Here is an 89,080-nt window from a genome sequence, read left to right on the forward strand (position 1 = left end):
TAGCGGTGGCCGTGCAGGTGTCGGCACTGACTTGCGTGATCCGGAATCCGGTGTCCGGCATCGAATTCGAGACGGCGGGTGATGCGCATGGTTAACCTCGCTTGAAAGGCGGCGGATTATAGCACCCGTCCGTTCCCGGCTTCGCGCCGAAAAAGATGCAACTCACTGAGCCAGAAATGATTTCTCCTACAACTGCGACGTTGACTGTCCATGACCACAACCGCGAGCTTGCGGGCCTGACCTATGTGTATCCGGTGCTGTCGCGGCGGGCGGGCGGTGTGTCCATCGGCATCAATCTCAACCCCAACAACGCCTGCAACTGGCATTGCGCCTACTGCCAGGTACCCGATCTGGTCAGGGGAAAGGCGCCGGAGATCGACACGGGTCGTCTCGAAGGGGAGTTGCGCGGTTTCCTGCACGCGCTGGTAAAGGGCGACTGGCTGCGTCACAACGCACCGGAGGGCGCGCGCACGATCCGCGATATTGCCTTCTCCGGCAATGGCGAACCCACCAGTGCAGAGTCGTTTCCCGAAATAGTTGACCTGGTCGCGCGCCTGCATGACGAGTTCGATCTGGGCGGTGATGTGCCCATCCGGCTCATTACCAATGGTAGCCTGATGGCGCAGCCCCGCGTACAGGAAGGGGTTGCACGGCTGGCGAGGGCAGGTGGCGAGGTGTGGTTCAAGGTCGATGGCGGCGAGGCGGATGCGATCGAGCGCATCAACGGTGTGCGCCTGGCGCCGGATGCGATTTCGCGCCACCTCGCTCTGTGCGCGTCGCTGTGCCCGACCTGGGTGCAGACCTGCATGTTTCGTTGGGACGGTGCCTTGCCCGCAGCGCATGAAATCGACGCCTACCTCGACGTGCTCATGGGCGCGGGCGTCGAATCGCTGCAGGGTGTGCTGCTGTATGGCATTGCGCGTGAGTCCATGCAACCGGAGGCTGCACATCTGTCTGCACTTTCGAGCGCCGAGCTCGAGGCCATTGCGGAGCGGATCAGAAAAAAAGGGCTGACGGTTCGCGTCAGCCCTTGAGCGGTGAAGACGCCCGTAGCACGGGCGCTGTCATCAGCCTGCCTTGCGCTTGGCCTTGGCTTCCTTCTTCAGGGTCTTGTACAGATCCGGGTTGCTGGCCTTCAGGTACTCGGCGACATCCACGTCATCGCGCTTGACCTTGTTGATGTCGATCTGTTCGACGTGCACCAGGCGCAGCAGTGCCTGAACCGGGCGCGGAATGTTGCGGCCGCTCTCATAGCGGGAGCCGCCACTCTGGGTGACGCCGATCTTGGACCAGAACTGCGATTGGTTCAGTCCGAGCTTGCGGCGAATTTCACGTACATCGAGGGTGTCTGAGTTTTTCATGGCCTTGTCCTGTGTCGAGTTGTCAGGCATATATTGAGACGGAATCTGCCTGTATTTGGTTCCTACAACTTAAGTTGTAGGATGACCGAAGTATAGATCAAGGTCTGCCAGATATACAACGGTGATATTTCACAAATCCGGGTTAACCGCATGCGATAGTGCAAAATTGTTGCCCGCAATCGGCCTTCGCGGAGGGGCAGACCACCTGCCTGCGGCCCCTTTGGCTTTGCCGACAGACACTTGGCCGGTGGCTGCGTCTTACGTGCTGCGGCGCTTTCAAGCGAGGTGACGGGCCCGGAAGGAGCAGACCGGGTCGCCGACGCGATCTTCGGGGCTGCGTATCCGCGAGGCTTGCCTCGATGTATTCGACCGGCGGCGCGTTTCGCTGGGGGAATGCGCACACACATCCGTCCTGATGCCCGCGGGCACCATGTTCGAATCGTCTACGCGCGGCGCGAACAGGCTGAAGATCCCGATCCACCTGCGTGAGGCAAAAAATCGCGAATGAAAATTGACCGCGGCGCGGGGAGTCTATATAGTCCCGCCTTCGTAACGGAGACGTGGCCGAGAGGTCGAAGGCACTCCCCTGCTAAGGGAGCAGACGGGCAAAACCTGTCTCAAGGGTTCGAATCCCTTCGTCTCCGCCAGTACAAGTAAAAAAGCCCTTGGTTTCAAGGGCTTTTTTACTTTCAGCGTTTGCTGGAATGCCATCGCGCCTGGCTGTGGCATTGGCTGTGCCGGCTCGGGTGTTGTCGGACGCTTCTTCATGCTTCCAGGCACCGTGTCAGGCACCGTGTCAGGCAATCATCACTCTGCTTCGGGCTGATCCCGTTGATCTCCAAGTCGGTCGTCAGCGGCGTCTTAAGCCCGTTCGGTCTTCGTCGCATCCGACTTCGTTCGCGGTGTTGCTTATCCTTTCACGGTGTATGAATCACTCCAAGATAGAGCGGCCAAGAACTGTATTGTCTGTCCGCCGTGCCATAGCCAACTCAGGCATTGATGGCCTGGGGCCTGAGTCAGTGCAGCAGGCCGTGGTCGAGTGCTTTGGCAATTGCCTGCGTACGGCTGCGGATGCCAAGCTTGCTGTAGATACGTCTCAGATGGGTTTGCACGGTGTTTTCGGAGACGAACAGTTTGTCTGCCAGCGCCTTGTTGGAATGCCCGTCCGCAAGCAGGCGGAGAATCTGGTTTTCGCGCGGAGTGAGTGGCGACGCGGTCTCGGCTTGCGGTTTGGCCGGCACTTCGAGTGCTGACCGGTGGGCTGCGTTTCTTAGCTTCCGAAGGTAGGCGGGTGCGATGTCCGTCTTATGCGCCTCGAGCGCATCGAGCAAAGGCATGAGTTGCCAGGACTCATCTGCCACGACCCGGATCAGTCCGTCTACTTGAGTGTTGATCAGCGCGCGTTCCAGTGTTTCCAGGGCCAGGGGACGCCGCCGGGTGACTTCAAACGCTTGGGCTAGCAGGCATTGCAGGCGGATCGTGCGGCGTCTGCGATTGCGTGCGCCAGCGACACAGATTGCGTCCTGAATCTGGGGGATGAGTGCTTGTGGCGTGCCTTCGACCAGTGCCAGACGGAAGGCCGCGATCAACGGGTCATCGAGGTCTTCGGCATAATTGGACAGACCTTCGAAAGATTGCCAGATAGAGGGGGACGTAATGAGCGGCATCATTCTCTGCGCCGCGATGATATCGCCGGCAATCAGGGCAAGCCTCTGTTTTTCGATTCGTGCCGCTGCCGCGATCCGTGGAATGGACCGGATGTCGCCCATATCCTGCAGCGTGTCCAGCGTGTTGAGGGCTTCATTGCGTTGGCCGCGATAGGCCTGTGCGCGAGCGCGCAGCCGGTAAGCGACTATTGCATGGTCCGGAAGGCACCCGTCGTGAATGAGTGGGAGGTAATCGACAAGCAGGGTTTCGGCGGCGCACAACTCATCCGTTTCGTAGAGGGCCTCGCTCAGGTGCGCCGCTACGATGGCCGTCGAAATTGTGTAGCGATGACCCGCACTGACCGTACTATCGAGCAGTCGCTCCAGGCGTACCCGAGCGTCATTGACTCGTCCATGGAGCAGGCTCAGGCAACCTTCGAAGCTGAGTGAGTAGTTCAGCCCGTGAATGGCGCCTATCGGTTCGAGGCAATGTTTGGCAATGGCCAGATGCCGAAGGGCTGCCGTATCGTCACCTGTTGAAATGCTGTGGAATGCGCACGCATTGCGTACGAGTCCCGCCACATACGGGGGCGCTGAGTCGAGTCCTTCGGTGGCGTTCTCGGCAACTTCGAACGCCTCAATCAGACGATCTGACCATGCTGATAGCATTATCTTGACCGCGACCAGTTCGTAGGCGATATCTGTATCCTGCGCCGCTGACTCAGGCACCATGTTGACCAGGCGTTTGGCATCACTGTAGCGGTGAAGAAAGGTCGCCGCGTAAGCGCCGGCAATGGCCAGCTCGGGGTAGTCCGGAAGCACGGGCTGCGGCAGTGCGTTAATCCAGTTCATGACCGTATCGAGTTGTCCGATCCGGATCAGGTCCGTGGCACGAGTGGCCATGATCCGGGCTGCGAGTTGCGGGTCTCCTCCATCCAGCGCATAAGGGATGGCGGGAAACGGCTTACCGTTTTCCACCAGCCAGCGCGCCGCGTTCAGCTGTATTTGGCGAACTTCGTCTGCCGAAGGGTTTGACAGGCGGTACTGTTCGCTCAGGAACTCGCGAAACAGCGGGTGGTAGCGGTACCACGGGCCATCACTGTCGATCTTCTGCAGGAAGAGATTGTCGCGTTCGGTTTGCGCCAAGAGGTTGAGACTGTCGGCCTCGCCCAGCGTCCGTTCGCACATGACCGGGCAGAACGAGTCGAGAAGGCTCGTCTTGAGCAGAAAGCGGCGATGTCCATCCGGCAGGCAGCCGAGGACATCTTCGGCCAGATAGTCGGAGATGCTTTGGGTCGAGTCCTTCAGCCCCTTCAAAAGGTCACCAGCGTCCGGTCGCCGTATCAGTGCCGCCGCGGCAAGCTGGAGCGCTGCGGGCCAGCCATCCGTGCGGGCCTGAAGTGTCGCCAGATCGTCCTCGTTAAGTGAGCATTGAAGTTGCTCGGCGATGTAACGACGGGTCTCGTCAGCATCGAACTTGAGCAGGTCCGCTTCGATGTCGAGCAGCCGACCGACGACTCGCAACCGCCCGAGCGGGAGATCCGGGTGCTGACGGGTGCCCAGTATCAGCCGTTGCCCGGGAGAAAGTCCGGCCACCAGAGTCGAGACAACGGACAGGACCTTAGGCGAGGACACCTGTTCGAAGTCATCGATAAACAGCGCAAAAGGTGTCTCGATCAGACTGACCGTCTCGATCAGCTGCTGGATGCGACCACTGGTCGAGCCTGCTGCGCTCTCCATGCCGCTGGAGAGTACGGGGGGCTCGTCCAGCTCGGGCAGGACCCTGCTCAGGGCCGACCAGAGATAGACGGCAAAACGGCCCAGATCATTCTCGTTGGCGTCGACCGTGAGCCAGCCGACGCGAATGCCTTCCTGTTGCAGTTGATCGTGCAGCTGACCCATGGCCGTTGATTTGCCGTAGCCGGCCGGGGCGGTGACCACCACCAGATTGGCCGGCGATCCACTGACGATCTCGGTGATCCGATGGCGTGCGATCTTGCGCGCGGATTCATAGTTGGGGCGCAGCTTTCGCGTGTTGATTCGCACGCTGCCGGGAACGGCGGGATGGCTGAGCATGGTGTGGTCGTGCTCCGGACTCTCTTGATCTCGATGTTCAGTATGACGACAAAAGTTACCGAGGGAAACCTTATTTATGGCTATGTAGCCCTTCGCTTGGATGCATAAAAAATAAAATAAAACAATTGGTTAAGTGTGGCTCTATGCTTCTGGGCAGGGATTTACGTGCGACTGTTGCTGGCCGGCTGCTGCTTTCGCGGCGCAGCATTTGTCACTGAAATCAGTGATGGTCGGCAGCGTCAAATCTCGTCTGTTTTCGCGATTGAGCAAGTTTATGGGGGCATCGAAAATCTTTCCAACGACGGGGCACTCCGCAGACGCCCTGCATCACAGGAGAGAGACACATGAACGAGAGGAGGCCGCTTCCCCAGGCGAACAAACTGGGGTCGCTCGGTGCGGAAGCGCCGCTACCCGAAACCGCTACGATGATCTTGGGCAGTCTGCAGCGCTATGCGCAGACGGTGATGCGCCCCATCGGCACCGAACTCGACCGCATGAGCCCCGACGCGGTCGCCGCTCCCGACTCGCCCTACTGGGAGGCACGCCGCAAGTTCGTCGAGCTTGGCTTCGGGGTCGAGGCGCTGCTGGGCTTCGAGCCCGAGGAGCGCGGCAAGATGATGTGCCTGCTGTTCGAGACCTTGGGCTGGGGCGACTCGGGCCTGGCGATCTCCTTCGGTGCCGGCATGCTGCCCCAGTACATGAGCGCGGTCCTCGGCCGCGAGGACCTGTTCCAGCAGTATCCGGACGGCATGCTCGGCTGCTGGGGCATCACCGAGCCGGATCATGGCTCCGACACCCTGGACCCGAACCGCGGCATCTTTCACCCCCAGGGCCAGTACGGCCGGCCCAACTGCTCGGCGCGGCTCGATGGCGACGAGGTGGTCATCAACGGGCAGAAATCGGCCTGGGTCTCCAACGGGACCATCGCCGAGGTGTGTGTACTGTATTGCGCCACCGATACCGGGACCACGCTCGACCCGCAACATGGTTGCGTGGTGATCGTGCCGATGGATGCGAAGGGCGTCTCGCGCGGCAAGCCGCTGGACAAGCTCGGCCAGCGTGCGCTCAACCAGGGCGAGATCTACTTCGACAACGTGCGCGTGCCGCGCAGCCACCTGCTGGCCGGGCCCGACGAGTTCCAGTCTGCGGTGAAGATCATTCATACCGCGGCCAACGGACTCATGGGTGCCACCTTTACCGGGGTGGCCCGGGCGGCCTTCGAGCTCGCGCTCGACTACGCCCATGAGCGCAAGCAGGGCGGGGTGCCGATCATCCGCCACCAGTCGGTGGCGCAGCGGCTGTTCCACATGTTCCGCAAGGTCGAAGCCTCGCGGGCACTGACCAACCGGGTCGTCCATTACAACTTCGTCTCGCCCGAACCGGCGCTGCATGCGGCCATGACCGCCAAGGTCACCGGCACCCAGACCGCCTTCGAAGTCGCCAGCGACGCCCTGCAGATCTTCGGTGGCAACGGGCTGACCCGCGAATACCCGGTCGAGAAGCTGCTGCGCGATGCGCGCGCCTCGCTGATCGAGGACGGTTGCAACGAGATCCTCGCCATCAAGGGCGGCTACGCCCTCATCGATCCGGACCGCCTGTGACCGGCGGCCAGACCAAGCACAAGGAGCGATCGGCCTCATGACCGCAAGAGATGAACTGATCCTCGCGAACCTCATCGCCAACCGCGCGGAAACCCATCCCGATCTGGATGTGGTGACCTTCGAGCACCCCGGCTGCGAGGACGAGATCCGTACCTACCGCCAGCTGTGGGACAACGGCCGGCGGGTGGCTGTGGCCCTCAACGAAGGGCGGGTCGGCGGTGGGGGCATCTTCGGCCTGCTGATGCAGAACCATCCGGAATTCCTGGATGCCATGGTCGGCGCCTCGATCAGCGCTGCGGTGTTCGTGCCCATCGATCCGCGCACCCGCGGCGAGAAGCTGGTGTACATGCTGCGCCACTCCGGCTGCCGCGGCGTGATCTGTGCCGACTACGTGCTCGACACCCTGGAGGAAGTGCGCGACCAGCTGCCCGAGCTGGTGTGGATCTGGGTGCTCGACACCGGTGCGCCAACGGCCCGTCCGCTGGATGCCTATGCCGGCGTGCGGCGCTTCGACGAGATTCTCGCCGCGCCGGTGCCGGAGGTGGCCATCGTTTCCGACGATCCGTCCAAGCCCATGGAGATCATGTACACCTCGGGTACCACCGGCGATCCCAAGGGCGTGGTGATCCGCCATGCGCGTTTCGCAGCGGTGGGTAATTGGCATGAGGTGCTCGGCTACCGGCCGGGTGACCGGCCCTATACCGGGCTGTCGCTCACCCATGGCAACGCCCAGTTGATCACCTTGTCGTGTTCGCTCAAGACGGGGATGCGCGCGGTCATCAGTCGGCGCTTTTCCAAGTCACGCCTGTGGAATGTAGCCCGCAAGTACGGCTGCACCACTTTCACATTGCTCGGCGGTATGACCACCGCCATCTACAGCGAGCCGGTGCGCCCCGACGACGCCGACAACCCGGTGCGCTTCGTCATCGCGGCGGGCATGCCGGCGGCGATCTGGCGAGACTTCGAGCGCCGCTTCGGTGTGGACATCCTCGAGGTCTACGCAGCGGTCGAAGGCGGGCTGACGATCAAGCCCATCGGGCAGGGGCCCGTTGGCAGTGTGGGCAAGCCGCCGCCGGCACTCAGGATGCGCATCGTCGACGAGTACGGGCAGGACGTGGCGCCGGGCGAGCGTGGGGAAATCATCTTCCAGCCCGCCGACGGCTCCGCCCCGGTCGTGGACTACCTGCACAACCCGGAGGCCTCGGCGGCCAAGACTCGCAGCGGCTGGCTGCGCATGGGTGACATCGGCCATGTGGACGAGGATGGCTGGTTGTTCTTCGACTTCCGCATGGGCGGCGCCATCCGCCACAACGGCGACTTCGTCGATCCGGCGGCCATCGAAAAGGTGATGGCCGAGAGCCCGATGGTCTCCGACGTCTTCGTCTATGGCATCGACGCCGCCTCCGGTGCGCCGGGCGAGAAGGACGTGGTCGCGGCAGTCATTCCGGAGGCCGGGGTCCCTTTCGACCCGGATGCCCTGTTCCGGCTGTGCCGCGATCAACTCGAGAGCAGCAGCGTGCCCGGCTATCTGCAGGTGGTGGCCGAGATTCCCAAGACCGCGTCGGAGAAGCCCCAGGAGCGCTTCCTCAAGGAAGCCTTCAAGGAGCCCGACGCCCGCATCCATACCGAACGCCGCGCATCGACGGCGACGCACTGAGCGCCCCGGCGCATGCACAACAGGAGACATACGATGGCAGACAACTACGACGTGGTGGTGTACGGCGCCAGTGGCTACACGGGCAAGCTGATCGCCTGGAAGCTGGCCGAGCGCCGCATTCCCTTCATCGCCGCCGGGCGCAGCCAGCAGCGGCTCGAAGAAGAGATGGCGAAGGTCCCCGAACTGGAGGGGCAGGACTACCGCTGCGTGGCGGTCAATCATGACGTGGCCGCGCTCACCGACCTGTTTCGCGGCGCCAAGGTGGTGATCAACGTCACCGGCCCGTTCATGCAGATCGGCGAGCCGGTGGTGCAGGCGGCGCTGGCCGCCGGCTGCCACTACTTCGACACCACCGGTGAGGCGGACTGGATGCGCCTGCTGCGCGACGAATACGGCAAGCGCTACGCCGCCGCCGGTCTCGCCCTGTGCCCGGCCAACTCCTACATGTGGGCCGAGGGGCTGCTGGCCGCCGAGATTGCACTCGAAACCCCGGGGGTCGATTCGGTGGATCTGGTCTACCTGGCCGACTCGCAGACCAGCGTGGCCTCCACCAAGTCCTTCCTGCGCATGTGCACCAAGCCCCAGTACTTCCTCAAGGACCGCCAGCCGGTCATGTGGCCTTATGCCACCGGCTACACGGTGAGCGTCGCCGGCGAGCATGAGCTGTTCAGTGCGCTGCCCTGGGGTGGCGGTGGCGAGCCGGTGTGGTACGACGGTGATGACCGGGTGCGCAATTGCCGGGTGCTGGTGTCCTTCCGCAACCGGGTGATGTTCGACGCCGTGCTCGGCATCCTCCAGCGCTTCGAGAAGGAATGCCGCGAGCTGCCCGAGGACCAGCATGAAGAGATCACCAACCGCTGGGGCGGCGACGTGACCTCGGTGGAGCCGCCGCGCGAAGTGCCGGAAGTCAATCGCTGCGTGCTGTCCTGCCATGGGCGGGGCACCAGCGTCGGGGTGAACGTGACCCTGGTGGGGACCGCGCCCTACATCCAGACCGGTGTGCTCGGCGCCGAGGCGGCGCGGCGGGTGCTGCGCGGGCAGCTCCAGGCCGTCGGCTTCGTCTCCCCGACCCAGGCCTTCGGCGCCCGCAACCTGCTCGGCGCGCTGTCCGAGGAAGGCCTGCTGAGCTGCCAGGTAACCCAATCCTGATCCGCCTTGCGCCGTCCCCGGGTGCTTGCAGCCGGGGCGGCGATATTTCTGAACCAAGGGTGACACAGACATGAGTACACGCGCTTTCGTGGCCGGCGTCGGCATGACGCGATTCGGCAAACATCTGGACCAGAGCGTCAAGACGCTCACCCGTGCGGCGGTCGAGCAGGCGCTGGCCGATGCCGGCTGCGAGCGTGGCGACGTGCAGATGGCCTTCTTCGCCAACGCCGCCCAGGGCCACATGGAAGGGCAGGACATGATCCGCGGCCAGGTGGCGCTGCGCGCCATGGGCTTCGAGGGGCTGTCGGTGGTGAACGTGGAGAACGCCTGCGCCAGTGCCAGCACCGCCTTCCAGATGGCGGTGGCGATGGTCAGCGGCGGCGGCGCGGACATCGTGCTCGCAGTGGGCGCGGAGAAGATGTTTTCCGAGGACAAGGCCCGCACCTTCGGCGTCTTCGACGGCGCCTGGGACGTGCACGACGTGGCCGCCGGGCGCGAGCGCCTGCTGCGCATGGGCGAGGGCATCACGCCGCCGCCGGGCACGGTGTCGACCAAGCCCTACAGCGTATTCATGGACATCTACGCCGCCTTCGGGCGCATGCACATGCGCGAGTTCGGCACCACCATGGCCCAGTTTGCGGCGGTGTCGGCCAAGAACCACCAGCACTCGGCGCACAACCCGCTGGCCCAGTACCAGCAGGCCTACTCGGTGGAGGAGATCCTCGCCGCGCCGGCCATCACCTATCCGTTGACCCTGCCCATGTGCTCGCCGGTGAGCGATGGCGCGGCCGCCGCGATCGTTTGCAGTCAGGCCGGACTGGCGCGGCTGGCCGGGCGCAGCTCGCGGGCCGTCCAGGTGCTCGGCTGGGCCTTGCAGGGCGGCTCGGACCGGGCGCCCGAAGCCTTCGACCGCCACCTGGTGCGCGAGGCGGCCCGCAAGGTGTACGAGCAGGCCGGCGTCGGTCCGGAAGACGTCTCGGTGGCCGAGGTGCATGACGCCACCGCCATCGGCGAAATCATTCAGTCCGAGGTGCTGGGCCTGTGTCCCCCGGGGCAAGGCGGGGTGTGTGCCGAGCGTGGCGAGACCCGCATCGGTGGCCGCATCCCGATCAATCCCTCGGGCGGGTTGGAATCGAAAGGCCACCCGATCGGCGCCACCGGGCTGGGGCAGATCTTCGAGCTGGTGACCCAGTTGCGCGGTGAGGCCGGGGCGCGTCAGGTCGATGGCGCCCGCATCGCCATCGCCGAGAACGGCGGCGGCCTGGTGGGTATCGAGGAGGCGGCGGCCTGCGTGACCCTGCTGGGACGCTAGGTCGCGGCAGCGCAAAAAGGACTCGCCCAGCACGGGCGAGCCACACAAAAACCTGGAGAGAGACAAGGATGGAGGCAAGACAGATTCGCCACAGGCTGGCCAGGTTCGCCTTGGGCCACCGGGCGCTGGTGCTGGTGGCGCTGGCGCTGATCACCGCGTTCTTCGCCGTCGGGCTGCAGCGTATCGACGTGCGCACGATTTTCTCGGACCTGTTTCCGCGCGCGCATCCCTTCGTGCAGACCTTTCGGGAGCATCCCAACTTCGGCAATCCGCTGACGCTGACCGTAGAAATCAAGCGCAAGGATGGCAAGGACATCTACCAGCGCGACACCCTGCGCAAGATCTGGGACATCTCGCGCGAGATCGACTTGGCGCCGGGGGTCGATCATGACCAGATCCTCTCCATCGCCACCGAAAAGGCGCGTTTCACGGTGGTGACGGCCGACGGCATCTATTCGACGCCGATCATGGACGATCATCCGCCCGAGACGGCCGCCGAGCTCGAGCAGATCCGCCGCCGGGTGAGTGATTCGCCCGCGGCCCGCCAGTTCCTGGTCTCCAACGACGGCAGCGCGGCGCTGGTCAACGCCACCTTCATCGAGCATCTGGTGGACTATGGTGAGCTGTTCGCCTTCGTCCAGACCCTGGTGAGCGCGCAGCAGGACGAGTTGCACGAGATCCATGTGGCGGGCTGGCCGATGCTCACCGGCTGGGTCTATCACTTCGGCGGCGACACGGTGAAGATCTTCGCGGTCACCCTCGGGCTGATGTTCCTGATGCTGGCGCTGCACATGCGTAATGTAGCTGGCATCGTCACCCCGGCGGTGGTCAGCATCGTCTCCGCTATCTGGGGGTTCGGGCTGGTGGGCTGGCTCGGGCAGCCGGTGGAGCCCCTGTTGATGGTGGTGCCGCTGCTGCTGATCGCGCGCTGCTTCAGCCACTGCGTGCAGGCCACCGAACGCTATTACGAGCTGTTGCACCAGTCCGGCGACAAGCACCAGGCAGCCGAGTATTCGCTGGTGTCGCTGGTGTGGCCGGGCACGCTCGGGATTCTCACCGATGCGGTCGGCCTGCTGCTGGTGGCCCTGGCGCCGATCCCGGCGCTGGAGCGATTCGCCCTGTTCACCGGACTGTGGGCGCTCAACCTGATCGTGACCAGCGTCCTCCTCACTCCGATTCTGCTGAGCCTGTTGCCGCAGCCGAATAATCTCGACCACCTGCTGGCGCGGGGCGACGACGGCGGCTGGCTGCCGCGCGTCATGAACCGGGTGCTGCTGCGCTGCGGCCACCTGGCCACCCGCCGGGCGCGCTTCACCGCACTGGTCTTCGCTGCGCTGGCGGTGCTGGCCGTGGTCGAGATGAGCAAGGTGCAGGTGGGCAACCCGGTCGAGGGCAGCAACCTGCTGCGCTACGACTCCAGATTCAACACCGCGGTGCGCGACATCAACGCCCACTTCCCCGGGCTGATGACGCTGGAGGTGGTGTTCGAGGGCAAACAGGGGCGTATCGTGCGCCAGTCCGACACCCTCAACACCATGCAGTCGCTGCAGCACTGCCTGGAGAGCGGGCCGACGCCGCCGACCGCCACCCTGTCTTTCGCCGACTATGCGCCGGAGGCCAACCGGGTGTTCAACGGCGGCAACCCGAAATGGGCGCCGCTGGACAATGACGACGCGGCCGCGGCCGCTGCGGCCGGCGCCCTCATGGTGGGCACCAGCGCCAAGGCCTATCTGCATGTGACCGATTTCGAGCAGACGAACGGCACCGTGTCCCTGTGGTACCCGAACAACAAGCAGGCGACCGTGGACGCCGCCCTGGTGCAGGCGCGCCGCTGCATCGACGAGGTCGGCCCGGAGCATGAGACCTTCCGCATCCGCCTGGGTACGGGCGCCATCGCGCTGCAGCAGTCCATCAACGACACGGTGGACCTGTATCAGTGGTACATCCTCGGCGCGCTCAACCTGGTGATCCTGGTGGGCTGCTCGCTGGCTTACCGGTCGATCGCGGCAGGGCTGATCCTGCTCTTCCCGGTGAACCTGGCCAACGTTTTCCTGACCGCGGCGATGTCGCTCGGCGGGCTCGGTCTGGATGTGAATTCGCTGCCCATCCTGGCCATCGGCATCGGCGTGGGCATCGACTACGGGATCTATCTGCTGACCCGTATCTGGGAGGAGTACCAGGCCTGCGATCGCGATCTGCGTGCCGCCATCAACATGGCGCTGACCACCTGCGGCAAGGCCATCTTCTTCACCGCCAGCCTCATGACCCTCGGCATCGCGCCCTGGTACTTCCTGTCGGAACTGAAGTTCCTCTCCGACATGGGCCTGATGCTGGTGGCGGTGATGCTCATCAACATGGTGCTGGCGCTGCTGCTGGTGCCGCTGCTCGTGTTCCTGTTCCGCCCCCGCTTTCTCGAAAAGGACGTGTCGGCCCTGTCCGAGAGCGTCGAAGGTACCCCGTCGGGCGACAGCCAGCGGATCTCCATGGCCAGCTTGTGACACCTCCGGGCCCATGCCCGGCACATTACAAAGGAGTGAGACATGCACATTCGCAAGTTCGATTTCAATTTCAGCCGCCGCGCCTTTCTCGACAAGACCGCGCGGGGCATCCTCGGTGCCGGCGTACTGACGCCGCTGTGGCCGCTGATCGCGCAGGCCGCCGACATCACCAAGGCCTACCCGGACGAGCTGCTCTCCATCGAGGGTTACACCAAGGGCAAGATCAAGACCGGTGACCTGCTCACGGCCGACAACGTGGACCTGGTCAAGGAGTTGCTCGACCCGATCGCCTTCAAGCAGGTCAAGGAGATGGGGCGGCAGATCCGCATCGTGGCCTCCACCCGTGATGTGACCCGGATGTATCCGGCCGAGTACCTGGAAGCGACCCTGCGCAACAAGGGGCAGGCCCGGTTCGATGCGGGCGGCAACGTGGTCACCGCCGACGGCAAACCCTGGATCGGTGGCAATCCCTTCCCGGACGCCAAGACGGCCGAGGAGGCCTTCGCCAATCTGGCGCTGAGCTGGGGTCGCCACAACAACTCCACCTATGCGGTGCGCGACTGGGAGATCGGCCCCGATGGCGAGCAGTCCTATCAGTATGACTTCGTGTGGGTGGAAGAGAACACCTCCGGGCGCGTCGGCGCGGGCGGGCCGTACCTCGAGGGCATGGAAGACAAGCTGCGCCTGCAGTCGGTGTTCTTCACCTCGCCTGCCGACGTCAAGGGCACCTCCTACCTGAACACCTGGCACTACGACCAGAGGAGGTTTCCCGACCTGGTCGGCTACCTGCCGGCCTTCAAGCGGGTGCGCAAGTTCCCCACCAACCAGCGCTTCGAACCGCTGGTGGCCGGCATGGCCCTGTACCTGTCCGATGCCTGGGCGGCAGGCGATCCGATGCTCACCTGGGGCAACTACCGGGTGGTCGGCCGCGGCCCCTTCCTGGGCGCGGTATCGCAGAACTGGTATGGCGACAACGAGAACTGGGAGCGCCCGGTGCACGGTGGTCCGAAGAACCAGACCTTCTTCGAGACCCAGATGGAGCTGTGCCCCGAGGTGCTGATCGTCGAGGCGGAGCCGGTGGGCTACTCGCGCGCGCCGGTGTCCAAGAAGCGGGTGTGGATCGATGTGCGCAACATGATGTACGTGGGGTACATCACCTACGACCGTCGTGGCGACATCTGGAAGAGCTTCGAGCCCCAGTACAGCCTGTACGAGAAGGGCGACCTGAAGGTGATGGACGGCAAGCACACCGCCTGGTCGTGGACCGGCGTGCATTGCCATGACATCCAGTCCAACCGCATGACCCGCTTCGTCCAGGCGAAGAAGGTTCAAGGTGGCTACACCTCTGGCTACAACCGCGAAGGGCTCATCGACAAGTACCTGAACAATCAGGCCATTCAGCGGCTGGGAACCTGATCATGCGGCGCGATCGACTCTCCGGCAAAGGCCGGGCATGGCGCAAGGTGTTGTGCGCAGCATGTTTCGCCGGGATTGGCCTTGGTGCACAGGCCGTGCCGCCAGCTCCGACAGTGATCCGCAGCGGTACCGCGCACGAAATGCTGTTCGACCTGGCTTTCGATGGTGCCATCGGACTCGCAGTCGGTGCCTATGGCGCCGTTCTCGCCAGTGACGATGGAGGCTTGAATTGGCGGCCGGTCGGTGTCAAGCAGGTGTCGGTCGCCTTGCTGGGCGCAAGCGTCAAGAATGGTCGCTGTATCGCGGTTGGCCAGGCTGGCGCCATGTTGGTGTCCGACGACTGTCGCCAATGGCGGGCGCTGCCCCCGGTGTCGGAGGCGCGGTTGATGGCGGTCAGTCATAACCGTCATCAGCTGGCGGTGGCAGTGGGCGCATTCGGGACGGTCCTCCGCTCCCGCGATGGCGGCCAACACTGGGACGTGCTCGACCTCGATTGGTCGCAGCTCAATCCGGATGGCTTCGAACCGCATCTCTATGACGTTCATGTGGATGACGATGGCTTGATCACGATGGTGGGAGAGTCAGGCCTGATCCTGCGCTCCGTTGATGGGGAGACTTGGCAGATCCTGCATTACGGCGGTCCCTCCCTGTTCGGATTCGCAGCGGCCGGTTCGCACATTTTCGCGGTTGGCCAGGCTGGATTGGTCCTGGCCAGTGACGACCGTGGCAGGACGTGGCGGGCGCGCGCTACCGGCATGGCGGATCTGCTCACCGGAGTATGGACAAACGGTGGGGGCAGGGTGGTGGTATCGGGCGTGAATGTCTTGCTTGAGAGCACCAATGAAGGAGTGGATTGGCAGCCGGTTGGGCCCAAGCCACAGGCTGCGCTGGTGGCAGTAAGCGGAGCAACTGACGGGGCAGGGCAAAACCGGATCCTGGCCGTAGGTAGCGCAGCAACAGTCATTGAGCTGGTGCACTGAGTTTGCATTGAGCACGCACCCTGCACGCCAGCGCGCGGGGAAACACGAAAAATCGAGGAGACAAGATGAAGACCATTGTGCTGAACCTGTCGCGCAGCGCCCTGTGGGCCGGCGCTGCTGTTTGTGCCTTGCCGGTCGCGGCCGCGGACTGGCAGGTATCGGGTCTGGTCCGTGAGGAGATCGCGGTGCGGGCCGGTGGCCACGAGAACCCGGCCAATCAATCGGGCAATCGCTTCAACGGCGTCACCGTCGCCAACACCGGCCTGGGGCCGCTGTTGGCACCGGGCGTGGCCCCGTCGACCTTTGCACGACCGGACAGCCTGTCGGAGTCCACCTCGTTGAACATGTTCGCCACCCGCATGGAGTTGAGCGCGGACGCCAAGTTCAACGAATCCTTCGCGGCCCATTTCAAGCTGCGTGGCTTCTACGACGGCGTCGGCCAGATCGAGGATGCCTACAAGTACGAGAACATCTTCGAGCAGGAGTTTCGCGGCAGTCGCGGCGGTACGCCCTTTGAGGCGGCTCGCAAGGACTGGATGGTGGACGTGCCTGTTGCCCATCTGGATTACAACGACGGACCATTGTGGCTGCGCCTCGGGAACCAGCAGATCGCTTGGGGCGAGGCGATCTTCTTCCGTGTGCTCGACGTTCCCAATGGTCTCGACCTGCGTCGTCACTCGATCCTCGACGTGGCCGCCGAGGAGTTCTCGGACAAGCGGGTGCCGTCCTTCGGCCTGCGCGGCAGCTTCCGGGTCAACAACGACTGGGAGATCGAAGGCTTCTCCCAGCGCTTCCAGCCCTCCATCCTGGCCGGCGACAATTCCCCCTACAACACCATCCCCGCGCAGTTCACGGTGCAGGAGCGGGCCGGTTATCAGGACGTCAAGAACGACTGGAATTTCGGCGGTCGCATTCGAGGCAACATCGGTGACGTCGGCGTGCAGTTCATGGCGGTCAACCGGCGCAACCCGGACGGGGTCGTGCGCTGGACCGATTCGAAGTCTGGCATGCTCGGCGGCACGGCCTTCCAGGCGGGCACCGGACAAGGCGTCTACAGCTCGGCTGAATGGTTCGAATACGCCAGTCTTGTGGGGCTGGACGGCATTGGCGGCCTTGAAACCGCGCTCAACGAGTTTCCGGCCACGCTGGGCCTGGGGTCGCTCGGTGTAGCAGGCGGTTGCGGCGCCAACGTTACCGGCAATCAGATCTCGATTCCTGGCAAGGCGGCTGCAGGTTGCATTCTGGATACTTTCTTCGATCCAGTGGTGGGGATGGGCAACCTCAAGGGGCATCTGGCGCGTGAATATCCGCGCGAGACCGTTCTCGGATTCAGTGCGAACCATGTATTCGAGGGCGAGCCCGATTCGCTTCTTGATCAACTCGTAGCGCGCTTCGAGCTGTCCTACACGCCGGACAAGAAGTTCACGAATCCGACCCTGTCGCGCCATTACATCAAGGAAGACGAGACCCAGTTCGCCTTCATCTTCGAGAAGTACCACAAGTTCAGCGCGTCCATGCCGGCCACCTACATCGTGGCGCAATGGCTGCACAAGAGTTCGAGTGACCTCTACGGCCGCCATGTGTCCGGGCTCAGCAACAAGCCGGGTGAGCGGCCGCGCGGCATCGACAGCTTCAACGCCGTGGCGCTGGCCATCCAGCAGCCCTCGAGCACGCTCGAATGGCGCGGCGACCTCACCGTGCTGACCGACCTGCGTGGCGGCTGGCTGATCCAGCCCGGGGTGAAGTGGAAGCCCAACCGCCAGATGCAGCTCGACATCTACGCCAACATCATCGAGAGCGATGGCGGCTATGACGACTTCGCCGCCAACCTCGAGAACGCCAACGAGGTCTTCGTGCGCGGCACCTGGTACTTCTGAGCGTCCATCGACCAGCGATCAGACAAGGAGCAGGTGTGGAATCGAATGCACTGGAAGGGAAGGTGGCGCTGGTGACCGGGGGCGCACGCGGCCTCGGCGCCGCAATCGCCAGGAGTCTGGCCGCTGCGGGCGCCCAGGTGGTGGTCACGGATGTGGACGAGGATGCCGGACGGGCGGTGGCCGCACCGCTCGATGGCCTGTTCGTCCGCCATGACGTGACCAACGAAGCTGACTGGGCAGAGGCCGTGAAGCGCACGCTCGAGGCCTTCGGCGCGCTGGACGTGGTGGTCAACAACGCCGGCATCGAGACCGCCGCGCTCATGATTGATTGTGAGCTCGACGATTTTCGCCGGGTGCTGTCGGTCAATGCGGACGGCTGCTTTCTGGGCACCAAATGGGCCATGCGCACCATGCGGCCCGGCGGTGCCGCGGGCCGGGGTGGGGCGGTGATCAACCTGTCCTCGGTGGCGGGTCTGGTGGGCGTGGTCGGCCTGGGCGCCTACTGCGCGGCCAAGGGCGCGGTGCGCCTGCTGACCAAGTCCGCCGCCATGGAGAGCGCGCGCCTGGGCTATGGCGTGCGGGTCAACTCGATCCACCCGGCCATCATCAAGACCGACATGGGCGTTGCCGTCGTCAATTCGCTGGTGGACCTGGGGCTGGCCGCCGACGCGGACGCGGCCGAGGCGCTCATGCAGCAGATGCATCCCATGGGCTACGGGCGCCCCCAGGACGTGGCCGAGGCGGTGCGCTATCTGGCCGCCGGCAGCGGGCGCTGGGTCAATGGCGCCGAGCTCGTGCTCGATGGTGGCCTGACCGCCGGCTGAGGCGCGTGTGCCGGAACAACAACAGGAGACAACAATGAAACGAAAGACAGTGACCGTCTTCGCGGCCACCGGCCATGCCGGCACGGCCTGCGTGGAGGAGCTGATCCGCCAGGACGTGTTCGACGTTCAGGTCCTCGTCCGGGAAGGGCGGCTGCAGGAGAAGTCCTCCTCCGGCCTGCTCACCTCCGACGACGAAAAGCAGCAGCGCTGGGCCGACTGGCAGCGGCGCGGCGTCGTCATCAAGCATGCCGACGTGACCGATCACGCCTCGCTGATCCCGGCGCTGCAGGGGACCGACTACCTGGTGTCCTGCGTGCCGCTGTTCGCCACCGAATCGCAGTACCCGCTCATCTGGGCCGCGAAGCAGGCCGGCGTCGAGCGCTTCGTGCCCTCGGAATACGGCTTCATCTACGAGTGGGAGCAGTTCTGGCCGACGGCCAATGCCCACCGCACGGCGGCGGCCCAGAAGGCCTTCATCCGCCGGGTGATCGAGCTGGCCGGGCTGGACTTCACCATCATCCCGGCCGGCCTGTGGATCGAGTACTTCATGGCCGAGCCGGTGGCGGTGATGGGCGATGGCGACACCAAGATGTCCTGGTCCTGCCCGCAGGACGTGGGCCGGATCATCCCCCATGTGCTCGCCCACCCGGCCTCGCGCAATGCGGTCTGCCCGGTCGCACCGACCGCCTATCTCACCTGGAACGAGTTGCTCGATGTGCGCGAGCGCCTGCTCGGCCGTCCCATCGAGCGTCGCTACATGAACCACGCCGACTGGTGCCGGGCCTATGACGAAGCACCGGAAGGCGCCATGAAGGCGATCGTGGGCATCGGGGTGACCGCCACCGAATGCCCCGAAGGCATGCCCCTGTGGGCCAACTGGAACGCCATGCATCTGCCCGAGTTCCAGGGCACGCCGCTGGACCGCCTGTTCCCCGACTACATCGAGCCGCGGGTGCGCGAACTGGAAGCGGCGATGGCCGCCCTGGCCGAGGCTTGAGTACTTTCGAGGAGACGACATGAACCTGAGTACGAGTGCCGCGGGGCTGCCCGTGCGCAGCGGCAGTTTTTCCGGCTGGCGGCTGATGTTCCGGCTCGCCGGGGTGTTCAACATCGCGGTGGCGATCCCGCTGTGGTTCGCGCCGGTGGCGGTGTGCACCCTGTTCGGCTTCGAGCCGGTGCCGGTGGACATCCTCTATACCGACCTGTTCGCCGTGCTGGTGATCACCTTCGGCATCGGTTACTGGCGCGTGGGGGCGAACCCGGTGCGCAACCGCGTGATGATCGAGAAGGGCATCATCGGTAAGCTGCTGGTGGTGCTGGTCGGCTACCAGCACTTCCTCGCCGGCACCACCAGCCTGCCCTTCGCGGCGCTGGTGACCGGCGACCTGGTGTGGGCCTTCTTCTTCTGGCGCTATCTGCGCACCCATCCGGAGCAGGGGCGCGCGGCATGAGCCGGCTCGATGGCAAGCATGTGCTGGTGACCGGCGCCGGCCGTGGCATCGGGCTGGCCACCGTGGCCGCCTGTCTCGACGCGGGCGCCCGGGTGTTGGCCACCGACCTCGCCCCCAAACCGGGCGAGGCGCTGCAGGCCCTGATCGACCGCGACCTGCCGGTGGATTATCGGCAGCAGGACGTGACCCGGGAGGCGGATTGGGCGGCGATCGCCGCCCATGTCGAGCAGCACTGCGGTGGCGTCCTCGACGTGGTGGTCAACAACGCCGGCATCGCCCTGATGGGCACGGTCGAGGACACCGCCCTGGGCGACTGGCAGCGCACGCTGGACGTGAACCTCACCGGCGTCTTTCTCGGCACGAAAACGGCGGTGCGGCTGATGCGTGCGCGCGGCGGCTCGATCATCAACGTCTCGTCCATCGAGGCCATGATCGGCGAGCCGCTGGTGGCGGCCTACAACGCCTCCAAGGGCGGGGTGCGCACCTTTACCAAGTCCGCAGCGGTGCATTGCGCCCGCCAGGGCTACGGCATCCGCGTCAATTCGATTCACCCCGGTTTCACCGACACCGCGCTGGTCTCGGGCGCGGTCGCCACCCTCACGCCGGATCGGGCCGCAGATTTCGTGGGTGATGTGATGCGACGCATCCCCATGGGGCGGCTGGCCCGGCCTGAGGAGATTGCACGCCCCATCGTCTTTCTTGCGTCCGACGATGCGTCCTACATGACCGGTGCCGAGCTGGTCGTGGATGGCGGGCACCTGGCCTGACGGCCGCGACAATTCATTCGACAAGGAGAGACATCCATGTTCAACGCCATTCTGGTCGACAAGGGCGAAGGCGGTTATGTGGCTTCACTGGCTGCTGTGGAGGATGCCCGGCTGCCCGAGGGCGACGTGACCGTGCGCATCACCTATTCGACGGTCAACTACAAGGACGGTCTGCTCATGACCGGCCGCATCCCGCTCATCAGCCATTTTCCGATGGTGCCGGGCATCGACTTCGCCGGCACGGTGGAGGCCAGTGATCACCCCGACTGGAAACCCGGTGATGCGGTGCTCGTCAATGGCTACGGTCTGGGTGAGCGCCACTGGGGCGGGCTGGCGCAGCGCGCGCGGGTCAAGGGCGACTGGCTGGTGCCGCTGCCAGCGGCCTTCACGCCGCGCCAGGCCATGGCCGTCGGCACCGCGGGCTACGCAGCCATGCTGTGCGTGATGACGCTTGAACGCCACGGCATCGAGCCCGCCGACGGTGACATTTTGGTGACGGGTGCCAGCGGTGGGGTGGGCAGCATCGCGATCGCGCTGCTGTCCGGTCTGGGCTATCGCGTCGTGGCCGCCACCGGCCGGCCGCAGGAGGCGGACTATCTCAAGGCGCTGGGGGCGGCCGAGCTCATCGACCGCGCGACGCTGGCCAGCCCCGGCGAGCCCATGCAGGCCGAGCGCTGGGCCGGTGCCATCGATACTGCCGGCAGCCACACGCTGGTGAACGTGGCGGCGCAGGTGCGCTACGGCGGGGCGATCGCCGCCACCGGGCTGGCCCAGGGGCTTGACCTGCCGGCGACGGTGCTGCCTTTCATCCTGCGCAATCTGGCCCTGTACGGCGTCGATAGCGTGAACGCACCCATGGCGCTGCGGCGCGAGGCGTGGTCACGGCTGGCGCGGGATCTTGATGCTGCGCGGCTCGAGTCCATGGTGCGCGAGATCCGGCTCAGCGAGGTCATCGGGATGGCGCCGGAGATTCTTGCGGGCCGGGTCCGTGGTCGCTTGGTCGTCGACGTTGGCAATTGACGAAGCAGTCGTTCGCGCTGCTACGGGGTTTCTTCCTGCTCCATCCCTCGAATCGCTTTTGGTCTTTCTTGGGCTGATCCTGTTATCGGGCCAGCGAGTGTCTGGCTGGAACAGGGGCGGGAAGGAAAATCAGCGATGAAGCGATTCATGGCATCAGGAGCAACATAGATGAGTAGTAACGCAGACCCTAATCTTCAACTCCTCCACGATATGGTCGTGCGCGCGCTTGAGCAGGAAGTCGCCCCTTATTACCAATCCTGGGAAGATGCGGGCGGTATGCCTCGCAGCGTCTGGAACACATTGGGTAATGCAGGGCTGCTCGGCATCGACATGCCCGAAGAGTATGGCGGCGCAGGCGCCGGATTCGAGATCACACAGCTCACCGCCGAGGAGATCGCGCGGCAGGGATTTGGGGGGCTGGCAGCCGGGTACAACATCCACGCCAACATTGTCATGCCCTATCTGCTTCACATCGGCACCGACGCCCAGAAACGTCAATGGCTTCCGCCAATGGTCACTGGAGAGGTGGTCGGTGCTATTGCGATGACCGAGCCCGGCGCCGGAAGCGATCTGGCCGCAATGCGGACCACGGCCGAACGCACGGCCGACGGTTGGCGTATCAACGGCGCAAAAGTGTTCATTACCAATGGCATTCACGCTGATCTCGTCATTGTTTGCGCCAAGACCGACCCCAGGGCGGGCGCCAGGGGGGTTTCATTGTTTCTCGTAGACACCCGTTTGACCGGTTTTTCGAGGGGCAAGCCAATTCGGAAAATTGGGCAGCATACGGGAGATACGGCCGAATTGTTTTTTACGGATCTCGTTGTGCCGGCAGACGCGTTGCTGGGTGAGGAGGGGCGCGGATTTTCCTATCTCATGCAGGAATTGCCCAGGGAGCGGCTCTCCGTCGCAGCCCATGCACTGGGGGCCACGGAAGGAGCCCTGGCATTGACGGTGGACTACGTCCAGCAACGAAGGGCATTTGGCCAGTGCGTGAGTGATTTCCAGAATACACGTTTCAAACTTGCCGAAGCCAAAGCGCAGATCGAAGTGGCCCGTGCCTATTTCAAGCAATGTACCGAGAAGTACCGAAACGCCGAAATGACAGCCGTCGACGCTGCGATCCTGAAGCTGCATCTCACTGAAATGCAGTGTGGCGTGACCGATACATGCCTGCAGTTCTTCGGTGGATATGGCTACACCGTCGAATACCCGATCTCGCGCTTCTTTGTCGACGCTCGGGTTCAAACGATCTATGCGGGGACATCGGAAATCATGAAGGAAGTCATTGCCAGATCGATGTTCGGAAAGTAGCCCGTGCCGCGCTGGAAAAGATGCACGACGCGCCGACGGTCCCGTGCGGACTGAATCGAGCGCAATCAAGAGACACACGTTGGAGTACGAGCGATGCAATTGAAGGGTGTTGTGATTCTGGATGCGGCACGAACCGCGATCGGGGATTTCGGCGGGAGTCTTTCCGCCGTCAAGCCGGTGGAGCTGGGTACGGCTGCGGCAGCCGAAGCCATTCGCCGCTCCGGGGTGCCGGCTGAAGACATTGACCACTCGGTGTTTGGTCACATCATCACCACCGGACCGGCAGATGCCTATCTGGCACGACACATCGGTTTGAACGTGGGCCTGCAAAAGAGCTCGGCAGCGTTCAATGTCAATCGTTTGTGCGGCTCAGCCGTTCAATCGGTCATTTCAGCAGCGCAAATGATCATGCTGGGGGACAGTCGGATTGCGCTCGCAGGCGGAGCGGAATCCATGAGCCAGGGCGGCTATCTGCTGCCTGGTGTAAGGCAGGGGTTGAGATTGGGCCGCGGCGAGGTGCTTGATCTGACGGCAGACACCCTGAGCGACCCGTTCGGCAGTGGTCACATGGGCATGACGGCGGAAAACATCGCCCGCGAATACGGGCTCACGCGCACGGATCTCGATGCCTTCTCCGTCGAAAGTCATCGTCGTGCATGCGAGGCTATCGAGGCGGGGCGTTTCGATGCCCAGATCGTGCCGGTCGTCGCACGACATGGTCGAAAGGAGATCACGGTCAGTCGTGACGAGCACCCGCGTGCAGAGACCACCCTGGATTCGCTTGCTCGCCTGAAGCCGGCATTCAGGAAGGACGGGATCGTCACGGCGGGCAACGCATCCAGCCTGAATGACGGGGCGGCCGCGATGGTTCTCACGAGCAGGGCTGAAGCGGCGCGCCGCGGGCTCAAACCACGCGCGTGTCTGCGTGCATACGCTTTCGCAGGTGTCGCCCCCGACATGATGGGGCTCGGACCGATTCCGGCGGTTCAGCGGGTGCTTGCCGACACTGGCTTGAAGGTCACCGATTTCGATGTCATCGAATCAAACGAGGCATTTGCGTCGCAGGCCATCGCAGTGGCCCGCTCGCTCGGCTTCGATGAAGCCAAGGTCAATCCGAACGGCGGCGCAGTCGCTTTGGGGCATCCGGTCGGTGCGACGGGCTCGATCATCATCGTCAAGACGATTGCCGAGCTTGAGCGCATCGACGGTCGCCTCGGCCTTGTCACCATGTGTATTGGCGGGGGGCAAGGGATCGCACTCGTGGTGGAGCGCCTGGCATGATCAAGGATGCCCGGATTCGCAAGGTAGGCGTCATAGGCGCAGGTGTCATGGGGGCGGGCATTGCTGCTCAGGCCGCGAATGGCGGCACCGAGGTTGTACTGCTGGACATCCTGCCAGATGGGGCAGGCGATCGAAATGCCATGGCCCAAGGGGCCCTCGATCGGCTGATCGGCGCAGGGAGTTCGGGTGGGTTGATGCATCCTTCGCTGGCGTCACGCATACAGGTCGGGAACCTGGAGGACGACATCAATGCGCTCGCAAGCTGCGATTGGATCATTGAAGTCGTGATTGAGCGGCTGGACGTCAAGCAGACGCTGTACCGAAAGCTCGCCGAGATCAGACGCCCCGATGCCATCGTGTCGTCGAACACATCGACCATTCCGCTGGCGCGATTGCTCGAAGGGCTTCCGGACGAATTTCGCCGGCATTTTGTGGTGACCCATTACTTCAACCCACCACGCCATATGCGTCTGATGGAGCTGGTGACGGGGAGCGATACCGCTGAGGATGTCATCGAGCGCGTCACCGAGTTCAACGATCGCTGTATGGGAAAAACCGTTGTCCGTTGCGCTGACCGGCCCGGCTTTATCGGGAATCGGATCGGCGTATTCTGGATGCAGGTGGCATTGCAGGAGGCCGTGGCGCACGGGCTGACGGTGGAGGAAGCGGACGCCATCATGCGCGTTTGCGGGTTCCCCAAGACGGGTGTTTTCGGGCTGTGGGATCTGGTGGGGATCGACCTGATGTCCGCCGCCGTAGAGAGTCTCCGCACGCTACTGCCGCCGGATGATGATTTTTCGGCTGTCAGTGAAATTTCGGGAACCGTACAGGGCATGCTCGAAAAGGGCTACAAGGGCCGCAAGGGAAGCATCCTGCAAGGGTTTTATCGACAGCGAAAGGATGCGGACGGGCGACGCGTGCGGGAGGTGATCGATCTGGATTCGCTCCAATACAGAGCGCCAGGCGATGTCTCCATCGCCAGTGCGGCACTGAAGGCCGGGCAGCTTGCCGACTTGGTCCTGGCCGATGATCGAGGCGGTCGATTCGCGTGGCGGGTGCTTTCACGCGTGCTGAACTATGCGGCCAAGCTGATCCCGGAGGCCGCCGACAGCCCGCGGGACTTCGATCTGGCGATGAAGCTGGGCTACAACTGGACATGGGGCCCGTTTGAGATGATCGACCGCCTTGGCCTTGACGCGTTTTCCCGGCGATTGCGGGAAGAAGGTGTCGCCCCAGCCAGTTTTCTCAATCATGCTCGGGGCCGGCCGATCTTCATGAAAGACGGCGAGCAGATGCGGGTGCTGGATGCGGAGGGAGAATATCAGACGCGCGAGCGGGCGGCGGGAACGCTGCAGTTGCAGGATCTTGCCGCTGGCGCACGTCTTCATCAGCGGTCGCGTTCCACGCTGTGGGATCTGGGCGACGACGTTTGGTGCCTCGAATTCAATGGCAAAGTACCCACCATAGGCCTCGAACTGCTCGATGACATTCAATTGACGCTGAACGAAGCGGTCGCGGCTGACAAAGCCCTGGTGTTTTATCACGAAGGGCCTGTGTTTGCTGCTGGGGCCGACCTGAGGATCGTGCTCGAGACCGCCAGGACCCCCGCTGCTGCAGCACGTTTCATTCAGACAGGGCAGGACGTATTCAAGCAGATTCAGCAGGCGCAGGTGCCTGTAGTGGGTGCGCCGCTGGGCGCGGCACTGGCGGGAGGTCTGGAATTGCTGCTTCACTGCCACGCCATTCAGGCGCATGCAGACGCGAGCATGGGCTTGGTGGAAGTGCAGGTGGGTATCGTGCCGGGTTGGGGCGGATGCCGGGAGTTGCTTAAGCGCTGTGCCGAGCGTTTCGGTACCGAGAACGCAATTGTCCAGTGCTTTGAGTTGCTCAGAACGAGTGCGGTTGCAGCGTCAGCGCAGGAGGCCAGGGCGCTCGGATTCCTGCGTGACAGTGATGGCATCAGCATGAATGTGGGGCGAGTGCTGTTTGACGCCAAACAAAAGGCGCTCGCGCTGCGGCAGTCGCCATCGCATAGATCATGTGCCCCTGTGATGGCGGTCCCAAATGATCTGCAGTTGGCTTCCGGCGGCTATCAGCGCGAACTTGAAGAAGCACTTCTCAGTGTGCTGATGAGTGCAACTGAGCCGGACTGGGAAAGGGGCATGTCCGATCGGGAGCGCGAAGTCGATCTGGCGTTGTTTGCCAGGGTCGAAGCGCGCGAGCGCATCGCGCACATGCTGGCACACGGCAAGCCACTGATGAACTGAAAGCCACCGGCTCAGCCAAGGGACAAGCTTGGGCCATTCAACGGGGTGACGGAAATCGCGAGCAATCTCTTGCGTGCCCCGAACACAAGATTCTGGGGAAAGTTGCTTGTAAGTGCGCTGGGTTGAATATCTACCCCTCCACTGGCGTCACTGGTTTTCCCGGCAGTTGACTCATGGTCCTCAACCTCTCCTCCCACTGCCGGGTTTTCCGGCCCGCCATGAATCAACATTGGCGGGCCGGCTTTTTTGGGTGGGCCGCCGCCGCAGCCGGCTGACTTCTCCGTTGAACATCCGCTTCCCCGCACTCGTTACTTCCTCATCGGATCGGAATGAATGACGCGCTTGATTGCGGTTCGCATCGCGGAACGCTAGCGGAATCAGTGGCCTACTTTGGATTGGCGTTGCTGGCAGGGTTTCGGTCAGAACACGTGGTAAGAGCTGCACCGGAGGGACCGGCCTGCTTTGGGGCGGAATCGGTAGCCGGTTTCATTGTATTGCGCGTCAGCGGCAAGGCCGGTCAGGGCACGGTTCCGTGCGGACCGCGCCTTGCACCCTGTGTGTCAGTTGACGCGCGCCTCGGCCGGTTTTGGCGTTCTCGCCGCCAGGCCGCCTTCTGCCTGCAGCAGTTCCACCATGTCCCCCAGGATCGAGGTGGCTTCGTCGCGCAGCACGTCGCGGCTGAGTTTGCTCGACTTCTCGGCGGCCAGTTCGGCGCGCAGGCTGCGCTCACCGGCAATCAGGCCGTCGTCGCGCAGCGCGGAGAGGTCGGGATTGGTGGTCTCCGAGCCTGCGCGTCCGGCGCTGGCCAGTTTGCGTGCCTTGATACGGGCCTCCTGCGCGCTGCGTTCCTTGCGCCGTTCCGTCTCATTGAGTGAGATCTCGTTGCGCTTGCGCAGCGCAATCAGTTCGTCGATGTCCTGCTGCAGGTCGCGATAACCCGCATCGGCCGCAACGCGTGCGGCGTGGCGCTGATTCAGAACCGGCAACAGCTCGGCAATGTGGTTGTCCGGGCTGTATGCGGCCGGTTTGACCTGCGTCCACGGCAATGCGTTGTCGAAGCTCGACTCGCCGAACTGCTCGGTGTCGGATGCCGAAGGTAGCGTAATGTCCGGGCTGACACCGCGCAGTTGCGTCGTTCCGCCGGCGATGCGGAAGAACTGCGCCACGGTCATCTTCAATTCACCGAACTTCGGTTTGGCGTTGTTGGCCATCTCGTCGAGGTTGAGGAGGGTCTGTACCGTGCCCTTGCCAAAACTCTGCTCGCCGATGATTACCCCCCGGCCGTAATCCTGGATCGCGGCCGCGAAAATTTCGGAGGCCGAGGCCGACGCACGGTTGATCAGCACCCCGAGTGGACCGTCCCACGCCTCTCCGGCCTCACCGTCAGCTTCCACCCGCAACCTGCCCTGGGCGTTGCGTTGCTGTACGACCGGTCCGGTGTCGATGAAGAGTCCGGTCAGCGAGATGGCCTCGTCGAGCGAGCCGCCGCCGTTATTGCGCAGGTCCATCAGCACCGCATCGACTTTTGCGGTCTTCAGCTCCGACAGCAGGCGCGCGACATCGCGGCTGGCGCTGCGGAAATTGTCGTTGCCGTTGCGGCGCGCGCCAACGTCCTGATAGAAGGTCGGCAGCGTGATGATGCCGATGCGCCGGCGTGCGTCACCCTTGCCGATCTCGATGACCGACTTGCTCGCCGCCTGCTGCTCGAGGTTGATCTTGTCGCGCACGAGCACCACCCGCTTGTGTTCGGCATCGGGGCCGGCATCGGCGGGCAGGACGTCGAGCACGACGGTCGTGCCCTTCTGTCCGCGGATGAGCACGACCACATCATCGACCCGCCAGCCGACGACTTCGGTCATGGTGGCCTTTTCGCCCTGCGAGACGCCGACAATGCGGTCGCCCACCGCGAGTTTTCCGGAGCTGCTTGCCGGGCCGCCGGCGACCAGTTCGCGGATGGTGACGTAGTCTTCGCGCTCCTGCAGCACGGCCCCGATGCCAAACAGCGACAGCTTCATCGAGATGGCGAAATTCTCCGATGCGCGTGGTCCCAGGTAGCTGGTATGGGGCTCGATGGAATTGGCGTAGGCGTTCATGAACACCTGGAACACATCGTCGCTCTTGGTCCGAGCGGTGCGCGAGAGCGCGTTCTCGTACCGTTTGCCCAGTGTTTCGCGAATCGCCTTGTCGTTCTTGCCGGCAAGCTTCAGGCGCAACCAGTCGTTCTTGACCCGCTTGCGCCACAGGTCGTCGAGTTCGGCGGTCGATGCCGGCCATGGCGCGTCGGTGCGCACGTATTGATAGCGCTCGTCGATGCTGAAGTCGAATCCGCGCTCGAGCAGTTTGCGCGCAAGGTCGAACCGCTCCTGCACGCGTTGCACGTAACGGTTGTAGAGCTCGAACGGGATATCCAGCCGGCGCTGGAGAATGGCGTCGTCGAGCGTCGTGCGGGATGTCGCGAACTGATCGATGTCGGACTGGAGGAAGAAGATCCGGTCCGGATCCAGCGCCTTGAGATAGCGATCGAAGATCTTCTCCGACATGCTGTCGTCGAGCGGCATGGCCTGGTAGTGATAACGCGACAGCAGGTTCGCCGCGACCAGTGCGGTCTCGGTCTGTGTCTCGTCCGGTGTCAACGTGGCCGGCGCCGGCATGGCGGCGTGTGCCGCGCCTGCCAGGGCGAGAATGATCCACGGGAGGTGTCGCTTCATGTTGGGTGCTCCAGAACTGTGTGCGCAATGCACTGCCGCGTGTTGAACGATCCGATGAGGTCGGTGTGGGCCGACACCGTACGGACGAAGCGGCCACCAAGTGATGCAAGCTTAACAGCCCGCAGCCAAGCCAATAAGACCCGCGCGCTCCGTTTCAGTTCTGTTACCGGAGATTGCGATCTTGCACACGCCAGTCGGCGGGCAGCCACTGGAGATCTTCGGGCAGGTCGATGTCGTGTGCAGGCGCGGACTGATGAACGCGCCACCCCGCCCGGGCCATCCGCGCCAGGGTCATGCCCGCGACCGCGGACGTGCTCCATGGGATGTCATCGAAAAGGGCGGCGTCGAAGCGCTTCAATCCCAGCAGCACATAGCCACCATCGGCGCTGGGGCCGAGTACGGCGTCGTGCGCGTGTAGCGCCTGCGCCGCGGCGCGCAACACCGTTGCATCGAGCGTCGGGCAGTCGGTACCGATGAGCAGCACCGGTTGCCCGGCATCGAGCACCCGGCGGGCCGCGCGAGCCATGCGGGCACCGAGATCGCCTTCGCCCTGTGCCGACCAGCGCAGCGCTGCGGGCAGCGACAGCGCATGCCAGGCAGGGTCTGCCGGCGACGGCGTGACGCACAGCTCGACCGTACCGGTCTGCGCCGCCATTGCATGCGCAACCGTGTGCAGCAGCATGCGTTGTGCCAGACGTGCCGCGCCATGCGCACCGAGCACCGGATTCAGTCGGGTCTTGGCGAAGCCGGCGACGGGCGCCTTGGCAAAGATGATGATGTGGGTGTCGTTCATCGGACTCGATGCGTCGAAGGGTCTGTCGAGAAGATGCCGACAAGCGACGCGGGCACGCCCCTCAGTCGTGCAGTGCACCGCCGCAACTACTGCCCTGACCAGCGGTGCAGCCATAGCAGTGATCGGCCACGCGGATCCCGTCGTCGGCGGGATCGACGCGCAGCAGGTCGCGCAGATGCGGACGTGCCGACATGCGCGGGCTTGGCAGCGCGAGGCCCAGTTGCTGGTTGAAATCGCAATCGTAAAGGTGCCCCTGCCAATCGACACTGACCAGGCTGCGGCACATCACACCGGCGAGATTATCCTGGCGGAAACTCGCTTGCAGCAGCGCCATATAGCGGTTGAATTCGCCCCTGGAGATCAGCGTCGAGCCGAAACGCTGAATCGGCATGTTGGCCAGTGCATAAAGTTCGTTGAACACGATGCCGAAATGCGCGAACAGTTCGCGCTTGTAGTCGGCTTCCAGTGCCGTTTGGCCGGGCGGTAAGGACGGACCTTGCGGGTTGTAGACGAGGTTCAGCACCAGCCCCGAATCCGGCTGCCCATAGCCTAGCGCGTTGAACTGCTGCAGCGCGGCGATGCTCTTGTCGAAGCTGCCCTTGCCGCGCTGGCGGTCCACGTTCTTCAGCGAATAGCAGGGCAGCGAGGCGACCACCTCGACCCGCTGTTCGGCGAGGAAGGGTGCAAGATCTGCCTGCCCCGGCTCGAACACGATCGTCAGGTTGCAGCGGTCGATCACTTTCACGCCCTGCGCCCGTGCCGAGCGCACCACCTGCCTGAACGCCGGATGCAGCTCCGGTGCGCCACCGGTCAGGTCGAGCGTCTCGATGCCGCGGGCGGCGATCACCTGGCTGATCAGCGCGATGTTGTCCGCGTCCATCATTTCACTGCGGTTGGGGCCGGCATTGACATGGCAGTGCACACAGGTCTGATTGCAGCGATAGCCCAGATTGACCTGCAGCGTACTCAGACGGTGGCGGCGCAAGGCCGGAAAGTTCGTGGCCTGGAGCAGGGGCAGCGTGGCGTGCATGAAGGTCCTTTCAATTCTTGCGTGCGTTTTGGCAACCGTGCGCACGGTCACCCCGTTTCTTTGTCGGTCGTCGCTGCTCAGACCTTACATCAAGCGCGGAGGTTCGGCGTGATACCCCTTGACGATTGCGCCTTTCGCGAATGATCACGATTGCCGTGTAAGAAAGCAGGTCATGCGCCGACGAATGCAGCAACACGCCAAGCATCATGTTCAGCGTGTCATTCCCCAAACCGTTTTTCCCCAAGCTTCGAAGGAGATTCACCATGTCGCAATCCACCAGGACCCAATCCGCCGCCACTCGCTATGCTTCTGCCGCCGCCATGGCGCTGGCCCTGAGTGCTGCCATCGGCATCGCTGCCACGCCAGCCGCCGCACAATCGATGGACAAGGAAAAGTGCTTCGGCGTGGCACTCAAGGGCAAGAACGACTGCGCTGCCGGCCCCGGCACGACATGCGCCGGCACGTCGAAGATCGATCATCAGGGCAACGCGTGGTCGCTGGTACCCAAAGGCACTTGCGAGAAGACCATGTCGAAGACTTCGCCGAGCGGCTACGGCCAGCTTGAAGCCTTCAAGGAAAAGAAGGTCTGAGCGGCCAGCCACGGAACGGAGGCGTCGTATGTCATCGCATCGGTCTGAAATGCGTCGCACGGCCGGCGCCCCGACCCTGCCGGCACGCGCCGGGCTGGGGCTCAAGCCCGCGCACTTCGAGGCGGTGTTGAGCACCTGTCCCGATATCGGCTTCTTTGAAGTCCATGCCGAGAACTACATGGTGCCGGGCGGTTCGCTGCCCCACTTTCTGGAACGCATCCGCGAGCAATATGCGCTGTCGGTGCACGGGGTCGGGATGTCGATCGGGGCCGAGGCGGCCCTCGATCGCACCCACCTCGACGCGCTGGCGGCACTGGTGGCGCGCTATGAGCCGCAGTCGTTTTCGGAGCACCTGGCGTGGTCGACCCACGGCGACGTGTTCCTCAATGATCTGCTGCCCGTGCCGTACACCGCGGCCACGCTCGCGCGTGTGTGTGCGCACGTCGATCAGGTGCAGTCTCACCTCGGCCGCAGCATGCTGCTCGAGAACCCGGCGACTTACCTGGAGTTCGAGGCGTCGACCATGAGCGAGCCCGAATTCATTTCCGAAGTGGTGCGGCGCACCGGCTGCGGCCTGCTGCTCGATGTTAACAACATCCACGTTTCCTGCGTCAATCATGGCCGTGACCCGCACGCCTATGTGCGCGCATTGCCCCTCGATCAGGTCGGGGAGATTCATCTCGCGGGTTTCGCCACCCAGACTGACGCGGCGGGCGATCCATTGCTCATCGACAGCCACGGCGCACCCGTGGCCGAGGTGGTGTGGGCGCTGTATGCCGAAGTAATTACGCTGACCGGTGCCGTGGCGACCCTGATCGAGCGCGACAACGATGTCCCGGCATTCGATGTGCTGCTCGCCGAGGCTCATCGCGCCGACCGCACGCTGTGCGGGCAGGCCGGGCAAAACATGGCGGACAGTGTGCGAGTGCGACGGGTCGTGCAGGTGCCGGCATGAACGGCGCCATGCACGTCGGACAAGGCGATTTTGCGGCTGCGCTGCTCGACGCCGGGCGCGAATGTCCGCGCGGCCTGCGAACCTGGAACGGATCCGACCCGAATGCGCGTTTCGCGGTGTACCGTAACAACGTCCTGGTCTCGTTGGTCGATGCACTGGCGGACACCTTTCCAGTGTGTTGCGAACTGGTGGGCGAGACCTTCTTTCGTGCGATGGCCCGGGTCTTCGTCACCGATCACCCGCCACGTGCGCGGGTGCTGGCGTTCTACGGCCGGGAGTTTCCAGCGTTCGTCAGCACCTTTGCGCCGGCAGCGTCGGTGCCCTATCTGGCGGACGTCGCCCGCCTCGAAATGACGCGTCTCGAAGCCTGCCATGCGGCCGATGCATTGCCGCTGCCGCTGTCGGAGATTGCGGCCGTACTCGCCACTCCGGCGCAACTGCCAGGACTGCGCGTCCGGTTGCATCCCTCGGTGGCCGTGCTGCGCTCGAAATACGCGGTGCACTCGCTGTGGGCAGCACATCAGGGCGAGGGCGATCTGTCCGCGGTCGATCCGATGCTGGCGGAGGCGGTGCTGGTACTGCGCGCAGGGTTCGACGTGCGCTGCGTCCTGCTCGACCCCGCAAGCGCGGTTTTCATCGACGACCTCGTCCACGGGGCCGAGCTCGGCGCTGCTCATCATGCCGCCAGTCTGCTCGATCCTGCCTTCGATCTCGCGGCCGCACTTGGCCTCGTACTGCAGCACGAGATCATCACTGCACGCCTTACCGGAGATCATGACCATGAACACACATGTTGAATCTGCAGTACGCGCGCCCGCCACGGAGAGAACCGGGCTGGCGCAGTGGGCCGAATGCGGCGTCGGACTGCTCTCGCGCATCCCACCGTCGCTGATCGCTTTCGTCGGTCGCTTTTCGATTGCCGCGGTCTTCTGGAAGTCTGGCCAGACCAAAGTCGAGGGACTCGCCATCGACCTCATCAACGGCGAGTTCAGTCTGGGGGTGCCGAGGCTGTCTGATTCGGCGCTGTACCTGTTCCAGGAAGAGTATCGGCTGCCGCTGATCCCGCCGGAGCTCGCCGCGCCGATGGCCGCGTTTGCCGAGCATCTGTTCCCGATTCTGCTGCTGCTCGGCTTGATGACGAGGCTGTCCGCGCTGGCTCTGCTGGTGATGACGCTGACCATCCAGCTCTTCGTCTATCCTGACGCCTATCCGACGCACGGGGTGTGGGCGGCTGTGCTGCTGTATCTGATCGCGAACGGGCCGGGCAGGGTGTCGCTCGACCACTGGATCGCACGGCGTTGACCAAGGCGCGGCCCATCTTTTCTCCCCATTGGCGAACTCACGCAGGAGCGCCGACGTCGAACTCATGAGCGCGGTCAGTCGCCAATATCATTGGGGAGCGCACACATGAACACACACGATTCGGGCTCTCCCGGTCACACCGGGCATGCCACCGATTGCCAGCATGAGCACTCCGCCAAGCCGTTCAAGGACCCGGTTTGCGGCATGATCGTCGTGCCCGGCACCAACAGGCCGAGCACCGAGCACGATGGCCAGACCTACCATTTCTGCTCCAGCAAGTGCCACGAAAAGTTCGTGGCCGATCCGGCGCGCTACCTCACCGGCGCGCACGCGCCGGCCGAACCGGCCCCCAAGGGTATGAAATATACCTGCCCGATGCACCCCGAGATCGTGCGCGATGCGCCCGGCGAGTGCCCGAAGTGCGGCATGGCGCTGGAGCCGATGGGTGTGCCGACCGAGGATGCCGGACCGCCCCCGGAGTTGATCGACTTCCGGCGCCGCTTCCGGGTCGGTGCCGTGCTTACCGTCCCACTGCTGATCCTGACCATGGGCCCGATGGTGGGACTGGGCTTCCTGCGCGAGATGTTTGGCGAGCGTGCGGCACAGTGGGCCGAGCTGCTGCTGGGCTCCCCGGTCATCCTGTGGGCCGGTTGGCCGTTCCTCGAGCGCGGCGTCAGATCAGTGATCAGCCGCAGCCTCAACATGTTCACGCTGATCTCGCTCGGCGTGGGGTCAGCCTACCTGTTCAGCGTGGCGGCGGTACTGTTGCCCGACATCTTCCCGGCGGGTTTCAGGGATGCCGAGGGCCATGTCGGGGTGTACTTCGAGGCCGGCGCGGTTATTGTGGTGCTGGTGCTGCTCGGTCAGTTGATGGAGTTGGGCGCGCGCGAACGCACCGGCTCGGCGATCCGCGCGCTGCTCGATCTGGCCCCGAAGACGGCGCGCATCATCCGCGCCGACGATCGCGAAGAAGAGATCCCGCTCGAGGATGTCGCGGTGGGCGACCGCTTGCGGGTGCGCCCCGGCGACAAGGTGCCAGTCGATGGCGTGGTCGTCGAAGGGCGCTCGTCGATCGACGAATCGATGCTCTCCGGCGAGTCCGTGCCGGTCGAGAAAACCGAAGGCGACGCCGTTACCGGCGCGACGATCAACGGCACCGGCTCACTCATCATCGAAGCCAAACGGGTCGGCGCCGACACCCTGTTGTCGCAGATTGTCGACATGGTGGCCAACGCGCAGCGCTCTCGCGCACCGATCCAGAAGCTCGCCGATTCGGTGGCGGGCAAATTCGTCCCGGCCGTGCTCGCTATTGCGGTGATGGCCTTTGTCGGGTGGGCCGTCTGGGGGCCGACGCCCGCACTGGCCTATGCATTGGTGTCCGCTGTGGCGGTGCTGATCATCGCCTGCCCATGCGCGTTGGGGCTCGCCACGCCGATGTCGATCATGACCGCGACCGGCCGCGGTGCCCAGGCGGGCGTGCTGATCAAGAACGCCGAGGCGCTGGAGCGCTTCGCCAAGGTCGATGTCCTGATCGTGGACAAGACCGGCACGCTCACTGTGGGAAAGCCCAGACTGGTCGAGGTACTGCCCGCGGCGGGATACGACGGGGACGAGGTGCTATTTCTGGCGGCCAGCCTGGAGCGTGCTTCCGAGCACCCGCTGGCCGAAGCGATTGTGAGTGGCGCGGAAGCGCGCGGCATTTCCCTGGCCAAGACGGAGGCGTTTGCGGCTTTCACCGGCAAGGGCGTCAAGGGTACCGTCGATGGCAGGGCCGTGGCGTTGGGGAATGCCAGACTGCTCGAGGAAATGGGTGTGGACGGCTACCGGGACATGGCTGAAGCCAATCGCCGTCGCGATCAGGGCGAGACCGTGATGTTCGTGCTGATCGGCAACGAAGTTGCCGGTCTGGTCAGCGTGGCCGATCCGATCAAGGACAGTACACCGGAGGCTCTGAAGGCCTTGCACGAACTGGGGCTGCGCATTGTCATGGCCACCGGCGACAACGAACGCACCGCGCGCGCAGTGGCTGCACGCCTCGGCATCGACGAGATTCGCGCTGACGTGCTGCCGGCAGACAAGGCGCGTATTGTCACGGAACTGCAGGCGGCTGGGCACAAGGTGGCAATGGCGGGTGACGGCGTCAACGACGCGCCGGCGCTGGCTCAAGCCGACGTTGGCATCGCGATGGGTACAGGCGCTGACGTGGCCATCGAGAGTGCCGGTTTTACCCTGGTCAAGGGCGAACTGACCGGCATCGTGCGTGCGCGGAAACTGTCGGTCGCCACCATGCGCAACATCCGTCAGAACCTGTTTTTTGCCCTGGTGTACAACGCCGCCGGGGTGCCGGTGGCCGCCGGGGTGCTCTACCCCTTCCTCGGCATCCTTATCTCCCCCATCTTTGCCGCCGTGGCCATGAGCATGTCATCCGTCTCGGTTGTTGCCAACGCTTTGCGCTTGCGGCGCGTCGATATCTGACGCGCACGGATACACCACGCGTAACGAGGTACCGGTCAGGGATGTCGTCCGTGACGTGATGGCCGTCGAGGGCTCCCGGTTCGATCCGAACGCCGTCGACGCGGTGCCTGACGAGCTGATGCGCGCATATTCCGGGAGTGCCGCTCGCGCGGCGCCCGGGCACTATCGAATACCCACCTTGCGTTGATGCATGCGGACATAGGCCGTGATGTGTGCGACATCATCGGGCGACAAACCGGGTACGGGCTTCATGTCGCCGAAGTTCCAATGATGGGCGCGCGAGCCGCTACCTACCGCGAGTTGAAACGCCATATCGCCGTGATGAGACGGTTCGTAGACCTTGTGCAGAAAGGGCGGGCCTTTTTCCGTCCCCTTCAAATCCGCGCCATGGCACGAGGCGCAGTTTTTCTCGTATAGCGTCTTGCCGGCGGCCGGATTCGGCATCAGGCCGGGCGATGGCCTGGGCACATCGAAGGTTTGCGCCGTTACACCGGCCGAAAGTGCCATCAGCGCAAGCAGCGAGGCAATACCATGGGTTCTTTTCATGTCTGCTTCCATTCAGATCATTGCCGCTCCGCTCCGCCTCGCGGGAGCCGAGCAACAGGGGCACGGCGCCGGATCGGCACGCGTCTGTGTTCGTGGCTGTCCAGCGACACGGACCTGCGATCCCGGGTCTCGACCAGGTCATCGCAGCAGCGTCAGCCACGCGCGGCGTGCCGAACTTCACCGCTTCCGAAGGACCTACCTCGACATCGGCATTGGCGGTACTCCGGCCCCTTGCATGCGTTGCATCATCATCTGCATCATGTCCATGCGCTGCTCCATGTTGTGCATGCGCACCCCCATGTCTGCCGGCGCTCCGCCGCCGCCCATCATTCCCATCATGGCCCCCCCCTGCATCATCGGGCAGTCCGCCGTGCCGCCACGCAGGTTCTGCGCCATGCCGATGTTTTCGCGCATGGTCAGCATGTGCTCTTCCATGGCCTGCGCCCGTTCCTGATCGGTTCTTGCGCCGGCAGCGCGCTGAAGCTGTGCCTGCATGATCTTGAGGTTGTCCTGCATGCGCTCGAACATGGCGCTGGCCGGCTTCTCGACCGCGTCGGCGCCGCGTACGGGATGGTGGTTCGAGTCCGCGAACGCCGGGGCTGCCAGGAGGGCGGACATTGCCAGGATTGTCATTGTCACGGTTTTCATGTTGATGCTCCCTTTGACGACTGGCTTTCAGTTTACGTCCGTCATCCCCACCAAACGCTGACCCGGAGATGACATTGCTGTCATCTTCGGCGCGGTTCAATCTTCACTCTGGCCGCAGGCGGCGCTCAGTCGGTCACCGTCGCGTGACGACCGTTCCGGCTTCCATGTGCTCCGGAACAAGGCAGGCGAAGTCGACGGAGCCCGACTTTTGACGGAGTATCGCCAGTTCCTGCATCAGCCTGTTAGCGCGGCAACACGACCCCGGGCAAGGTGGCCAGGCTTGACATCACGCCGTCCGGCATCGTCGGCAGGCATTCGGGGAGCTGGTTGAAACGATTGCACCACATCACCCGGTAGCCATAGGCTTTGGCTGAGAACGCATCCCAGCTGTTGGACGAAATGAAGCAGCAGCGCCCTGCCGCGACCCCCAGATGCTTCTCGGGCAGGGCATAGACCAGTGGATGTGGCTTGAAAATGCCGACCTCTTCGACCGACAGGATCTTGTCGAAGAAGGGCTTGAGCCTGGCATTGGTAACTGCCGCGGTCAGCATCGCCGGCGAGCCGTTGGACAGAATCACCAGACGCATACCGTCGTCCTTGAGCTGCCGCAGGGTCTCGGCCACTTCCGGATATGCCTGAATGCTCATGTAGGCGGCCATCAGTTGCACCTTGAGTTCGGCGCGGTCGAGGTCGAAGCTGGCCAGTGCAAAGCTCAGGGCCTCGCCGGTGACTTGCCAGAAATCCGCGTGGTGTCCTGCCAGCCCGCGCAACCAGGTGTACTGGAGCTGCTTTGCCCGCCACAAATCCAGCACTGGCTTCGCCTTGTCGCCCAGCGCCGACTCCGCACCTTCGGCCACGCTCGATATGTCGAACAGCGTGCCATAGGCATCGAAAACGCATGCTTCGATTCCCTTCAGTCGCAGTGCCGTCATCGATGAGCTCTCCGTTTCCGGTGTTGATGGTGTCCTGTCAATATCGTTCTCAATCACTATCCATCATCATGGCCTCGATTGGCGCGCGAGTGGCAGCGCCCTGAATCACTCGCGCAATCAGATCGTTGTCGGCCTCGGGTTCGAGTTCGGCAGGGCCTCCCCTGCGTCCGGTGGGCACCGCAAGCGGACGCCCGTCATCTCCTGCTTGCAAATGGTATTCGCCTCCGCAGGAACGGCAATACAGGTCTTCCCCGATTCTGGCCTCGCGGCGTACCACGAGCGTCGGGCCACACATGACGCAGTGTTGTAAGGGTATGCCGTTGTCACTGTGTCCGGCAATATGGTCGAGTGCGCCTGCCTCGCCCAGCGCAATGAAGCGTGTTCCGAGTTCGGCGTCGAACTGCGTGCCGAGACGGCCGCGGATGATGTCGAGTGCCGTCTGAATAGGCATTCCCGCGCGATAGGGACGGGAACTGGTCATCGCATCGAATGCGTCGCAGATGCCGACGAGGCGGCCGTCGAGCGGAATCTCTTCACCTGCCAGCCCGTGAGGGTAGCCACGTCCGTCGGGTGTTTCATGGTGATGCAGTACTGCGGGCAGCACCAGGGCCGCCAAGGGGTGTCCGGCCAGCATTCTGGCACCCACGTCCGGGTGGGTCCTGATCACGGCATATTCTTCATCGCTGAGCCGGTCTGCCTTGCGCAGGATTGCGTCGGGAATGCCGATCTTGCCAAGGTCGTGCAGGAAGCCGCCGATCTCGATACGGGCCAGCGCACCGCCGGTAATGCCCGCGGCCTCGGCCAGCAAGGCGGAATATCTCGACACCCGCCACAGATGGCCTCCGGTGTAGGGATCGCGCGCTTCCACGATCCACGCCATGACCAGAAGGCTTGCAAGCATCGGGGCAGAGGCGTTGGCCGGTGGGCTCGTGCGTGCGCGCATGAAATCGAATAGTCCCATTTTCCTACTCCCTGATCGGCCGACGAGGCCATGTTGCGGCTGGCGGCCAAGGCTTGGGAGCCAGTCGCACCCAGGCCGGTGTGTCCACCCGCGTTGCGCTCAGCTGCGCGGTTTCGAGGCGCTCGGCCAGCGCCGCAAACGGCGCGTCCGCATGCAGCGGGATGCCCCCGGTCGCCAGAAATGCGGTGCGCGTCACGAAGATCGGATATTCGACACCGCAACGGCGATGATTCGTTCCTGTGTTCCGCAGTCGGGCGAGCAGACAACGCCAGGCGCTGCCACTGTAGCGTAGCCCGATACGTCCCCACTCGCAGCTGCTGCCATTCATGGCCTGATCGATCAGCTGGTCGACGAAGTCCGGCAGTACGACGCCCTGGCCGACCAGCAACAACACCCTGCCGCCGGCGAAGGCGGTAGCAACGTTGTATTGCATTGCGGGCGGCCCGGGTACCGAGATGGCACGCACGGCATGGCGCCGAGCCACTGCAAGCGTGTCGTCGGTGCTGCCGCCGTCGACGGCAAGCACCTCCACGCCACATCGGCGCAAGGGGCCGAGAAGCCGCAACTGCGCATAGGCCAGCGCGGCGTCGTTGAACACCGGGACGATGATCGACAGGCGCGGCGCGGAGGCGTCGGTTCCGGCACCGGCATACGGAGGGAATGCGTCGTGCATGCGAACGTGTCCTTGCCGTGTTCAGGCGGCGCGCTCGCGCTCGTACGCCGAATGCCGGGCGAAGATCATGGTCAGATCGGTCATGCCGCTACTGCAAGCACCTGGCTGGCGTGCGTAAGGGGCGCGGGGCGCAAGCGGCTGCATGTCGGATCTCCGCAGACGGGGTTTTGCGCTTGGTCGTTCAGGCGGCGGAAATCCTTACGAAGCGCGCGATGAAGGCACGGTCGATGTGGTCTTTCAGATGCCACACCCAGTTTCCCTCGGCCGACCATCGGCCCCATGACGCGATCGCATGGCGTGGCCCTGTCGCCAGCAGATAGAGCGAGCGGGGGTGCGGTCGATACGTTCGCAGCGCGTTGCCCTCGATGGTCGCTATCAGGTTGTGCGCGAGAATTGGTCCGGCGTGCACGGCATGTACGCCCGAGCGTGCCATGCGCACATCCGCGCGCGCGCAGGTGTCGCCTGCGGCGAAGACGTCGGCATGGGACAGGCTGCGGTGATGCGCGTCCACCAGAATGAAGCCGTGCGCATCGACCGCCAGCCCGCTGCGGCCGAGCCAGCCCAGCGCCCGCGCGCCGGTCGTGGCGATCACCTTGTGTGCCGGAAGCCGGGTGCCGCCGGCAAGCACCAGACCGGCATCGCCTGCGCTGGCGCGCGAACAGTGGAGCGCGATGTTGGTCTTGGCGAGCTGGCGCCGGGCACGGCGGATGACCCCTGGCGCGTGGTCTGGCAGCAATCCCGCTTCCGAAACAATCAGATCGATCTGCGCCGTGCTGCCGTCACGACGGAGTGCGTGGTTTGCCGCGAGCGCCAGTTCCACGCCGGCGGCACCTCCGCCGATCACGCTCAAGCGGAAATCCGGCGTTCGCGACGCGGTGGCCAGCACCTGCGGCCATGCATCGAAGAAATCATCGAGGGGCTTCACCGGCAACAGGCGATCGCCCAGTGCCTGCAGACCGGAGGTATCGGTCTCGCTGCCCACATCGAGCGAAAGCAGGTCGTAGGCCATTGTGCGCCCATTGGCGAGGCGTATGTGGTGCCGGTCTGCATCCATGCCGAGAACATGCTCGGTGATCAGGGTCGCACCGGCGGCTTCAGCCAACGGACGCAGATCGATGCAGCACGCATTCAACGCGTAATGGCCGGCCATCCAGCCCGGCAGCATGCCGGAATAGTATTGAAAGGGCGTGGGGGTGACCAGTGTGATGCGCATGCCCGGCGGCTTTCCGCGCGCGAGCCGCTCCAGCACGGAGAGATGTGCATGTCCGCCACCTGCGAGGACGAGATGCGTCACGTGCAGCGCTGCCCAAGGCACGACAACGGCAGACTAGGCCGGCTGCCGCACGGGGCGTGGGGTGGATCAGCTGGCATATTCATGCCGGATCAGGGGTGATCCTTGCAGGGCAGCGTGGTCGCGAATCTACTGCCCGTGCGTCTACCCGTTCCCGCCCGGTTCATGTCGCCTCCGCCTGCCGTGCCAACCGCAATGCGAGTTCGCGCAGGGCCGCGCCGTCTTCCAGACCGTCGATGAAGCGCCGTGGTATGCCGGACAAGCCAGTCTGAGCACCGATGAGCGCGCCGGTCAGCATGGCGCGGGACAGGTTCTGTCCGCCCCCGTTGATGGCGTGGAGCACGCCGGCTTCGAAGTCGGTGGAGAAACGCGCCCCCAGGTAATAGGCGGCGGGGAGCACATGGTAGATCGCACACGGCATTCCATAGACCAGTGACACCTTCCATGCGGGTTCGATGCAGACGCCGGGGTCTGCCGCTGCCTCGGCGATGAAGGACGGCGTCAGCAAGGCGTCCGGCGAGGCAAAGGAACCCGCCGTCGGGTGTTCCTCCCTGCCGGGGGGGTGCAGCCCGGCGCTGGTGACGGCGTGAAACGGAAGGGCGCCGGACTTCACCAGCCGCATCAGCTTTCCCGACAGCGTCGCATCCAGTGCTTCACCCTGCACCAACTGGGCCAGCACGGCGCCGTAGGCCACTGTCATCGACACCAGCATCGGTTCGATCTGGGTCAACCGGGTGTTGCGTGCCACCGCATCCGCAAGGCGTGCGGGCTGCAGGGCGTAGCGCAGCGCAATGGCCAGCGTCCGCTCGATGGCCTCGGTGGTGTCGGCATGGCCGCCGCATTCACCCCAGGGCCTGCCCTGGTCCACCCTCAAACGCCAGGTCTCGCGGATCGACTGGCTCGTATAGCCGCCCGGCCCCTGCATCGGCGAGCCGTCCAGCAGAGGGAAGACGTCCTTGTCCATGCGACGGCAAAAATCGGCTTCGTCGTATTGGCCGCATTCGACCAGCGAATCCAGCGTGAGCCGCAGCAGAATGCCGGCCTGCGACAGCTCTCCGGCCCGCATGCCTGCATGGTAGCGGCCGGGCCTGGGGGTGGTGTAGCCGGAGATCCAGTCACCATGGTCGCGACGCAAGTCGTCCAGGTCGTAGTACCAGTGCGGTCCCAGTCCCAGCGCGTCGCCGATGAAGGCGCCCATCAGCGCGCCAGCGGCGCGGTCTTGAAAGCGTGAGTTGTCCATGGTGTCGTCCTCGTCTGATCGGTTTCGACCGAAGCACGTCCGGCCCGCGCTGTCAGACCCCGTTGCGGGCGTGGGGTTCGCCTTGTTGCAGCGCACGTGCGATGAAATTGCGCGGAACCCGGGCGCGCGGCACCTTGCCGGTGAACCACTGCCGCACCTCCGTCTCCAGGCCGATGCCGTGCATGTAGTTGTACAGCGCCTTGTTCAGCGCCTTGCCCAAGGCATCGTGATCGACCCCGGTGGGGTCGATGAAGCCGATGTCGTTCTTCGCGAAGTTGCCCGGTGGCAATGGTTCGAGACGCACGCCGTATTCCGCCGGGTTCATGCCCACCGGCGAGTGCACGGTGCAGGCGAAGCGGTGGAAGAAGCCGGACTGGATGCAGCCGGCTTCGAACAGCTGGCGCACGTACTCGAGCGCATCCACGGTGTCATGCACTGTCTGCGTCGGAAAGCCGTACATCAGATAGGCATGGACCAGCACGCCGGCTTCGGCAAAGGCATGGGTGACGCGCGCCACCTGATCCACCGACACGCCCTTCTTCATCAGCTTCAGCAAGCGGTCCGACGCCACCTCGAGCCCGCCCGAAATCGCGATGCAGCCACTGTCGGCCAGCAGCTGGCACAGCTCGGGTGTGAAGGATTTCTCGAAGCGGATATTGCCCCACCACGAGATCGACACCCCGCGCCGCAGCAGCTCTTCCGCGAGCGCCCGCAGGGCCTTGGGGGGGGCCGCCTCGTCGACGAAGTGGAAACCCGTTTGCCCGGTTTCGGCAATGATGGTCTCGATGCGGTCGACCAGCGTGGCGGCCGAGGCGCCGTCGTAGCGCGAGATGTAGTCCAGGCTCACGTCGCAGAAGCTGCACTTCTTCCAGTAGCAGCCGTGGGCCACGGTGAGTTTGTTCCAGCGCCCGTCCGACCACAGCCGGTGCATCGGGTTGAGCATGTCGAGCAGCGACAGGTAGCGGTTCAGCTGCAAGCCGTCCCAGGTCGGGGTGCCGACCTCGGCAAAGGGAATGTCGGGCTCGACCAGGTTGATGTAGCGCACCGCACCGCTGTCGGGTTCGCGCACGAATGTGCGCACCAGGCGCTGGCGTGAGCGCTTGCCTCGCAGGTGCTCGAGCAGGGCCAGCAGCGGGCGCTCGCCGTCGTCCAGGGTGACATAGTCGAAACAGTCGAAGACGCGGGGTTCGCCCAGCTCGCGCAGCTCGGTATTCACATAGCCGCCACCGAGCACGGTGACGATGGCCGGGTTGTGCGCCTTGATCGACTGAGCGATGCGGAAGGCCGCATACACTGCACCGGGGAAGGGCACGGAGATCAGCACCACCTGCGGCGTGTGGCGCGCCAGTGCCTCGAGCGTGAGTGCATGCAGGGCCGTGTCGACCAGGTTCGGATCAGCGGCCAGCGCCTGCGCCAGCGGCTCGAAGGTGGGCTGGCTCAGCGCCAGCGATTCGGCATAGCGGACGAACTCGAAGCGCGGATCGACCGCTTCGCGCAGCACGTCGGCCAGATCGTTGAGATAGAGCGTGGCCAGATGGCGTGCGCGGTCGTGCACGCCGAGCGCGCCGAAGGCCCAGCCCAGCGGATCGCCGCCGTCCGGATCGACATAGGCGTCGAGCGCATCGAAACGCGGCCCTTCGGGCAGAAAGGCGCCGCTGCCGATGCGGTGGGAAAGTGTTGAATCGCGCCCCTGCAGAAAGGCGACCGTCGGTTCGATTGTCGCGTGGTAGCGGTCGAAGTGCTCTAGAAAGCAGGTCACGCTTTCGCTGCGCCGCCGCGCCGGCAGCGCCTGTGCATGGGCACGGATCGCTTCCAGCCCGTCACGCGAGAACAGCCGTAGCACCAGCGCCAGCGCCAGGTCTTCCTGGACTGCATCGACGTCGCGCGAGCGCAGGAAACCGGTGAGATAGGCGGTCGAGGGGTAGGGCGTGTTCAGCTGCGTCATTGGCGGAATGACGGAGAGCACACGCAGTGGGGTTTCGGACATCAGGCTGGGTCTGCAGACGGGTATGGCGCTTTCTACCACGAACTGTTGGTCGTGGGGGCGCCGTCGAGCGGGCGGGGGCACGAGGCGCAGACCGCCGTTCGGTCGCGGCCTGCCGCGTCGCGGTGATGAGCGAAGTCGCCGTGCAGTGCGTCACGTGAGGTCGTGTCGAGTTGGAAAATGTCCACGTGTGCCGATTGTTTGATGCGAAAATCGGCGCCCGGCGCCATCAACCCCGTTCCCGTCGAACCGTGATCCGGGTCGAACGATATTGTTTGATGTGCTCCACGAGCTATTGGCCCATCCGGGCGGTCTGGCACGGCGGGCGGGTGCGTGTCCTTTCAGCCGGTCCGCTTCACCACGCCGGGCATGATGGTCTCATCTGTTTGAATGAACTGCTTGCGCTTCCGATGAGGGCGCGGAGAGAGAAATGAGTGAGTCTGCGGGAACGATGGAAGAACTCTTCGGCTGGGCGTCGCAGGCGGCGCTGTCTGCGGTCAGGACGGAAATCCGCGAGGTCGTCAGCGGCAACAAGTCCGCGCTGGTCGAGGCATTCTACGGCTACATGATGGAAGACGCCGAGGCGTCGCGATTTCTCTCGGTGAAGGCAGTCGAGGCGCATCTCAAGCCCGGACTGGAAATCTGGCTGGAAAGATTGCTGTGCCATCAGACGGCCGAGGAACTCGAAGAGGTGCTTGCGATGCAGCGGCACGTTGGCGAAGTTCACGCGCGTGCGCAAATTCCATTGCAGCTGGTGGCGCGCGGGATGAGGCTCCTCAAGCGCGAGATCAGCGCACGGCTGGTCGTCGGTCACCTGGGTCGGGACGAGAGCGTCCTTGCGGTCATGTGGGTCATTCATCTGATCGACGTTGCATTCGAAACCATGAGTTCGGCCTTCGAGCACTCCAGGGAAGGCGATGTCCGCACCGACGAGGCCTACAGGATGTCTGCAGCGGGGACCAATCTTTCGCTCGACCGCGAGCGCCAGATCGCCGTGCTGCGCGAATGGGAGAGCAGGCTGTTTCGTGCGATGGCAATGGAAATGCCACTTGAAAACGTTTCGTCGCTGCACAGTTCCAGTTTCGGCCTGTGGCTGGACCACAAAGCTGCACTGATCTTCGACAATACCCGCGAGTTGTCGCTGATCGGGGAGTGCGTCGGAAACATCGACGGCGCGGTCTTCCCCGCGCCGGATGGTGCGGCGAGGCCCATCTCCAGTCCTGAAGGACTCCGGGCGCTGATCAAGTCGGTCACGGCCGGCGTCGATCAAATTGTTTACCTGCTCAATGCCATGTTCGATCGCCTGGCCGATCTCGAGGTGGGGCGGGATGTGCTGACGCACCTCTTCAATCGCCGCTTCCTGCCGACTATCATGAAGCGCGAGATCGATCTGAGCCGGCGTACGGGCACGACATTCTGCGTGCTCCTGCTCGACGTCGATCTGTTCAAGGAGGTCAACGACCGCTACGGGCACGATGCGGGAGACAAAGTGCTGCAGAACGTCGCCGGGCTGCTGCTGGCCCAAGTACGCATCAGTGATTTCGTTTTTCGCTACGGCGGCGAGGAATTCCTGATTGTGCTGGCAGAGGTCGATGAGACCAAGGCCCATTTCGTGGCGGAGAAGATACGCCGGAGCGTCGAGGCAAACCCGACCCCATTGTCCGAAGATCGCAAGATTCAGGTCACACTCAGCATCGGACTCGCACAGCATGACGGACATCCCGATTTCTCACGTCTTGTGGAGCGTGCCGACAAGGCGCTCTATCAGGCCAAGGCATCGGGCCGAAATCGCACCGTCGTCGCCGCTTCCTGAGCGCCGCGTATGCCGCAAGGGGTTTGGCCCGCGGCGTGGATCCGCGTCGTCAGCCATAGCGCATCGGAATAGCAGCTAGTGCGATGTCGCGCCTGCAGGCGCCTGCGAAGACTGCGATAATGGAACGCCTGTGCGCGCACACGACCGGCGTCGTCTCCATGTCATCTCCCCTTGTTGTCCTGATTCTGTCCCTGCTGCTGGGGGTCCAGCCGGTCACGACCGATCTCTATCTCCCGGCCTTGCCTGCACTCACCGAGGGGCTCGGGGCGTCGGTGGCGCAGGCACAGCTCACGCTGTCCGCCTTGCTGCTGGCGTTCGGCATGTCGCAACTGGTGTGGGGGCCGGTCTCGGATCGTTTCGGACGCCGGCCGGTCCTGCTCGCGGGATTGTGCGCATACGTCCTGGCCGCGGTCGGCAGCGCGTTTGCACCGACGATGGCTGTACTGATCGTCTGGCGAACCGTACAGGGTGCAGCGATGGGCGCCGCGGTCATGTGCGCGCGTGCGATCGTACGTGACCTCTATTCGCCCGAGGCGGGCGCGCGCGCCATGAGCAAGGGCTTGTCCGGTCTCGGTGTGATTGCCTGTCTTGGCGCGCCGCTCGGCGGTCTGATTGCCAGGTTCGTGGACTGGCGGCTGGTGCTGCTGGTGCCGGCACTGTTCACCGCCGTCACGCTCGGCGTGGTGCTCATGCGCTTTCAGGAGACCGTGCTCAATCCGGACCGCAAGGCACTGCAGCCGGCGCATCTGTTGCGAACCTGGGGCGGCATTCTCCGGCACCCTGTGTTCTGGGCCTTCGCGTTGCTGTCGATGAGCTCCTATGGCGGGCTATTCACTTTCCTCGCGTCGTCCTCCTTTGTTTTCATCAAGCTGAAGGGCCTGTCGACCTTCGCCTACGGTGCGGTGATGCTGTCGATGTCCGCTTCCTACCTGCTCGGCACCTTCATGTGTCGCCGTCTGCTGATCCGTTTCGGCGTTCACCGGACGGTTGCCATCGGCGGCCTGTTCTCGGTAGTCGGTGGCAGCCTGATGGGCGTGTTCGGCTTCGTCGGCATGACCAGCGGCTGGGCGATCATGGTGCCGGTCTATCTGTTCATGCTCGGCCACGGCGTGCATCAGCCTTGCGGCCAGAGCGGTGCCATCGGGCCGTTTCCGGCCTCGGCAGGCGCGGCCTCCGCGCTGAGCGGATTCCTCATGATGGTGGCCGCTTTCGGCATGGGGCACTGGCTGGGCGCACATCTGGCACTCGAGGGCTCGGCCATGCCGCTCATCAATGGCATGTGGTTCTGGGGCGTGGTGACGGCGGCGGTGGCCTGGGGGCTGGTGGGGCGGCTGCCGCGTGCAACACCTTAGTTCGCCGGCTCGTCGGCGGTGCAACTGTTGGTTATGATGTTCGCTTTTCCCGAGACGACCTCATCCTGGTGACTGGCCGACCCATGTGTCCGGTCCAGGCGGTGGAAGGTGGAGCACGAGATGAATGACTCTTCGGCATTTCCGGTCGAGGCCTATCTTCGGCGGATCGGCTTGGCGCAGCTGCCCGCACCGACCGCAGCGGGCCTCGCGCAACTGGTCCGCGCGCAATTGCATGGCATCGCTTTCGAAAACCTGGATGTGCTTGCCGGGGAAGAGGTGGCGGTCGATTTGTCTGCCGTGTGTGCAAAGATCCTCGCGCGCGGTCGCGGCGGCTATTGCTTCGAGCTCAATGCCTTGCTCGCCGAGGCGCTGCGTGTGGCGGGCTTCGAGTTCGAGTTGCGCATGTCGCGCGTGAGCTTCGGGCGTCCCGCACCGGGGCCACGCACGCACTTGTTGATGGTCGTTCGCATCGATGGCGAACAGTGGCTGGCGGACGCCGGGTTCGGCGGTCCCGCGCCGTTTGGCACTGTGCCCTTGCGCGCGAACGAGTGTTTCGCGGTGGAGGATCGTGAGTTCCGCTTCCTGCCCGAGACCGGCGGTCATCTGCACCTGCAGTCGCGCGAGCCCGGCACGGCATGGGCAAACGTCTATTGCATCGATCCCGGTGCAGTCCTGCCGCTGGATGTCGAGATGGCCAACCACTTCGTGTCGACCTGGCCGCGTTCGCCCTTCCGGCGCATGTTCATGGTTCAGCGTCAGGGGCCGGATTCGGTCTGCGCCATCGACGGGCTGGCGCTGATCACGCGCGAACGCTCGTCGGACGCCACGCTGCGGCGCCGCCTCGAGGGTGCGACGGATTTGCGCAATGTACTGGCGAATGTCTTCGGAATCTCGGTATCGGACGCGCTGGCGTCGCGCGCCTGGTCAAGGGCGAGCGAATGCGCCGACGACTGATGTCGGCGGATGTGCGGGGCTGACGCCTCGGCAGCGGTCGGAATCAGGATGTCGACAGCGCTTGCGCCGCCTTCCATCCTTCCTCGAATGCACGTTGCGCATCGAGTTCGCCCGCGCGTGCAGCACCGCCGATGACCTGTACACGCACGCCGTGCCGGGCGAGCTCGTCGGCAAGCGCACGTTCGGACGCCTGCCCCGCGCAGACGACGATGGTGTCCACGTCGAGGCAAAGTGTCTCGCCGTCACGGCGGAGGTGCAGCCCGGCATCGTCTATGCCCAGGTATTCGACGCCGTCCAGCTGGGTGACGCTGGCCTCGGCGAGTTCGCGCCGCAACACCCAGCCTGTGGTCTTGCCCAAGGTCTTGCCGAACGGTCCCGGGGACCGCTTGAGCATCCAGATTCGGCGTTCGGTCGCAGGTCCGCGGCCATCCTGGTGCCAGCGCGCGAGATAGGTGTCGAGTCTCTCCGCGCCATGCTGGCCGATCAGCCACGCGGCGACATCGAAACCGATGCCGCCTCCGCCGATGATCGCCACCCGCCGTCCTGCAGGCGCATGACCGTCAAGCAGTGCCTCGTAGCCGACCACGCTGGGGTGGTCGATGCCGGGGATGTCAGGGCGGCGCGGGCGGATGCCGGTGGCGACGATGACATCCTCGAAGCCTTGCGCCGCCAGGGCTTCGGCGTCGACCTGGCAGTCCGCGCGCAGTTCGCCGCCGGCATCGGCAAGCAGGGCGAGGTAGGCATTGACCACTTCGCGGTAATCGGCCTTGCCGGGCACCTGCGCAGCCAGCCGGAACTGGCCACCGGCTTGCTCTGCGGCTTCGAACAGCGTCACCCGATGTCCCGCCTCGGCGGCGGCAAGGGCGGCCGCGAGGCCCGCGGGTCCGGCGCCGACGACGGCGACCTTGCGCGAGCGGTCAGTCACGATCGGGGTGAACTCCGTTTCGCGGCCGGCACGCGGATTGACCATGCAGCTCACCGCTGCACCGGTGAAATAGTGATCGAGGCAGGCCTGGTTGCAGGCGATGCACGGGATGATGGTGTCCGCGCGCCCCAATTCAGCCTTGCGCACGAACGCGGGGTCGGCAAGAAAGGGGCGGGCGAGTGCGACCAGGTCGGCGTCGCCGCGGGCGACGACAGCGTCGGCCACCTCCGGGGTGTTGATACGGTTCGAGGCGGCGACCGGGATGTCGAGTTCGCGGCGCAGGCGTCCGACCATGGTGGAGAACAAAGCGGGCGGCACCGTTTGTTGCACCGTGGGCACCGATGATTCGTGCCAGCCCACCCCGGTGCTGAGGACATCGACGCCGGCTGCGGCAAGCGCTTTCGCCATCGCGACCGTCTCCTGCCATGCCAGGCCGCCGTCAACGAGATCGAGGATGGAGAGCCGGAACATCAACAGGCGGTCGGGGCCGATCGCGGCGCGAACGCGGCGCACGACCTCCACTGCGAGCCGGATGCGATTGTGAAGCGGGCCGCCCCAGTCGTCCTCGCGGTGGTTGGTGCATGCGGCGGCGAACTGCGACAACAGATAGCCTTCCGACCCCATGATCTCGACGCCGTCGTAGCCGGCCGTGACGGCCAGTGTGGCGCAGTGCGCATAGTCGTCGATCGTCTGGTGGATGTCGGCGTCCGTCATCTCGCGCGGCACCGTGCGCGAGATCGGCGCGCGGATGGGGGATGGCGCCACGATGTCACCATGCATGCCGTAGCGGCCGCTGTGCAGGATTTGCAGCAGCAGCTTGCCGCCGGCCGCATGGACTGCGGCCGTGACCGGGCGATGCTCGGCGATCTGGGCTTCGCTGTTGAAGTAGCCCGGCCCGGCTTTCATGCGGCCCGCCGGGTTGGGTGAATAGCCGCCGGTGACCATCAGTGCGGCGCCGAGCCGGGCGCGTTCAGCGTAGAAGGCGGCGAGCGCGGCCACGCCAGTGGCTCCCGTCTCCTCCAGGTTGGTGTGCATCGAGCCCATGATGATGCGATTGGGCAGCGTGAACGGGCCGAGCGCGAGCGGGCGGAACAGTGCGGGATAGTGCATTGGATCGAGCGGGTCGGGTCAGGTGCCCGATTGTGCCCCGAAACCGATCGGGGCCGGTGCCAGGCTCAGAATCTTCTGGTACATCGCTTCTGCCTCTTCCTTGGGCTTGACGCCGAACAGGGGATTGTCGTTTTCCTCGAAGGCGGCGTCGATGTCCTTCCAGTCGTCCGCCGTCAGCACACGCTCCGCCAGCGGCAGCAGCTGCTCCTCCTCGGTCTGCAGGTGCCCCCACTCGAGTTCGGCATAGCGTTCGGCGGCCTCGAAGAAGCGTTCCCGGGCGCCGTCGTCGCCATGCTGAAAGGCGAGCAGGTGCAGCTTGAGCGTCTCCACCATCGGATAGCCGAGTTGGTGCTCACGCTCGAGTCTGGCGATCAGGGCATCGCCATCTTTCGTGCGCCGCTTCACGGCGGCAAACAGGAACTTGTCCTCCTTGGGATGGTGCCAGCGGTCGGGATAGGAGACGATGTAATCCAGGATCGCTTTCAGCAGCGGGAAATTGGGTGCTGTGCCCTTGCGCATGTTCTTCACCAGATAGCGCAGCGAATAGAGCACGGCACTGATGGCGAGGTGTTCGTCCTTGATGATCTGGATGGCGTTGGGTCTCATGATGGGCCTCTGGTTCAGCGGGCGCGAAGCGCCTCGGCAATGTCGGAAGTCAGGTGGCGCTGCTGGCCGAGCGCCTCGGTAATCTGGGTCACTACCTGGATGCGGCGGCCCGCGCCGGCCCGGATCTCGTCCATGGCAGCGATGGCGCTGCGGCTCGCCGCCGAGCCGGTGACGACGATCTGGTCGGCCTGTTGCATCGCATCCGAGGCGTCGCGCGAGATGCGGGCGATCTGCCCGGCGATCTCGCCGATCTGTTCGCTGGCGACCTTGGCCTGTTCGGCAAGCTTGCGCACTTCATCGGCCACGACTGCGAAGCCGCGACCGGCCTCTCCGGCCCGCGCCGCCTCGATGGCGGCATTGAGCGAGAGCAGGTTGGTCTGGTCGGAAATCTGCTTGATCGTCTGCACGATGGCACCGATGCGGCCGGACTGGCCCGACAGCGTGTCGAGATCGCGTTCGGCGCGCTCGATGGAGGCGCCCATGCGTTCGATCTCGGCGCCGGCTTCGGTCATGCGCGCCGCACCGGCCGCGACGCAGGCGCCGCTGGCCTTGGCGAGTTCGTTGGCCGTCGCCATGTCGGACAGGGTCTGGTCGATGCTGGCGAGCAGGGCCGAGGTGCGTGCCGTCGCAAGGTCGATATCGATCGCGGGCGCAGGCGGGGGTGGTGCATCGACTGCAGCGGACTTCAGCGCGTCTTCCAGGCGCAGGTCGAGCGCACGGTTTTCATTGCGCACTGCGTGCAGTTCCTTGTCCAGCGCGGCGAGGCGCCGTTCGTAAGCGGCGCTGCTGCGCCGGGTGACGATGACCGCGCCGAGGAATGCGCTCGCTGCCAGTGCAATGAGGCCACCGAGCGTCGGATTGTGCTGCATGGCGATGGCCGCGATCGTCAGGATGACGCCCAGCAAGGTGGCGAGCGTGGCCGGTCTGCGCAGTCCCTGTTCCATGTCCTGTCCTCCTTCAGATGCGTTCGATGGCAAGGGCGATACCCTGCCCGACGCCGATGCACATGGTCGCCAGGCCAAGACGCCCACCGCTGGTTTCGAGCTGGTTGAGCGCGGTGGTCACCAGTCGGGCGCCCGATGCGCCCAGCGGGTGGCCGATGGAAATGGCGCCGCCGTTCGGATTCACTTGCGCAGCGCCATCGGGCAGCCCGAGCTGGCGGGTGACGGCGAGCGCCTGCGCGGCAAAGGCTTCATTGAGCTCGATGACGTCGAAGGCGTCGATTTTCAAGCCGAGGCGCTCGATCAGCTTGCGGGTGGCGGGCGCCGGGCCAATCCCCATGATGCGGGGCGGCACGCCGGCCGCGGCCGAGCCGAGGATGCGCGCGCGCGGGGTCAGGCCGTGGCGCTTCACCGCGTCCTCGGATGCGAGCAGCACCGCCGCGGCGCCGTCGTTGACGCCGGAGGCGTTGCCCGCGGTCACCGAGCCATCGGCGCGGACCACGCCCTTGAGCTTCGCCAGCATCTCCAGCGTGGTGTCGGGGCGGGGGTGCTCGTCCGTGCTCATGCGGAGCGGATCGCCTTTCCTGCGCGGGATGTCCACCGCAACGATCTCGCGCGCGAAGAAGCCGCGTTCGGCCGCGGCAGCCCAGCGCAGCTGCGAGCGCAACGCGAAGGCGTCCTGGTCGGCACGGCTGACATTGAATTCGGTGGCGACGTTCTCCGCGGTCTCCGGCATCGAATCGACGCCGTGAGCCGCCTTCATCAGCGGATTGACGAAGCGCCAGCCGATGGTGGTGTCCTCGATCTTCGCACTGCGCGAGAAGGCGGTATCGGCCTTGCCCATGACGAAGGGCGCGCGGCTCATGCTCTCGACACCACCCGCAATCATGAGCTGGGTTTCGCCGGCAGCGATCGCTCGCGCGGCACTGCCGATGGCGTCCAGGCTGGAGCCGCACAGGCGATTGACGGTGCTGCCGGGGACCTCGACCGGCAGGCCGGCGAGCAGCGCGGCCATGCGGGCGACATTACGGTTGTCCTCACCGGCCTGGTTGGCACAGCCGTAGATGACGTCGTCCACCTGTGCCCAGTCGACGCCGGCGTTGCGCGCCATCAAGGCCTTGATCGGCAGCGCGGCGAGATCGTCGGCGCGCATGGAGGAGAGCATGCCGCCGTAGCGGCCGAACGGGGTGCGGATGGCATCGCACAGGTAGACGGTAGCGGTCATCTTGATATCGGCAGCCTGTCAGTCAGTAAAAGAGGGGGCACGTTGCCGTGCCCGCCTGAAAGAGAGAGTTGAAACAACCCTCTGGAGAAACCAGGGTGATCAACCGGCAATCGATTTCACATTCAAGGGTGGAATAACGCACGGTAACTCCCTCCCCTTCAAGGGGAGGGTTGGGGTGGGGATGGGTTTGACCGGCGTCGTGGTAACCCATCCCCCTCCTAACCTCCCCCTTGAAGGGGGAGGAATCAGGTGCCGACGCTGACTCCACGCCCCTGATCGCCGGGTTGGCAAGCATGTCTCGCTCAGTAGGTCTCGATATGGAAGCGGCCCTTCGCGAGAATCTGCGGACGCAGCGTTTCCCAGTCGGCGCCGTTGGCACGGCAGATGTCGCGGAAAGCCTCGAGCACGCCGGCTTCCATGCCCTTGAGGCCGCAGATGTAGATGTAGGCGTTGTCGTCGGTTAGCATCTTGAACACTTTGTCGGCGCGTTCGCGGATGCGGTCCTGCACGTACATCTTGGGTTCGCCCGGTACGCGCGAGAAGGCGAAGTTGATGTCGATGAAGTCCTTGGGCAGCTTCTGCAGCGGGCCGAAGTAGGGCAGTTCGCCGGGCGAGCGGGCGCCGAAGAAGAGCAACAGGTCGCCGCCTTCCTTCAACTCCATGCGCCGGCGGCGGCGCTCGGTCATTGCCCGCATCGGTGCCGAGCCGGTGCCGGTGCAGATCATCATGATCGACGAGCCCGGATTGTTCGGCATCAGGAAGGTCGAGCCGTAGGGGCCGGTGACCTGCACCTTGTCGCCCTTCTTGAGGTCGCACACGTAGTTCGACGCCACGCCCCTGGCCGGCTTGCCCTCGTGGTCCTCGGTGACGCGCTTGACCGTCAGCGACAGGTTGTTGTGATGCGGGCGCTCGCCTTCGCGCGGGCTGGCCACTGAATACATGCGCAGCAGGTGCGGCTTGCCCTTGTCGTCGGTGCCGGGCGGGATGATGCCGATCGACTGGCCTTCGAGTACCGGGAAGGGGGTGGCGCCGAAATCGAGCACCACATGATGGATGTCGCTCGACGCATCTTCGGCGGTCAGGCGGTAGTTGCCGGTCACCGTCGCGGTCACCGGATTCGCCGGCGAATACAGGTTCACATACGGGTGCGAAGCCGACCACGGCGCCAGCGCCGGTCCGCCGTGGCCCGAGGTGGCGACATCGGTGATCTGCTGCACTTCTGCCGGGGTTTCGCTGGCGGCGCCGGTTGCGCCGGTGCTGGCTTCAAAGTTGTCGAGCTCGCGCGTATCGGGCAGCACGTCCCAGCCCAGCTGATCATCCAGCGAATACGATGCATCGGTCTCGACATTGCGCCAGGAGTCGATCGCGCCGGTCGGACAGGGCGAGATGCAGGCCAGACAGCCGTTGCACACGTCGAACTTGACCACGTAGTTGCGCGAGTCATGGGTAATGGCATTGACCGGGCAGATCTCTTCGCAGGTGTTGCAGCGAATGCAGATCTCCGGGTCGATCAGGTGCTGGCGGGCAATGCTGGCGTGCTCTGCTGGCGCGTTCATGATGTCTCCTGTCTCCAAAGGTTGGGTGAGCGACCTCGCTCTTCCCCCTTCAAGGGGGGCATAGCCGGGGTTTCAGCGAGCGCTGCTCGCTGCCGGCGTAGCGGCGAGGCTTTGCCGAGACTACTGGTTGGGAGGGGGATGGGTTTCCGTCGGGATTGGCCACCGTTCTTGCGAGCCTCAGCCAAAAACCCATCCCCACCCCAGCCCTCCCCTTGAAGGGGAGGGAGTCCGGTGCCCCGCTTTTCTCTTTTCTTAATTAAAACGGACGTACTCGAAGTTGACCGGCTGGTTGTTGATGCCGCGTCCGGGCGGTGCGATCCAGCCGGCGAACTTGCCTGGCTCGAGCACGCGGCCCATCAGCGAATGCACGTACAGGCGGTCTTCGTCGCTGGGCAGCCACTTGAGGTGGTTGTGCGTCCATTCCGCTTCCGACAGCAGGCGGCCGTCCGGACTCACATGCACGTCGGCGAACATGCCGATGGCGCGGTGGAAACCCTTGTGCGGCAGCGTGAAGCGGAAATCGAAGCCGAACTTGGCCGGGATACGGTTCCAGCGATCCACGCCGGCCTGCACATCGGCGATCCAGTCGTCGCGCAGGCGCTCATTGAGTGCGGTGAGCGCACCGACATGACGGCTGGTGATCTTGTCGCCGGCCACGTCCATGACCTCGTACTCATTGTTCATCAGCTTGTGGTCGTCGTCGATCTTGGTCTCTTCGAAACGCCCCTTCAGCCCGGTGGTGTAGTAGGTCGCCGCGTTGGACGACACTTCGTTGCCATACAGATCGCTGGTGACGCTGAAGTGGAAGTTCAGGTACTTCTGCAGCGTCGGCAGGTCGATCACGCCGGCGGCGCGCAGCTTGTCCTTGTCGTCGGTCTTCAGCTGCTGCATCACTTCGCAGGTGCGCTGGATGACACGCGCGATGCCGGATTCGCCGACAAAGAGGTGATGCGCTTCTTCGGTGAGCATGAACTTGCAGGTGCGGGCCAGCGGATCGAAGGCCGATTCGGCCAGCGAGGCGAGTTGGTACTTGCCGTCGCGGTCGGTGATGAAGGTGAACATGAAGAACGACAGCCAGTCCGGGGTCTTCTCGTTGAAGGCGGTCAGGATGCGCGGATTGTCTTCGTCACCCGAACGGCGCTCGAGCAGCGCCTCGCCTTCCTCGCGACCGTCACGGCCGAAGTGGGCGTGCAGCAGGTAGACCATGGCCCACAGGTGGCGGCCTTCCTCGACGTTGACCTGGAACAGGTTGCGCAGGTCGTACAGCGAGGGGGCGGTCAGTCCGAGGTGACGCTGCTGCTCGACCGATGCCGGCTCGGTGTCGCCCTGGGTGACGATGATGCGGCGCAGGGTGGAGCGGTACTCGCCCGGCACGTCCTGCCACACGTCCTCGCCCTTGTGGTCGCCGAAGGTGATCTTCTTGTTCTGTTCCTGCGGGGTCAGGAAGATGCCCCAGCGGTAGTCGGGCATCTTGACGTGGTCGAAGTGGGCCCAGCCGGTGGGTTCGACGCTGACGGCAGTGCGCAGATAGACGTCGTAGTTGGTCGAGTTGTCCGGGCCCATGTCGTCCCACCACTGCAGGAAGGCGGGCTGCCAGTGCTCCAGGGCACGTTGCAGGGTCTTGTTTTCGGACAGGTTGACGTTGTTCGGGATGCGTTCGCTGTAGTTGATCATGTCTCGGGACTCCTCCGATATTTCAATAAGGGCAGGCGAGTTTCATCGCCGCGCTGCCTTGCCACGGACCTCCTGAACCACGCCAAGGCGCCGACTGCTACGGCAGAGGGACGGCTTGCCACGCGGCTGAACGAGGGATTCGGTGAGCCGGCCGCCGGGGGCGGCCGGCAGATGCCTTACACCCGGTTCCAGTCGAACTGGGCCTTCTTGCCCGAGCCGAACAGCTTCAGCGCACCGGTGGCGCCGACAGCGTTCGGACGGATGAAGATCCAGTTCTGCCACGCCGACAGGCGGCCGAAGATGCGGGTATTCATGGTTTCGGTGATGCCGAAGCGCAGATTGGCTTCGAGACCGGTCAGCGCATCGGGCGACAGTGCCGCGCGCTCTTCGACGGCGATGCGGATCTCGTCGGCCCAGTCGAGGTCGTCGGGGATGGCAGTGACCAGTCCAAGCTCGAAGGCCTCGGCAGCGCTCAGCTTGCTGCCTTCCTTCGCCTTCACCGCGGCAATCGGCGCGTCTTCTTCGTAGAAGCGCGCGGCGATGCGCGACAGGCCATTCACCATCGGCAGCGGGCCGAAGTTCATCGCCGTCAGGCCGATGGCATTGGGCGCGTCGGTGGTGTCGAGCATGTAGCTGCGGTCGGCCGCGAGGGCGATCTCGAGCAGGGTGCCGGCGAAGCACGAACCCGGCTCGATCAGCGCGTACAGGCTGCGCGACGACACATCGATACGGGCCAGCGTGCGGCGCAGCATGCCGAGGGTCTCGCGCACGAACCAGTTGTCCTGATTGCCGACGAGGGTGGCGTCGATGTCCATTACCACCTGCGCGTCGCCTTCGGTGCGCAACTGCCACAGGCCGACGTCGAGGTGATTGGTGCGCAGGTTGAGGATGGCGTCGTCGAGTTCGCGCGCCATCTTCAGCGGCCACCAGTTGGCGCCCTCGGCTTCGATCTCCGCCGCGGTTTTCGCGGTGACGGCGGCAGGGGCGCGAACGGTCAGGGTGACGGTACGGCCGGCGGCGTCGATGGCAGCATCGACGAATTCGTAGTGGTAACCCTTGTCATCGACCGTACGCTCCAGCAGCGGCAGGGCCACGCCCTTGGCCTGGTCGGGGCGGATGGAGCCCTGGGCGAGTGCGGTGGCGCGGGCGGCAATGTGCTCGCCGAACTGCTGCGCCTTGACCACGTCGTCCACCAGGCGCCAATCCTTGGCGCGCTGACCGCGCACCCCTTCCGAGATGGTGCAGAAGATGTCGGCATGATCGCGGCGCACCTTGCGCTTGTCGGTCACGCGGGTCAGGCCGCCGGTGCCGGGCAGCACGCCCAGCAGCGGCACTTCGGGCAGCGACACCGAGGAGTTGCGGTCGTCGATCAGCACGATCTCGTCACAGGCCAGCGCCAGCTCGTAGCCGCCGCCGGCGGTGGTGCCGTTGCAGGCGGCGATGGACTTGATGCCTGAGTACTGGCTCGCATCCTCGAGGCCGTTGCGGGTTTCATTGGTGAACTTGCAGAAATTCACCTTCCAGGCGTGGGTCGATACACCCAGCATGTAGATGTTCGCGCCGGAGCAGAAAATCTTCGGCTTGCCCGAGGTGAAGACGACGCTCTTGACCGTCGGGTGCTCGAAGCGGATGCGTTGCAGCGCGTCGTGCAGCTCGATATCCACGCCCAGGTCATACGAGTTCAGCTTGAGCTTGTAGCCCGGGCGGATGCCGCCATCCTCGTCGATGTTCAGCGTCAGCGTGGCCACCTGACCATCCACGTCCAGCTTCCAGTGCTTGTAGCGGGACGGTTCGGTACGGTAATCCACCGGCTGGATGGCCTCGGCCACGTTCTCGGCTTGCTGCTTGTTTGCGACTGCTTCCACTTTTCTGTCTCCTCTTCTCAGGGGTCAGCTCATGACGAGCTGTCTTAACTTCATGAAACTCTCATCCACCGTCTCACCGGAGGTATCCACCACGGTGTCGGCCTTCGCATACAGCGCCTCGCGGGCAGCGAGGATGCGCTTCAGGTCTTCCATTGCTTCATCGTTGCCCGCCATCGGACGCAGGTCGCCCTGTGCCATCACGCGTGCCATGTGTTCTTCCGGCTGCGCCTTCACCCAGACGGTGAGGCAGTTCGACAGCAGCAGGTCGTAGGTCTCGGGTTGCGAAACGGCACCACCGCCGACCGAGATCACGCCCTTTTCCTGCTCGCGGAACAGCCGCTCCAGCGTGCGGTGTTCGATACGGCGGTAGCCCGGCTGGCCATACAGCGCGAACAGTTCGCTCGACGGCATGCCGGTCTCGCGCTCGATCTCGCGGTCGAGCTCGATGAAGGGCACGCCCATTTCCTTGGCCAGGCGGCTGCCCAGGGTCGATTTGCCGGCCCCGCGCAAGCCGATCAGGGCCACGCGCTTGCGCCGCACCGCCTCTTCATGGCCGAAGTCGCGCATCAGACGGAACACCACTTCTTCCAGGCGGTGCTGCGGCAGGCGCTCCAGAAAGCGGCGGATCAGGCGCTTTTCCACCGTGTCCTCCGCGTCCGGGGCGAGCAGTTCGATCAGCGATACGTCCAGCGCCCGGCTGATGTGACGTAACAGAACGATGGAAACATTGCCTTCGCCCGCCTCGAGGTGGGCGAGGTGACGTTCCGATACCGCCGCCTCGCGCGCCACCAGCTTCCGCGTCATGCCGCGGCGATCGCGAATCTCGCGAACGCGCTTGCCCAATGACATCAGGAACTCGCCATCACCGCGTTCGTCGGTGTGGCCCGCATCCTGAGTCTCGGTGTCCTTCAGCGTGTTTTCGGTCTGGGTGCTCATGTCTGTCGTCCTTGTGCAGAAAACTGCACGGCGTGGTTGAACAATAGTGCAGTTAAAAATGCCGGTCAAGAGGTAAAGTGCAGTTTTTTGCAGATTCGTGTGTGAAATACTGCATTGGCTTTGCAGCAAGCGCGGGAAATGATGCTCTATACTGCAGTGCAGCAATGCGGATAGCGGAAAAACATGCAATAAAGTGCTTGACGCGTCCTTGCCTGCGTGTATTCTATATCCAGCGGCAGACGCCTCGCATGTGTTTTAGTTCATGTGATGTGAGCTGCCAAATCGATGAGTGGGGAGATGCGGTGAAACTGAATAATCATCTATGTGGGCAGTGGCTGCAGGGTGCGGGCGAGGGCGTGCCTCTGCTTGATCCGGTCAGTGGCGAAGAGCTGGTCCGGGTGTCGTCCGAAGGGCTGGATCTCGGTGCTGCGATGGCCTATGCCCGCGATCAGGGCGGATCCGCATTGCGCGCGATGTCCTATGAACAGCGGGCGGCCTGTCTGGGGCAGATTGCTGAGGTCCTGAGCGCGAATCGCGAGGCCTATTTCGATATCTCGCTGCGCAACTCGGGGTCGACGGCGGCGGATGCCGGTTTCGACGTCGATGGCGCGATCTTCACCCTCAAGACTTATGCACGTGCGGGCAAGGTGCTGGGCGCCGCCCGCCAGTTGAAGGACGGCGGGCGCGTCGCGCTGGCCAAGACCGACGTCTTCCAGGGACAGCACTTCCTGACCCCGCTGCAGGGTGTTGCGGTGTTCATCAACGCATTCAATTTTCCGGCCTGGGGGCTGTGGGAGAAGGCCGCGCCGGCGCTGCTGTCGGGTGTGCCGGTGCTGGTCAAGCCTGCCACGCCCACGGCCTGGCTCACCCAGCGCATGGTCGAGGACGTGGTTGCGGCCGGCATTCTGCCGCCGGGCGCCATCAGCATCGTCTGTGGCGGCGCGCGTGACCTGCTCGATCACGTCGATGCGCGCGATGTGGTGTCCTTCACCGGTTCGGCCGACACTGCGGCGCGCATCCGCAATCATCCCGCGGTCGTGGCGCATTCGGTGCGCGTCAATGTCGAGGCCGATAGCGTCAACTCGGCCGTCCTCGGGCCGGATGCGGTGCCCGGCACGGCCGAGTTCGATCTCGCGGTCAAGGAGGTCGTGCGCGAACTGACGATCAAGAGCGGGCAGAAGTGCACCGCGATCCGCCGCATCTTCGCGCCCGCTGCGGTCGCAACGGCCCTGGCCGATGCGGTGGCGGCCAGGCTCTCCGGCATGACCGTGGGCAACCCGCGTACCGAGGGTGTGCGTGTCGGTCCGCTGGTCAGTCGGGCGCAACAGGCCGCGGCGCTCGAGGGCCTGGCAAAGCTCAAGCTCGATGCAAGGCTCGTGTTCGGCGGTGATCCCGATTTCGTGCCGGTCGATGCCGACCCTGCCGTGTCTGCCTTCGTTCAGCCCGCGCTGCTGTTCTGCGACAAGGGGCTGGATGCGCAATATGTACACGACGTCGAGGTGTTCGGTCCGGTGGCGACCGTATTGCCCTATGCCGATCCGGCCGCCTTGGTTGCCATGGTCCGCCGCGGCGGCGGGTCGCTGGTGGCCTCGGTGTATTCCGCCGATGCGGCATTCCTGTGCGAATTCATCCCCGCGATCGCCGACATGCATGGCCGCGTGATGGTGGTCGACGGTGTCATCGGCAACCAGCACACCGGTCACGGCAACGTCATGCCCACCTGTCTTCACGGTGGTCCCGGACGGGCCGGTGGCGGCGAGGAGCTTGGTGGCCTGCGTGCGTTGGCCATGTATCACCGCCGTCATGTCGTGCAGGGCGGTTCGTCCCTGCTTGATGCGCTGTGCGAAGGCGCGGCTGATGCTGCCCTGCTCGGCGCTTGACTCACCCGAACCCGATTGGAGAGCAGTCGATGACCCCAGAGATTTTCCAGCGCCTGATTGCAAACGTCACTTCAGCGATCGCCGGCAAGCCCGTCGATGCGCAGCTGGCCGATTTCCTCAACGAACGGTTTCCGGCCGATGGCGCGGAGTTCCAGACCATCGCGTCCGCCTGTCGCGACGCCGTGGCTGCCGGCTGGATGTGCAAGCTCGAGCATGGCGGCATCAAGTACGGCCGCGTGATCAAGCCCTGTCCGGAACTGCACGGTTTCAGCGTCGACGTGGTCGAGATGGCCGACGTCGTCGGCCCGCAGCACGCGCATCCCAATGGCGAGATCGACATGATCATGCCGCTCGAGGGGGAGGCGAAATTCGATGGTCACGGTGCCGGCTGGTTCGTCTATGGGCCGGGCAGCGTACATCGGCCCACGGTCAGCGACGGGCGCGCGCATGTGCTCTACCTGCTGCCCGAGGGGGCGATCGAGTTTACGCGCGCCTAGCGTATTGGTGTGCCCTTGATGGCATTTATCTCAAGTGGTCGTTGCGGTTGATGATGGGCTCCTTCCCCTTCAAGGGGGAGGTTGGGAGGGGGATGGGTTGTCTTTGCGCTGCTTGAAACCCATCCCCACCCCAGCCCTCCCCTTGAAGGGGAGGGCGCTTGGCCAGGCCAGCCTGAGTGCCAAACAGCGTTCAGCGCTGCAGTAGCGAACGACAGATTCAAGGATTTTGCGTCCTGCTGCCGGCAACAAGACCGGTGGGCGCGACTTCCGCAGCCAGGTAGTGGTTGCGATGCACGGCGCATCGTGCCGAGAAAGACGGAGGAGACAGACAATGCCCACCCTGAGTGCGGCGGACCACGCCACGAGTCCGCCCAGTATCGAGATCCCGCGTCAGTACAATGCCGCAGACGATCTCATCGGCCGCAACCTCGCGGCCGGTCGCGGCGCCAAGCTGGCCTATATCGATGACGCCGGCAGTTACACCTACGATGAGCTCGCCAGACGGGTGAATCGTTGCGCCAGTGCGCTGCGAACGGCTGCCGGCCTGCGCCAGGAAGACCGCATCCTGGTGTGCGTGCACGACACGATCGAATTTCCCACCGTGTTCCTTGGCGCGATCAAGGCCGGCGTGGTGCCGATCGCGGTCAATACCTTGCTGACCGCGCATGACTACGATTACATGCTCACCGACAGCCGGGCGCGCATCGCCGTAGTGTCGGCCGCGCTGATGCCGCTGGTCGAGCCGCTGCTCGGCAAGGTGCCGACGCTCGAGCGCATCATTGTCGCCGGCACTGCCAACCCCGGGCCGGACAGCCTTGCCGCCTTGCTCGAGCAGGGCAGCGACGAATTCGACACCGCATCGACGCTGGCCGACGACGCCTGTTTCTGGCTCTATTCATCGGGTTCGACCGGTGCCCCCAAGGGCACGGTGCACATCCACTCCAGCCTGATCCAGACTGCCGAGCTGTATGCCCGTCCGGTGATCGGCATCGGCGAAGCCGACGTGGTGTTCTCGGCGGCGAAACTGTTCTTTGCCTACGGGCTGGGCAATGGCCTGACCTTTCCGCTGGCCGTCGGCGCCACCGCGGTGCTGATGGCGGAGCGGCCGACACCGGCGGCGGTGTTCGAGCGTCTGCGCAAGCATCGGCCGACGATCTTCTACGGTGTGCCCACGCTCTATGCGTCCATGCTTGCCAGTGCCGACTGTCCGACGCGGGACGAGATGCGCCTGCGCGCCTGTACCTCGGCCGGCGAGGCGCTTCCCGAGGAAATCGGCAAGCGCTGGACCGAACGCTTCGGGGTGGACATTCTCGACGGCATCGGTTCCACCGAGATGCTGCACATCTTCCTTTCCAACCGCGCCGGCGATGTGCATTACGGCACCACCGGCAAGCCGGTGCCCGGCTATGCGGTGCGACTCATCGACGACGAAGGCAACGCGGTGAATGAGCCGGGCGTGCCCGGCGAACTCCAGATCAGCGGGCCGACATCCGCCGCGTATTACTGGAACAACCGCGAGAAGACCCGTGCCACGTTCCAGGGACAATGGACGCGCAGCGGCGACAAGTACCAGATGGATGCCGACGGCTACTACGTCTACGCCGGCCGCAGCGACGACATGCTCAAGGTCAGCGGCATCTATGTGTCGCCGATTGAGGTCGAGTCCGCGCTGATCGCCCATGCGGCCGTCCTCGAAGCGGCGGTGGTCGGCTGTGAGGACGACGACAGGCTGATCAAGCCCAAGGCCTACATCGTGCTCAAGCCCGGTCTCGTAGCCGACGATGCGCTGCGCGATCAGCTCAAGGCCCACGTCAAGAGCCTGCTCGCCCCATACAAGTACCCGCGCTGGATGGAATTCGTCGACGAACTGCCCAAGACCGCCACCGGCAAGATCCAGCGCTTCAAGCTGCGCGCCGCGGCCCAGCGCTGAACCGGAGAACATTCATGACCGCGATGCAGCAAGCCATTGAAATCATCAAGGACGAACACCGCTCCATGGGCGCCGTGCTCAAGGGCCTGCAGGCCCATGTCGAGGCCGTGCGCGAAGGCCGGGACAAGCCGGACTTCCCGCTCTTTCAGGCCATGTTCGACTACATCGAGACCATCCCCGACCGCGTGCATCACCCCAAGGAAGACGAGACCCTGTTCCGCCTGCTGCGCATGCGCAGCCACGCCGCCGACACCATCCTCGATGAGCTGGAGGGCCAGCACGACGTCTGCGGCACCCTGCTCGCATCGGTACGCAAGGCGATGGGCGCCTATCGCGAAAGCGGTGACATCGCCGGCTTCGAGCGCAGCCTTGGCGCCTATGCGGAGTTCCTGTGGGAGCACATGCGCAAGGAAGAAGAAGTCGTCATGCCGCTGGCGGCAGAAAACCTCACCAGCGAAGACTGGGAAACCATCCACGCGGCCTTTCAGGCCAACCGGAGTCAGGCCTGGTAAGGGCTTGCGGCGGGGCCCGCAGCCCCGTCAATACATCGAAAAACGACAGGAGACAAAGATGAAATCGGAAAACGGTCGCACATCGGTACGCAGTGTTGTGGGTCTGGTCGGTGTGGCAGTTGCCGCCTTGCTGCCTCTGGGAGCCGCGCACGCCGCGGAGAAGGTCAAAGTCGGCCTGATGCTGCCCTACACCGGCACCTATGCGGCGCTGGGCAATGCCATCACCAACGGCTTCAAGCAATACGTGGCGGAGCAGGGCGGGACGCTGGCCGGGCGCGAAGTGGAGTACTTCGTCGTCGATGACGAATCGGATCCTTCCAAGGCCACCGAGAACGCCAACAAGCTGGTCAAGCGCGACGAAGTCGACGTCCTGGTCGGCACGGTGCACTCCGGGGTCGCCCTGGCCATGGCCAAGGTCGCGCGCGACAGCAAGACGCTGATGATCATCCCCAACGCCGGCGCCGACGAACTTACCGGTCCGCTGTGCTCGCCCAACGTGTTCCGCACCTCCTTCACCAACTGGCAACCGGCCTACGCCATGGGCAAGGTCGCAGCCGAACGCGGGCACAAGACCGCGGTGACGCTGACGTGGAAATACGCGGCCGGCGAACAGGCCGTCGATGGCTTCGCAAGCGCCTTCGAGAGCGGTGGCGGCAAGGTGGTCAAGCAGCTCACCTTGCCCTTCCCGGGGGTCGAGTTCCAGCCCTACCTGACCGAGATCGCCTCGCTCAAGCCCGATGCCGTGTACGTGTTCTTCGCCGGAGGCGGCGCGGTCAAGTTCGTCAAGGATTACGACGCCGCAGGGCTCAAGAGCAGCATCCCGCTGTACTCGAGTGGCTTCCTCACCGACGGTACGCTGGGCGCAATGGGCGGTTCGGGCGAAGGCCTGCTGACCGCGCTGCAGTACGCAGACGGCCTCGACGTGGCCAAGGACAAGGCCTTCCGTACCGCCTACGCGATGAGCTACAAGATGCAGCCCGACGTCTATGCCGTGCAGGGCTATGACGCGGCGCAGTTGCTGAAGTCCGGTCTCGACGCGGTCAAGGGCGGCAAGCTCGAGCAGGGCGCCATGATCAAGGCCATGGAGTCGGCCACGGTCGATAGCCCGCGGGGTGCCTTCACCCTGTCGAAGGCGCACAACCCGGTGCAGGACATCTACCTGCGCAAGGCCGAAGGTCAGGAGAACAAGGTGGTCGGCGTCGCAGCGAAAAAGCTGGCCGACCCCGCACGCGGCTGCCGCATGTAATTCCGCGTCTCCACGCCCGCTTCAATCCAACCGTATCCGGGCGCCGCACGCGGCGCCCGGAGGGGAAGACTCATGGATTTCACGACGTTCCTGATACAGATTCTGAACTCGCTGCAGTACGGCTTGCTGCTGTTCCTGGTGGCCAGCGGACTGACCCTGGTGTTCGGCATCATGGGCATCATCAACCTGGCGCATGGCAGCTTCTACATGATCGGCGCCTATCTCGCCTTCGCGCTGACGAGCATGACCGGCAACCTGATGCTCGCCATCGCGCTCGGCATTCCGCTGGCCTTCGCCTTTGGCGCCTTGCTCGAATGGCTGCTGTTCGCCCATCTCTACAAGCGCGACCACCTCGAACAGGTGCTGCTGACCTACGGCCTCATTCTCATCTTTGAAGAGTTGCGAAGTCTCACCATGGGCGACGATGTCCACGGCGTGGACATTCCGGCCCTGTTCTCGGCCTCCATCCCCCTGTCCGACACGCTGTCGTACCCGGTGTATCGCATCCTGATCTCGGTGGTCTGCCTCGCCCTTGCAGGCGGTCTGTGGTGGCTGATGCAGCGCACCCGGCTGGGCATGATGATCCGCGCCGGCAGTCACGACCGCGACATGGTGCAGTCGCTCGGCATCGACATCAACATGCTGTACCGCACCGTGTTCGCGCTCGGCGTGGCGCTGGCCGCGCTCGCCGGCATGCTGGCCGCGCCGATTTCGTCGGTGTATCCGGGCATGGGCGGCAGCGTGCTGATCATCTCCTTCGTCATCGTCGTCATCGGTGGCATCGGGTCGGTGTGGGGGGCCTTGCTGGCCGCGCTGCTGATCGGCTTTGCCGACACCTTCGGCAAGGTGCTGCTGCCCGACCTGGCGGGGCTGGTGGTGTATCTCGTCATGGCGGTGGTGCTGCTGTGGCGCCCGGAAGGCATCTTCAGGAAGGGATAGGACACAATGAACCCGACAACCCAATCCCGCATCGCCCTGGTGTTCAAGCTGGCTGTGCTCGCCGCTGTGATCGCCTTTCCGGCATTCGGATCGTCCTTCTATACGGAAATGGTGGCCAAGGTGCTGGTGCTCGCCATCTTCGCCATGAGCCTCGACCTGCTGGTCGGCTTCACCGGCCTGGTCAGCCTCGGGCACGCCGCCTACTTCGGCATTGCCGCCTATGCCGTCGCGCTGGCCACACCCAAGTACGATCCCGCCAACCTGTGGTTCGTGTTCCCGGTCGCCGTGCTGGCGGCGGCGCTCGCGGCCCTCGTCATCGGCATTTTCGTGCTGCGCACCAAGGGCATCTACTTCATCATGGTCACGCTCGCCTTCGCCCAGATGGCGTACTACATCTTTCACGACACTCCGCTCGGCGGCGGCTCCGACGGCATCTACGTCAACTTCAAGCCTGACGCCGCCATCGCCGGATGGACCCCCTTCGACCTCAACGAACCGCTGCACCTGTATTACTTCGTGGTGCTCGCACTGGTGGCCGTGTTCGTCTTCCTCACCCTGGTGCTGCGCTCGCCATTCGGCCGGGTGCTGGTGGGTATCCGCAGCAACGAACATCGCATGCAGTCGCTCGGCTACGCGACCTTCGGCTACAAGCTGGCCGCGTTTACGCTGGCCGGGGCACTGGCGGGCGTGGCAGGCTTTCTCTACGCCGTGCTGTTCGGTTTCGTGACCCCGGAATACCTGTCGTGGCACCAGTCGGGCAACGTGCTGATGATGGTTATCCTCGGCGGCATGGGCAATCTCGGCGGGGCGGTACTCGGCGCCTTCGCCTTCATCGGTCTGCAGGAGCTGTTCTCCGGCTGGACCAAGCACTGGCAGTTGCTGATGGGCGGCGTCATCGTTGCCGCCGTGCTGTTCATGCCGGGCGGACTGTCGGCGCTGCCGAAGCGGATCCTGAAACTTGTCAACGGAGAGCGCGGCAATGGCTGAAGCAGACAACAGCATCCAGGTGGCCGCGCCGGCACCGGTGACGGGCGAGGCAATGCTGGTCGCCGACAAGCTCACCCGCCGCTTCGGCGGCCTGGCGGCGAACCAGGGTGTATGCCTGACCCTCGAGCGGGGCAAGCTGCACGCCTTGCTCGGCCCCAATGGCGCCGGCAAGTCGACCTGTATCAACATGCTGTCGGGCGACCTGCCGCCCTCCGAAGGCCGCATCCTGCTCGGCGGCAAGGACATCACGCGCCTGGGCGCGGCGCAGCGTTCGCGCATCGGCATCGGTCGCAGCTACCAGCGCACCAACATCTTTCCGCAATTCAGCGTGCTCGAGAACTGCCGGCTGGCCGCGCAGTCGCGCAACCCGCGGCCGTGGAAGCTCTTCACCGATGCCTTGCGCCTGCGCGACACGCTGGAGCGCGCACGTGCGGCCATCGTCGAAGCCGGGCTGGCAGGGCGCGAGGAGCGCATTGCCGGCACCATGTCGCATGGCGAACAGCGTCAGCTCGAGATTGCGATGGTGCTCGCCACCGATGCGCGCGTGCTGCTGCTGGACGAGCCGCTTGCCGGCATGGGTTCGGAAGAGTCGGCGCAGATGGTGGAACTGCTCAAGGGGCTCAAGGAGAACCGCGCGATCCTGCTCGTCGAGCACGACATGGACGCCGTGTTCGCCGTGGCCGACACCATCACCGTGATGGTCAACGGCGTAGTGCTCGAATCCGGGCCACCCGAGCAGATTCGCAACAGCGCGGACGTACAGACCGCCTATCTTGGAGACGGCCATGTCTAATGTGCTGCTCGAAGCCCGCGAGCTTCATACCTACTATGGTTCCAGCCATATCCTGCACGGGGTCGATTTCCGCATCCATAAGGGTGAGACCCTCGGCCTGATGGGGCGCAACGGCATGGGCAAGACCACGCTGATCCGCTCCATGCTGGGCCTGGTCAAGCCGCGCCACGGTACCGTGAGCGTGCGCGGCGATCTGATGACGGGCGGTCCAACGCACAAAATCGCACGCCAGGGCATTGCCTACGTGCCGGAAGGCCGGGGCATCTTCCCCAACCTGTCGGTACGCGAGAACCTGCTGATGGCCGCGCGAGCGGGTGTGGACGGCCAGTGCGACTGGACCTTCGACCGCGTCATGCACACCTTTCCCCGCCTGGGCGAGCGCATCAACAATGGCGGCGGGCAACTTTCGGGGGGGGAGCAGCAGATGCTCACCATCGGCCGCGCGCTGATGACCAACCCCGACCTGCTGATTCTCGACGAGGCCACCGAAGGCCTGGCGCCGCTGATCGTGCGCGAGATCTGGCGCGTCATCCGCGAGATCCGCGACAGCGGCATCGCCACCGTCATCGTGGACAAGAACCATGCCGCGGTGACCTCCATCACCGATCGCTCGATGATCGTGGTCAAGGGCCAGGTGGTGTTCGATGGTGCCAGTGAAGAGGTGCGCAATAATCCCGAGCTCATTCAGAAGCATCTGGGAGTGTGAAGTGAAAACCGTCCGCATCGGAGAATGCCGCCTCGAGTACGTTCGCCTGCCGTCCAGTCATCCGCGCGAAGCTGCGCCCGCCATCGTCTTCCTGCACGAAGGGTTGGGCTCGGTGTCGATGTGGCGCGACTTTCCGCAGAAGGTGGCCGACGCCACCGGCTGCGAGGCCGTGGTGTACTCGCGTGCTGGCTACGGGCGCTCCGGCCCGGCGAAGCTGCCGCGCGCCGTCGACTACATGCACGATGAAGGCCTCGCCGTCCTGCCCGCGTTGCTGGCCGAACTCGGCCTCGAGCGGCCCATCCTGTTCGGTCACTCCGACGGCGCCTCGATCGCGCTGCTGTGCGCTGGCGGCACCGAGACGCCGCTGACCGGCGTGATCGCGATGGCCCCGCATGTGCTGGTCGAGGACATCTCGGTCAGCAGCATCGCCCAGGCCAAAGTCGCCTACACCACGACCGATCTGCCCGCACGCCTGGGCAAGTATCACGACAATGTGGATGCGGTGTTCTGGGGCTGGAACGACATCTGGCTGCATCCGGAATTCCGTGCCTGGAACATCGAGGCCTACCTGCCCCGAATCCAGTGCCCGGTGATGGCGATCCAGGGCGAGGACGACGAGTACGGCACCATGGACCAGATCGAACGCATTGCCCGTGGGGCGGCGGATGTCGAACTGGTCAAGCTCGCCGACTGCCGCCACTCGCCGCACAAGGACCAGCCGCAGGCCGTGATCGAGGCGGTGACGGCCTTTATCGAACGCGTGGGCGGAGACTGACGTGATCTACGAACGCAACAAGCGCATCCGCTTTTCGCATTGCGACCCGGCCGGCATCGTGTTCTACCCACGCTACGTCGAGCTCTTCAACGAGGTTGTCGAAGACTGGTTTGCCGACGGGCTCGGGGTGGATTTTCATACCCTGCACGAGGAGATGCGCCTGGGCATCCCCATGGTCAAGCTCGATGTCGAGTACCTGGCGCCCTCGCGCTACGGCGACCAGCTTACTTTCCGCCTGCAGGTCATGGCCATCGGCAACGCCTCGCTGCAGCTCGAGATCGGTGCCTGGGCCGGCGAGCAACTGCGCGTGCGCGGTCACCTGAAGGTGGTGTTGGCGTCGATGGAAAACCTCAAGCCGGAGCCGATCAGTGCCGATTTCTGGCGGCCGAAGTTCGCCGCCTATCTTGCAGACGCAGCAACAATGGAATGAAGACATGATGGACTACACCCGCTACACCAGCCTGCAGCTCGTGCGCCACGACCGCGGCATCGTCGAGCTCGTCATGGGCCGCGACGGCAAGCTACCGGCGGCAGACCATGCCGGGCATGGCGAGCTGGCCGACATCTGGCGCGATCTCGATCGCGACCCCGAGGTCGCCGTGATCATCGTGCGCGGGCAGGCCAAGGGCTTTTCCGCCGGCGGCACGCTGGAACTGGTGGGCGACATGGTCGAGCACTTCGAACACCGGGCCCGGGTGTGGAAGGAGGCGCGCGACATCGTCTACAACATGATCAACTGTTCCAAGATCATCATCTCCGCGATCAATGGTCCGGCGGTCGGCGGCGGGCTGGCAGTGGCGCTGATGGCCGACATCTCGATCGCGGCAAAGAATGCTCGCCTGATCGACGGCCACACCCGTCTCGGCGTTGCCGCCGGTGACCACGCGGCGATGATCTGGCCGCTGCTATGCGGCATGGCCAAGGCCAAGCTGCACCTGCTGCTGTCGGACGAGATCAGCGGAGAGGAGGCCGAACGCATCGGCCTGGTGTCGATGGCGGTCGAGGCCGACGCCTTGATGGACACCGCGATGGAGGTGGCGGGCAAACTCGCCGCCGGGCCGCAGACCGCGCTGCGCTGGACCAAGCACAGCCTCAACAACTGGCTGCGCCAGGCCGGGCCGATCTTCGACAACTCGGTGGCGCTGGAGATGCTCGGCTTCACCGGCCCCGAAGTCCGCGAGGGACTGGCCGCCGTGCGCGAACGCCGCCCCGCCGAGTTCCCGCAGGGCGCGCCGATCTGATCGCGTCCGCAGCACAACATATTCCGGAGTCCGCCATGCGCGCCCTGATCTGTAACGAATTTGCCCCGCTCGAAGCGCTCCGTGTCGGCGACTTGCCCGAACCGCGGCCCGCCGCCGGCGAGGTCACGATCCGCGTGTGCGCGGCCGGCATCAACTTCTACGACACCCTGATCGTGCAGGGCAAATATCAAGTCAAACCCCCGTTCCCGTTCTCGCCCGGCGGCGAAGTGGCGGGAGAGGTTGTGGCGGTGGGCGAGGGCGTCAGTCACGTCCGCCCCGGCGACCGCGTATGCGCCTTCACTTCCTATGGCGGCTATGCCCAGGTGTGTCGCACCAAGGCCAGTCAGACCTGGCCTTTGCCCGAAGCGGTGCCTTTCGACGCCGCCGCGGCCGGCCTGGTGACCTATGGCACCGCCTGGTTCGGCCTGCATGACCGCGCCCGCATGAAGGCTGGCGAAACCGTGCTTGTGCTCGGGGCAGCCGGCGGCGTCGGCCTGGCGGCCGTGCAGATCGCCAAGGCCGCCGGCGCGCGCGTGATCGCCGCAGCCGGCAGTGCCGAACGTCTCGCCCTGTGCCGCGAACACGGCGCGGACGATCTGATCGACTACACCACGACCGATCTGAAGGATGCGGTGAAGGCGGCCACCGGCGGCAACGGTGCCGACATCGTCGTCGACGTCGTCGGTGGCGCCTATACCGAGGCTGCACTGCGCGCCACGGCGTGGCGCGGGCGCATCCTTATCATCGGCTTCGCCGCCGGCGAGATTCCGCGCATTCCGGCCAACCTGCTGCTGCTCAAGGGCTGCGACATGGGCGGCGTGTTCTGGGACGAGCTGATGCGGCGCGAACCCGCCGAGGCCGCACGCCAGGTGGCCGCCGTGCTCGCCTGTTTTGCCGACGGCAGCCTCAAACCCCCAATCACCCGTGCCTGCACCCTCGACGGTGCCGTCGCCGCGATGCAGGCGCTGGCCGCACGGCAGGTGGCGGGCAAGTTGATCGTACTGCCGCAAGACTGAATCACAACACACAACACACAACACCGACAAATCAAGGGCACCCCCGCCCCAGCAACGGAGAATCATCATGGCTCAATATCAATGCAGCGCCTGCTACTTTCCCTACGACGAAACACTCGGCCTGCCCGACGAAGGCATTGCGCCGGGCACGCTGTGGGCCGACGTGCCGGAAGATTTCGTCTGTCCCGACTGCGGCACGCCGAAGTCGAACTGGATGCAATACCAGCCGGAATGAGTCGGCAGGGCGGCGATTCCCGGGTTGGGTGATGGGTTTCAACAGTGGCCCAAACCCATCCCCATCCTGTCCTGAGGGCCGGCTTTGCACAGCCGCCCCGCTCTGGCGGCGCGAAGCGATGCTTCACGAAACCCCGCCGCCTGAACGACAGCGCGTCTTCGCGCTGGCTACCGGGTTGGGGTGAGGATGGGTATCGTTGGCGGCACTTGAAACCCATCCCCATCCTGTCCTTCCCCTTGAAGGGGAAGGGACCTGCTAATGAGGTTCCGATGGGCAGATTTTGCTCCCTTGCCTTCAAGGGGGTGAAGGCGGGGTTTCGGCGAGCATCGCTCGCTGCCGGCGTAGCGAAGCGGAAGCTCCCGGACGTGACGGAAAGCGCCCTCCCCTTCAAGGGGAGGGCTGGGGTGGGGATGGGTTTCGAGGGCTTGCCACAAAACCCATCCCCATCCTGTCCGGAGGGCCGGCTTTGCACAGCCGCCCCGCTCTGGCGGCGCGAAGCGATGCTTCACGAAACCCCGCTGCCGCCCCCTTGAAGGGGAAGGTACCTGCTACTGAGGTTCGGGGCCCCCGTCTGCCCTACTCCTTGAAGGAGGAGGCGCGCCGTTTCGTACCTCGAACATACCAAGGCAAGGGGCCTGCCAATAGAAGAAGTGTAGTTCGGATGGATTCACCCTCATGTTGGAAAGGCGCGACGTCATCCACTCATCGCCCATTCAATTCGATCAACAAACACAAGGATGTTGCACATGGCTGCTCTGGCCACTTCCACAAAGGTTGCAGTGATTGGCGCCGGTGCCATGGGCAGCGGCATTGCCCATGTTGCCGCGCGCGCCGGACACACGGTCTATCTGTACGACATGAATGCCGACGCCGTGGCACGAGGCAAGGCCGGGATCGAAAAGGACCTGCGTTTCCTTGTCGGCAAGGGCAAGCTTGCCGAGGCCGAGTGCGCAGCCACGCTGGCGCGGGTCGTGTCGAGCAGCCGGATCGAGGATCTGGCCGACGCCGGCCTGCTGATCGAGGCCATCGTCGAGAACCTGGAGATCAAGCAGAAGCTCTTCCGTCAGCTCGAGGACATGGTCGGCGCCGAGGCTATTCTCGCGACCAATACCTCGTCGCTGTCGATTACCGCGATGGGGGCGGCGCTCACGCGTCCGGCCCGGCTCGCCGGCCTGCATTTCTTCAATCCGGCGCCGCGCATGGCGCTGGTCGAGATCGTCTCCGGCCTCCCCACCGATGCAGAAGTGGCCACCACGCTCTATGACACCGCCAGGGCCTGGGGCAAGGTGCCGGTGCGGGCGACCTCCACCCCGGGCTTCATCGTCAACCGGGTGGCACGGCCGTACTATGCCGAAGGCTTGCGTGTGCTCGCCGAGCGCGCGGCGACACCGGCCACGGTGGATGCGATCCTGCGTGAGGCCTGCAACTTCCCGATGGGGCCATTCGAACTGATGGACCTGATCGGCCACGATGTGAACTACGCGGTGACCCGCTCCGTGTTCGATGCCTATTTCGGTGACAAGCGGTTTACGCCCAGTCTGATCCAGCAGGAACTGGTGCTGGCGGGGCGGCTCGGGCGCAAGTCTGGGCAGGGCTTCTACGACTATCGTGACGGGGCCGTAAAGCCCGTCGCTACAACGGAATCGCCCGCCGTCGCGGTTCGCGCCGTGACCGCTATCGGGCACCTGGGCGTGGCCGAAGCGCTGCTTGCCCGCTTCGAGGCCGCAGGCATCGAGGTCAGGCGCGAGGCCGGCGAGGGGAGCGGATGTCTCCGCATCGGTGCGGCTCGACTCGCACTGTCCGACGGGCGCACAGCAACCCGCCGCGCGGCCGAAGAGGTCACGCCCGACCTGGTCCTGTTCGACCTCGCGCGCGACTACGCGTTGACACCGCGGCTGGCACTCTCGCGCGCGGATCAGTGCGGCGAGCAGGCATGGTGCGACGCGGTCGGCACCTTGCAGGCGACCGGCATCGCGGTGAGCCGCGTCGATGATATTCCCGGGCTGCTAGCCTTGCGCACCGTTTGCATGCTGGCAAACGAGGCTGCCGACGGCGTCGTGCAGGGCATTGCCTCTGCCGCCGACATCGACACCGCCATGCGCTACGGCACCAACTATCCGGAAGGGCCACTGGCATGGGCTGGTCGCATGGGGGCAAGTTTCGTGACCCGCGTACTCTTAAACTTGCGCGAACACTATGGTGAGGAACGCTATCGGGTGTCGCCCTTGCTGCTACGCTGCGCCCAAGGCGGCAGTGATTTACTGAGTGCGGAGGGCCAGAGCCCGGCGATCTGAGCGGACGCCGGGAGAGGGGGACGGTCCATTCCGCGAGTGTCTCGCGCCGGCGTGTGGAGCGACTATTCTCAAGTGAGCAATAATCCCGTATTGTTGCTCCATGAGAAATTTAGATTCCTTAAATTAACTTTAATCGCGCCCTCGACAGACCGGGCGCGCCAGTCATTCCGAAGGGAAAACATCGATGCTCGTCAAAGCCGGCTCGCGTCGCGGCCCCAATCGTCCGCCTCTTCCTGAATCCGCCCGCGCGGCGGCACAGGCAGCGCTTGCCGGCGAGACGCCGCGCCGCGACCGCCTGATCGAATATCTGCACCGCCTGCAGGACGCCCACGGTGCGCTGTTCGCCGATCACCTCGCCGCACTGGCAGAGGCGATGAAGCTGGCGCAGGCCGAGGTGTATGAAGTCGCGACCTTCTATCACCACTTCGATGTCGTGGCCGACGGCGAGGCCGCGCCGCCCCTGCTCACCGTGCGCGTATGCGATTCCCTCACTTGCGCCATGCACGGCGGTGTCGAACTGGCCACGGGGCTCCAGGGCCGGCTCGGGGCCGATGTCCGCGTGCAGCGCGTGCCCTGCGTCGGGCGTTGCGACTGCGCGCCGGTGGCCGTAGTGGGGCAGAACCCGGTGGTGCAGGCCAACGCCGACAAGGTTGCGGCGGCGGTGGATGCGAATGACCGCGTCGAGCCCGCGCCCGACATCATCGATTTCGAAGCTTACCGGGCCGCGGGTGGCTATCGGCTGTACGAGTCGGTCTGCAGTGGCGAGCATGGAGCCGAAGAGATCCTCGCCGTACTCGACACCGCCATCCTGCGTGGACTGGGCGGTGCGGGTTTTCCAGCTGCGCGCAAGTGGCGCACGGTGATGGCGCAGCCGGCGCCGCGCAACATGGCGGTCAACATCGACGAGGGCGAACCCGGCACCTTCAAGGACCGCCACTACCTCGGCCGCGACCCGCACCGTTTCATCGAAGGCATGCTGATTGCCGCGCGTGTGGTCGGCATCGCCGCGATCTGGATCTACATCCGCGACGAGTACCCGGCCCTGCGTCAGATGCTCAATGCCGAACTCGACAAGGTGCGCGCAGCCTGGCCCGAACTGCCGCCGATCGAGGTGCGCCGCGGCGCCGGCGCCTACATTTGCGGCGAAGAGTCGGCGATGATCGAATCCATCGAAGGCAAGCGCGGCATGCCACGCCTGCGTCCGCCCTATGTCGCGGAGGTTGGCCTGTTTGGGCGGCCCACGCTGGTGCACAACCCGGAAACCCTGTGGTGGGTGCGCGACATCGTCGACACCAGCCTGGTGCAGGGCTATGACTGGCTGGAAAAGCGTGGTCGCAACGGTCGCCAGGGCCTGCGCAGCTTCTCGGTCAGCGGGCGGGTGGCCAAGCCCGGGGTGATCGTTACCGATGCCGGCATCACCGTGCGCCAGCTCATCGACGAACACTGCGGCGGCATGTTGCAGGGGCACGAACTCTATGGCTACTTTCCCGGCGGTGCCTCGGGCGGCATGCTGCCGGCGAGCCTGGCCGACGTACCGCTCGACTTCGACACCCTCGCGCCCTACGGCTGCTTCATCGGCTCGGCCGCCATCGTCGTGTTCTCCCAGCACGACAAGGCACGCGTGCTGGCCGAGAACGCGATGCACTTTTTCGCTCATGAATCCTGTGGTCAATGCACGCCCTGCCGCGTCGGCACGGCCAAGGCTGCCGGCCTGATGGCGGCACCCGAATGGAATGCGCCGCTGCTCGACGAACTCGGCAGTGCGATGATGGACGCCTCGATCTGCGGCCTCGGCCAGGCCGCGCCCAACCCGGTGCGCTCGGTGCTGCGCTACTTCCCGCACGAGGTCGGCGCCACGCCATCTGATTTTCGCGCGGAGGAGGGCGCAGCATGACGACCCTCACCACCGACACCATCGCCTTCGAACTCGACGGCAAGACCATCGACGCCGAGCCGGGCGAAACCATTCTGCTCGCCGCCCGCCGCGCCGGCGTCGACATCCCGCATCTGTGCTACACGGACGGCCTGCGTGCCGACGGCAACTGCCGCGCCTGCGTGGTCGAGATCGACGGCGAGCGCGTGCTCGCCCCGTCGTGCTGTCGTGCGCCCAAGCCCGGCATGAAGGTCCGGGCCGCAAGCGAGCGCGCCCGCGCCTCGCAGCGCATGGTGCTCGAACTGCTGCGTGCTGATGTCGCACCCGAAAGCGAGAAGACCGACTCCGAGCTCGCCTATTGGTGCGACCAGCTCGGCGTCGGCGCCAGTCGCTTCGCGCCACGCCAGCAGCCTGCGACCGACACCAGCCACCCCGGCATTGCGGTGAACCTCGCCGCCTGCATCCAGTGCAATCGCTGCGTGCGTGCCTGTCGCGAAGAGCAGGTCAATGACGTCATCGGCTACGCCCACCGTGGCGAAGCCTCGAAGATCGTGTTCGATCTCGACGTGAGCATGGGCAGCTCCACCTGTGTCGGCTGTGGCGAATGCGTGCAGGCCTGTCCGACCGGTGCGCTGCTGCCGGCCACGGTCGGCGCCATTGCTGCTGCAACGGAGCGTGTTGCCGAGGTGAAGCCCCCGCGCTTCGTCCCCACGCGCAAGGTCGATTCGCTGTGCCCCTTCTGTGGTGTCGGCTGCCAGCTCACCTATCACGTGGCCGGCGAGGGCGCCGCACAGAAGATCGTCTTCGCCGAAGGCCGCAACGGCCCGGCCAACGCCGGTCGCCTGTGCGTCAAGGGCCGCTACGGTTTCACCTACAGCCGCAACCGCGAGCGCCTCACCGTGCCGCTGATCCGCAAGCCCGGCATCCCCAAGGGGGTGAATCTCGATCCGGCCAACCCGCTCGCCGCCTTCCGCGAAGCCACGTGGGAAGAGGCGCTCGACTTCGCCGCCAGCGGGCTCGCCCGCATCAAGCGCGAGCACGGCCCGCAGGCGCTGGCCGGATTCGGCTCGGCCAAGGGCAGCAACGAGGAGGCCTACCTGTTCCAGAAGCTGGTGCGCACCGGCTTCGGCACGCACAACGTTGACCACTGCACCCGCTTGTGCCACGCCTCATCGGTGGCGGCGCTGCTCGAAGGCATCGGCTCCGGCGCGGTGTCCAACCCGGTGCGCGATGTCGAGTTTGCCGACCTGATGATCGTCATCGGTGCCAACCCGGCGGCCAATCACCCGGTGGCGGCAAGCTTCATCAAGAACGCCAGCGAGCGCGGATCGAAGCTGGTGATGATGGACCCGCGCCAGACCCCGCTCGCGCGACACGCCTGGCGCACGCTGCAGTTCCGCCCCGACGCCGACGTCGCGCTGCTACTGTCGATGGCCTGTGTGATCATCGAAGAAGGACTCACCGATCCGGCCTTCATCGCTGCTCGCACCGAAGGCTTCGATGCCTTCCGCGACGCCGCATTGCAGTACCCGCCAGAGCGCATGGCGCCGATTACCGGCATCGACGCCGACACCGTGCGCGAAGTCGCCCGCGCCTACGCCCGCGGCCCCAACAGCATCATCTTCTGGGGCATGGGGGTGTCGCAGCACACCCACGGCACCGACAATGTGCGCTGCCTGATCGCACTGGCGCTGATGACTGGCCAGATCGGCCGCCCCGGCACCGGACTGCATCCGCTGCGCGGGCAGAACAATGTGCAGGGCGCGTCCGACGCCGGCCTCATCCCGATGATGTTCCCCGACTACCAGCGCGTGGCAGAGCCCGGCGTGCGCGCGCGTTTCGAGGCGCTGTGGGAGACGACGCTGCCCTCCGAGCCCGGCCTGACCGTGGTCGAGATCATGGATGCCGCCGCCGCCGGGCGCATCCGAGGCATGTATATCGAAGGCGAAAACCCGGCGATGTCCGACCCCGACCTCGAGCACGCCCGTGCCGCGCTCGCCGGGCTCGAGCATCTGGTGGTGCAGGACATTTTCCTTACCGAAACCGCGATGCTTGCCGACGTCGTGCTGCCCGCTTCCAGCCTGTACGAGAAGACCGGCAGCTTCACCAACACCGACCGCCTGGTGCAACTGTCGCAGCCGGTACTGCCGCTGCCCGGCCAGGCGCGTCAGGACTGGTGGATCATCCAGCAGATCGCGCAGCGCATGGGGTTGGCCTGGGATTACGCCGGCCCGGCCGGCATCTTCGCCGAGCTCACCCGCGCCATGCCCAGCTATGCCGGCATCACCTGGGCCGCGCTCGAAGGCGAGGGCGCCGTGGTGGCACCTAAAGTAGCGGTGGATGTCCCGTCGCAGCCGGTGCTGTTCCAGTCCGACTTCCCCACCCCGAACGGCCTCGGCCGCTTCGTCCCGGTCACGCCGCTGCCCGCGGCCGAGCTGCCGGATGCCGATTTTCCGCTGGTGCTCATCACCGGGCGCGTACTCGAGCACTGGCACACCGGCAGCATGACCCGCCGCGCCGATGTGCTCGACGCGCTCGATCCGCAGCCGTGGTGCGGCATGCATCCGGATGACATGACGAACGCAGGCCTCGCGCATGGGGACCGGGTGGTGCTCGAAACCCGTCGCGGGCACATCGAACTGGAAGCCCGTGCCGACGAAGGCGTCCAGCCCGGTTCGGTGTTCATGGCCTTCTGCTACGTCGAGGCCGCCGCCAACCTGCTCACCCAGCCCGCCCTCGACCCCTTCGGCAAGATTCCCGAGTTCAAATATTGCGCGTTGCGGGTGAGGCAGGCTTGTATGCACTGAATTAATCAACTTGATTTGTCAATCCACTATTTTCCGAGGAGAGTGTAAAACCAGGTCAAGAGTGTGATTTTTGTCACACATGGCATTGAACAATGGCGACGTCGTGAGGATGGGAATTGAAGCGCCTGCCTTCAGCGGCTATAAAACAGGTATTCATCGGCGTTCGACGCGATCTTAGAAATGCGCTGATGCCGATGCAGAACAACAGGAGGAGCGGAGCGGGTTCTCCCACTGGCACTGCGGCACGGAGATGTCTTCATCTGTGGCCACGGGGCGTCGTTGGCCACGAACTCCCCGATCGCATGGATTTCACCCCGAGGGGGCGTCAGCGCATGCTAGGTCGTAAGGGATTATTGCTTGATCGGACTGGTGAAACAGGTAAGTCGCTCGAAGGGTTGAAGCTGTCTGGCTGGGATTTCCAGGTCACGACGTCGCTTGAGCGCGCGCGCAAGGTGCTTGGCAACGGCGAAACACTGGTCGGCCTGGTGGTGTTCGATGCGGTCGATTCATGGCCGCTGCGCGATCTCGAGTCCATGCTCTCGCGTCATGAGGTCGAATGGATCGCGGTGCTGCCGCGTGCTTTGCTCGATGACCCGACGCTGGCGCCGGTGTTGCGGCGCAATTTCTACGATTTCCATACATTGCCGCTCGATCGCGAGCGAATGCTGATCACGCTCGGGCATGCGCACGGCAAGGCCAGCCTGTGCCCGGGTGTGCCGCGTCACGAAGAGGGTGACGGGCGATTCGGCATGACCGGGCGCAGTGCAAAGATGCTGCACCTGTACCGTCAGATCGAGAAGATTATCACCGTGGATGCACCGGTGCTGATCGGCGGCGAATCCGGCACCGGCAAGGAACTCGTCGCGCGCGCAGTGCATGGGCATTCCGCTCGTTCGCAGGGGCCGTTCATCGAGATGAATTGCGGGGCCATTCCCGCCAACCTGATCCATTCCGAGCTCTTCGGCTATGAGCGCGGTGCCTTCACCGGTGCGCATCAGCGCACCATCGGGCATATCGAGGCCGCCAATGGCGGCGTGCTCTTTCTCGACGAGATCGGCGACCTGCCGCTCGACCTCCAGGCCAGCCTGCTCCGCTTTCTTCAGGAGAAGACCATCGTGCGTGTCGGCGGTACCGAACGCCTGCGCATGAATGTGCGGGTGATTGCCGCGACCCATGTCGATCTCAAGCGGGCGGTGGAGCAGGGGCGGTTCCGCGAGGACCTGTATTACCGCCTCAACGTGCTCCATCTGGTGGTGCCGGCCCTGCGCGAACGCAGGGACGACATCGAATTGCTGGCCCAGATGATCTACGGCAAGAACCAGGATCAGCGCAGTCCGCAGGTGCGGGGCTTCAGTGCCGAGGCCTACCAGGCGATGACGGCCTACGACTGGCCGGGCAATGTGCGCGAGCTGATCAATCGGGTCCAGCACGCCATGATCATGACCGAGAACCGCTTCATCAGTGCCGCCGATCTCGGCTTGCCGGCGGTCGGGGCGCATGAGACCACGCCGACGCTGGACGAGGTCAGGACGACGGTCGAGCGCGAAATGATCGAGTCCAGCCTCAAGCGTTACCAGAACAACGTATCGGCGACCGCACGCCAGCTCGGTGTGTCTCGCGTCACCCTGTATCGCATGATCGACCGTCTGAAGATCGTTTTGTAGCGCTTGGCGGCATCGTGCGCCGGCCAACTCTGGGAGGAGAGTGTATGAAGTTCAAGCCGACACGGATTGTGCAGGCCCTGGGGCAGGGCTTTGCCGGATGCGTCATGCTTGCTGCGCCGGGTCTGGCGATGGCGGCCGATGCCGCCGATCCCGACATGGCGCAGATGCGACAGCAGATCGACGCGCAGAATGCACAGATCGACGTCCTGAAAGCCAACCTTGCCCGACAGGAGGCTGCGCTAGCCGAACTGAAGCGCTCGCTCGGAATCAGCGAGGTCCGCGGCCGTGGCGTCGACGCCCCGGCCGGCGGCAAGGAGCAGCCGGTCGTCGTGGCGCAGCAGGGTAACCCGCAGAAGCCGGTCGGACAGGCGCCGGATCCGGCGCGCGACACCCGGTCGCGCGAGATGGCGACGATTTTCGAGACCCCCGGGGTGCTCACCGCGCCCGGCAAGTACGTGCTCGAGCCCTCGCTGCAATACGCCTACTCGTCGAGCAACCGCATCGCGCTGGTCGGCTATACCGTCATCCCCGCCATCCTCATCGGCCTGATCGACGTGCGCGAGGTCAAGCGCAACACCTTTACCGCCGCGCTGACGGTGCGCCGCGGGATTACCAACCGCTTCGAACTCGAGGCGAAAGTCCCCTGGGTCTATCGCAGCGACACCAGCATCAGCCGCGAGATCGCCGAAGGCAGCTCGGTCGACAGCGTCTTCGATGCCGATGGCAGCAACCTTGGCGATGTCGAGATCACCGGGCGTTATCAGCTCAATGACGGCGGCGGCGACAGCCCTTACTACATCGCCTCGCTGCGCCTGAAAACCCGCACCGGCAAGGACCCTTTCGAAGTCCGCACCAACTACACCCTGCCCGGCGGGCGAGGCACCGGCCTGCAAAGCGAACTGCCCACCGGCTCCGGCTTCTACACCCTCACGCCGGGCCTGACGGTGTTGATGCCGTCGGACCCGGCGGTCTTCTTCGGCGGTGTCAGCTATCAACATAGCTTCAAACGCGACAACGTGAAGGCCAATACAGATGGTGGTGACGTGCTCATCGGCGAGGTGGCACCGGGCGGGGTGATCGGATTCAACTTCGGCATGGGCCTCGCGCTCAACGACCGCTCCTCTTTCAGCATCGGCTACGACCATCAGTCGGTGGGCAAGGTCAAGATCAACGGCAAGACCGCGGCCGGCTCGGTGACGGTGCAACTGGGCTCGCTGCTGCTGGGCTACTCGCACCGGCTGAACTCGGGCAACACCGTCAATCTCTCGCTCGGCGTCGGTGTCACCAGCGATACGCCGGACCTGCAACTGACCCTGCGCATGCCGATGACGCTATAGGTGCGGAGGGGATGGGTTTGAGGTGTCGCCGACATAACCCTTCCCCATCCTGTCCGGAGGGCCGGCTTTGCACAGCCGCCCCGCTCTGGCGGCGTGAAGCGATGCTTCACGAAACCCCGCCTCCGCCCCCTTAAAGGGGAAGGGACCTGCTAATAGGGTTCTGGCGGCACCGTTTGGCTCCCTCCCCTTCAAGGGGGTGAGAGCGGGGTTTCAGCGAGCATCGCTCGCTGCCGCCCGAACGACAGCGCGTCTCTGCGCTGGCTACCGGGCTGAGGTGGGGATGGGTTTCGAGGACTCGCCGCCGAACCCATCCCCATCCTGTCCTTCCCCTTGAAGGGGAAGGGACCTGCTAATAAGGTTCTGGCGGCACAGTTTGGCCCCTCCCCCTTCAAGGGGGAGGTTGGGAGGGGGATGGGTTTCAGCTGCACTTGAAAGCTTCGAAACCCATCGGCGATGCCCGTCTTCATGCATTCTTCGATGCGCCATTTCCCTCAGCGCACCAGCGACTGGATCATCGTGTCCCGGATGGAGTGGTTCATCTGCACGCCGCGCAGCATCTGGACGCTGTTGACCGAAGCACTGATCGTCGTCACGGCCTGGATCTTCTGGTTGTCCAGGGAGTTTTGGATGACGGTGGCGAGGGCGGCATCGTTGAGCCCGTTGGCGACGAAGGCATTGTTCGGTCCATTCTGAATCACTGCCAGCGTCGTACCGTCCGGCATACCCTTGCCATGGATGTCGCCGAGGTTGGCCAGCGTGACGTTGGTCACGCTGTTGAGTTCGCCGTTGATATAGACCAGACGTTCGATACCGAAGGATACGCGCAGACCGGAGGGGGTTTCGAAACCGCCGCGCAGGCTGTCGAGCGTGCTGTCCGTGACCGGGGGCGCGTCCGCGAGCAGCACGGGCATGCGCCGGAGAACGGACGGTGGCAGTGGATGCTCGGCGGCCGCATCGATTGCGGCAATCTGTGCGGCCTCCCTTGTTTCGATCAACGCCTCCAGGCCGGACGGCGCGCTCGCAACGTCAGCCGCTGCCGGCGTCATGGATGGGGCAATCGTGGCGTAGACCGGGGGGCTGATCGCAACCGGTGCTGCGGTCTTCAGCACTTCCGTGATGCTCAGAATCTTCGCGTCCGCAACGGGGGCCGGCGAATCCTTGCGCGCTGCGAGGGCCGCGGGCGTGTCGCCATAGCTGTCGAGAATTTCACGCGGACTGCGAATCGTGGCTTCGGCGACCTCTGCGAGGACGGCGATGGGTTTGACCACGGCTTCCTCGACGGGGGCCATGCCCTCCTGCGCAACGTCCTTGCGGCCACAGGTCTCGGTGTAGTCCAGCGGCCAGTCGGCCAGTGCCAGCAATTCCGCCGGCAGCACCTCGTGCTTCGAGCAATCGGCCGGATGGAAACCCTGGCGGCTGGCGACGTCGGCTTCGGTGCCCATGACGCTGGACATGCCGTCACCCGCGGTCTCGGACGACACCACCTCGCCATCGACCAATGCCTGTGCAATGTTCGCACCCATCAGCACCGTCACCGTAGTGGTGGTCGTGGCCAGGGCAGCGATCAGGGCGAAGGTGCGTGGGCTCGTCATGGCGCGTGCCTCAATAGTCCCATGCCCCACGGCGGAGCAACTGCACATCCGCCACGTTGTTCTCGAGGCCGCGTGCAATCGGTGCGCGCGGCAGGACGCGCCAGTCGGCCACGTCGTTGAAGCGGGCTACACCCGCCTTGTTCCTCACCACGAGCAGGATGCCGTTGATCCAGATCTTCTCGAACGCCTTGCGTTCCATGGCCCGGGTGCCCATCGCCGGATCGCCGATCAGCACCTTGCCGTAGCGCAAGCCCTTGATCACGACGAAGTGGGCGTAGCCGTTCTCCTGGATCAGGGCGATGGCCGGCACCGACGCCATCACGAGCTGGTCCAGCGATGCCTCGACACCGTCGGTGCGAAAACCCAGATGGTCGAGATAACGCTTCATGTCCAGCATGGAGAAGCCTTCACGGCGGATCTTCGCCTGGTCGCCATGCTCGAACATGACCTCGAACACTTTCGATTCGGTTACCGCATAACCGTAATGGTGGGTCAGCAGCGTCGCCACTGCGGCCGAACCGCAGCTGAAGTCATATTGCTGGCGCATCGTGGACACGAAGCGAGCCTCCCGCAGGCTTACCGTCGGCACCGTCAGGTTCCCGCCCAGGGGCGAGAGCAGCCGGAGCTGGTCGGAGAAGGCCGCCGTGGCGACAAACAGGCATACCATCGCCACGACGATCGTCAAGCCGGAAGGTGACACGATGTGTTTTTGCATCATGCGCCCTTACTGCACCTCTACATTGAGGATGACCGAATTCTGGATCAACACACCGTTGCCGGAGTTCTGGATGAACATCGGCATGCCCGATGCGCCGGCGAGGGCGCCTTCCGACACGATGTTGTAACCCGTTACGACGTTATGTGCCTCCACTTCACTTACGCTTCCAACGGCGATGATTTCGCTCAGATGCTGGTCCGATCCGCCTCGCTGACTGTCAAGCACATTCGCATCAAGGGGCGCACCGCCAAACTCGACGGTGTCCGGGAGGGCCTCTTCTGCATGAACCGAGGCCGGCGTACTGCACGTTGCTGCCAGCGCAATGCCCAGGGCGATCATGGACAGATGGGGTCTCATGGTCAGCCTCCTTATCCTGCTGTGCTGCATGGACACCGGGCGTCATGCGGACCGCCCGGCATCGTCTTCAGGCTTACCTGAGGGTCAGGTTGGCCTGTACGTTGGCACTTTGCTGCACCAGCGATCCGATCCCGCTGTTCTGGGAGTTGAGGATGATGCCGGCACCATTGGTGAAGCTGCCGCTGATGGCGTTGGACATGTCGAAGTGTCCCGCATCCACGGTCACCGTACCGCCAGCACCGCCCATGCCGCCGCTGCCACCCTGGCCGGAGCCACCGGTCGCCGCACCGGCCGTCACCGTGCCGCCAGCGCCGCCTGCACCGCCTTGGCCGCCCTGGCCGGAGCCGCCTGCGCCGCCCGATCCGCCGGTCGCTGCGCCACCGCTTGCGCTGCCGCTCGTCGCCGCGCCACCCACACCGCCTTCGCCTGCCGTGTTGGAGGCCATGCCGCCGGCACCGCCGCTGGACGAGCTGTTACCCGATGTCGCCGAAGCGCTCGAGGTTGCTGCGCCACCGGTCGAGGTGTTGGTGCCACCGGTTGCCGAGCCCGCGCCCGCTGTCGCCGTTGCACCGCCCGAGGTCGCTGCGCCACTGGTGCCGGTGCCGGCGCCGGAGCTGGCGGTCGAGGTCGCCGAGCTGGGGCCGTTACTTGCGGTCGATGCACCCGAGGTGCCACCGGCCGAGGATGCCGCACCGCCGGTGCCGCCTGCGCCGCTGTTCGCATTGGCGGTGTTCGTCACAGTAGCCGGGTCATCGCCCCTGCCGCGCGTACGCGCCGTGCCGTCGGCCGCTTTCGCCCATGCATTGCCGGAGTCGGCAGAGCCGCCATCCGCACCGCTGCCACCTGCCTTGCTGCCCGCCCAGGCGTCGCCATTGCTGGCCTTGCCGTAGGCCTTGGCATCGCCCGAGGTGCCATAGGCGTCGCCCGAGGTCGCGTAATCCGAAGATGTGGCGCTGCCGCCCTTGGCCATCGACCCGCCAGCCTTGCCCATGGCATTGCCGCCGGTTGCGCCGTCGGATGCGCTAGCGCTACCCGAGGACGAAGTCGCATCGCCGCCACTGCCCGCCCTTGCGTTCCTGGCGTTGCCGCCATCGCCGGCGGTGCCGCCCTTCACATAACCGCTGTCGGCATTGCCACCGGTCGCACTGCCGCCGGATGAGCCGTCGCCGCCGTTGCCGCCGTAGGCCTTGCCACCATCGGCACCATTGGCGCCATAGGCCTTGCCGCCGTAGGCGCTGCCGCCGTCACCACCGTAAGCCTTGCCGCCGTTACCGCCATTGCCGCTGTTCATGTTGTGGGCGCTGTTACCCAGATCATGCACCTGGATCTTGGTGACCATGCCCTCGAGCTTGGTCATTGCAACGGCCGAGGTCTTGTTGAACGAGTCGGTCATCGTCGACGTTGCGGTACTGCCGTTGAGCGCAGCGGCGTTGCCATAATCCTTGGCCATCGCCATGCCGCTGCTGCTGTGGTCGGAGTTGTCGCTGTTGTCCGAATTGTTGCTGTTGTCGGAGTTATTGCTGTTGTCCGAGTTGTTGCTGGCGTCCGAATACGAACTGCTGTCCCACGTTGCCGTTGAATACTCATTGGCTTGCGGGCCCGTACCGCCCTGTGTCGAGTTGGCAGTTGCGTTCTGCGTTGCCGTATTGGTTGCTTCGTTGAGGTTATTGGTCGGGTTTGCCATTGCCTGCGAGGCAAATCCGAACGCGAGCGCGATGGCACCCGAGAGCAGACTGAGCTTCATGATTTTCCTCCACTGTGGCGAGTGAGGGCAGGGCAAGATGTCCCACCTCGAGGACGACGGTGGCAACTCCCGTGCCATCGGGCTGAAAGCGCCGCAGGAAGGGGCGTTCGGCGTTTGAACGGAATGCAGGTTGCGCGCCTGGCGGCGTGAACTGTCAAGGTTTGTTACAGGTCGGCCGGGGGTGAGCCCCCATCTGCTATGCCGAAGAGGCTACGTCGCCGCGCCAGGACGACGCTATGACGTGCGTTGAATCATCGGAACGCGAGGTGTATCAGATGTGAAACGTCCGGGAAGGCAGCGGCCATCGCGTGCCTTCCCGACCGCTCATCAAACCCGCGTCAGTGGCCAGAACAGCGGAATCAGCACGCTGGCGCTGAGCCACACGACGATGTTCAGCGGGACGCCCAGGCGGGCAAAATCGGTGAAGCGGTAGTTGCCGGCGTTGTACACCAGGGTGTTCGTCTGGTAGCCGATCGGGGTGGCAAAGCTGGCGCTGGCGGCGAACATCACACCCACCACGAAAGGGCGCGGGTCGACGCCGATGTGCTCGGCGATGCCGATCACGATCGGTGTGAACAGCACCGCCACGGCATTGTTGCTGATGAATTCGGTCGCAATCGAGGTGATCAGGACGATCAGCGACAGCATGGCCCACGGCGGCAGATCGCCGCCGATGCTCACCAGACTGCCCGCGAGCAGTTTGTCGAGACCGGAATCACGCATCGCGATACTCATTGCCAGCATGCCGAAGATCAGCACCAGGATGGGCCATTCGATCGATTTATAGGCCTCGTCCGCGCGCAGGCATCCGGTCAGCACTACGATGACCGCGCCGATGATCGCCAGCCCCTCGATCGGCATCACGTCGAAGGCGGCCAGTGCCATCACCCCGACAATGGTCGCCAGCGCGATCGGCGCCTTGGCGTGATTGTTCACCGGTGCCTTGCCATCGGTGATCGCGAACAGGTCACCGTTCTCGCAGAAACGCTTGATCTGGGCCGGGGTGCCCTCCACCAGCAACACGTCGCCGAACTGCAGCTGGAAATCGTCGCCGATGTCGGCAATCGAGGCGTTCTTGCGATGTACCGCGATCAGGTGGATACCGTAGCGCGCGGCAAGGTCGAGATCGCGAATCGGCCGCAACACGTAGCGCGAAGTCTGGCCGACGATCGCCTCCACCATTACCACGCCCCGGCGGCGCAGGGTTTCGAGGTCGTGCGGATCGGTATTCTGGCTCTGCAGACCGATCAGATCGGTGCTGCTGCGCAGATCCATCATCGCGCTGCTGCGGCTATGCACCACCACGCGGTCACCCACCTGCAGTGTGGTGTCGGGCGAGGGGGCCGAAATCTCGTCGTCGCCGCGAAACAGGTTCAGCACCTTGATCACGCCATTGGACAGGCGCGCTTCCTTCAGCGTGCGTCCGGCCAGGCGCGAGCCCTCGGGCACGAACAGTTCGGTCATGAACAGGCGGTCGCCGCTGCCGGTGAATTGCTGGGTCAGGGTCTCGCGCACCGGCAGCAGACGGGGGGCGAACCACAACATCAACGCGCAGCCGAGCAGGGCCAGCACGATCGCCGCCGGGCTGATCTCGAACATGCGGAACGGCGTCAGGCCATGGCTGCGGGCCACGCCGTCGACGAGGATGTTGGTCGAGGTGCCGACCATGGTGATCATGCCGCCCAGAATGGTGGCGTACGACAGCGGAATCAGCAGGCGTGACGGCGCCACGCTGTAACGGCCGGCCATCGCGATCACCGCCGGAATCATCACCATGACCACCGGGGTGTTGTTGATGAAGGGCGACACGAACAGGCCCACCGCGAGCATGGCCAGCAGCAGCCGGCGCTCGCTGTTGCCGGCCATCGTCCCCAGCCACTCGCCCAGGCGGTCCACGCAGCCGGTCTTGCTCAGCGCACCGCTGATGATGAACAGGCAGGCAATCGTGATCGGCGCACTGTTGCTGAACACGCCGAGCACCTGCTTCGGCGAGAGCAGACCGAGCGCCATCAGCAAACCGACCGCACTCATCACCGCTACGTCGGGCTTGATCCATTCGCGCACGAAGCTGGCGAACAGCGCAATCAGCACGAAGCCGACAATCAGGGCGTGGTATGTCTCGGGGACCAGCATGGTGCAGCCTTCAGCGTCACGGAGTTTCGGTAGCGCTAAATTACCGCAGTGCGGAAAGACTTCAAAAGAATAAAAAGTTTAGCTTATAGATGCTCTGGTTCTATTTGAACGACGGCGCGTCGCTGCGCTGCGACCGGGGGGCGGCTCTTTCGCCCTCCCCTTGTATGTTCAAGGAAAGGGCAAGAAGAGAGCTCCTCCCCCTTCAAGGGGGAGGTTGGGAGG

At 64.7% G+C, this 89,080-nt stretch carries 72 protein-coding genes and 1 tRNA gene (1 of these 73 running past the window's edge); 45 read left to right on the plus strand and 28 right to left on the minus strand.

Going from position 1 to position 89,080, the window contains the following annotated elements; all coding sequences use genetic code 11:
• Positions 1–89: the 5' portion of a 6-carboxytetrahydropterin synthase QueD gene (gene queD / locus J5J83_RS22405; RefSeq protein WP_212352517.1), read on the minus strand. Its footprint begins 361 nt before the window's first position; 89 of the gene's 450 nt are visible here — the first part of the coding sequence; its start codon is at positions 87–89; the stop codon falls past the left edge of the window.
• A gap of 87 nt (positions 90–176) precedes the next feature.
• On the opposite strand from queD, the gene J5J83_RS22410 reads away from it, so the two are divergent.
• Positions 177–1,034, plus strand: a complete 858-nt coding sequence (locus J5J83_RS22410; RefSeq protein ID WP_212352520.1) for a radical SAM protein — start codon at positions 177–179, stop codon at positions 1,032–1,034.
• Between the two features lie 33 nt (positions 1,035–1,067).
• Here J5J83_RS22410 and J5J83_RS22415 read toward each other — a convergent pair whose 3' ends face one another.
• Positions 1,068–1,361: a helix-turn-helix domain-containing protein gene (locus J5J83_RS22415; RefSeq protein ID WP_212352522.1), complete on the minus strand. Its 294-nt coding sequence runs from the start codon at positions 1,359–1,361 to the stop codon at positions 1,068–1,070.
• Between the two features lie 554 nt (positions 1,362–1,915).
• Here J5J83_RS22415 and J5J83_RS22420 point away from each other — a divergent pair.
• A tRNA-Ser gene (locus J5J83_RS22420) sits at positions 1,916–2,008 on the plus strand.
• A 369-nt stretch (positions 2,009–2,377) separates the two neighbouring features.
• Here the strand turns inward: J5J83_RS22420 and J5J83_RS22425 are convergent.
• The gene (locus J5J83_RS22425; RefSeq protein WP_212352524.1) at positions 2,378–5,083 is read right to left on the minus strand and encodes a LuxR C-terminal-related transcriptional regulator; all 2,706 of its coding nucleotides are present in this window, start codon (positions 5,081–5,083) and stop codon (positions 2,378–2,380) included.
• A gap of 344 nt (positions 5,084–5,427) precedes the next feature.
• Here J5J83_RS22425 and J5J83_RS22430 point away from each other — a divergent pair, with 344 nt between their 5' ends.
• The 16 genes from J5J83_RS22430 to J5J83_RS22505 all read left to right on the plus strand — a co-directional run bounded on the left by J5J83_RS22430 (position 5,428) and on the right by J5J83_RS22505 (position 26,497).
• Positions 5,428–6,684 (plus strand): acyl-CoA dehydrogenase, encoded by a 1,257-nt coding sequence (locus J5J83_RS22430; protein WP_212352526.1) that lies wholly within the window; start codon positions 5,428–5,430, stop codon positions 6,682–6,684.
• Between the two features lie 37 nt (positions 6,685–6,721).
• Positions 6,722–8,341 (plus strand): AMP-binding protein, encoded by a 1,620-nt coding sequence (locus J5J83_RS22435; protein ID WP_212352528.1) that lies wholly within the window; start codon positions 6,722–6,724, stop codon positions 8,339–8,341.
• A gap of 33 nt (positions 8,342–8,374) precedes the next feature.
• Positions 8,375–9,490 carry a DUF5938 domain-containing protein gene (locus J5J83_RS22440; protein WP_212352532.1) on the plus strand — a complete coding sequence of 372 codons (1,116 nt, stop codon included), beginning with the start codon at positions 8,375–8,377 and terminating at the stop codon, positions 9,488–9,490.
• A gap of 70 nt (positions 9,491–9,560) precedes the next feature.
• Positions 9,561–10,802, plus strand: coding sequence for a thiolase family protein (locus J5J83_RS22445; RefSeq protein ID WP_212352533.1), 1,242 nt, complete (start codon positions 9,561–9,563; stop codon positions 10,800–10,802).
• Between the two features lie 68 nt (positions 10,803–10,870).
• Positions 10,871–13,300, plus strand: a complete 2,430-nt coding sequence (locus J5J83_RS22450) for an MMPL family transporter (protein ID WP_212352535.1) — start codon at positions 10,871–10,873, stop codon at positions 13,298–13,300.
• A 42-nt stretch (positions 13,301–13,342) separates the two neighbouring features.
• Positions 13,343–14,716, plus strand: a complete 1,374-nt coding sequence (locus J5J83_RS22455) for a DUF1329 domain-containing protein (protein WP_212352537.1) — start codon at positions 13,343–13,345, stop codon at positions 14,714–14,716.
• A 2-nt stretch (positions 14,717–14,718) separates the two neighbouring features.
• The gene (locus tag J5J83_RS22460; protein ID WP_212352539.1) at positions 14,719–15,696 is read left to right on the plus strand and encodes a photosystem II stability/assembly factor-like protein; all 978 of its coding nucleotides are present in this window, start codon (positions 14,719–14,721) and stop codon (positions 15,694–15,696) included.
• 65 nt (positions 15,697–15,761) lie between these two features.
• Complete coding sequence (locus tag J5J83_RS22465) at positions 15,762–17,573, plus strand: DUF1302 family protein (RefSeq protein WP_212352541.1); 1,812 nt, start codon at positions 15,762–15,764, stop codon at positions 17,571–17,573.
• Positions 17,574–17,608: 35 nt separating this feature from the next.
• The gene (locus J5J83_RS22470; RefSeq protein WP_212352543.1) at positions 17,609–18,397 is read left to right on the plus strand and encodes a glucose 1-dehydrogenase; all 789 of its coding nucleotides are present in this window, start codon (positions 17,609–17,611) and stop codon (positions 18,395–18,397) included.
• Between the two features lie 34 nt (positions 18,398–18,431).
• Entirely contained in the window at positions 18,432–19,394 is a 963-nt protein-coding gene (locus tag J5J83_RS22475; RefSeq protein WP_212352544.1) for an NmrA family NAD(P)-binding protein, read from the plus strand.
• 19 nt (positions 19,395–19,413) lie between these two features.
• The gene (locus J5J83_RS22480) at positions 19,414–19,848 is read left to right on the plus strand and encodes a hypothetical protein (RefSeq protein ID WP_212352545.1); all 435 of its coding nucleotides are present in this window, start codon (positions 19,414–19,416) and stop codon (positions 19,846–19,848) included.
• Positions 19,845–20,615 (plus strand): SDR family oxidoreductase, encoded by a 771-nt coding sequence (locus J5J83_RS22485; RefSeq protein WP_212352546.1) that lies wholly within the window; start codon positions 19,845–19,847, stop codon positions 20,613–20,615. The genes J5J83_RS22480 and J5J83_RS22485 overlap by 4 nt, the downstream gene beginning before the upstream one ends.
• A gap of 36 nt (positions 20,616–20,651) precedes the next feature.
• Entirely contained in the window at positions 20,652–21,635 is a 984-nt protein-coding gene (locus tag J5J83_RS22490) for an MDR family oxidoreductase (RefSeq protein ID WP_212352547.1), read from the plus strand.
• A 168-nt stretch (positions 21,636–21,803) separates the two neighbouring features.
• Positions 21,804–22,949, plus strand: a complete 1,146-nt coding sequence (locus tag J5J83_RS22495; protein WP_212352548.1) for an acyl-CoA dehydrogenase family protein — start codon at positions 21,804–21,806, stop codon at positions 22,947–22,949.
• 93 nt (positions 22,950–23,042) lie between these two features.
• Positions 23,043–24,230 carry an acetyl-CoA C-acyltransferase gene (locus J5J83_RS22500; RefSeq protein WP_212352549.1) on the plus strand — a complete coding sequence of 396 codons (1,188 nt, stop codon included), beginning with the start codon at positions 23,043–23,045 and terminating at the stop codon, positions 24,228–24,230.
• Entirely contained in the window at positions 24,227–26,497 is a 2,271-nt protein-coding gene (locus tag J5J83_RS22505; RefSeq protein ID WP_212352551.1) for a 3-hydroxyacyl-CoA dehydrogenase/enoyl-CoA hydratase family protein, read from the plus strand. Before J5J83_RS22500 ends, J5J83_RS22505 begins: the two co-directional genes overlap by 4 nt.
• A 560-nt stretch (positions 26,498–27,057) precedes the next feature.
• On the opposite strand, the gene J5J83_RS22510 is transcribed toward J5J83_RS22505, so the two are convergent.
• The 3 genes from J5J83_RS22510 to arsS all read right to left on the minus strand — a co-directional run bounded on the left by J5J83_RS22510 (position 27,058) and on the right by arsS (position 31,028).
• The gene (locus J5J83_RS22510; protein ID WP_212352553.1) at positions 27,058–29,205 is read right to left on the minus strand and encodes a carboxy terminal-processing peptidase; all 2,148 of its coding nucleotides are present in this window, start codon (positions 29,203–29,205) and stop codon (positions 27,058–27,060) included.
• 163 nt (positions 29,206–29,368) lie between these two features.
• Complete coding sequence (locus J5J83_RS22515; protein WP_212352555.1) at positions 29,369–29,998, minus strand: TIGR04282 family arsenosugar biosynthesis glycosyltransferase; 630 nt, start codon at positions 29,996–29,998, stop codon at positions 29,369–29,371.
• Positions 29,999–30,059: 61 nt separating this feature from the next.
• Positions 30,060–31,028 carry an arsenosugar biosynthesis radical SAM (seleno)protein ArsS gene (arsS, locus tag J5J83_RS22520; RefSeq protein ID WP_212352557.1) on the minus strand — a complete coding sequence of 323 codons (969 nt, stop codon included), beginning with the start codon at positions 31,026–31,028 and terminating at the stop codon, positions 30,060–30,062.
• A gap of 263 nt (positions 31,029–31,291) precedes the next feature.
• Between arsS and J5J83_RS22525 the strand changes: the two genes are divergently transcribed.
• The 5 genes from J5J83_RS22525 (at position 31,292) to J5J83_RS22545 (ending at position 36,350) form a co-directional block, all read left to right on the plus strand.
• Positions 31,292–31,618 carry a DUF2282 domain-containing protein gene (locus tag J5J83_RS22525; RefSeq protein WP_212352559.1) on the plus strand — a complete coding sequence of 109 codons (327 nt, stop codon included), beginning with the start codon at positions 31,292–31,294 and terminating at the stop codon, positions 31,616–31,618.
• Positions 31,619–31,646: 28 nt separating this feature from the next.
• Positions 31,647–32,573, plus strand: a complete 927-nt coding sequence (locus J5J83_RS22530; RefSeq protein ID WP_212352561.1) for a DUF692 domain-containing protein — start codon at positions 31,647–31,649, stop codon at positions 32,571–32,573.
• Positions 32,570–33,370 carry a DNA-binding domain-containing protein gene (locus tag J5J83_RS22535; RefSeq protein ID WP_212352563.1) on the plus strand — a complete coding sequence of 267 codons (801 nt, stop codon included), beginning with the start codon at positions 32,570–32,572 and terminating at the stop codon, positions 33,368–33,370. The genes J5J83_RS22530 and J5J83_RS22535 overlap by 4 nt, the downstream gene beginning before the upstream one ends.
• On the plus strand, positions 33,354–33,875 hold the full coding sequence (locus J5J83_RS22540) for a DoxX family protein (protein WP_212352565.1): 522 nt from the start codon (positions 33,354–33,356) through the stop codon (positions 33,873–33,875). The genes J5J83_RS22535 and J5J83_RS22540 overlap by 17 nt, the downstream gene beginning before the upstream one ends.
• Before the next feature lie 105 nt (positions 33,876–33,980).
• Entirely contained in the window at positions 33,981–36,350 is a 2,370-nt protein-coding gene (locus tag J5J83_RS22545; RefSeq protein ID WP_212352567.1) for a heavy metal translocating P-type ATPase, read from the plus strand.
• 162 nt (positions 36,351–36,512) lie between these two features.
• Here the strand turns inward: J5J83_RS22545 and J5J83_RS22550 are convergent, their stop codons facing one another.
• The 9 genes from J5J83_RS22550 to J5J83_RS22585 all read right to left on the minus strand — a co-directional run bounded on the left by J5J83_RS22550 (position 36,513) and on the right by J5J83_RS22585 (position 44,628).
• A complete protein-coding gene (locus tag J5J83_RS22550) occupies positions 36,513–36,908 on the minus strand; it encodes a cytochrome c (protein WP_212352569.1) in 396 nt (131 codons plus the stop codon).
• Between the two features lie 183 nt (positions 36,909–37,091).
• The gene (locus J5J83_RS22555; RefSeq protein WP_212352571.1) at positions 37,092–37,544 is read right to left on the minus strand and encodes a hypothetical protein; all 453 of its coding nucleotides are present in this window, start codon (positions 37,542–37,544) and stop codon (positions 37,092–37,094) included.
• A 242-nt stretch (positions 37,545–37,786) separates the two neighbouring features.
• Positions 37,787–38,476 (minus strand): haloacid dehalogenase type II, encoded by a 690-nt coding sequence (locus J5J83_RS22560; protein ID WP_212352579.1) that lies wholly within the window; start codon positions 38,474–38,476, stop codon positions 37,787–37,789.
• 49 nt (positions 38,477–38,525) lie between these two features.
• Complete coding sequence (locus J5J83_RS22565) at positions 38,526–39,437, minus strand: HD domain-containing phosphohydrolase (protein WP_212352581.1); 912 nt, start codon at positions 39,435–39,437, stop codon at positions 38,526–38,528.
• Between the two features lie 4 nt (positions 39,438–39,441).
• On the minus strand, positions 39,442–40,110 hold the full coding sequence (locus tag J5J83_RS22570; RefSeq protein ID WP_212352583.1) for a hypothetical protein: 669 nt from the start codon (positions 40,108–40,110) through the stop codon (positions 39,442–39,444).
• A gap of 21 nt (positions 40,111–40,131) precedes the next feature.
• Entirely contained in the window at positions 40,132–40,254 is a 123-nt protein-coding gene (locus tag J5J83_RS23205) for a hypothetical protein (protein ID WP_282959143.1), read from the minus strand.
• A 37-nt stretch (positions 40,255–40,291) separates the two neighbouring features.
• Entirely contained in the window at positions 40,292–41,404 is a 1,113-nt protein-coding gene (locus J5J83_RS22575; RefSeq protein ID WP_212352585.1) for an FAD-dependent oxidoreductase, read from the minus strand.
• Positions 41,405–41,564: 160 nt separating this feature from the next.
• Positions 41,565–42,641 carry an ADP-ribosylglycohydrolase family protein gene (locus J5J83_RS22580; RefSeq protein WP_212352587.1) on the minus strand — a complete coding sequence of 359 codons (1,077 nt, stop codon included), beginning with the start codon at positions 42,639–42,641 and terminating at the stop codon, positions 41,565–41,567.
• A 52-nt stretch (positions 42,642–42,693) separates the two neighbouring features.
• Positions 42,694–44,628, minus strand: coding sequence for a radical SAM protein (locus J5J83_RS22585; protein ID WP_212352589.1), 1,935 nt, complete (start codon positions 44,626–44,628; stop codon positions 42,694–42,696).
• Between the two features lie 427 nt (positions 44,629–45,055).
• Here J5J83_RS22585 and J5J83_RS22590 point away from each other — a divergent pair, with 427 nt between their 5' ends.
• From J5J83_RS22590 to J5J83_RS22600, 3 genes are all read left to right on the plus strand, one after another.
• Positions 45,056–46,438, plus strand: coding sequence for a GGDEF domain-containing protein (locus tag J5J83_RS22590; protein WP_212352591.1), 1,383 nt, complete (start codon positions 45,056–45,058; stop codon positions 46,436–46,438).
• Between the two features lie 158 nt (positions 46,439–46,596).
• The gene (locus J5J83_RS22595) at positions 46,597–47,790 is read left to right on the plus strand and encodes a Bcr/CflA family efflux MFS transporter (protein WP_212352593.1); all 1,194 of its coding nucleotides are present in this window, start codon (positions 46,597–46,599) and stop codon (positions 47,788–47,790) included.
• Between the two features lie 120 nt (positions 47,791–47,910).
• Complete coding sequence (locus J5J83_RS22600; protein ID WP_212352595.1) at positions 47,911–48,744, plus strand: arylamine N-acetyltransferase; 834 nt, start codon at positions 47,911–47,913, stop codon at positions 48,742–48,744.
• A gap of 43 nt (positions 48,745–48,787) precedes the next feature.
• Here J5J83_RS22600 and J5J83_RS22605 read toward each other — a convergent pair whose 3' ends face one another.
• From J5J83_RS22605 to J5J83_RS22640, 8 genes are all read right to left on the minus strand, one after another.
• Positions 48,788–50,779, minus strand: coding sequence for an NADPH-dependent 2,4-dienoyl-CoA reductase (locus J5J83_RS22605; RefSeq protein ID WP_212352597.1), 1,992 nt, complete (start codon positions 50,777–50,779; stop codon positions 48,788–48,790).
• Between the two features lie 18 nt (positions 50,780–50,797).
• Positions 50,798–51,385, minus strand: a complete 588-nt coding sequence (locus J5J83_RS22610; protein WP_212352599.1) for a hemerythrin domain-containing protein — start codon at positions 51,383–51,385, stop codon at positions 50,798–50,800.
• A 14-nt stretch (positions 51,386–51,399) separates the two neighbouring features.
• On the minus strand, positions 51,400–52,329 hold the full coding sequence (locus tag J5J83_RS23210) for a methyl-accepting chemotaxis protein (protein WP_212352601.1): 930 nt from the start codon (positions 52,327–52,329) through the stop codon (positions 51,400–51,402).
• 13 nt (positions 52,330–52,342) lie between these two features.
• Positions 52,343–53,551: a 3-oxoadipyl-CoA thiolase gene (gene pcaF, locus J5J83_RS22620; RefSeq protein WP_212352603.1), complete on the minus strand. Its 1,209-nt coding sequence runs from the start codon at positions 53,549–53,551 to the stop codon at positions 52,343–52,345.
• Positions 53,552–53,853: 302 nt separating this feature from the next.
• Entirely contained in the window at positions 53,854–55,107 is a 1,254-nt protein-coding gene (gene boxA, locus J5J83_RS22625) for a benzoyl-CoA 2,3-epoxidase subunit BoxA (protein WP_212352605.1), read from the minus strand.
• 252 nt (positions 55,108–55,359) lie between these two features.
• Positions 55,360–56,781, minus strand: coding sequence for a benzoyl-CoA 2,3-epoxidase subunit BoxB (gene boxB / locus J5J83_RS22630; protein ID WP_212352607.1), 1,422 nt, complete (start codon positions 56,779–56,781; stop codon positions 55,360–55,362).
• Between the two features lie 176 nt (positions 56,782–56,957).
• Complete coding sequence (boxC, locus tag J5J83_RS22635) at positions 56,958–58,646, minus strand: 2,3-epoxybenzoyl-CoA dihydrolase (protein WP_349251938.1); 1,689 nt, start codon at positions 58,644–58,646, stop codon at positions 56,958–56,960.
• Positions 58,647–58,670: 24 nt separating this feature from the next.
• Positions 58,671–59,582, minus strand: a complete 912-nt coding sequence (locus tag J5J83_RS22640; RefSeq protein WP_212352609.1) for a helix-turn-helix transcriptional regulator — start codon at positions 59,580–59,582, stop codon at positions 58,671–58,673.
• Positions 59,583–59,884: 302 nt separating this feature from the next.
• Here J5J83_RS22640 and J5J83_RS22645 point away from each other — a divergent pair, with 302 nt between their 5' ends.
• The 19 genes from J5J83_RS22645 to J5J83_RS22735 all read left to right on the plus strand — a co-directional run bounded on the left by J5J83_RS22645 (position 59,885) and on the right by J5J83_RS22735 (position 82,314).
• A complete protein-coding gene (locus J5J83_RS22645) occupies positions 59,885–61,462 on the plus strand; it encodes a 3,4-dehydroadipyl-CoA semialdehyde dehydrogenase (RefSeq protein WP_212352611.1) in 1,578 nt (525 codons plus the stop codon).
• 29 nt (positions 61,463–61,491) lie between these two features.
• Positions 61,492–61,959 carry a DUF4863 family protein gene (locus J5J83_RS22650; RefSeq protein ID WP_212352613.1) on the plus strand — a complete coding sequence of 156 codons (468 nt, stop codon included), beginning with the start codon at positions 61,492–61,494 and terminating at the stop codon, positions 61,957–61,959.
• A 331-nt stretch (positions 61,960–62,290) separates the two neighbouring features.
• The gene (locus J5J83_RS22655; protein WP_212352615.1) at positions 62,291–63,889 is read left to right on the plus strand and encodes a benzoate-CoA ligase family protein; all 1,599 of its coding nucleotides are present in this window, start codon (positions 62,291–62,293) and stop codon (positions 63,887–63,889) included.
• A gap of 14 nt (positions 63,890–63,903) precedes the next feature.
• Positions 63,904–64,401, plus strand: coding sequence for a hemerythrin domain-containing protein (locus J5J83_RS22660; protein WP_212352617.1), 498 nt, complete (start codon positions 63,904–63,906; stop codon positions 64,399–64,401).
• 58 nt (positions 64,402–64,459) lie between these two features.
• Positions 64,460–65,647, plus strand: a complete 1,188-nt coding sequence (locus J5J83_RS22665; protein WP_212352620.1) for an ABC transporter substrate-binding protein — start codon at positions 64,460–64,462, stop codon at positions 65,645–65,647.
• 72 nt (positions 65,648–65,719) lie between these two features.
• Positions 65,720–66,586: a branched-chain amino acid ABC transporter permease gene (locus J5J83_RS22670; RefSeq protein ID WP_212352622.1), complete on the plus strand. Its 867-nt coding sequence runs from the start codon at positions 65,720–65,722 to the stop codon at positions 66,584–66,586.
• A gap of 6 nt (positions 66,587–66,592) precedes the next feature.
• A complete protein-coding gene (locus J5J83_RS22675) occupies positions 66,593–67,573 on the plus strand; it encodes a branched-chain amino acid ABC transporter permease (RefSeq protein WP_212352624.1) in 981 nt (326 codons plus the stop codon).
• Positions 67,566–68,366: an ABC transporter ATP-binding protein gene (locus J5J83_RS22680; RefSeq protein ID WP_249115824.1), complete on the plus strand. Its 801-nt coding sequence runs from the start codon at positions 67,566–67,568 to the stop codon at positions 68,364–68,366. Before J5J83_RS22675 ends, J5J83_RS22680 begins: the two co-directional genes overlap by 8 nt.
• Positions 68,359–69,072 (plus strand): ABC transporter ATP-binding protein, encoded by a 714-nt coding sequence (locus J5J83_RS22685; protein ID WP_212352626.1) that lies wholly within the window; start codon positions 68,359–68,361, stop codon positions 69,070–69,072. Before J5J83_RS22680 ends, J5J83_RS22685 begins: the two co-directional genes overlap by 8 nt.
• Position 69,073: 1 nt before the next feature.
• Positions 69,074–69,847 carry an alpha/beta hydrolase gene (locus J5J83_RS22690; RefSeq protein ID WP_212352628.1) on the plus strand — a complete coding sequence of 258 codons (774 nt, stop codon included), beginning with the start codon at positions 69,074–69,076 and terminating at the stop codon, positions 69,845–69,847.
• A 1-nt stretch (position 69,848) separates the two neighbouring features.
• Positions 69,849–70,277, plus strand: coding sequence for a thioesterase family protein (locus J5J83_RS22695; RefSeq protein WP_212352630.1), 429 nt, complete (start codon positions 69,849–69,851; stop codon positions 70,275–70,277).
• Positions 70,278–70,281: 4 nt separating this feature from the next.
• A complete protein-coding gene (locus J5J83_RS22700) occupies positions 70,282–71,088 on the plus strand; it encodes an enoyl-CoA hydratase/isomerase family protein (RefSeq protein WP_249115825.1) in 807 nt (268 codons plus the stop codon).
• 35 nt (positions 71,089–71,123) lie between these two features.
• Complete coding sequence (locus J5J83_RS22705) at positions 71,124–72,104, plus strand: NADPH:quinone oxidoreductase family protein (protein WP_212352632.1); 981 nt, start codon at positions 71,124–71,126, stop codon at positions 72,102–72,104.
• A gap of 67 nt (positions 72,105–72,171) precedes the next feature.
• A complete protein-coding gene (locus J5J83_RS22710; protein ID WP_212352634.1) occupies positions 72,172–72,339 on the plus strand; it encodes a rubredoxin in 168 nt (55 codons plus the stop codon).
• A gap of 746 nt (positions 72,340–73,085) precedes the next feature.
• Positions 73,086–74,633, plus strand: a complete 1,548-nt coding sequence (gene paaH, locus J5J83_RS22715; RefSeq protein WP_212352636.1) for a 3-hydroxyacyl-CoA dehydrogenase PaaH — start codon at positions 73,086–73,088, stop codon at positions 74,631–74,633.
• A gap of 184 nt (positions 74,634–74,817) precedes the next feature.
• Positions 74,818–76,527, plus strand: coding sequence for an NADH-ubiquinone oxidoreductase-F iron-sulfur binding region domain-containing protein (locus J5J83_RS22720; RefSeq protein WP_212352638.1), 1,710 nt, complete (start codon positions 74,818–74,820; stop codon positions 76,525–76,527).
• Entirely contained in the window at positions 76,524–79,313 is a 2,790-nt protein-coding gene (gene fdhF / locus J5J83_RS22725) for a formate dehydrogenase subunit alpha (protein WP_212352641.1), read from the plus strand. Before J5J83_RS22720 ends, fdhF begins: the two co-directional genes overlap by 4 nt.
• 332 nt (positions 79,314–79,645) lie before the next feature.
• Positions 79,646–80,977 (plus strand): sigma-54 dependent transcriptional regulator, encoded by a 1,332-nt coding sequence (locus J5J83_RS22730; RefSeq protein ID WP_212352643.1) that lies wholly within the window; start codon positions 79,646–79,648, stop codon positions 80,975–80,977.
• A 44-nt stretch (positions 80,978–81,021) separates the two neighbouring features.
• On the plus strand, positions 81,022–82,314 hold the full coding sequence (locus J5J83_RS22735; RefSeq protein WP_249115826.1) for an acetate kinase: 1,293 nt from the start codon (positions 81,022–81,024) through the stop codon (positions 82,312–82,314).
• 491 nt (positions 82,315–82,805) lie between these two features.
• Here the strand turns inward: J5J83_RS22735 and J5J83_RS22740 are convergent, their stop codons facing one another.
• The 5 genes from J5J83_RS22740 to J5J83_RS22760 all read right to left on the minus strand — a co-directional run bounded on the left by J5J83_RS22740 (position 82,806) and on the right by J5J83_RS22760 (position 88,858).
• The gene (locus J5J83_RS22740) at positions 82,806–83,906 is read right to left on the minus strand and encodes a hypothetical protein (protein ID WP_212352646.1); all 1,101 of its coding nucleotides are present in this window, start codon (positions 83,904–83,906) and stop codon (positions 82,806–82,808) included.
• Positions 83,907–83,916: 10 nt separating this feature from the next.
• Positions 83,917–84,624, minus strand: coding sequence for a C39 family peptidase (locus J5J83_RS22745; RefSeq protein ID WP_249115827.1), 708 nt, complete (start codon positions 84,622–84,624; stop codon positions 83,917–83,919).
• A 6-nt stretch (positions 84,625–84,630) separates the two neighbouring features.
• Positions 84,631–84,981, minus strand: a complete 351-nt coding sequence (locus J5J83_RS22750) for a hypothetical protein (protein WP_212352655.1) — start codon at positions 84,979–84,981, stop codon at positions 84,631–84,633.
• A gap of 73 nt (positions 84,982–85,054) precedes the next feature.
• The gene (locus J5J83_RS22755) at positions 85,055–86,725 is read right to left on the minus strand and encodes a hypothetical protein (protein WP_212352657.1); all 1,671 of its coding nucleotides are present in this window, start codon (positions 86,723–86,725) and stop codon (positions 85,055–85,057) included.
• Between the two features lie 327 nt (positions 86,726–87,052).
• Entirely contained in the window at positions 87,053–88,858 is a 1,806-nt protein-coding gene (locus J5J83_RS22760; protein ID WP_212352659.1) for an SLC13 family permease, read from the minus strand.
• Positions 88,859–89,080: the final 222 nt, after the last annotated feature.

The organism is Azoarcus sp. L1K30 (assembly GCF_018122735.1).
GTDB lineage: Bacteria > Pseudomonadota > Gammaproteobacteria > Burkholderiales > Rhodocyclaceae > Parazoarcus.

Excerpts from the sequence above, each read along its gene's own strand:
- J5J83_RS22410 (WP_212352520.1), top strand. The coding sequence starts at position 177 with ATGATTTCTCCTACAACTGCGACGTTGACTGTCCATGACCACAACCGC.
- J5J83_RS22415 (WP_212352522.1), bottom strand. The coding sequence starts at position 1,361 with ATGAAAAACTCAGACACCCTCGATGTACGTGAAATTCGCCGCAAGCTC.
- J5J83_RS22425 (WP_212352524.1), bottom strand. The coding sequence starts at position 5,083 with ATGCTCAGCCATCCCGCCGTTCCCGGCAGCGTGCGAATCAACACGCGA.
- J5J83_RS22430 (WP_212352526.1), top strand. The coding sequence starts at position 5,428 with ATGAACGAGAGGAGGCCGCTTCCCCAGGCGAACAAACTGGGGTCGCTC.
- J5J83_RS22435 (WP_212352528.1), top strand. The coding sequence starts at position 6,722 with ATGACCGCAAGAGATGAACTGATCCTCGCGAACCTCATCGCCAACCGC.
- J5J83_RS22440 (WP_212352532.1), top strand. The coding sequence starts at position 8,375 with ATGGCAGACAACTACGACGTGGTGGTGTACGGCGCCAGTGGCTACACG.
- J5J83_RS22445 (WP_212352533.1), top strand. The coding sequence starts at position 9,561 with ATGAGTACACGCGCTTTCGTGGCCGGCGTCGGCATGACGCGATTCGGC.
- J5J83_RS22450 (WP_212352535.1), top strand. The coding sequence starts at position 10,871 with ATGGAGGCAAGACAGATTCGCCACAGGCTGGCCAGGTTCGCCTTGGGC.
- J5J83_RS22455 (WP_212352537.1), top strand. The coding sequence starts at position 13,343 with ATGCACATTCGCAAGTTCGATTTCAATTTCAGCCGCCGCGCCTTTCTC.
- J5J83_RS22460 (WP_212352539.1), top strand. The coding sequence starts at position 14,719 with ATGCGGCGCGATCGACTCTCCGGCAAAGGCCGGGCATGGCGCAAGGTG.
- J5J83_RS22465 (WP_212352541.1), top strand. The coding sequence starts at position 15,762 with ATGAAGACCATTGTGCTGAACCTGTCGCGCAGCGCCCTGTGGGCCGGC.
- J5J83_RS22475 (WP_212352544.1), top strand. The coding sequence starts at position 18,432 with ATGAAACGAAAGACAGTGACCGTCTTCGCGGCCACCGGCCATGCCGGC.
- J5J83_RS22480 (WP_212352545.1), top strand. The coding sequence starts at position 19,414 with ATGAACCTGAGTACGAGTGCCGCGGGGCTGCCCGTGCGCAGCGGCAGT.
- J5J83_RS22485 (WP_212352546.1), top strand. The coding sequence starts at position 19,845 with ATGAGCCGGCTCGATGGCAAGCATGTGCTGGTGACCGGCGCCGGCCGT.
- J5J83_RS22490 (WP_212352547.1), top strand. The coding sequence starts at position 20,652 with ATGTTCAACGCCATTCTGGTCGACAAGGGCGAAGGCGGTTATGTGGCT.
- J5J83_RS22495 (WP_212352548.1), top strand. The coding sequence starts at position 21,804 with ATGAGTAGTAACGCAGACCCTAATCTTCAACTCCTCCACGATATGGTC.
- J5J83_RS22500 (WP_212352549.1), top strand. The coding sequence starts at position 23,043 with ATGCAATTGAAGGGTGTTGTGATTCTGGATGCGGCACGAACCGCGATC.
- J5J83_RS22505 (WP_212352551.1), top strand. The coding sequence starts at position 24,227 with ATGATCAAGGATGCCCGGATTCGCAAGGTAGGCGTCATAGGCGCAGGT.
- J5J83_RS22510 (WP_212352553.1), bottom strand. The coding sequence starts at position 29,205 with ATGAAGCGACACCTCCCGTGGATCATTCTCGCCCTGGCAGGCGCGGCA.
- J5J83_RS22515 (WP_212352555.1), bottom strand. The coding sequence starts at position 29,998 with ATGAACGACACCCACATCATCATCTTTGCCAAGGCGCCCGTCGCCGGC.
- arsS (WP_212352557.1), bottom strand. The coding sequence starts at position 31,028 with ATGCACGCCACGCTGCCCCTGCTCCAGGCCACGAACTTTCCGGCCTTG.
- J5J83_RS22525 (WP_212352559.1), top strand. The coding sequence starts at position 31,292 with ATGTCGCAATCCACCAGGACCCAATCCGCCGCCACTCGCTATGCTTCT.
- J5J83_RS22530 (WP_212352561.1), top strand. The coding sequence starts at position 31,647 with ATGTCATCGCATCGGTCTGAAATGCGTCGCACGGCCGGCGCCCCGACC.
- J5J83_RS22535 (WP_212352563.1), top strand. The coding sequence starts at position 32,570 with ATGAACGGCGCCATGCACGTCGGACAAGGCGATTTTGCGGCTGCGCTG.
- J5J83_RS22540 (WP_212352565.1), top strand. The coding sequence starts at position 33,354 with ATGAACACACATGTTGAATCTGCAGTACGCGCGCCCGCCACGGAGAGA.
- J5J83_RS22545 (WP_212352567.1), top strand. The coding sequence starts at position 33,981 with ATGAACACACACGATTCGGGCTCTCCCGGTCACACCGGGCATGCCACC.
- J5J83_RS22550 (WP_212352569.1), bottom strand. The coding sequence starts at position 36,908 with ATGGAAGCAGACATGAAAAGAACCCATGGTATTGCCTCGCTGCTTGCG.
- J5J83_RS22555 (WP_212352571.1), bottom strand. The coding sequence starts at position 37,544 with ATGAAAACCGTGACAATGACAATCCTGGCAATGTCCGCCCTCCTGGCA.
- J5J83_RS22560 (WP_212352579.1), bottom strand. The coding sequence starts at position 38,476 with ATGACGGCACTGCGACTGAAGGGAATCGAAGCATGCGTTTTCGATGCC.
- J5J83_RS22565 (WP_212352581.1), bottom strand. The coding sequence starts at position 39,437 with ATGGGACTATTCGATTTCATGCGCGCACGCACGAGCCCACCGGCCAAC.
- J5J83_RS22570 (WP_212352583.1), bottom strand. The coding sequence starts at position 40,110 with ATGCACGACGCATTCCCTCCGTATGCCGGTGCCGGAACCGACGCCTCC.
- J5J83_RS23205 (WP_282959143.1), bottom strand. The coding sequence starts at position 40,254 with ATGCAGCCGCTTGCGCCCCGCGCCCCTTACGCACGCCAGCCAGGTGCT.
- J5J83_RS22580 (WP_212352587.1), bottom strand. The coding sequence starts at position 42,641 with ATGGACAACTCACGCTTTCAAGACCGCGCCGCTGGCGCGCTGATGGGC.
- J5J83_RS22585 (WP_212352589.1), bottom strand. The coding sequence starts at position 44,628 with ATGTCCGAAACCCCACTGCGTGTGCTCTCCGTCATTCCGCCAATGACG.
- J5J83_RS22590 (WP_212352591.1), top strand. The coding sequence starts at position 45,056 with ATGAGTGAGTCTGCGGGAACGATGGAAGAACTCTTCGGCTGGGCGTCG.
- J5J83_RS22595 (WP_212352593.1), top strand. The coding sequence starts at position 46,597 with ATGTCATCTCCCCTTGTTGTCCTGATTCTGTCCCTGCTGCTGGGGGTC.
- J5J83_RS22600 (WP_212352595.1), top strand. The coding sequence starts at position 47,911 with ATGAATGACTCTTCGGCATTTCCGGTCGAGGCCTATCTTCGGCGGATC.
- J5J83_RS22605 (WP_212352597.1), bottom strand. The coding sequence starts at position 50,779 with ATGCACTATCCCGCACTGTTCCGCCCGCTCGCGCTCGGCCCGTTCACG.
- J5J83_RS22610 (WP_212352599.1), bottom strand. The coding sequence starts at position 51,385 with ATGAGACCCAACGCCATCCAGATCATCAAGGACGAACACCTCGCCATC.
- J5J83_RS23210 (WP_212352601.1), bottom strand. The coding sequence starts at position 52,329 with ATGGAACAGGGACTGCGCAGACCGGCCACGCTCGCCACCTTGCTGGGC.
- pcaF (WP_212352603.1), bottom strand. The coding sequence starts at position 53,551 with ATGACCGCTACCGTCTACCTGTGCGATGCCATCCGCACCCCGTTCGGC.
- boxA (WP_212352605.1), bottom strand. The coding sequence starts at position 55,107 with ATGAACGCGCCAGCAGAGCACGCCAGCATTGCCCGCCAGCACCTGATC.
- boxB (WP_212352607.1), bottom strand. The coding sequence starts at position 56,781 with ATGATCAACTACAGCGAACGCATCCCGAACAACGTCAACCTGTCCGAA.
- J5J83_RS22640 (WP_212352609.1), bottom strand. The coding sequence starts at position 59,582 with ATGAGCACCCAGACCGAAAACACGCTGAAGGACACCGAGACTCAGGAT.
- J5J83_RS22650 (WP_212352613.1), top strand. The coding sequence starts at position 61,492 with ATGACCCCAGAGATTTTCCAGCGCCTGATTGCAAACGTCACTTCAGCG.
- J5J83_RS22655 (WP_212352615.1), top strand. The coding sequence starts at position 62,291 with ATGCCCACCCTGAGTGCGGCGGACCACGCCACGAGTCCGCCCAGTATC.
- J5J83_RS22660 (WP_212352617.1), top strand. The coding sequence starts at position 63,904 with ATGACCGCGATGCAGCAAGCCATTGAAATCATCAAGGACGAACACCGC.
- J5J83_RS22665 (WP_212352620.1), top strand. The coding sequence starts at position 64,460 with ATGAAATCGGAAAACGGTCGCACATCGGTACGCAGTGTTGTGGGTCTG.
- J5J83_RS22670 (WP_212352622.1), top strand. The coding sequence starts at position 65,720 with ATGGATTTCACGACGTTCCTGATACAGATTCTGAACTCGCTGCAGTAC.
- J5J83_RS22675 (WP_212352624.1), top strand. The coding sequence starts at position 66,593 with ATGAACCCGACAACCCAATCCCGCATCGCCCTGGTGTTCAAGCTGGCT.
- J5J83_RS22680 (WP_249115824.1), top strand. The coding sequence starts at position 67,566 with ATGGCTGAAGCAGACAACAGCATCCAGGTGGCCGCGCCGGCACCGGTG.
- J5J83_RS22685 (WP_212352626.1), top strand. The coding sequence starts at position 68,359 with ATGTCTAATGTGCTGCTCGAAGCCCGCGAGCTTCATACCTACTATGGT.
- J5J83_RS22700 (WP_249115825.1), top strand. The coding sequence starts at position 70,282 with ATGATGGACTACACCCGCTACACCAGCCTGCAGCTCGTGCGCCACGAC.
- J5J83_RS22705 (WP_212352632.1), top strand. The coding sequence starts at position 71,124 with ATGCGCGCCCTGATCTGTAACGAATTTGCCCCGCTCGAAGCGCTCCGT.
- J5J83_RS22710 (WP_212352634.1), top strand. The coding sequence starts at position 72,172 with ATGGCTCAATATCAATGCAGCGCCTGCTACTTTCCCTACGACGAAACA.
- paaH (WP_212352636.1), top strand. The coding sequence starts at position 73,086 with ATGGCTGCTCTGGCCACTTCCACAAAGGTTGCAGTGATTGGCGCCGGT.
- J5J83_RS22720 (WP_212352638.1), top strand. The coding sequence starts at position 74,818 with ATGCTCGTCAAAGCCGGCTCGCGTCGCGGCCCCAATCGTCCGCCTCTT.
- fdhF (WP_212352641.1), top strand. The coding sequence starts at position 76,524 with ATGACGACCCTCACCACCGACACCATCGCCTTCGAACTCGACGGCAAG.
- J5J83_RS22730 (WP_212352643.1), top strand. The coding sequence starts at position 79,646 with ATGCTAGGTCGTAAGGGATTATTGCTTGATCGGACTGGTGAAACAGGT.
- J5J83_RS22735 (WP_249115826.1), top strand. The coding sequence starts at position 81,022 with ATGAAGTTCAAGCCGACACGGATTGTGCAGGCCCTGGGGCAGGGCTTT.
- J5J83_RS22740 (WP_212352646.1), bottom strand. The coding sequence starts at position 83,906 with ATGACGAGCCCACGCACCTTCGCCCTGATCGCTGCCCTGGCCACGACC.
- J5J83_RS22745 (WP_249115827.1), bottom strand. The coding sequence starts at position 84,624 with ATGATGCAAAAACACATCGTGTCACCTTCCGGCTTGACGATCGTCGTG.
- J5J83_RS22750 (WP_212352655.1), bottom strand. The coding sequence starts at position 84,981 with ATGAGACCCCATCTGTCCATGATCGCCCTGGGCATTGCGCTGGCAGCA.
- J5J83_RS22755 (WP_212352657.1), bottom strand. The coding sequence starts at position 86,725 with ATGAAGCTCAGTCTGCTCTCGGGTGCCATCGCGCTCGCGTTCGGATTT.
- J5J83_RS22760 (WP_212352659.1), bottom strand. The coding sequence starts at position 88,858 with ATGCTGGTCCCCGAGACATACCACGCCCTGATTGTCGGCTTCGTGCTG.